We start from the raw sequence: 82,663 nt of genomic DNA, 5'->3' as shown, positions 1-82,663 counted from the left end.
GGCCTCACAGTTATAACGATTACCGGTCGCCGGTCGTCAGGGAAAGACTGGCGGCGTGAACCTTAAATGGTGTCCAAGAATACTTGACCAGTTCAGGCTCGCTCCCACATAGGTCGGCGGTGGCTTTAGTATTCTGCGGCTGAACACAAACCCTGTGGGAGCGAGCCTGCTCGCGATAGCGGAGTGTCAGTCACATGATTAATGGCCGATATGCCGCCATCGCGAGCAAGCCCGCTCCCACAGGGCTTCTCGGCGATTGTTACAGCGCGATCGGCTTACGCCCGGCAAACGAATGCGCCAGCGTGCCGCCGTCCACCAACTCCAGCTCGCCACCCAACGGCACGCCGTGGGCGATGCGGGAGGCCACCAGGCCTTTGTTGTTCAGCAACTGGGCGATGTAGTGGGCGGTGGCTTCGCCCTCTACCGTCGGGTTGGTGGCGAGGATGACTTCGGTGAACGTCCCCGCCTCTTCGATCCGCGCCATCAGCTCGGGAATGCCGATGGCCTCCGGCCCCAGGCCGTCGAGGGGCGAGAGATGTCCCTTGAGCACGAAATACCGCCCACGGAAACCGGTCTGTTCCACCGCATACACGTCCATCGGCCCTTCCACGACGCACAGCAGCGTGTCGTCCCGACGCGAATCGGCACATTGCGGGCACAGGTCGTCTTCGGTCAGGGTCCGGCATAAACGGCAATGCCCCACCCCTTCCATGGCCTGGCTCAGGGCCTGGGCCAGGCGCGAACCGCCGCTGCGATCACGCTCGAGCAATTGCAACGCCATGCGCTGGGCAGTTTTCTGACCCACACCCGGCAAGGTTCGCAGGGCATCGATCAGTTGGCGAATCAAAGGGCTGAAGCTCATCGAGGAAATGTCCGACATGACAACGAGACGCGGTTTATACCCGCGCCTCTGACCAGCGTCAAATACTCAATCCTGCGCCACCCGCACCACCAGCTTGCCGAAGTTGCGTCCTTCCAGCAGCCCGATAAATGCCTGCGGCGCATTCTCCAGGCCATCGACCAGGTCTTCGCGGAACTTGACCCGACCATCACGCACCCACGGCGCCATCGCGCTGATGAATTCCGGCTGACGGTCACCGTAATCGTCAAACACGATAAACCCCTGCATGCGCACCCGCTTGGTCAATAGAGTGCGCTGCAATAGCGGCAAGCGATCCGGCCCGCTCGGGGCGTGTTGATCGTTGTAGGACGCGATCAGGCCACAGAGCGGGACACGGGCCTTGGCGTTGAGCAGCGGCACCACGGCGTCGAAGACTTTGCCGCCGACATTTTCGTAATAGATGTCGATGCCTTTGTCGCACGCCCGGGCCAGCTCTTCGGCAAAGTGCTCGCTCTTGTGGTCGATGCAGGCGTCGAATCCCAACTCATCGACCACGTATTGGCATTTCTCGCGGCCGCCAGCCACCCCGACGACCCGCAGGCCCTTGATCTTCGCCACCTGGCCGACCACGGACCCCACGGCGCCCGAGGCGGCGGCCACCACCAGGGTTTCCCCGGCCTTGGGTTGGCCAATGTCCATCAGGCCCATGTAGGCGGTCATGCCCGGCATGCCCAGCACCCCCAAGGCCATCGACGGGCTGGGCAAACCGGATGGGATGGGGGTGACGTTGCGGCCATCGCTGATGCTGTGACTCTGCCAGCCTGTGATCCCGACGACCAGATCACCCTCGTGGAATTTCGGGTGCTTCGAACGCACCACGCGGCTGACAGCTCCGCCGGTCATTACTTCATCGATTTCCACCGGCGCAGCGTAGGAAGGTGCGTCGCTCATGCGTCCGCGCATGTAGGGATCCAGGGACAGGAACAATGTCTTGAGCAGGATCTGTCCGTCCGTCAGCTCAGGCAGGGTCACCTGCTCAACGCGGAAATTCTCCGCGGTGGGAGCGCCCTTGGGACGGGAAGCGAGGACGATGCGCTGGTTGGAGGTCGATGCTTGTGACATGAGGGCGTTCTCCTTGATCGTTGAATGGGGCTATAGGGAGCAGACCTTCTTGAGGGGGTAGCGTTCGATGTTTGTCCACTGAGGGAGCAGCTGTGGGAGCAAGGCTTGCCCGCGATGAAGTTAATGCGCTCGTTCAGAAATCGCGGCGCCTGTATCGCGAGCAAGCTTTGCGCCCACAGTGGGTTGTGCCACCACAGCCAAGGCGCAGAAACAAAAATGCCAGGCGCGATGCCTGGCATTGGGTGTAGCCCATCCCGACCGGGATGGCGAATCAGAATGGCAGCTTCATGCCCGGCGGCAGTTGCATGCCGGCGGTCATGCCGGACATTTTGTCCTGGCTGTTGGCTTCGATCTTGCGCACCGCGTCATTGACGGCAGCGGCGAACAGGGCTTCGAGCATTTCCTTGTCGTCTTCGCTCAGGCCTTCGACCACGCTCGGGTCGATGCTGACGCGCTTGATGTCGTGGCGACCGGTCATGACCACGGTCACCATGTCGCCGCCGGATTTGCCGGTGACTTCGGCGTTGGCCAGTTCTTCCTGCATCTTGGCCATTTTTTCCTGCATTTGCTGCGCCTGCTTCATCAGGCCGGCCATGCCACCTTTCATCATGGGAATCACCTCGAAAGTACTTGGATAAACACCGCGCCCGACCCTTTCGGCCCGGCGCCTTCAATTATGAGCCCTGGGTGACCGGGGCCTCGACAGGTTCGATAGTATCGTGACGGACCACCGCGCCGAACTGTTGCATCATCTGCTGGATGAACGGATCGCTGTGGATCGATTCCTCGGCCTCGCGCTGACGGTCGGCACGGCGCCGGGACGCGGCCTGGGCCGGGGTTTCCTGCTCAGGCTTGATCAGTTCGATGCTCAGCGTCAGGGTGCGCTGATGATACTGGTTCAGCGCATCGTTGAGGCGCCGCTGCTGGGTCGCGTTGAACAGGGCGCTATGGGCCGGATCCAGGTGCAACAGCCAGTGGTCGCCTTCCACCGCGATCAGCGTGCAGTTGGCGGCGATGCTACCGGTCATGCCGGTGATCGGCAGTTTCGGGAACAGTTCCAGCCATTGCAGGGCCAGCCCGGTGGCCGGCATCGCCGCGGGCTCCGGCTCAGGCTCAGGTGCCGGCTCGGCGGCGTGCTCGCTCGCCAGATCGTCCAGGTAGCTGTAGGCCGAATCCATGTCCGGCTCGATGTAATCCTCATCCAGCGGAGGCTCGTCGTCCAGGTCCATGCCCGGCGTGGCCACATCGACGTCGGCGGCTGTCGGCTCGGGCATCGGAGCAGCGACCCACTCGGGCGCCTCAGGTACCACGCTGTCGGGCGTCGGCAGGGGCATCGGTGGCAGCTCGGGCTGCTCGGCAACGGTTTCCAGCACAGGCTCAACGACAGGCTGCTGGACGATCTCGGGCTCGACCGGATCGTCCCAGGGCAGATCGATGATAACTTCGGCAACTGGCTCAGGCAGCGGCTCGGGCTCAGGCTCGGCGACAGGTGCCGGAGCCGGCTCCATGACGGGCGCCACCGCAGCCGGAGCGGGAGCCGCTGCCGGCGCAACAGCAGGCGCGGCAGCCACTGGCTTGGCGGAATCAGCTGTGGCCTGGCTGATCCCCACTGGCTTTAGCACCTGCCTCGGCGCGTCCGCCGTGTCGGCAGGACGGAATGCCAGCATTCGCAGCAGCACCATTTCGAAGCCACCGCGCGGATCCGGGGCCAGGGGCAGGTCGCGACGACCGATCAGGCCCATCTGGTAATAGAACTGCACGTCTTCGGCGGGCAAGGCCTGGGCCAGGGCCAGCACGCGGTCACGGTCGCCATGGCCATTGTCGACGCCGTCAGGCAAGGCCTGGGCGATGGCGACGCGGTGCAATACATTGAGGATTTCCGACAGCACGCCGTTCCAGTCCGGCCCCTGTTCGGCCAGGTGGCGCACCGCTTCGAGCAACGCCCTCGCGTCACCATCGATCAGGGCATGCAACACGTCATAGACCTGGCCATGATCGAGCGTACCGAGCATGGCCCGCACATCGGCAGCCATGACCTTGCCTTCACCGAAGGCGATGGCCTGGTCGGTCAGGCTCATGGCGTCACGCATCGAACCGTCGGCGGCGCGGCCCAACAGCCACAGCGCATCGTCTTCGAACGGCACATTCTCGACACCCAGCACGTGGCTCAGGTGCTCGACGACCCGTTCCGGCGTCATGTTCTTCAGGGAGAACTGCAGACAGCGGGACAAAATAGTTGCAGGAAGCTTCTGCGGATCGGTGGTCGCCAGGATGAACTTGACGTAAGGCGGCGGCTCTTCGAGCGTCTTTAGCAGCGCATTGAAGGAATGGCTGGAGAGCATGTGCACTTCGTCGATCAGATAGACCTTGAAGCGGCCACGGCTCGGGGCGTACTGCACATTGTCGAGCAGCTCGCGGGTGTCCTCGACCTTGGTGCGGCTGGCGGCGTCGATCTCGATCAGGTCGACGAAACGACCTTCGTCGATTTCCTGGCAGACCGAACACTCGCCGCAGGGTGTCGACGTGATACCGGTTTCACAATTCAGACACTTGGCGATGATCCGCGCGATGGTAGTCTTGCCCACGCCACGAGTCCCGGTGAACAGGTAGGCGTGGTGCAGCCGCTGGCTGTCCAAGGCGTTGATCAGAGCCTTGAGCACATGGGTCTGGCCGACCATTTCGCGGAACGAGCGCGGACGCCATTTACGTGCAAGAACCTGATAACTCATCGAAAACCATCGCAACGAAGGAACAGAAGCGGCTAATGCTAGCGGAGCAGGGGCGAAATTGCATCCGGTGCGCCGTTCTAATCTGGCTAAGCTTGATATCAGGACTCGGTTGTCGACACGTTTTATACCGTCAGGAGAGCTTATGCGCTTGGCCATGGGGGCTTTGCTGTTATTAGGGACAGAATGTTCCGCCGCCGAACTACCCTTGCGTTTTGCTGTGACCGACGGCTGGGCCATGCCCATGGTGCAGATCGAGCGGGGTCGCCCGACCCAGGGCATACTCCCCGATATCATGACCAGCCTGGCGACTCAGGTGGGCATGCCGGCCGAGTTCCACGTCCTCTCCCGGGCCCGGCTCGACGGCGCCATGCGACACGACGAAGTCGACGTGCGCTGTTATGTCAGCCCCGACTGGGTAAAGGACAAAGGGGGAGATTTCCTATGGAGTGTCCCGCTGTTTTTCCAGCGCGACCTGCTCGTCGGCAAGGCCAGTGCCCCCACGCAAGTGGCGCCGGCGACGTTGGCGCAACAGTCCATAGGCACGGTGCTCAGCTATAGCTACCCGACCTTGCAGCCGCTGTTCGACAGTGGCCAGCTACGGCGCGACGACGCACGAAGCCAGGAACAGGTGCTGGCAAAATTGCTTGCCGGTCGCTATCGCTACGGGGTGAGCAACCAATGGGCACTGGACTGGTTCAACCAACGGCACACCGCTGACCATCAATTGCATGGGGTAGCCGTGCTTCAGGAACAGCAGTTGGGCTGCTACCTGCGCAATGATCCGAAAATCCCGGTACAACGCATCCTGCGCACCTTGCAGCACATGAAAGCATCAGGGGAGATCGACGCGATCATCCAGCTCTACACCGGTCGCAACGCCGAATCCGACGCTGAAACCGGCTCTCCCTGAATGTCCGGATGCCGCCATTGCGGCGGCGGGACAAACCTCGTCACCCAGCCCGGTATCTGCTCCGGTGGCATGGGTCGGGCGATGAAGTAGCCTTGGGCGACTTCACAACCCAGGCGCAGCAGCAATTGGCCATGCTCAAGGCTGTCCAGCCCTTCGGCGACAACCTGCCGATCGAACGCCTGGGCCAGACCGATCACGGCCCTGGTCAAGGCCAGGTCATCCCGGTTCACAAGAATGTCGCGGATAAAGCTCTTGTCGATCTTGATGGTCTGGGTGCGCAAATGCTTGAGGTCATTGAGGGAGCAGTAGCCCGTCCCGAAGCCGCCCAGGGAAAACCCCACCCCCAAGGCCTGGCAAGCCTGCATGCAAGCGCTGACATGCTGGAGATTTTCCACCGCGACGGATTCGACGATTTGCAGGTCGAGCATCCGTGGCGCCACGTCCGGGTGCCGTCCCAGCATCTGCCGCAGCCGCTCGACGAAGTCCGCCCGCTGGAAATGCCGAGCCGAGATATTGATGCTGACCGGCCACCCCTGCCCCGCTTGCTGCCACAGCTGCAGCTGAGTCATGACCTGTTCCATGACCCACTCGCCGATCTCGACGATCAGGTCGGTCTCCTCCGCCAGCGGCAGGAACTCACGGGGCGGCACCAGGCCACGTTGCGGGTGCTTCCAGCGCAGCAGCGCCTCGAGCCCCACTACGGCGCCGCTGCGCATGTTGACCTTGGGTTGGAAATGCAGCCGCAGCTCATGGGCGGCCAACGCCTGCCGAACCCGCTCGACGCTCTGGTAGGTGGCCCGCACCTCCTTGTCCCGGGATACATCGAACAGATGGAAACGATTGCGACCGCTCTGCTTGGCCATGTACATCGCCTGGTCGGCATGGCGCAGCAACGTCTCGGCGTTTTCGTTGTCCCAGGGGAACAGCGTGACGCCGATACTTGCGAAAACCTTGATGCTTTTACCGCCAATGGAATAGGGCGTGGAAACAGCAACCAACACCCGGTTCAAAGCCCCATGCAACTCATCCATCCCAGGCACATGACGCAACACCAGCACGAACTCGTCTCCCGCCAGCCGCGCAACCACATCTTCGCCTCGGACGATGCTGCGCAGTCGCCTCGCAACCTCGACCAGCAGTTGATCGCCACTGGCATGGCCGTGACCGTCATTGACCGCCTTGAAGCCATCGAGGTCAAGCATGCAGACCGCCAGGGGGAAATTTTCCGACTGGGAAAACGCCAGGGCCTGATCCAGCAGGTCAGACAAATAGGTACGGTTGGGCAGCCCGGTCAGCACATCGTGCCCGACTCGCCACTGCAGGGAATGCAACTGCTGGCGCTTGTCGCTGACGTCGAAACGGATGGCCAGGTAGCGCTCGACCTGGCCCGTCGCGTCGTCTATCACCGGCACCAGGGTGGTGTCGACCCAACGCAACGTACCGTCCTTGGCGCGATTGCAGATATCGCCCTTCCAGACCTGCCCCAACGAGATGGTGTGCCACATGGCACTGAAGAACTCCCCCGGATGATGACCGGAATTGAGCAGGCGATGGTTCGCCCCCAGCAGTTCTTCGCGCCGGTAGCCAAAGAGGTTACAGAACTGGTCGTTGACGTAGGTGATACGCCCGCTCGCATCGGTCTCGGAAAACATCGCGGCGGCGTCAACGGCTCTGCGGTACTTCTTATCCATCGAAGCAGTCATCCATGAGTCAGGCTCATTTGTCGCGCGCGGTTGCACCGCCTGCGGACAGGCGAAAATCAACTAGGCTCAAACATCTCGGAAAAAGCGGGGACACGGCATCGCCGATGCCACCTGAACGTCCAGAACACCTGCCCAGTGCCACGACAATGAACGCGCGGCCTGTCTCTTTTTGCACATTCCGGCACCTGAAGCAGGTCACCAAATGCCCGTTCCAAACGCTGATTCTACGAAACACATCACATTTTGAAAAGCAAGGTGATGGATTGCGTGGTTGCCTAATGCGAAAATCTATCGTTAAGTTCTTGATTCTAAATGGGAATTGAGCGATGCAAATTTCAAGTTTGGGTGCAGCCATCAGACGCTACCGCAAAGTAGCGGGGCTGACTCAGGCTGAACTTGGCGAAAAAACCGGTTTTGACCCCAAGACCATCAGCCGTTTCGAAACCGGCACCTACATGCCCAGCATCGAAGCCCTGCTCCTGCTCGCCAATGTACTGGACGTGCAGCCGAAAGCCTTTTTCGTCGACATGAACGCTGAAGACGAACAGCGCGCCTACCTGTTCGGCGTCATACACAAGGCCACGCCGAAGGACCTGGGCAAGCTGATCGCGGCGGTTGATCTGGCGCTGTCCAAGCCTTGAGTCGGGTGTGATCGCTCCGATTACCAATGCCTGACGTACATCCTTTGCAGGAAAGGTCTGGATGGCTTTTTCAGCCATCCTTTCAGCGTCCGCTCCTTGCGCGATCCACCGCAACCAGCACCAGTGAAATCACCACGAACCCCACCAATACCAGCACCGCGTTGACCAGCACCTGTGAATAACCCAACCTGTCCACCTCGATGAACGGATAGGGATAAGTACCGATCATCTCGCCGCGTATCAGAGCGTAAATGAAATAGACCAGTGGATAGATCAACCATGTCCACACGTTGCGCCAGTGCAGGGTTCCCTTCGGTACGCAGAACCACCAATAGATCATGAACAGCACCGGCATCACGTCGTGCAGCAGTTCATCCGCTACCCACTGCCAGCCTTGAGGGTTCCAGGTCTGGCGTAGCAGCAGGTTGTACGCCAGCCCGACCAGCACGATGGCAGCCGCCACCCCCGTTTGGGTCGAGGGCCGGAGAAAGAAACGCCGCAGCGCCGAGTCGCCTGTCGTCGCCGCGCAGGTCAGCACGATCGCCACCAGAATATTGGTCAGCACCGTGAAGTACTGAAAAAGATCTCCACGCCGCCTACCAGGCTCTTCTCGGCCTGCCAGCGTGAGGTCAGGATCAGGTAAAGCTGGAGAAGCAATGCAAACCATCCCAGCGCCGCCGCGACCTTCACGGCAGTCGCCCCTCTGCTTTGCGTCAACACCGTGTCGTTGTTCATCACGTTGCCCTCCGGTCGGTTACACGAACCCTAGAAAGGCATGACAAGTAATTCTACTGTCAGAAATGACAGTGCCGATCAACGGTAATAATGCGGACAGCAGAAGGCATCGACCGAATTCGATCAGGACAAGAAAGATAAGAGGAAATCTGACAAGCCTTGCGAACGAAGGCCTGGGGCGTTATGGAGGCAACCCCACCAGCCACACCCCGGCACACAATGTTCCCGCTGTGGCTGCTTCCTTCCGGATCTGACCAGGTTCACGGGTAATCGTTGCGGGGGGACCGATGGGGTCACCATAACGACGCCCGCCTGACGGCGAGCCGCGCCATTGTACCTATCTGACTGGAAGTTACAACCGTTCGCAGCGGATTAAAAAAGCGAAGTTGTTCAAGCACTTGCTATGGGGGTGGGGATGATTTCGGCAGCGCCCCGAAGAACCCTGTGGGAGCGAGCCTGCTCGCGATAGCGGTGGGTCAGCCTGCATGAGGGCTGAATGAGCTGCCGCTATCGCGAGCAGGCTCGCTCCCACAGTGGATCGTGGTGGGCTGAGTGAGCGGCCAATCCGGGAAGCCCCATCATTACAGCAACACCTCATCCGCCCGGCCGCCCTCCTCCTGGATCACCAGGTGGATGAAATGCAGTTTGGTGATAACGGCCGCCGACACGACGAACGGATAGAAATCCGGTTGGCCCATGCTGCGGGACAGTTCGTTGAGCATGCCGGCCAGTTCGATCCAGGCGTTGACGAACGACAGGAATGCCGCCCCTCCGGTGTGCTCGGGATCGAAGAGGGTCTCGGGTGGAAACGGCTGATAGTCGAAGTCCATGTCCTGGGCGCTCATGCCGAAGCCCAGCGCGGTGTCCACGGCGTCCATCATGTGCAGGTAGTGGGCCCAGGTTTCAGCCCAATCTTCCCAAGGGTGCATGGTGGCGTAGGCACTGACGTAACGGGTTTGCCAATCCAGTGGAGCCCCTTGCTGATAGTGCCGTTCCAGCGCCTCGGAATAGCTGGCCCGCTCATCGCCGAACAACCTGCGAAATGCCTCGAGCCAGTGACTGTCGGCAATCAGTCGGTCCCAGTAGTAATGCCCCACCTCGTGGCGAAAGTGCCCGAGCAAGGTGCGATAGGGTTCGTGCATCTGCTGGCGCACGGCCTCACGGTGGGCGTCGTCGGCCTCCTTGATGTCGAGGGTGATCAAACCGCTGGCATGGCCAGTGGTCGGTAGCCTGCCGTCGGGATCGACACCGATGAAGTCGAAAGCCAGGCCCGTGGTGTCGTCGACGCTTTTCGGGACGACCGGCAGGCCGAGGGTGATCAGTTGCGCCACCAGCCTGCGCTTGGCGGTCTCGACCTTGCGCCAGCGTTCAGGGTTCTGCGGGATCGACAGGTCAGGGATGGTGCGGTTCAGACGGCAGGCGACGCACAAGGTGTCGGGACCGCCAGCCGGCAGCAACCAATTGCACGCCGCCGCTGTGTCGAGGTTGGCGCAGCGACGGAACAGACCGGCTTGCGGGTCGGCGTCCAGGGTCCAGGTGTCGGGCAGATCACCGGGTTGCAGGGACGAGAGGCGACTCTGCTCGGGCTGGTAGCCCAACACCGCCAGGCAGGCCAGGCACTGGCTGTTGCGAAAGAACAGTGACTGGCCGCAGCGACACGGCCAGACCTTGCTGTTGCGCGAACGGTCGCCCAGGAACGGCGCGGCGATGCGTGAGCTCAGTTGTTCAAAGAAGCGGTACATGGCGATCTCTCCCTGGAGCCTGCAAGACTAGATCGTCTTCTGACAGAGACGTTCAACGTTCAGCCCGACTTCCCTGTGGCGAGGGGATTTATCCCCTCGCCACAGGGACCGCGCCCGACTTTAAGTAGGGCTAGACCGTGATGCCATGCTTGCCGAGAAACGCCACGAACGCCTCTTCGTCCAGCACTTTGAGCCCCAGCTCATTGGCCTTGGTCAGCTTCGAGCCCGCGCCAGGGCCGGCCACGACGCAATGGGTTTTCGCTGACACGGAACCGGCGACCTTGGCCCCCAGGCTCTCCAGCTTGTCCTTGGCGACGTCGCGGCTCATCAGTTCCAGCGAACCGGTGAGCACCCAGGTATGACCCGCCTCGGGCAAGCCTTCGACGACTTTCTTCTCGCTCTGCCAGTGCATGCCGAAGTCCCGCAACTGCTGTTCCGCGGCCTCGGCCTGCTGGCGATTTTCGGTGTTGGCGAAGAATTCCCGCACGGCGTTGGCCTGCTTTTCCGGCAGGGCCTGGCGCATGTCCAGCCAATCCGCGTTCATCACTGCCTCAAGGGAGCCGAACCTGTCCGCCAGTTTCTGCGCACCACCCGGTCCGACCGAAGGGATGTGCAGCTTGTCGAGAAAACCGCCCAAGGTGGTGCTGGCGGAAAACTCAGCGCCCAGCTCCCCTTGGTCCTGGATATCGAGACCATGGCGCAGCAGGTCCGTGATCACTTGGCGGTTGTGCGGGTCCTCGAAGAAGCTGTGGATCTCATGCGCCACTTCCAGGCCCACGTCCGGCAGATAGGTGAGCACCTGGGGCAACGCCGCCTGCACGCGCTCCAGCGAGCCGAGGGAGCGCGCCAGGACCTTGGCGGTTTCCTCGCCGACATCAGGGATGCCGAGGGCGTAAATGAAGCGCGCCAGGCTGGGCTTCTTGCTGTCGACGATGGCCGCCAGCAACTTGCGGCTCGACAGTTCGGCGAAGCCTTCCAGGTCGACCACTTGTTCGAAGGTCAGGGCATACAGATCGGCAGGCGAACCCACCAGGCCCTCGTCCACCAATTGCTCGATGCTCTTTTCTCCGAGCCCTTCGATGTCCATGGCCCGGCGCGAGACGAAGTGAATGATCGCCTGCTTGAGCTGCGCCCCGCAGGCCAGGCGCCCGACGCAGCGATACACCGCGCCCTCGCTGACGGTTTCACGCCCCTTGCTGCGCTTGATCAGTTGCGTGCGCTCCACGTGGGAGCCACACACCGGGCACTGTTGGGGCACTTCCACGGGGCGGGCATTTTCCGGGCGGCGCTCGGTGACGACTTGCACCACCTGCGGAATCACGTCCCCGGCGCGACGGATGATCACTGTGTCGCCGATCATCAACCCCAGGCGCGCCACTTCGTCCATGTTGTGCAACGTGGCATTGGCCACGGTCACGCCGGCCACCTTGACCGGCTTGAGCCGCGCAACAGGCGTCACCGCCCCGGTACGGCCGACCTGGAACTCGACGTCAAGCAGCTCGGTGAGCTCCTCGCTGGCCGGGAATTTATGAGCGATGGCCCAGCGCGGCTCGCGAGCGCGGAAGCCGAGTTCACGCTGGGAAGCAATGCTGTTGACCTTGAACACGACGCCGTCGATTTCATAGGGCAACGCGTTGCGTCGTTCGCCGATGTCCCGGTAATAATCCAGGCATTCGTCAATGCCATGGGCCAGTTTCAGTTCGCGGCTGATGGGCATGCCCCAGGCCTTGAGCTGCTTGAGATTGCCAATGTGGGTATCGGCAATGTCCGCCGTCACCTGGCCAATGCCATAGCAGCAGAACTCCAGCGGGCGGTTGGCGGTGATTTTGGAGTCGAGCTGTCGCAGGCTCCCGGCCGCCGCGTTGCGCGGGTTGGCGAAGGTCTTGCCGCCGGCCTCCAACTGCGTGGCGTTGAGACGTTCGAAACCGGCCTTGGACATGTACACCTCGCCGCGCACTTCCAGCACGGCTGGCCAGCCGCTGCCCTGCAGCTTGAGGGGAATGTTGCGCACGGTACGCACGTTGACACTGATGTCTTCGCCGGTCGTGCCGTCGCCACGGGTAGCACCGCGGACCAACAAACCGTCCTGGTACAACAGGCTGACCGCCAGGCCATCGAGTTTCGGCTCGCAGCTGTATTCCACCGCCGCGCCGCCGCCCAGCAGGTCGCCCACCGGCAGATCGAGGCCCTCGGTCACCCGACGGTCGAACTCACGCATGGTGGTTTCGTCGAAAGCGTTGCCCAGGCTGAGCATCGGAATCTCGTGACGGACCTGGCTGAACGCCGAAAGCGCCACGCTACCGACCCGCTGGGTCGGAGAATCACTGGTCACCAACTCCGGGTGCTGCTCTTCCAGGGCCTTGAGCTCGTGGAACAGGCGGTCGTACTCGGCGTCCGGGATGGTGGGCTCATCGAGGACGTGATAGCGGTAGTTGTGCTGATCCAGTTCGCTGCGCAGCTCTAGGATACGGGTTTCGACGGCATTCATGGGTGTTCTCTCATAAAGCAAAAGAGCAGCCGAGGCTGCTCATTTCAATCAGTCAAGCACGCTAGGCAAAGAGCCTGTGGCGAGGGGATTTATCCCCTCGCCACAAAGCGCCTCGCCAGCCGGCAGCCTCAGCGCTTCTGGGTCAATGCCCGGCGTTCGAATTCAACGATGCGCTGGCGGTAGTGCTCGATGGTCTGTGCGGTCAGTACGCTGCGCTGGTCATCCTTCAATTCGCCATTGAGTTCCTGGGACAACTTGCGAGCCGCCGCCACCATCACGTCAAAGGCCTGCTTGGGATGACGCGGGCCCGGCAGGCCAAGGAAGAAACTCACCGCCGGCGTGCTGAAATGATCGATGTCATCCAGGTCGAACACCCCTGGCTTGACGGCGTTGGCCATGGAGAACAGCACTTCACCGTTGCCGGCCATGCTCTCGTGGCGATGGAAAATATCCATCTCGCCGAAACGCAGGCCGCTTTCCAGGATGTTCTGCAGCAACGCAGGGCCCTTGAAGCCAGCCGGATCGCGGCAGATCACGCTGATCACCAGGACTTCTTCAGCCTGGGCCTGTTCCTTGTCGCTGCTCGACACCTTGCTCTCGTCCGGGAAATCGTCGCGGCTGCTGAAGCTCGGGCCGCCATCCAGGTCCAGGTTGAGGTTCAGGTCACCCTGGGACGGTTCGCTGTTGCGTTTGCCACGCTTGGAACCCGACTCACGGGGTTCGCGCACCGGCGCGCTCACCGACGGCAGGTCATGCTCGTCCAGCTGCGGCTCCTTGTGGGTGTCCAGCACCCGGGGCGGGCCCAGCAGCTCGGTATTGTCATCGTCGTCCGGCAGGTTCGACAGGCTGCGATCAAGGCGGAACTTGAGTTTCCCCTTGCCGCCGCGCATGCGGCGCCAGCCATCGAAAAGAATACCGGCAATGACAATGATGCCGATGACGATCAGCCACTCGCGCAGACCGATTTCCATGTAATCCCGTGCCTCTATAAAAATGCTGAAAAATAAGGGGCTTAGCTATTTGCAAACCGCTTTAAAACGTGGCGCCAACTCTATGTTCTGAATGGCGTTTTGCCCACGCACACGAAAAATTGACATTAAACTAGCATGACCCACAGCTTGAAGCTACATAACAGCAACTACAAGCTACAGCTGAAGCTGCATCGCTTGCAGCTTGCCACTTGAAGCTCGCCGCTCGCCGCTCGCCGCTAGGCGTCTACCATCGCCATGGCCTCCTCGACATCCACCGCAACCAGTCGCGAACAGCCTGGCTCGTGCATTGTCACGCCCATCAACTGATCGGCCATTTCCATGGCAATTTTGTTGTGGGTGATGTAGATGAACTGCACCGTTTCGGACATTTCCTTTACCAGGCGCGCGTAGCGGCCCACGTTCGCGTCGTCCAAGGGCGCATCGACTTCGTCGAGCATGCAGAACGGCGCCGGATTCAACTTGAAGATGGCAAATACCAGGGCCAACGCGGTCAGCGCTTTTTCACCACCAGAGAGCAAATGAATGGTGCTGTTCTTCTTTCCGGGAGGACGCGCCATGATCGTCACCCCAGTATCGAGTAGATCTTCGCCCGTCAGTTCCAAGTAAGCGCTGCCGCCACCGAAAACTTTTGGGAAAAGCGCCTGCAAACCGCCATTGATCTGATCAAAGGTATCCTTGAAGCGGTTGCGGGTTTCCTTGTCGATCTTGCGAATGACGTTTTCCAGGGTTTCCAGCGCTTCCACCAGGTCAGCGTCCTGGGCGTCCAGGTAACGCTTGCGCTCGGACTGCTGCTCGTATTCGTCGATGGCCGCCAGGTTGATCGCACCCAGGCGCTGGATCCGCGCAGCAATGCGCTCCAGCTCTTCCTCGGCGTCTTTCTCATTGGCCCCGGCCACCAGGGTGGCGAGCACCCCGTTGAGGTCGTAGCCATCCTCCAGCAGCTGGTCCTGCAAGGCCTTACGGCGCACAGTCAGGGCCTGCCATTCCAGGCGTTGCTGTTCCATCTGGCCGCGAATCAGTTGGGATTGCTGCTCGGCCTGGCTACGGCGCTTCTCGGCATCGCGCAGCTCGCGGTCGGCGTCTTCCAGGGCGATCTGCGCCGTCTTGAGTTCTTCGTCGACACTCATCCGCTTGTCGAGCAGTTCCTCAAGCTTGAGACGCAGCTCTTCCAGCGGCGCCTCGCCCTCCTCCAGGTTCAGGCTCAACTGTTCGCGTTTTTCGGTCAGGCGTTCGGACTGCATTTCCAGACGCTCGAGGGCCTGGCGGGTAGAGTCGTACTGTGCCTTGAGCGAGCCCAGGCGCACCGCCAACTGATGGGCATGGTCCTTGTGCTGACGCGCTTCCTGGCGCACCCGGTCGAGGCGTTCGCGCAGGCTGTCGCGCTGGGCCAGTAACAGCTCACGCTGCTCGGTGTCCAGGGCCATGGCATCAAGGGCTTCCTGCAGTTGCAGGCGCGCCTCGCCGATCTGTTCGTGCTCCAGCGCCCGTTGCTCGCCCAGTTCGGCGATCTCTTCTTCCAATCGGGTGCGACGCAAGGCCAACTGTTCGGCCTTGGCCTTGCCGGCCGAGAGCTGTGCCTTGAGCTCGCCCTGCTGGCGTGCTTCGTCCTGCAGCAGCCGGCGCAGGTGTTCGCGGCCGTTTTCCTGTTGACGCTGCTGCGCCCGCAGAGTCTGCAATTCGGTTTCCAGGGCCTCGACGCTGGCTTCGCGTTCGTCGCGCTCGGCGCCCAGACGCTGGATCTCCTGGCCCCGGGCGAGCATGCCACTCTCGGCCTCGCTGGCCCGGCGCACCCGCAGAAAATGCCGGCCGACCCAATAGCCATCGCGGCTGATCAGACTCTCGCCCGCCGCCAGTTGCCCGCGCAGCGCCAGGGCCTGTTCGAGGTTTTCCACCGGCCTGACCTGCCCGAGCCAGGGCGACAGATCGACCTTGGCCTCGACTTTGTCCAGCAGGCTGCCCGGTATCCGCACGCCGTCACCGGCCGGGCTGAGCAGGCGCAGGTCGCCCTGGGTGAACCCTGAGAGGTCGAAGCCGGCGAAATCATCCACCAGCACCGCTTGCAGATCGGCACCCAGCACGGTTTCCACCGCCAGCTCCCAACCGGCGTCGACCTTCAGGCCTTCGGCCAACCGCGGGCGCTCGGCCAGATGCTGGTCGCGCAGCCATTCGGCGGTGCCGGTGCCCGGATCCAGCGCGGCTTGCTGTAAGGCTTCCAGCGAGGCCAGACGCCCGTTGAGCCGTTGCAACTCGCCCTGGGCCTGCTGCTGATTCTGAAGGGCCAGTTGCAAGGCCTGGCGCAGTTGTTCGAGGCGCTCGACCTGAGCGTCTTCGCTGGCCTGCAAGTCCTCGAGCGTGGCTTCGCTGGCGGCCAACTGCTCGCTCAGATCGAGGATCGCCGCGTCTTCCGGGTCCGCCGCGAGCAACGCACGCTCTTCGGCCAGGCGACGCTGGCGCTCGGCCAGGCGCTCCATGCTGGTTTCCAACTGCTGGATGCGCGACTGCTGGACCTCGGCCTGACGCCGTGGTTCGGCGGAAGTGAGGTTGAAGCGGTCCCACTGCTCCTGCCAGCCGTGCATGGTCAGTTCAGCCTCTTCCAGCGCTGCAGCGGCTTCTTCGGCGGCGGCGCTGGTGATCTCCTGCTCCGGCGTGAGCCGGTCCAGCTCTTCGCCCAGGGTCAGCAGCAAGGTACGGTCGTGCCCCAGGTGAGACTCGGTTTCCAGGCGCGCGCGCTCGGCTTCCTTCAAGTCATCCTGTAACTGGCGCAGCCGTTGCTGGCCGTGCTGGATGCTCTGCTCGACCCTGGCGATGTCGCCACCGACCGAATAGAAGCGCCCTTGCACCAGATTGAAGCGTTCGGACAGCTCGTGGTGGCCATCCCGCAGGCGCTCGATAGCGGCATCGGCATTGCGCTGTTCGGCCACCAGGGCTTCGAAGCTGACTTCCTGGTTGCCGATGACCGCCTCGCGCTGGCCGACCTGCTCGTTCAACGCCTGCCAGCGCAAGGCCGAGAGCTGGGCTTTGAGCTGGCGTTCCTCGCCCTTGTATTCCTGGTATTTGCGCGCGGCCTCGGACTGGCGGTGCAGGCGTTCGAGCTGACGGTCGAGCTCTTCGCGCAGGTCGGTCAGGCGCGCCAGGTTCTCGTGGGTGCGACGGATGCGGTTCTCTGTCTCGCGCCGGCGCTCCTTGTACTTGGAGATACCGGCGGCCTCTTCGATGAAGTTGCGCAGGTCTTCGGGCTTGGCCTCGATCAGCTTGGAGATCATGCCCTGTTCGATAATCGAATAGCTGCGCGGCCCCAGGCCGGTGCCGAGGAAGATGTCGGTGATGTCGCGACGTCGGCATTTGGCACCGTTGAGGAAGTAACTGTTCTGGCTGTCGCGGGTCACTTTGCGGCGGATGGAGATTTCCGCGTAGGCCGCGTATTCGCCGATCAGGGTGCCGTCTGAGTTATCGAATACCAACTCGATGCTCGCCTGGCTGACCGGCTTGCGGCTGGTGGAGCCGTTGAAGATGACGTCGGTCATCGATTCGCCGCGCAGGTTCTTGGCCGAACTCTCGCCCATCACCCAACGCACGGCGTCGATGATGTTGGACTTGCCGCAGCCGTTGGGCCCGACCACCGCCGCCATGTTACTGGGGAAGTTCACCGTGGTCGGGTCGACGAAGGACTTGAACCCCGCCAGCTTGATGCACTTGAGGCGCACGTTCAGGCCTTCGTCAGGGCGGCAACCACCAGATCGCAACTGCGCTGGCAGTAGGCCGTCAGCACAATGCGGATCTGCGGCAGGTCACGAGCCAGCACCGCGACAAGCAGGCGCTGGAACAGGTCGAGGAACTCGCTCATCTCGGCCTTGCGCTGTTCCAGGGCGAGGAAATAGGCACGGCTCATGGCCGGCTGCAAGTTCTCGACGGTTTCCTGCAAGTACGGGTTGTTGGCGAATGGGTAGGCCGCACGCATCACACTGAAGCTTTCGTCGACGAACATGCGGATGTCCTGGCGCGCGAAGGCCTCCTTGAGGCGCTGCTGGATCTGCAGAAACGGCGCCATGTCGGCCGAATCCCGCCAGCCATGGGCCACGGCGTTGCCCAGCAGGATGTACAGCTCGCTCATCAGCGTACAGAGGCTGCGCACGTTATGTTCGGTGAGCTCGGTGACGTGGGCGCCACGGCGCGGCAGGATCGCGATCAGATGACGTCGCTCCAGGATCAGCAAGGCCTCGCGGACCGAGCCGCGGCTGACATTGAGCGCCAGCGTGACCTTCTGCTCCTGGATACGCTCTCCCGGCTTCATTTCGCCCCGAATGATGCGTTCGGCGAGATGATGGGCGATTTGCTCGGCGAGGCTGTCCGGGGCCTTGAACGTCATGGTTGTCCTTCAAACTCTTCGATCTGCACAAGCGGCGCAGTGTAGCGCACTCGATACGTCATGGCGCAGGGCCTGCACCCGGTTTTTGGCACGATTCAAGCAAAATTTTCACTGGCAGGGACTTGTGGGAGCGGGCTTGCTCGCGAAGAGGCCGGACCGTTCGCACGAAATTCTCCGACAGGAACGCCGCCTTCGCGGGCAAGCCCGCTCCCACAGGGGATTTGCGCTTAACTGAAGGATATAGAACATCGCCAGCGGGCCAATATCCAAACCTGTTGTTAATCGACAAAACGAATTTCCTGACCCTTAAGTCAGAAAAACGTTGACCGAAAAGTCAGACCTGCTAAATTCGGCCTACGTCGATACAACAATAATGAATCTGCGAGGCCTTCCGTGATCCAGTTTTTACTCAACCAGGAACTCCGTAACGAGCACACCCTGGACCCGAACCTGACCGTGCTCAACTACCTGCGCGAGCATGTTGGTAAATCCGGCACAAAAGAGGGTTGTGCCAGCGGCGACTGCGGTGCCTGCACCGTGGTGGTGGGCGAATTGGACACGGACGAAAGCGGCCGCTCGCGCATTCGCTATCGCAGCCTCAACGCGTGCCTGACCTTCGTCTCGTCCCTGCACGGCAAGCAACTGATCAGCGTCGAAGACCTCAAGCACCAGGGTCAATTGCACAGCGTCCAGCAGGCGATGGTCGACTGCCACGGTTCGCAATGCGGCTTCTGCACACCAGGTTTCGTCATGTCGCTGTTCGCCCTGCAGAAAAACAGCGAGCAACCCGACGCCCACAAAGCCCACGAAGCCCTGGCCGGCAACCTGTGTCGTTGCACCGGTTATCGGCCGATCCTGGCCGCCGCCGAGCAGGCCTGCTGCGGCAAGCAACCGGACCAGTTCGATGCCCGCGAGGCCGAGACCATAGCCCGCCTCAAAGCCATCGTCCCCAAGGAAACCGGCGAGCTCAATTGCGGCGACAAACGCTGCCTGGTGCCGCTGACCGTGGCCGACCTGGCCGATCTCTACGACGCTTACCCCCAGGCGCGCCTGCTGGCCGGCGGCACTGATCTGGCCCTGGAAGTCACCCAGTTCCATCGCACCCTGCCAGTGATGATCTATGTGGGTAACGTCGCCGAGCTCAAACGCATCGAGCGTTTCGACGACCGTCTGGAAATCGGTGCTGCCACCACGCTGTCCGATTGCTACGAGGCCCTGAAAGCCGAGTACCCGGACTTCGGTGAACTGCTGCAGCGCTTTGCCTCGCTGCAGATCCGCAATCAGGGCACCCTGGGCGGCAACATCGGCAACGCCTCGCCCATCGGTGACTCGCCGCCCCTACTGATCGCCCTCGGCGCGCAAATCGTGCTGTGCAAGGGTCAGGTCCGTCGCACCCTGGCGCTGGAGGATTACTTCATCGAATACCGGGTCACCGCCCGTCGGGAAAGCGAATTCATCGAAAAGATCATCGTGCCCCGGGCCAGCGCCGAACAGGCGTTCCGTGCCTACAAGGTGTCCAAGCGCCTGGACGATGACATCTCCGCAGTGTGCGCGGCGTTCAATCTGCGCATCGATGACGGCGTGGTCCGCGATGCCCGCGTGGCCTTCGGCGGCATGGCCGCCATCCCCAAGCGTGCCAAGCATTGTGAAGCCGCGCTGATCGGCGCGCCGTGGAACGACAGCACCCTGGAGCGCGCCTGCGCCGCCCTGGCCGAAGACTTCACGCCTTTGTCGGACTTTCGCGCCAGCAAGGAATACCGCCTGCTCGGCGCCCGCAACCTGCTGCGCAAATACTTCATCGAACTGCAAACGCCGCACATCGAGACTCGGGTGACCGCTTATGTCTAACCATCACGCCGTAGAAAAGACCCAAGCCGAGCTGGCCGAGCTGTTCGCCCGGGACCTGACCACCGGCGTCGGTCGCAGCGTCAAGCACGACAGCGCCGCCAAGCATGTGACCGGTGAAGCGCAGTACATCGATGACCGCCTCGAATTCCCTAACCAGCTACACGTTTACGCACGGCTGTCGGACCGCGCCCACGCCCGGATCCTGCGCATCGATACCACGCCGTGCTACGCCTTCGAAGGCGTGCGCATCGCCATCACCCACGCCGACATTCCCGGTCTCAAGGACATCGGTCCGTTGCTGCCCGGTGACCCGCTGCTGGCGATTGATGACGTGCAATTCGTCGGCCAACCGGTGCTGGCCGTTGCCGCAAGGGACCTGGAAACCGCACGCCAGGCGGCGATGGCCGCGATCATCGAGTATGAAGACCTGGAGCCGGTGCTGGACGTGGTCGAAGCCCTGCGCAAGCGGCATTTCGTGCTCGACAGCCACACCCACCAACGGGGTGATTCCGCCACCGCACTGGCGAGTGCCGAACATCGCATCCAAGGCTCGCTGCACATCGGCGGCCAGGAACACTTCTACCTGGAAACCCAGATTTCCTCGGTGATGCCCACCGAAGACGGCGGCATGCTCGTTTACTGCTCCACCCAGAACCCCACCGAAGTGCAGAAACTGGTGGCTGAAGTGCTGGGCGTGTCGATGAACAAAGTGGTGGTGGACATGCGCCGCATGGGTGGCGGCTTCGGTGGCAAGGAAACCCAGGCCGCCAGCCCGGCCTGCCTGTGCGCGGTGATCGCGCACCTCACCGGCCAGCCGACCAAGATGCGCCTGCCGCGGGTCGAAGACATGCTGATGACCGGCAAGCGCCACCCCTTCTACATCGAATATGACGTGGGCTTCGACAGCCGCGGACGCCTGCACGGCATCGCCCTGGAACTGGCCGGCAACTGCGGCTGCTCGCCGGACCTGTCGGCGTCGATTGTCGACCGGGCGATGTTCCATGCCGACAACGCCTACTACTTGGGCGACGCCACCATCAACGGCCACCGCTGCAAGACCAACACCGCCTCGAACACTGCCTACCGTGGTTTCGGCGGCCCCCAAGGCATGGTCGCCATCGAAGAGGTGATGGATGCCATCGCCCGGCACTTGGGTCTGGATCCGCTGGCGGTGCGCAAGGCCAACTACTACGGCAAGACCGAACGCAACGTCACCCACTACTATCAGACCGTCGAGCACAACATGCTCGAGGAAATGACCGCCGAGCTGGAAGAAAGCAGCCAGTATGCCGAGCGGCGCGAAGCGATCCGTCGCTACAACGCAGGCAGCCCGATCCTGAAAAAGGGCCTGGCGCTGACGCCGGTCAAGTTCGGCATCTCGTTCACCGCCAGTTTCCTCAACCAGGCGGGTGCCTTGATCCACGTCTACACCGACGGCAGCATCCACCTGAACCATGGTGGCACCGAAATGGGCCAGGGCCTCAACACCAAGGTCGCGCAGGTGGTAGCCGAGGTGTTCCAGGTGGAAATGGACCGGGTGCAGATCACCGCGACCAACACCGACAAAGTGCCGAACACCTCCCCCACCGCAGCCTCCAGCGGAGCCGACCTGAACGGCAAGGCCGCGCAGAATGCCGCCGAAACCATCAAGCGGCGCCTGGTGGAATTCGCCGCGCGCCAGTACAAGGTCAGTGAAGAAGACGTCGAATTCCACAACGGCCATGTGCGGGTCCGCGATCACATCCTGACCTTCGAGGCACTGGTGCAACAGGCGTATTTCGCTCAGGTCTCGCTGTCGAGCACCGGGTTCTACAAGACCCCGAAAATCTACTACGACCGCAGCCAGGCCCGTGGCCGGCCGTTCTACTACTACGCCTACGGCGCGGCGTGTGCCGAGGTGATCGTCGACACCCTCACCGGCGAATACAAGATGCTGCGCACCGACATCCTCCACGACGTCGGCGCCTCGCTGAACCCGGCCATCGACACTGGCCAGGTCGAAGGCGGCTTCATCCAGGGCATGGGCTGGCTGACCATGGAAGAGCTGGTGTGGAATGACAAGGGCAAGCTGATGACCAACGGCCCGGCCAGCTACAAGATCCCGGCCGTGGCGGACATGCCGCTGGATCTGCGGGTCCGGCTGGTGGAGAACCGCAAAAACCCCGAAGACACGGTGTTCCACTCCAAGGCCGTGGGCGAGCCGCCGTTCATGCTCGGCATCGCCGCGTGGTGTGCGATCAAGGATGCCGTGGCGAGCCTTGGAGACTACAGGCACCAACCGAAAATCGATGCGCCGGCGACGCCGGAGCGGGTTCTGTGGGGCTGTGAGCAGATGCGTGGGTTGAAGACCATGCAGACGGTCGAGCCTGAGACTGAAGTGGCTTCGCTTTAAGACCGTCGCGCCTTCAATCGCGAGCAGGCTCGCTCCCACAGGGAATTGTGAACATCGGCCCAATGTGGGAGCGAGCCTGCTCGCGATGAGGCCCGAACAGACAACAAAGAATGTTGAAAAGCGGACGCGAAGCGTCCAGAGATGCATTCCCACGCAGAGCGTGGGAACGATCAGTCGAGGTGAACATGTACAACTGGATCAGCGCCCTCGCCGACCTGCAAACCCGCGGCGAACCCTGCGTGCTGGTGACGATCATCGAAGAACTCGGCTCGACCCCGCGCAACGCCGGCTCGAAGATGGTCATCAGCGCCAGCCAGACATTCGACACCATCGGGGGCGGGCACTTGGAATACAAGGCCATGGAAATCGCCCGGAACATGCTCGCCAGCGGCCAGCAGAATACCCATCTGGAGCGCTTCAGCCTCGGCGCCAGCCTGGGCCAGTGCTGCGGCGGCGTGACCGTGCTGCTGTTCGAACCCATGGGCCAGGTCCAGGCGCAGATCGCCGTGTTCGGCGCCGGTCATGTCGGCCGGGCACTGGTGCCGCTCCTGGCGAGCCTGCCTTGCCGGGTGCGCTGGATCGACTCGCGGGAAGCCGAGTTTCCCGAACAACTGCCCCCCGGCGTAGAGAGAATCGTCAGCGAAGACCCACTGGATGAAGTCGATGACCTGCCCGCCGGCAGCTATTGCATCGTTATGACCCACAACCATCAGCTCGACCTGGAGCTGAGCGCGGCGATCCTCAAGCGCAACGACTTCGCTTACTTCGGCCTGATCGGTTCGAAGACCAAGCGGGTCAAGTTCGAACACCGCCTGCGCGATCGCGGCTTCGACAGCGGCACCTTGCAACGCATGCGTTGCCCGATGGGCATTGGCGAAGTCAAAGGCAAGTTGCCCGTGGAAATCGCCATCTCCATCGCTGGCGAAATCATCGCCACCTATAACGCGGATTTCGGCCAGCACACCGCTCGCGCCGAACCTATCGCCAAGCTGCTGCCGGTTTCGCGCCGCAGCCAAGCCAACTCCTGAGATTGCCCATGCCCATGACACGCAAAGCCTACCGCGCCGCCCTGCTCCACAGCCTCGCCGACCCGGCCGAGGTCGGCCTCGAAGCCTCTTATGAATATTTCGAGGATGGCCTGCTGGTGGTGGAAAACGGTCAGATCAGCGCCCTCGGCCACGCCCATGACCTGCTGCCGAGCCTGGCGGCGGACATCGAAATCGCCCATTACCCGGACGCACTGATCACCCCCGGGTTCATCGACACCCATATCCACCTGCCGCAGACCGGCATGGTCGGCGCCTATGGCGAACAACTGCTGGACTGGCTCAATACCTACACCTTCCCCTGCGAACGCCAGTTCGCCGACCCGGCCCACGCCGAAGCCGTGGCCGATATTTTCATCGAGGAACTGCTGCGCAACGGCACCACCACGGCCCTGGTGTTCGGCAGCGTGCACCCGGAATCGGTGAATGCCTTTTTTGAAGCAGCCGAGAAGCTCGACCTGCGGATGATCGCCGGTAAAGTGATGATGGATCGCAACGCCCCGGACTACCTGACCGACACCGCCGAATCCAGCTACACCGAGAGCAAGGCGCTGATCGAGCGCTGGCACGGCAAGGGCCGCCTGCACTACGCCGTGACCCCGCGCTTCGCCCCGACCAGCACGCCGGAGCAGTTGGCGTTGGCCGCTCAGTTGCTGGAGGAATACCCGGACCTGTACATGCAGACCCACATCAGTGAAAACCTGCAGGAAGTGCAATGGGTCAAGGCGCTGTTTCCCGAGCGCAAGGGCTATCTGGACGTCTACGATCACTACAAGTTGCTCGGCGAGCGTTCAGTGTTCGCCCACGGTGTGCATCTGTGCGACGACGAATGCGCACGCCTGGCCGAAACCGGTTCGGCCATCGCGTTCTGTCCGACCTCGAACCTGTTCCTGGGCAGTGGCCTGTTCAACCTGCCGATGGCCGAAAAGCACAAGGTCAACGTGGGGCTAGGCACCGACGTCGGCGGGGGCACCAGCTTTTCGCTGCTGCAGACCCTGAACGAAGCCTACAAGGTGATGCAGTTGCAGGGCGCACGGCTGAGCCCGTTCAAATCGCTGTACCTGGCGACCCTCGGCGGCGCCCGGGCCTTGCGCCTGGAAGATCGAATCGGCACCTTGCAACCAGGCACCGATGCGGATTTCCTGGTGCTGGACTACAACGCTACGCCGCTGCTGAGCTATCGCCTCAAGCAGGCCAGGGACATTGCCGAGAGACTGTTCGTGTTGATGACGCTGGGGGATGACCGGACGGTGGCGCAGACCTATGCGGCTGGCAGGTTGGTGCATCAGCGGTAGGTTATCTATCGCCTGTCAGGCCGCTTTCGCGAGCAAGCCCGCTCCCACATTTGTTCAGCGTATGACTTAACAACGCGGTCGAATGTGGGAGCGGGCTTGCTCGCGAAGGGCACGACTCGGGTACCACTGATTCAATCAAAGCTTGGCCGTCGACCGCCCAGGCTTCTTGCTCTGCAGCAGATGCGAAAACACCGCATGCAAATCATCCGACGCGCCCTCTTCGTCGAGGTTGAGCTTGCTGTCGATGTGATCCATGTGATGCATCATCAAGTCCACTGCCAGCGTGGCATCCCGGGCTTCGATGGCATCGATCAACTGGGTGTGTTCGTCGTAGGAGCAGTGGGACCGGTTGCCGCTTTCGTACTGGGCGATGATCAGTGAAGTCTGGGACACCAGGCTGCGCTGGAAGCTGATCAGCGGGGCATTCCTGGCCGCCTCGGCCAGTTTGAGATGGAACTCACCCGACAGGCGGATGCCGGCGCCACGATCGCCACGGGAAAAACTGTCGCGTTCGTCGCTGACCATCTGGCGCAATTCGGCAAGCTGCTCGGCGGTAGCGTGCTGCACCGCCAGTTCGGTGATCGCCCGCTCCACCAGACGCCGGGCCATGAACACCTGGCGAGCCTCTTCGACACTCGGGCTGGCAACGACCGCGCCGCGATTAGGCCGCAACAACACCACCCCCTCATGGGCCAGACGCGACAACGCCCGGCGGATGATCGTGCGGCTGACCCCGAAAATCTCCCCCAGCGCCTCTTCGCTCAACTTTGTACCGGGCGCCAGTCGCTGTTCGAGGATGGCCTCGAAGATATGTGCATAGACGATATCGTCCTGGGTTCCGCTGCGGCCGGCTTTACCTGCTCGCGGTTGTTTCTTGAGGGGCTGCAACTGTTCGTTCATGGGCACTCGGGTCGGGAGAACTGCGGCGAATTGACCGTGACTGTAATACGGCACAGCGGATCGCTGGCAAGTATCGTGTAAAAAACACGGCGATTGTACACAACCTCTGATGGCAACACGACTGTACGGCTGTTTGCGGGCTTGGCTGTATTGCAATTGCTCACTGGGTTGAGTTTAGGCTTAAACCCTCAATCTGTGACACCTATGGCCTTGTTCCCACAGGTACATAATCTATCCAAGGATCCCCACTCACCATGACCGAAGTCACGACCGCGCCACTTCGCCCATTGGCCGATACCTCGCCCTCGGCCATCGTCGCCGGATTCATCGCCATGATGACCGGTTACACCAGTTCCCTGGTGTTGATGTTCCAGGCCGGCCAGGCGGCGGGGCTCACCAGCGGGCAGATTTCATCGTGGATCTGGGCGATCTCCATTGGCATGGCAGTGTGCTCCATCGGCCTGTCGTTGCGCTATCGCACGCCGGTCACCATCGCCTGGTCGACACCCGGCGCGGCACTGCTGATCACCAGCCTGGGCGGCGTGAGCTATGGCGAGGCCATTGGCGCCTACATCACCTGCGCGGCGCTGGTGACGATCTGCGGCCTGACCGGCAGCTTCGAGCGCTTGGTCAAGCGCATTCCGGCGTCGCTGGCGGCAGCGTTGCTGGCGGGCATCCTGTTCAAGATCGGCAGTGAGATTTTCGTCGCTGCCCAGCATCGTACCGGCCTGGTGCTGGGGATGTTCTTCACTTACCTGATCGTCAAGCGCCTGTCGCCTCGCTACGCGGTGCTGGCGGCGCTGCTGATCGGCACCGCGCTGTCAGGCCTGATGGGGTTGTTGGACTTCAGCGGCTTTGCCCTTGAAGTCGCCACACCGGTCTGGACCACGCCACACTTTTCCCTGGCCGCCACCATCAGCATCGGCATTCCGCTGTTCGTGGTGGCAATGACCTCGCAGAACATGCCGGGCATCGCCGTGCTCCGGGCCGACGGCTACCACGTACCGGCCTCGCCACTGATCACCTGCACCGGCATCGCCTCGCTGCTGCTGGCGCCGTTCGGCTCCCACGGTATCAACCTGGCGGCCATCAGCGCCGCCATCTGCACCGGCCCCCATGCTCACGAAGATCGCAACAAACGCTACACGGCAGCGGTCTGGTGCGGGATCTTCTACGGAATTGCCGGGGTATTCGGCGCCACTCTTGCGGCGTTGTTCGCGGCGCTGCCCAAGGAGCTGGTGTTGTCCATCGCGGCACTGGCGCTGTTCGGGTCGATCATCAACGGCTTGAGCATCGCCATGAGCGAAACCAGGGAACGGGAAGCGGCGCTGATCACCTTCATGGTCACGGCGTCGGGGCTGACGCTGTTTTCTGTCGGCTCGGCGTTCTGGGGGATTGTGGCGGGGGTGCTGACTTTGCTGATTCTGAATTGGCGCAGCGCCTGACAGTCTCTTAAAAGATTCGCGAGCAAGCCCGCTCCCACAGGGTTCGCAGGGACCCTGTGGGAGCGCGAAAGAGGCCGAGAGAGCAACCAACCTCAAAAGCCAGGCACAAAAAAACCGGCGCCCAATCGGGCTGCCGGTTCAGGACATCACGCCTTGGCGTTGATCGGCATGTCCGGGTGCCACACGTCGATCAGCGGGCTGACCGTCATGTTGGTCAGTTCGCTGCGGCCCTTGAGCCAGGCTTCAACGGCAGCACGTTGTTCTTCGGAAACCGAGCCACGCTTCTGCAGGCAAACCAGACCGTAGTCGTCGCCGCCGACGTAGCCCAGGCCATTGGCTTCCATGGCTTCTTTCAGGAAAGCGTCGAGGAAAGCGTCAATCGCCTCATCGTCCAGATCTTCTTTGAGATCCAGGTTCAGTTCGAAACCCAGCTCTTGAAACTCATCCACACACAGTTTTTTGCGCAGACGCCGGGAACGGTTAGTCGCCATTGGAACAATCCTCATCAGTAATAACGGCCGGCACTTTACCAGTTTGGTGCGACGATTGCCCGGTTGATCGGGTGTATCGGCCTACCGTCGGTAAAAAATTGCCTCATGAATGGGCTCAGGCACGGCCCATCCGGTGCGCCTTGGGGCATAATGCCGACACTTTCCTGACCGTTGAGGACGTTCATTTTTCATGTCCTCGTTTTTTCCCCTCGCCCGTAGGGTTTTATTACACATGATCAAATCTTTGCGTCCACTGCTCCTGGCCAGCCTTCTTCTTCCCCTGGCCCTCCCCGTTTCCACCAGCGCCGCTACGATTAACACCGCCCTGTCGCCCAATGTGCAGAAGGCCCTCAGGACCAGCAAGCTGCAAGACGACGCGCTGTCCCTGGTGATGGTGCCACTCAATGGCCCCGGCACCCCGACCCTCTACAACGCCGACGTCTCGGTCAACCCGGCCTCCACCATGAAACTGGTGACCACCTACGCCGCCCTGGAAATGCTTGGCCCCAATCACCAGTGGAAGACCGAGTTCTACACCGACGGCACCCTCAGCGGCGGGATCCTCAACGGCAATTTGTACCTCAAGGGTGGCGGCGACCCCAAACTGAACATGGAAAAGCTCTGGCTGCTGATGCGCGACTTGCGCGCCAACGGCGTACAACAGGTCACCGGTGACCTGGTGCTCGACCGCGGCTTCTTCATCCAGCCGCAACTGCCCGAGTTCAACGACGACGGCAACGATGAAAACAAGCCTTTCCTGGTCAAGCCCGACTCCCTGCTGGTCAACCTCAAGGCGCTGCGCTTCGTTGCCCGCAATGATGGCGGCCGGGTGTTGGTGTCGGTGGAGCCGCCGATTGCCAGCATCCACATCGATAACCAGGTCAAGGCGGTCAATTCCAAGCAATGCACCGGCGGCGTACGCTACAACCCGGTACCCCAGCCGGACGGCAGCGTGGCCGTGACGGTCGGCGGGCAGTTGGGCGATGGCTGCAGCTCCCAGACCTACCTGTCACTGCTGGACCACGCCACCTACACCGCTGGCGCGGTGCGGGCGATCTGGAAAGAACTGGGCGGCAGCATCCAGGGCAAGGACCGTCTGGCCGCCACCCCGAGCAACGCCAAGGTGCTGGCCCGGGCATTCTCGCCGGACCTGGCGGAGATCATCCGCGACATCAACAAGTACAGTAACAACACCATGGCTCAGCAGTTGTTCCTGAGCCTCGGTGCACAGTTCCGCAACGAAGCCGACGGTGACGACGCCAAGGCCGCGCAAAGGGTCGTGCGCCAATGGCTGGCCAAGAAAGGCATCACCGCACCGCACCTGGTGATGGAAAACGGCTCCGGCCTGTCCCGCGCCGAACGGGTCAGCGCCCGGGAAATGGCGGCGATGCTGCAAGCCGCCTGGCGCAGCCCCTATGCGGCCGAGTACATCAGTTCGATGCCGATTGTCGGCACCGACGGCACCATGCGCAAACGCCTCAAGACCACGGCCATGGCCGGCGAAGCCCACATCAAGACCGGCACCCTGAACACCGTGCGTGCCATCGCCGGGTTCAGCCGCGACGTCAACGGCAATACCTGGGCCGTGGTAGCGATCCTCAACGATCCGAAGCCATGGGGTGCTTCGTCGGTGCTGGACCAGGTGCTGCTGGACCTGTACCGCCAGCCGAAACTGCCGCAGACGGCTTCGGTGCTCTGATCCAGAACAAAAACTGATGTGGGGAGCGGGCTTGCTTGCGAAGGCGGTGTGACATTCAACACTTCCATTGCCTGATATGGCCCTTTCGCGAGCAAGCCCGCTCCCACATCAGGAGACATGTGGCGAGCGCAAACCTGCGAACTACCCCACCTGCATCTCGACCCGATCCCGTCCGGCCTGCTTCGCCGCGTACACCCCCGAGTCGGCCCGTAACAGCAGGGCATCCGCGCCTTCCCCGGCGCGCCAGCTGGCGATGCCGAAGCTGGCGGTGACCACGCCCACATCCTCGATCTCCGCCCCGCGCAGCCCCTCCCACAGCCCAATGGCCAAGGCATAGGCGCTTTCACCATCGGTGTCGGGACACAACACCACGAATTCTTCCCCACCCAGCCGACAGAAGACATCGGTACGCCGCAGACGCTGGGAAACGCGCAGGCAAACCGCCTGCAACACCCGGTCCCCCACGGCGTGGCCGTGCTGATCATTGATGCGCTTGAAGTGATCGATGTCGAGCATGATGACCGAAAGCTCCCCAGAACCGCGTTCGACCCGGGTCATTTCCGAGTTCAGGCGCTCCTGGAAATATCGCCGGTTGCGAATCCCGGTCAAGGCATCGGTCACGGACAATGCGCGCAACTCTTCTTCCACCCGCTTGAGATCGGAAATATCGGAGATATAGCCATGCCACAACACGCCACCGCCCGGCAGTTGCTCGGGTGTGGCCTCGCCACGCACCCAGCGCAGGCCACGCTGTGGCAGTTGCACCCGATATTCTTCGCGCCATGGGCTCAGGGTGTCGGCCGAGGCACGGATCGACGCTCGGACCCGCGCGTTGTCCAGTGAATGGATGCGGGAGAAAACAGCTTCGGCGTTCTGGACCAGCACGCTGGGCTCCAGCTCATAGATGTCACGAATGCCATCGCTGGCATAGATCACGCTGAAACGACCGTTGAAATCCATTTTGAACTGGTAGATGCCGCCAGGTACATGGGCACTGAGTTTCTTCAGCAGCAAGTCCCGGGCCGCCAGGGCCTCATGGACGCGCTTGCGTTCGGTGATGTCGATGCAAATCGCCAGGTGCCCGACCCAGAGCCCCTGGTCGTCGAGCACGGGCGTGGCCAGCATGTTCACGGTCAAGTGGCTGCCGTCACGCCGTACCAGGGTCCACTCCCGGGCCTGCTGGCCGCCCGCCTCGCCACCTTCGAGCAGCATCGCGTGACAGGTAGGAATCGGCTTGCCGAATCGGGCGCCAAGCTCTGCGGCCCGGGCCTGGAGCTCCCGCGGCACATGGAGGCTTTCGAGGGTCATGCTCTGCAGGACTTCGCAGCTTTGGTAGCCCAGCATCTGTTCGGCGCCGGCATTGAACGTGGTGATGACCCCACGCAGATCCGTGGCGATGATCGCGACCTGGGTCGCGGCATCCAGCACGCCGCGCAACTGGCTGTGGGTACCCCGCAGTTCCTGTTCCCGAGCGCGCAGTTCCTGGGTACGCTGCTCCACCAGAGTCAGGGCCCGTTGGCGCTGGCTGACCAGGACGTAGAGCAAGGCACTGAGCAGAAAACTGAGCAAACCGCCCAATACCACCAGACCCGACATCGCGGAGTGGTTGGTCGACAGGAACGTGCGACTGGGTCGTAGCTCTACCCGGTAATCATGCTCCGCCAGACGCAGCACACGGGTCGCTGCCAGATCACTGTCCCCGGGGAGCCCGGGGGACTCGAACAGCACCTCCTCCTGATCGGCATCGGACAGGTCCAGAACGCGCATCGAAAGGTTGTCATGGCTGGCCGACGGCAAGCCATCACCCACCAGTTGGCGCATGCTGATGGCCGCTACCACATAACCGAAAGGCTCCGTAGAGGGCCCCCGGGTGACCGGTGCCACCAGCAACACGCCACGGATAAAGGCAGGACCGACATCCACCAGATCCAATGGCTGCGATACCGCCAGGCTATTCTGGCGACGAGCACGCTCGAGCGCGGCGCGACGCAATGGATGGGAAAGCAGGTCGAAACCCAGCGTTGTCTCTTGGCAAGCCTGGCACTGCATATAGAGGATCGGCGCGTACTCGTCCCGTTCCGCAGCCTGCCGCAAACCGCCTGAATCGTCCGCTTCCCGGATGATGAAGGAGTTGACTCGCTTATTCCGTTCCCGTTGTTCGAATGCCTGCCGCTCGTCGCGAAGCACTCGTGGCGCCCAGGCAAAGGCCTGGGTACGCCGCAACAACGGTTCGGCGTAGCCATGGAATTCCTTTTCGGAAACCTCCACCGAGTTGGCAAAGAAACGCCGCAGGCTGTCGAGGCGCTGCTCCTGCTCCTGAAATCTTTCCTCGATACGGCTGAAGCGCTCTTCGGCTTGCAGTTCGAAGCGCTGGCGAAGTTGCTGGTTGAACAGGCTCATCATCGCCCAACTCAGCAAACCGGTCAGGAATATCCCGGCCAGCAACACCAGCGAAGCCACCAGCCAGGCCGATACATCTTCGCTGATAAAGCCCAGGATCCTGGGGCGCACCGGATGCAATGCCATAGACACAACTCGAAAAAGGGGCAGGCGTCGGTACAGCCCTGGCCACAGCCTCAGTTATAGCTATTAGCCATCACTTTGACCAGTCCTAAAATCGGCTGGAAGCCTTGATCTACAAGGCTCCGTGGATCCAATCGAGGATTTTCAACGAGCCATGATTTTCCAGGCACGGTGAATCTTGTTGTTGCGGACAAAGTCCGGATCGATGGTAGCGGCGGTGATTTCCTCCACCGCATAACGCTCGCCGAGATTGTCCTCGAGCTGGAACTTGCGGAAATTGTTGGAGAAATACAACACGCCACCCGGCGCCAGGCGAGCCATGGCCAGGTCCAGCAACTGGACGTGATCGCGCTGCACATCGAATACGCCTTCCATGCGCTTGGAGTTGGAGAAGGTCGGCGGGTCGATGAAAATCAGGTCATATTCGTCACGGCTGGCTTCAAGCCAGGCCATCACATCGCCCTGCTCCAGGCGGTTTTTGTCGGAAAAACCATTGAGCGACAGGTTGCGTCGCGCCCAGTCCAGGTAGGTTTTCGACAGATCGACGCTGGTGGTGCTGCGGGCTCCGCCCTTGGCGGCATGGACGCTGGCGGTCGCGGTGTAGCAGAACAGGTTGAGGAAGCGCTTGCCAGCCGCCTCCTTCTGGATCCGCAGGCGCATCGGCCGGTGATCGAGGAACAGCCCGGTATCCAGGTAGTCGGTCAGGTTGACCAGCAGCTTCACGCCACCTTCGTTGACCTCGGTGAACTTGCCCTGGGCGCTCTGGCGCTCGTATTGCCTGGTGCCGCTCTGGCGCTCGCGACGTTTGATCACGACGTGGCTCTTGTCGACATTCAGCGCCTGGGGAATGGCCGCCAGGGCATCGAACAACCGGGCCGAAGCCTTTTCCGGGTCAATGGATTTCGGCGCGGCATATTCCTGCACGTGCACCCAGTCGTGATAGAGGTCGATCGCCATGGAGTATTCCGGCATATCGGCGTCGTAGACCCGATAGCAGTCCACGCCTTCGCGCTTGACCCATTTGCCCAGTTGCTTGAGATTCTTTTGCAGGCGATTGGCGAACATCTGCCCGCCTTCGCTCAAGCGCGCCTGCTCGACCACAGGCGCGGGGGCCGGTGTCGGTTTGATCGGGTTGCCATTCTTGTTGTACTGGCGCTCTTGCGGTACCTCAGGCGCCTGTCCCTGCTCTTCCTGGTCAAGGCGGGCTTGCTCACGCTCGGCCTGACGCTGTTCCGGTGTGCGACGCTCGCCGGTGACGAACTGGTCCGGCAGTACCTTGATCAGCAGCAACTTGCACGGCAAGGCGCCGTTCCAGAAAGAATACTGCTTGTGGCTGCGGATACCCATGCGCTTGCCCAGGTCCGGAGCGCCGGTGAATACCGCAGCCTCCCAGTTCAGGCACGCCTGGCGCAGGCGCTCACCGAGGTTCTGGTAGAGGTAAAGCAGGCTGGCCTCATCGCCCAGACGCTCGCCGTACGGTGGGTTGCAGATCACCAGGCCTTTCTGGTTCTGGTCCGGACGCGGCTCGAACGTGGCGACCTCACCTTGATAGATCTTGATCCACTCGCTCAGGCCGGCACGCTCGACGTTGTTGCGACCTGGCTGGATCAGCCGTGGGTCGGCTTCATAACCGCGAATCCACAGGGGTGGCTTGGCCAGCCCGGCGGCGGCGCGGGCGGTGGCTTCTTCGTGGAGTTTCTTCCACAGCGCCGGCACGTGGCCCAGCCATGCGGTGAAACCCCATTGCTGGCGACGCAGGTTCGGCGCCATATCGGTGGCAATCATGCCCGCTTCCACCAGGAAGGTGCCGACGCCGCACATCGGGTCGGCCAGGGCGCCGCCTTCGGCGGCAATGCGCGGCCAGCCGGCACGGATCAGGACAGCGGCGGCGAGGTTTTCCTTCAGTGGCGCGGCACCTTGCTGCAGGCGATAACCACGCTGGTGCAGGCTGTGACCGGACAGGTCCAGGGAGAGGATCGCTTCGCCGCGGTCCAGGCGCAGGTGGATACGCAGGTCCGGGTTGAGCTTGTCGATGGTGGGTCGCTCGCCAGAGGGAGTGCGCAGCTTGTCGACGATGGCGTCCTTGACCTTCAAGGCGCCGAAGTGAGTGTTGTCGATGCCGGAGCCGTGGCCGCTGAACTCGACCGCCAGGGTGCCATCGGCCAGCATGTGATCCTGCCAATCGACGTCCAGCACGCCGTGGTACAGGTCCTCGGCGTTTTTCATGGGAAAACGCTTGAGCACCAGCAACACGCGATTGGCCAGGCGTGACCACAGGCACAGGCGATAGGCCGTTTCCATGTCGGCCACGCCGCGAACGGCCGAGGTGTGTTCGCGCGCCTCTTCAAGGCCAAGCCCGATGGCTTCCTCGAGTAGCAGGCCTTCGAGGCCCTTGGGGCAGGTGAGGAAGAGTTCGAAACGATCGGACATGGGGAGTTCCAGAGCCTTTGGCTAGTGGACCGGGGCAACGCATTGCCGGGTCAGGTTCAATCAGGTGCTTTTCTAAAAGAGCACCCGGTGGCACGAAAGTGTGCCGTGCCACCCTCGCCGCTCAGGTTAAAAGAGCTTAGATGCGAGGGCAGATAAAAAATTCGGTGTAACAAACTGATGAAAAGTCACCCCTTTCGTCGAATAGTACCCGAGTGCAACAGGGGGACATTCTCATCCGGGAAAAGGCAGCGCCTTTCAACGCAGGGCCGATCATACAGGGGTCTTGCTGAAAAGCGGACGCTGAACACACTGTTACTTATCGCCCTAACCTCTTTAATGTTACGTGCTTATGACAAAACGATCATTCCATCCATGTGACGCTTTGGTTAGAACTCAACACAGGTTGACGCCACAACGGCGCCAACACCTTGGCTCGTCACGCCGGCAACGAGCCACCAACGGCAGAATGATTCTGCCCCGGCCTCAACAGAGGCCGACGCGAAGTAACAGTCAACAAGTGAGGGCAATACCCTATGAGAAGACTTAAGCGTGATCCGTTGGAAAGAGCATTTTTACGCGGTTACCAATATGGTGTTGGTGGTAAATCCCGTGAGCTTTGCCCCTTTACTCTACCGTCGGTACGTCAAGCCTGGATCAATGGCTGGCGAGAAGGACGCGGCGACAACTGGGACGGTATGACCGGCACTGCGGGTATCCACAGACTCAACGAACTTCACGCCGTCGGCTGACACAGGGCTCAATACTCAGGAACTCGACAATTTCGTTCCACACATAACGATTTAACCACGCGCGTCCCATCCGGACGGCGGGCTACGGCCCAGGGGCTCCTTTGAGGAGCCCTTTTTAATGGGCGGGTTATGTATCGGTGTGTGTGACCTGCTCAGAATTCAAGTTGCGAACACTCTTGTGGCGAGGGGATTTATCCCCTCGCCACAGAGAAACATCTGCCAGCCGCGAAATCAGCCCAACGCCGCAATCGCATCCACCGACTCACGAATCAACGCCGGCCCCTTGTAGATGAAGCCCGAATAAATCTGCACCAGGCTTGCCCCTGCGGTGATCTTCTCGGCGGCATGCCGTCCTTCGGTGACCCCACCCGCAGCGATGATCGGCAAGCGTCCCGCCAGCTCCCCAGCCAGCACCTTCACCGTGTGGGTGCTCTTGTCACGTACCGGCGCGCCGGACAATCCTCCCGCTTCGTCACCGTGCTCCAGCCCTTCGACGCCTTCGCGGCCCAGCGTGGTGTTGGTGGCGATTACCGCATCCATACCTGTCTCGACCAGGGCCTGGGCCACTTGGGCGGTTTCTTCGTCGGTCATGTCCGGCGCGATCTTGATCGCCAACGGCACATGCCGGCCATGGGTCACCGCCAGCTCGGCACGGCGCCTGGCCAGGTCGGCCAGTAGTTGCTTGAGGGAGTCACCGAACTGCAGGCTGCGCAGCCCCGGAGTGTTCGGGGAGCTGACGTTGACGGTGACATAGCTGGCATGGGCGTAGACCTTGTCCAGGCATATCAGGTAATCGTCGACGGCACGGTCCACCGGCGTGTCGAAGTTCTTGCCGATATTGATGCCCAGCACGCCTTCGTATTTGGCGGCAGCCACGCGGGCCAGCAGGTTGTCCACTCCCAGGTTGTTGAAGCCCATACGGTTGATGATCGCCTCGGCTTGCGGCAGGCGAAACAGCCGTGGCTTGGGGTTGCCCGGCTGTGGCCGTGGCGTGACGGTGCCGATTTCCACGAAGCCGAACCCCAATTGCGCGAAGCCGTCGATGGCCGCGCCGTTCTTGTCCAGGCCCGCCGCCAACCCGACCGGGTTGGGGAATTGCAGGCCCATCACATTCACTGGCAACGATGCCGGCGCCTTGCACAACAGACCATTGAGGCCCAAACGTCCGCCCGCGCCGATCAGGTCCAGGGACAGATCGTGGGAGGTTTCCGGGGAGAGTTTGAACAGCAGTTCACGGGCCAGGGTGTACATGGGCGGCTTTGACTCGGGCGACGAAATGAGGCGGCGATTATAGCCGCGCAACGGCGGTTCAAGCGAGGCGCCTGCACAAAACAGCGCCGATGGCATATGCCTTGCACCCCTTTGGTCATCGACGCTCATGCCAACGATGGAATGAGTGCCACACTGTTTGAAGGACAACGGCGTCGTCATCCGGCCTTGCTCTGGCATTCGTCCGGGTACGGCGCTTTTTTATGTGGAAGGTGATGCCCCGATGAATGAAATTCCAGCCCACCCCCTGGCTTGGGTCAATGGCAGCGACGCCCCGGAAAAGAGCGCGATCGACCTGGGTTTCATGGCCTTGAGTGATTGCGCCCCGATCGTGGTGGCAGCCACCCAGGGCTTCGCCCAACCCTACGGCCTGACCTTGAACCTCAAGCGCCAGACCTCCTGGGCCAACCTGCGGGACAAGCTGGTCAGCGGTGAAATCGATGCAGCCCATAGCCTGTACGGCCTGATCTACGCCGTGCACCTGGGCATCGGCGGTGTCGCGCCGACCGACATGGCGGTGCTGATGGGGCTGAACCAGAACGGCCAGAGCATCAATCTCTCCCACGGTTTGCAGGCAATGGGCGTGACCAGTCCTGAGGCACTGGAGCGCCATGTGCACCAAACTCGCTCGAAACTGACTTTTGCCCAGACATTCCCTACCGGCACCCACGCGATGTGGCTTTATTACTGGCTCGCCGCACAAGGCATCCACCCCTTGTCGGATGTCGACAGCGTGGTGGTACCGCCACCGCAGATGATTGCGCACTTGCAGGCCGGGCGTATCGACGGGCTATGTGTCGGCGAACCCTGGTGCGCCAGCGCGGTGAAACAGAACCTCGGCTTCACCCTGGCGACGACCCAGACCATCTGGCCCGATCACCCGGAAAAAGTCCTGGGCTGTACCCGCGCGTTCGTCGAGCAGTACCCCAATACGGCGCGAGCGTTGGTGATGGCGATCCTCGAGGCCAGCCGTTTCATCGAACAGAGCACCGAGAACCGTCGCAGCACCGCACAACTGCTGAGCGCCCCCGAATATCTCGACGCGCCGCTGGACTGCATCGAACCCCGCCTGCTGGGTACCTATGCCGATGGCCTGGGCAACAGCTGGCAGGATCCCCACGCCATGCGCTTCCATGGCAACGGCGAGGTGAACGTGCCCTACCTGTCCGACGGCATGTGGTTCATGACCCAATTCCGGCGCTGGGGCCTGTTGCGAGAAGACCCGGACTACCTGACCGTGGCGCAGGAGGTCCAGCAACTCGAGCTGTATCGCCAGGCGTGCGCGGCGCTGGGCATCTCAACCACCTTCCAGGCCATGCGCAGCAGCCAGTTGATCGACGGCACCCTGTGGGACGGCTCGGATCCGGCCGGGTATGCCCGCAGTTTCAAACTGCACGCCTTGAGCGATGCGGCTCCCCTTCTCGCCAGCCGCTGACAGGAGCCCGACCATGCTGCGTATCCTGCTGATCAACGACACCGCGAAAAAAGTCGGCCGCCTCAAGGCCGCCCTGGTGGAAGCCGGGTTCGACGTCATTGACGAGTCCGGCCTGACCATCGACCTGCCGGAACGCGTCGAAACAGTGCGTCCGGACGTGATCCTGATCGATACCGAGTCACCCGGACGGGACGTCATGGAACAAGTGGTGCTGGTCAGTCGCGACCAGCCACGACCGATCGTCATGTTCACCGACGAGCACGACCCGGATGTGATGCGCCAGGCGATCAAGTCAGGGGTGAGTGCCTATATCGTCGAAGGCATCCATGCCGCGCGCCTGCAACCGATCCTGGACGTGGCCATGGCCCGCTTTGAAAGCGACCAGGCCCTGCGCGCGCAGCTCCTGGCCCGAGACCAGCAACTGGCCGAACGCAAGCGCATCGAACTGGCCAAGGGCATGCTGATGAAGATGAAGGATTGCAACGAAGAGCAGGCCTACACTCTGATGCGCCGCCAGGCCATGAGCCGCCAGCAGAAGCTGATCCAGGTGGCGGAGCAGATCATTGCGATGAATGAGTTGCTGGGCTGACGCCCTCGCGGCACCTGGCCCGGCGTCATCGCGAGCAGGCTCGCTCCCACAGGTTCTGTAGCCACTGAAGCTCCATTGTGGGAGCGGGCTTGCTCGCGAAAGCGATTCACCGTCCAACATTAATGTCGACTGAGCCACCGTCTTCGCGAGCAAGCCCGCTCCCACAGGTTGCATGCCCCCCCTGAAAATCCAATGTGGGAGCGATTGCTCGCGATAGCCCTTACGCCAATCCCTCCTGTTGGCACAGATCTCGCTTAAGCAACCCCACAGGTAACCAACGGCGGTTGCCCCACCTACGACAAAGACGTCGCACACCCTGCTCGCCCACTGGCGATTCGGGTTGCGGCGTTTTTTTGCTTTGGCCCCACCGTCCGGGGTCGGTGGGGTCGCCGTCGCGGCGCACCACTTCGAAGCACTGACTTTTTTCGAGACTTTCACAGCTGAGGTGCGCGATGAATTCAAGCTTCTGGAAATCCGGCCACACCCCGACCCTGTTCGCGGCCTTTCTCTACTTCGATCTGAGCTTCATGGTCTGGTACCTGCTCGGTCCACTGGCGGTGCAGATCTCCGCCGATTTGCACCTGAGCACTCAACAACGCGGCCTGATGGTGGCAACGCCGATCCTGGCCGGCGCCGTGCTGCGCCTGTTCATGGGCCTGCTGGCCGACCGGATTTCGCCAAAGACCGCCGGCATGGTCGGCCAGGTGATCGTGATCGGCGCGCTGTTCTGCGCCTGGAAGCTGGGGATCCACAGCTACGAACAGGCACTGCTGTTGGGCCTGTTCCTGGGCATGGCCGGTGCGTCGTTTGCCGTCGCCCTGCCATTGGCGTCCCAGTGGTATCCGCCGCAACATCAGGGCAAAGCCATGGGCATTGCCGGTGCCGGTAACTCGGGCACCGTATTCGCCGCGATCATCGCGCCAGTGATGGCCGCCGCCTTCGGCTGGGGCAACGTGTTCGGTTTCGCGCTGATCCCGCTGGTCCTGACCCTGGTCATCTTCACCTGGCTGGCCAAAAACGCTCCCGAGCGGCCGAAAGCCAAATCCATGGCCGATTACCTCAAGGCCCTGGGTGACCGTGACAGCTGGTGGTTCATGTTCTTCTACAGCGTAACCTTCGGCGGCTTCATCGGCCTGGCCAGCGCCCTGCCCGGCTACTTCAACGACCAGTACAGCCTGAGTCCCGTGACCGCCGGCTACTACACCGCGGCCTGCGTCTTCGGCGGCAGCCTGATGCGGCCGTTGGGCGGCGCCCTGGCGGATCGTTTCGGCGGCATCCGCACCTTGCTGGGCATGTACACCGTGGCGGCCATCTGCATCGCGGCGGTGGGCTTCAACCTGCCCAACTCCTACGCGGCACTGGCACTGTTCGTCTGCACCATGCTCGGTCTCGGCGCGGGTAACGGCGCCGTGTTCCAACTGGTGCCACAACGTTTCCGCCGCGAAATCGGCGTGATGACCGGGTTGATCGGCATGGCCGGCGGCATCGGTGGCTTCGCCCTCGCGGCGGGCATGGGCGCGATCAAGCAAAGCACCGGCAGCTACCAATTGGCGCTGTGGTTGTTCGCCAGCTTGGGCGTGCTGGCCTGGTTCGGCCTGCACGGCGTCAAGCGTCGCTGGAGAACCACCTGGGGCTCGGCAGCCGTCACTGCGGCTCGGGTATAAACAGCAGCCATGAGTCTGCAACTGAGTTTCGCCGAAGCCACGGCCATCGGCCCGCGGGAGGAAAACCAGGACGCCCTGCGCCTGGTTACCCCGGCTCCGGCCCTGGCCGCCAGCAAAGGCTACCTGTTCGCCATTGCCGACGGCGTAAGCCAATGCGCCGACGGCGGGCTGGCCGCCCGTTCGACCTTGCAGGCCCTGGCCCTGGACTATTACTCCACGCCGCAAACCTGGGGCGTGGCCCAGGCGCTGGACCGGCTGTTGCTGGCACAGAATCGCTGGTTGCAGGCCAACGGTGGCGGGCAGCCGCTACTCACCACCGTCAGTGCCCTGGTGCTGCGTGGCCGGCGCTTCACCCTCGCCCACGTCGGCGATTGCCGGGTCTACCGCTGGCATGCCGATCATCTGCAACGGGTCAGCGAGGATCACGTCTGGGAGCAGCAAGGCATGCAACATGTGCTCAAGCGCGCCCTGGGGCTGGATCAACATCTGGTCCTGGACTTCCTCGACGGCGAACTGCGCACAGAAGAAACCTTCGTGCTGCTCAGCGACGGCGTCTGGGCGGTCCTGGGGGACACGGCCATTGCCGGCATCCTTCGGGACCAGCCGGACCTGAACCTCGCCGCCCAGACACTGATCAACGCCGCGCACCTGGCCGGTAGCCAGGACAACGCCAGCGCCTTGCTGGTACGGGTCGATGCGCTGGGCGAAGCGAGCATCGGCGATGCGCTGATCCAGCTGCAGCAATGGCCGCTGCCCCCAGCCCTGAAACCGGGCCAGGCGTTCGAGGGCTGGCAGGTCGAAGGGCTGCTCGGCCAGAGCCAGCAATCGCTGCTCTACCGGGTATACGACGTCCAGGGCCAGCCATGGCTGCTGAAAACCCTGCCGGTGCAGCTACGGGACGACAGCCGCGCCGGGCAGGCACTGCTGTCGGAAGAATGGTTTCTCAAGCGGGTCGCCGGCAGGCAGTTTCCGGAAGTCCACGGCGTTCCCCAGCGCCAGCACCTGTATTACGTGATGCGCGAATATCCGGGCATGACCCTGGCCGAGCTGTTCCACCAGTCCGGCGCCTTGCCCTTGGCGCAATGGCTGGACCTGGCGCAACGGCTGGTGCGGGCGGTGGGGTTGCTGCATCGACGGCAGATCTACCACCGCGACATCAAGCCGGAAAACCTGCACCTGGGGGACGATGGCGAACTGCGGTTATTGGATTTCGGGCTGGCGTACTGCCCCGGCTTGTCCGAAGACCAGGCCAACGTGTTGCCGGGCACACCCAGCTATATCGCACCGGAAGCCTTCGGCGGTGTCGCACCGACGGCGCAACAGGACCTGTATGCCGTCGGGGTGACCCTGTATTTCCTGCTGACAGGGCATTATCCCTACGGCGAAGTCGAGGCCTTCCAGCGACCGCGCTTTGGCGTGCCAGTCAGCGCCAGCCGCTATCGGCCGGACCTGCCCGAATGGCTCGGCCAAAGCCTGGAGCGCGCCGTTGCAGCGGATCCGCACGAGCGCTTTGAAACCGCCGAGGAATGGTTGCTGTTGCTGGAACAGGGCGAGCGCCGCAGCTTGAGCATCAGGCCCCGGCCATTGTTGGAGCGCGAACCGTTGAAGGTCTGGCGGACCTTGGCGTTGGTGTCGTTGGTGGTGAATATCGTGCTGCTGTTTCTGGTGTTCCACAGCTGAGATCCGGTTGCGCCCATCGCGAGCAGGCTCGCTCCCACAAGGGTCTGCTGTGTACACCTACCTTGTGCGCGCCTTCGATCCATTGTGGGAGCGAGCCTGCTCGCGATGGCGGCCTCTCGGCCAACTCCCCTCTCTCGCCCCACGCGCCATTACCGTGCAACACGCTTTGATTCAGTGCAATAACTCCCCCTCCAGCGCGCGCAGCCGCCGTCACACCCAATAAAACCGTGCCACGAAGCCACTTGGCACAACCACTGCATAACCTCTCTCACCATACATAAAGCAACGCCTCCAACGATGAAGGCGGTGCTTCCCGAGAGAACGGGACCAGGACAAAGGCGTCCTCGCTAGCACACTAGCGGGACGCCTTTTTTTGTTTTCGAAAAATTGCCGAGCCAGTCCGATCACCGTGATGAAACGTGACGAAACCGGGCCTGGGCTTGCGGAGAACCCTGATGAAAAAACTCAAACTGGTGATGATCGGCAATGGCATGGCCGGGGTTCGAACCCTCGAGGAGTTGCTCAAGCTGAGCAATGAGCTGTACGACATCACGGTGTTCGGCGCCGAGCCCCACACCAACTACAACCGCATCCTGCTTTCCCCCGTGCTCGCTGGCGAGCAGACCTTCGAAGACATCGTTCTCAACGATCTGAGCTGGTACCAGGACAACCACATCAACCTGCTGCTTAACCGCAAGGTCGTGGAGATCGACCGGATCAAGCGTCGGGTCATCGCCGAAGACGGCACCGAGGCCGAGTACGATCGCCTGCTGATCGCCACCGGTTCCACGCCATTCATCCTGCCGATTCCCGGCCACACGCTCGACGGCGTCATCGGCTATCGCGACATCGCCGACACCCAGGCGATGATCGAAACCGCCAGGACCCACAAGCACGCCGTGGTGATCGGCGGCGGCCTGCTGGGCCTGGAAGCCGCCAATGGTTTGAAGCTGCGGGGCATGGACGTGACCGTGGTGCACCTCGGTGAATGGTTGTTGGAACGGCAGTTGGACAAGACCAGCGGCCAATTACTGCAAACCGCCCTGGAAGACCGTGGCCTGAAATTTCGCCTCAACGAGCAGACCCAGGCCCTCCACGACGCCGGCAATGGCCGGGTCGGTTCGGTGCAGTTCAAGAACGGCGACGTCATTCCCGCTGATCTGGTGGTGATGGCTGCCGGCATCCGCCCCAACGTCGAACTCGCGGAAAAAGCCGGCATCCCATGCAGCCGCGGGATCCTGGTCAACGACACCATGCAGACCTATGACCCGCGCATCTACGCCATCGGCGAGTGCGCCAACCACCGCGGCACCGCCTACGGCTTGGTGGCCCCGCTGTTCGAACAGGCCAAGGTCTGCGCCAATCACCTCGCACAACTGGGTTTTGCCACCTATAAAGGCTCGGTGACCTCGACCAAGCTCAAGGTGACCGGCATCGACCTGTTCTCCGCCGGCGACTTCATGGGCGGCGAAGGCACCGAGACCATCACCCTCTCCGACCCCATCGGCGGCGTCTACAAGAAACTGGTGATCAAGGATGACGTGCTGGTCGGCGCCTGCCTGTACGGCGATACAGCAGATGGCGGCTGGTACTTCCGCCAGATCCGTGAGAACGCCGCCATCGGCGAAATCCGCGATCACCTGATGTTCGGTGAAAATGCCTTGGGCGACGTCGGCCATCAGGGCCAGGACAAAGCCATGAACATGGCCGATTCCGCTGAAGTCTGCGGTTGCAACGGCGTGTGCAAGGGCACCATCGTCAAGGCGATTCAGGAGCACGGCCTGTTCAGCGTCGATGACGTGAAAAAACACACCAAGGCCGCCAGCTCCTGTGGTTCCTGCGCCGGTCTGGTCGAACAGATCCTCATCAACACCGTCGGCGGCGCGGCCGACGTCAAGCCGAAAAGCGAAAAAGCCATCTGCGGCTGCAGCGACCTCAACCACGGCCAAATCCGTCAGGCGATCCGCGACGAGCACCTGCTGACCATCGCCGGCACCATGAACTACCTGAACTGGCGCACCCCGAACGGCTGCGCCACCTGCCGCCCGGCACTGAACTACTACCTGATTTCCACCTGGCCTGGCGAAGCCCACGACGATCCGCAATCCCGGCTGATCAACGAACGTGCCCACGCCAACATCCAGAAGGATGGCACCTACTCGGTCGTCCCGCGGATGTGGGGCGGCGTGACCACGCCGTCGGAGCTGCGGCGCATTGCCGACGTGGCTGACAAATACAGTGTGCCGATGGTCAAGGTCACCGGCGGGCAGCGCATCGACTTGCTGGGCATCAAGAAGCAGGATCTGCCCGGCGTCTGGGCAGACCTCGATATGCCGTCCGGCCATGCCTATGGCAAATCCATCCGCACCGTGAAAACCTGCGTGGGCAGCGAGTTCTGTCGCTTTGGTACGCAGAACTCCACGCAACTGGGCATCGAACTGGAACACGACCTGTTCAACATGTGGTCGCCGCACAAGGTGAAGCTGGCCGTCTCCGGCTGCCCTCGCAACTGCTCGGAAGCCGGCATCAAGGACGTGGGCATTATCGGTGTCGATTCCGGCTGGGAGATGTACATCGGCGGCAATGGCGGAATCAAGACCGAGGTCGCCGAGTTCTTCGTCAAGCTCAAGACCGCCGAGCAAGTGCGCGAATACAACGGTGCCTTCCTGCAGCTATACCGCGAAGAAGCCTTCTACCTCGAGCGCACCGTGCATTACATGCAGCGGGTCGGCATGGAGCACATCAAGAAAGCCGTGCTCGAAGACCCGGCGCGGCGCAAGGCCCTTCACGAGCGCCTGAAGTTTTCCCTGTCGCTGGAACAGGACCCGTGGAAACAACGCCTGGAACAGCCTCAGTTGAAGAAAGAGTTCGAGGTCATCCCCGTGAAAAACCTGGAGGTGCCGGCATGAACTGGCTGGATATCTGCGCACTGGAAGACATCAATGCCCTGGGCTCGCGCATCATCAACGGCCCGAAGGGCGATATCGCGATTTTTCGTACCAGCGACGATGAAGTGTTCGCACTCGATGACCGCTGCCCGCACAAGGGTGGTCCGTTATCCCAGGGCTTGATCTACGGCAAGCGCGTGGCCTGCCCGCTGCACAATTGGCAGATCGACCTGGAAACCGGCCAGGCCCAGGCGCCGGATGTGGGTTGTGCCCATCAGCATTCGGCACGGGTCGAGAACGGCCGGGTGCTGTTGGCGCTAAGGGACGCAAGCTGATGAACCGCCAGACCACTGCCTCGACCTGCTGTTACTGCGGGGTCGGTTGCGGCGTGCTGATCGAACATGACGACGAGCGCATCCTCGGCGTCAGTGGCGATCCCACCCATCCGGCCAATTTCGGCAAACTGTGCAGCAAGGGCTCGACCCTGCACCTGACCGGCGACCTCGCAGCTCGGGCCCTGTACCCCGAGCTGCGCCTGGGCAAAGGCCTGGCCCGCGCCCGCACCGACTGGGACAGCGCCCTGGAACACGCCGCCAGCGTATTCGCCGAAACCATCGCCGAACACGGTCCCGACAGCGTGGCGTTCTACATCTCCGGCCAGTTGCTGACCGAGGACTACTACGCCTTCAACAAACTCGCCCGGGCATTGGTGGGCACCAACAACATCGACAGCAATTCCCGGCTGTGCATGTCCTCCGCCGTGGTGGGTTACAAGCGCAGCCTCGGCGCCGACGCCCCGCCCTGCAGCTATGAAGACCTGGAATTGAGCGACTGTGTGATGATCGTCGGCAGTAACATGGCCTACGCCCATCCCATCCTCTTTCGCCGCCTCGAAGAGGCCAAATCCCGCCGGCCGCAGATGAAAATCATCGTCATCGACCCGCGGCGCACCGACACCTGCGACTTGGCGGACCTGCACCTGGCGATCCTTCCGGGCACCGATGTCGCCTTGTTCCATGGGATTTTGCACCTGCTGCTGTGGGAAGACTGGGTCGACCGCGACTTCATCAAGGCCCACACCGAAGGCCTGGCGGACCTGAAGAACCTGGTGCGCGATTACACCCCAGCGATGGTCGCCCAGCTGTGCGGCATCAGCGTCGAGCAACTGAACGAGTGCGCCGAATGGGTCGGCACCTCGCCAAGCTTTCTGTCGTTGTGGTGCATGGGCCTGAACCAGTCCACCGCCGGCAGCGCCAAGAACAGTGCCTTGATCAACCTGCACCTGGCCACCGGACAGATCGGTCGCCCGGGTGCCGGGCCCTTCTCGCTGACTGGCCAGCCCAACGCCATGGGCGGGCGGGAAACCGGCAGTCTGTCGAACCTGCTGCCAGGCCACCGCGAAGCCGCCAACCCGGAGCATCGCGCCGAAGTCGCCGAATACTGGGGCGTCGAGCAACTGCCCGCCAGTCCCGGCTTGAGCGCCATCGAGTTGTTCGAGCAGGTGCGCAACGGCAAGATCAAGGCCTTGTGGATCGCCTGCACCAACCCGGCTCAATCGATGCCGGACCAGACAGCGGTCCGGGCGGCCCTGCAGGCCTGCCCATTCGTGGTGCTGCAAGAGGCCTTCCGCACCACCGAGACCGCCGGGTTTGCCGACCTGCTGTTGCCAGCGGCCAGTTGGGGCGAAAAGGAAGGTTCGGTGACCAACTCCGAACGACGCATTTCCCACGTCCGCCGAGCCATCGGCGCACCGGGCGAAGCACGACCAGACTGGGCCATTACGGTGGATTTCGCACAACGTCTGGAGAAACGTCTGCGGCCGGGCCAGCCCAGCCTGTTCGCCTTCGACACACCTGCGCAGTTGTTCGACGAATACAAGCAATTGACCCGCGGACAGGATCTCGACCTGTCCGGCATCAGCCATGAACTGATCGATCAGCTTGGCCCCCAGCAATGGCCATTCCCGGACGGCGCCACGGTCGGAACGGCCCGCCTGTACGTCGATGGGATTTTCCCCACCGACAACGGCCGTGCGCGGTTCGTCGCCGAACCGTATCGCGCCGCCAGGGAACTGCGTGACGCCCGTTACCCGTTGACCCTCAACACCGGCCGCCTGCGGGATCAGTGGCACGGCATGAGCCGTACCGGCACCGCCGCGCGGTTGTTCGGGCACGTGAACGAAGCCGTACTCAGCCTGCACCCCGACGAGCTGCAGCGCCAGCGCCTGCAAGCGGGCGACCTGGTCAGCCTCAAGAGCCGTCGCGGCAGCGTGATCGTGGCTGTGGACAGCGACGACAGCGTGCGCCCCGGCCAGGCGTTCCTGCCCATGCACTGGGGTGATCGATTCCTCAAAGGCGGCGTGAATACTCTGACTCAACCGGCTTTCGACCCACTGTCGAAACAACCGGAACTCAAGCACAGCGGCGTGCGCCTGGAGCCGGTAAACCTGCCTTGGCAGCTTTTCGCCTTGATCGAAGGCGATGTTCAACAGCATCTTGAGACCTTGCGTCCGCTGTGCGAGGCGTTTGCCTATGTCAGCCTGAGCCTGACTGGCCGTGAACGTCCCGCGCTGCTGATTCGCGCCGCCAGCACCGAAGCGCCTGACCCCGCACTGCTACAAGCGATCGACGAACAACTGGAACTGATCGACGGGCCGGTGTTGGCCTACGACGATCCCCGTCGCGCCATCGGTAAACGGGTGCGGATCGAAAACGGCCGTATCACCGCCATCCGTCTGGCCGGCGAAACCCTCGCCCGCCATTGGTTGCAGAACCTGTGGCAGGAGGGTCGTGCCGACGAGCAACTGCGCCGTTGGTTGTTGGCGCCGTTAAGTGCGCCACCGGGCAACGCTGGCGCAACGGCAGGCGGCAGCAAGACCTTGTGCAACTGCCTGAACGTCAGCCAGCGTGCGATCTGCGCCGGCATTGAACGAGGGCTGGATCTGCAAGGGCTGAAACAGGAACTGGGCTGTGGTACGCAATGCGGCTCCTGCGTCCCGGAAATCAAGCGCCTGCTGGTTGCCACTGCGCAACCGATGGCCGCTCTCTCGTGAGGAAAACACTATGAACGCAAAAGTCTGGCTGGTGGGTGCGGGTCCTGGCGACCCCGAATTGCTGACCCTCAAGGCCGTGCGCGCCCTGCGCGAAGCCGACGTGGTGTTGATCGACGATCTGGTCAACGAGGCGGTGCTGGAACATTGTTGCGGTGCGCGCATCATCGCGGTAGGCAAGCGCGGCGGCTGCCGCTCCACGCCACAAGCCTTCATCCATCGGCTGATGCTGCGCTATGCGCGCCAAGGCAGATGCGTGGTCCGCCTCAAGGGCGGCGACCCGTGCATCTTTGGCCGAGGCGGCGAAGAGGCGCAATGGCTGCGCGAGCATGGCATCGAAGTGGAGCTGGTCAATGGCATCACGGCCGGGCTGGCGGGAGCGACCCAGTGCAATATTCCCTTGACCTTGCGCGGCATTGCCCGGGGCGTAACGCTGGTCACTGCCCACACCCAGGACGGCAGCAGCCTGAACTGGCAAGCCCTGGCGCAAAGCGGGACGACCCTGGTGGTGTATATGGGGGTGGCGAAACTGAGCGAGATCCGCGAGCAACTGCTGGCCGGTGGCCTGGCAGCGGATACCCCCGTAGCCATGATCGAGAATGCCTCCCTGCCTCATCAACGAGACTGCCGTAGCGATCTGGCTTCGATGGAGGCCGACGCAGGTGCGTTTCAACTCAAGAGCCCGGCGATCCTGGTTATCGGTGCAGTGGCAAGCGCCACCGAACTGGCGCAACCTGCCTGGCTTCAAGCCATTGCCCTATAACCCTTTCCCCACAGGCATTTTTCTTTTTCATAAATCGCAGACAAAGAAAAGCCCGGCATAAGCCGGGCTTTTCCCAAACTATGGGCTAATTACTTGCTCTTAGCTTCAGTTTGCGCTTCTACGCGACGGTTGATAGCACGACCGGCTTCAGTGGCGTTGTCGGCAACTGGGCGGGTTTCGCCGTAGCCAACAGACTGAATGCGGGACGCTTCAACACCGTACTGGTTGGTCAGAACCTGCTTAACGGCGTTTGCACGACGCTCGGACAGTTTCTGGTTGTAAGCGTCAGGACCGACGGAGTCAGTGTGACCTTCAACAGTGGTGGTGGTTTCTGGGTACTGCTTCATGAAGTCAGCCAGGTTCTTGATGTCGCCGTAGCTGTTTGGCTTGACGACCGACTTGTCGAAGTCGAATTTCACGTCCAGCTCAACACGTACGGTTTCAGCAGCAGCCGGGCAGCCATCAGCGTCAACGGTTACGTTGGCTGGGGTGTCAGGGCACTTGTCGACGTTGTCGCAGACGCCGTCGTTGTCGCTGTCGGAGCAGACTTCAGCCGGAGCTGGAACTGGAGCAGCAGCAGGCTTGGAGCCGCCACCGAAGTTCACACCGATACCGACGCTTGGAGCCCACTCGGTGTCGCCCTGGTCGATGTTGTACTGAGCTTCAACGCCAGCACGAGCGTAGAAGTTCTCGGTGAAGTACAGCTTGGCGCCGCCGCCAACGTTGGCGAAGGTCGAACGGTTACGACCGCTGGAGCCGTTCTGACCGATGCTCTGGTCGGAGAAACCGGCCGAGACGTACGGACGCAGCATGTCACCTGGGTTGTTGAAGTGGTACAGAGCGTCCAGCGCAGTGTTGGCGCCCTTGATGTTACGACCGTCGTCGGAACGAACGTTGTGCACTTCGTCGTAGCCCAGACGCAGTTCAACGTCGTCGGTCAGGAAGTAACCAACCGAACCGCCGAACAGGTTGCCGTTGTTCTTGAAGTTACGAGCGCTGTCGAATTGCTCTTTCTTGGCGAAGCCTTCGATTTCAACTGCGCCTTGGCCTTGTGCCAGCGCGCCGAACGAAGTAGCGGCAATAAGAGAACCAATGGCAAAGCCCAAGGTGTTTTTCAGTTTCATCCGTTAAATCCCCATCTGGTGATTGTGAAGCAGTCCCGCAAACCGGGGGACAACTCGGCGGCAAGTCTATCAGAACTTGCCTACACGTAAGAGATATTTGCGCCGAAGTTAAGTTTCGGCAGTACCTGCAAATTTCTCACGCAGCTTATCGAGAGCGCGCTTGTAACGCATTTTTGTCGCGCTCAAACCCATGTGCATTATGTCTGCGATCTCTTGGAATTCCAGTTCTGCGACAAATCGTAGCACCAGAATTTCACGGTCGATCGGGTTCACATAAACCAGCCAGCGATCGAGTCCACCCTTTTCCTCGGGCTTGGGCGCCTTTTCTTCGGACGCTTCCTCGAGAGGGTCAAGGCTCAAAGCGTCCATCAAGCGACGCTTTCGCCGTTCCTTGCGATACTGTGTGATGCATTCGTTGTACGTGATGCTATATAGCCATGTCTTGAACTTCGATTTCCCCTCGAAGTTCTTCAGGCCATACAGCACCTTCAACATCACCTCCTGACAGACATCGTCAGCGTCGCGATCGTTCCCCAGATAACGTGCACAGACGTTAAATAATGTACGTTGGTAACGGCGCATCAACTCTTCGTAAGCACGTGTTACGTGGAACAGCTCCGTATGCGCGCGCGCGACCAACTCCTCATCAGAGAGATCACGGGGGTCATAGCGCGTGGACAGCGATTGGGGTTTGTTCAAAACAAGTCGGGCCGACGGTCTAGGTCAATGTGCGCCACAGCCTGCGCTGGCAGGCATTTTGCGGCGGCATACATTAGCAGAGTTTGCCGGGTTAGCGGCTACTCACATGCTGCTCCAGCAGGATCCGATTGGAGAGCGACACCAATTCGCCCTCCTCGGTCAGCAATGTGGTCTTCACCGTGCCGATCTCCTCGATCTGGCCTTCGACCTCGCCAACCCGCACTTGTTGCCCGACTTCATACAGCTCACGCACATAGATTCCCGCGAGAATCTGGCCGGCGATTTCCCGGCTTCCCAACCCCATTGCCAGCGCGATCGCCAGACCAACGGTAATCAATACGATCACGATCACATGGTTGAGCAGGTCCGTCTTGACCTCCAACTGGCTGATCGCGACAGAAATACTGATGATGATCACCAGACCCTGGGCGATTCGCCCCAGGCCCGAGGCGTAATCCAGCCCTACACCTTCGGCTGCGCCGCGCACCAGCCCATTGGCCAGCTGGGCCAGCAGCACACCGACCAACAACACCAGAGCCGCCCCGAACACCTTGGGCAGGTACAACGCAAGCATGTCGAGGGTGGCCGAAACCCGCTGAAGCCCCAGGGATTCAGCCGCAGAGACGAGAAAGATAAGCAGCACGAACCAGTAGACAATCTTGCCCACCAGGGTCGAGATCGGTACCTGGATGCCGCCTCGGGACAGCAGCTTGGTCAGGCCCGTGCCGCCCATCAGGCGATCCAGCCCCAGTTTGGCGAGCAGCTTGGACAGCAGCGTGTCCAGCAACTTGGCCACGACGAACCCCAACAGCACCACCACCAGGGCACCGAACAGGTTCGGGATGAAGTTGGCCACCTTGGTCCACAACGCAGTCATGGCCGCGACGAGGCTCTGGGTCCAGAGATTCAATTCCATATTCAATCAGCCTTATCAGCGGTGCGGGTAACAGGTTTACGACGGGAAACCGGCGAGACATGGGCCGACCCGTTGTTCAAGGCGATCATCAGCGCGGGCAGCCAACGGCCCAGCAGGCTGAACAGATCGCCCGCGCCGACCTGTCGGTTGGCGGTTTTCAGCACACGCCCCAGGCAGGCATCGTCGTCCCGGCTGGAGGGCGAGGCCTTGAGCATGTCGCGCAAAGACTGTTCAAACGGATCGTGCATACGCACCTCTCGTAATGTCTGTGAAAGACGCGATCAAATTTCGTCGGGTCACATGAAACCTGTTATACCCAGCGCAGACGGCGGAACAACCACCACTGCCCCAGCGCCACGCAGACCATCAGCAGACAGGCGACCAGGAAGCCATAAGGGCTTTGTGAGAGCGGAATACCACCGACATTGATGCCCAGCAGGCCCGTGAGAAAACTCATCGGCAGGAAGATCCCGGTGATGATGCCGAAACGGTACATCGTCCGGTTCATGCGCACGGAAAGGCGCCGGTCTTCAGCTTCCAGCACAAGCCCCACGCGCTCCCGGGTCAATTCCAGTTCTTCGAGATAGCGGGTCAGGCTGTTGTTCAATTCATTCCAGTAATCGCCATCGTCCTCGACGAACCAAGGCAGTTTGATGCGCGACATCTGGCCGAAAATGTCCCGCTGCGGCGCCAGGAACCGCTTCAGTCCGGCAGCCCGGCGACGAATGTGCAAAATGGCATCGTGCTCGGGCGTATACCGTTCGTCGGCGTCGAGCATTTCTTCTTCGCCATCGACGATTTCCGAGAGCTGGGAAACCAGGTCCTGGACCTTGTTGGTCAGGTACTGCGCCATATAAAGGATGAGTTCGGAGGCGGTTTTCGGTCCCTTGCCTTCGGCCAAGTGCGCCAATAGCTCATCGGTGGCACGCAGAGGACGAAGACGCAGGGAGATCACGCGCTGGGCGGAGGCGAAAATCCGCACCGAGACCATGTCTTCCGGCTCCGCGCCCGGATTGAGGTTGATGCCCCTGAGGAATAGCAGCAGCTCGGCTTCCGGCAACGGCAACAGACGTGGCCGGGTGTTTTCCTCAAGCAGCAGATCGCAGTTGAACTCGCTCAGCCCACTGGATTTGCGCAACCAGGTATGGGTCTGCGGATGGCTGCGATCCCAATGCAGCCACAGGCTTTCGTGGGCCTGCAACTGCAGATCGTCGAGCTCGGTCCGGGCAATCGAACGCGCGCCGCCCTTACCGTCCAGCACCAGGGCATGCACCAGCCCCCACTGCGCGTTTTCTTCCTCGAACATCCTCATCCCTTACGACTTTGACGCTTCATTCAGGCATTTTCAGCGGGCTTGGCGAGACGATCACACCGTTATTGTCCGCATAGACATATTCGCCCGGACGAAACGTCACGCCGGCAAAGGTCACGGCCACATTAAGATCACCGATACCGCGCTTGTCGGTTTTCATGGGATGGCTGGCGAGGGCCTGGACGCCGAGGTCGGTCTGGGCGATGACATCCACGTCGCGGATGCAGCCGTAGATCACCAGCCCTTCCCAGCCATTTTTCGCAGCTTTCTCGGCCAGCATGTCCCCTAGCAACGCCCGCCGCAGGGAGCCTCCACCGTCGACAACCAATACCTTGCCGTTGCCCTTGAGTTCGACCTGCTCCTTGACCCTGGAGTTGTCCTCGAAGCACTTGATGGTCACGATTTCACCGCCAAACGAATCGCGGCCGCCGAAATTGCTGAACATCGGTTCCAACACCTGTACCAGGTCCGGGTAGGCATCGCACAGGTCGGGCGTGAGGTAATGGTTCATCGAACTACTCCTGAAAGGCTGGAACGTCAGACTGGATGAGTAACTGTTTGTGACCGGAACCGTTTAACGCGTCATATCTTAGCCGCAAGCCGACCAGAGCGAAATGCCCTTGTCAGAGCCTTTGCCTCAGACTGCCTCGGCCAGACTGGGCAGCTCTGCTTGCAATAACGCAACCTGATCGTCCAGCCAACGCGCGACCAGCGGCCAGACTTCGGCCTGCGCAGCTTTGCTGACCAGCATCTCGACATGACCGAAATCGTCCTTGAAACCCTGTTCCCGACCCAGGCACACGAACTGCTTGTGCTCGGAGCCAATCTGCTCGAACAGCTTGCGGCAAGCCCAGGTCGGGTCCTGGTGATCGCCGGCGGCGCTCACGGCCAGCACCGGCACCTGCACCTCGGCCAGCCCCGCCCACCAGTCCTTTTCGGCATCGCCGAAACGTCCGAACAAGCCGTACCAACGCATGCTTTCCAGGGCCAGGCCGATGGGCTCGTCCTCGGGGCCGCGCTTGAGCCTCGAACCGGACAATTGAGCAAAGCGCTTGAGGATGAAGCGGCTGCTCCACTCCACCGGCGGAATCTTCAGCGGCCAGTAGGTACGGCTGACCTGGGTGCCGAAGAACGCCGCCGACGCCACGGCCGGCTCGCCCAGGTAGTGGCCGCCCAAGGCTGCCGCCAGGGTGATGCCCCCCAGGGAATGGCCGATCCAGTGCGGCACCTGCCCGCTCTGTTCGCGCACAAAGGCGCCGATGGCCGGCAAGTCGTAGCGGGCGTAGTCGGCCACCCGATTGTTGCGATAGTCCTGGTTGCGCTGGGACAGCCCATGCCCGCGCATCTCGGGAATCCATACATCGAATCCCAACCGCGTCAGGTACGCCCCCAGGCCCAGCCCCTTGGGCGAGTACCAGAAGCGCCGGTTGGAGAAGCTGCCGTGCAACAGGATCACCGGGACGCCGCGGACCTGGCCGGCGTCGGCCATGCCCAGGCGGGTGACAGCCAGTTCGACACTAGGGTCCGGGCTGTTGCCGGGTTTCAGCCGGTAGACGTCTTCGCTCAGATCGCCACGCCGCTCGGCACTGATCAGGGCGACAGGAAACAGGTTGCTGCTGCTTTGCATAATACTCTTGCACAAAAAAGGGCGGCTTCCGTCAGGAGCCCGCCCTGTTTCAATCAAAAGGGACCTCTCAGCCAGTCAAGCCGCAGAACATGTGGGAGCGGGCTTGCTCGCGAAAGCGGTGTACCAGACAACATCAATGCTGACTGTTCCATCGCCTTCGCGAGCAAGCCCGCTCCCACAGGGTCCCTTCACTCAATCAGACCGCGCCTTGGCCCTCAGCCAGGAAGAACCAGGTTTCCAGCACCGAGTCCGGGTTCAGCGACACGCTTTCGATGCCCTGCTCCATCAGCCACTTGGCCAGGTCCGGGTGGTCCGAAGGGCCCTGGCCGCAGATGCCGATGTACTTGCCAGCCTTGTTGCAAGCAGCAATGGCGTTGGCCAGCAGCTTCTTGACCGCCGGGTTCCGCTCGTCGAACAGGTGCGCAATGATTCCGGAATCGCGGTCCAGACCTAGGGTCAACTGGGTCAGGTCGTTGGAGCCGATGGAGAAACCGTCGAAGAACTCGAGGAACTCTTCCGCCAGGATCGCGTTGGATGGCAGTTCGCACATCATGATCACGCGCAAGCCGTTCTCGCCACGGGCCAGACCGTTTTCCGCCAGCAGGTCGACCACCTGGCTCGCTTCGCCCAGGGTGCGCACGAACGGCACCATGATCTCGACGTTGGTCAGGCCCATGTCGTTGCGTACGCGCTTGAGGGCGCGGCATTCGAGCTCGAAGCAGTCACGGAACGTTTCGCTGATGTAGCGCGAAGCGCCGCGGAAACCCAGCATCGGGTTTTCTTCTTCCGGCTCGTAGAGTTTGCCGCCGATCAGGTTGGCGTATTCGTTGGACTTGAAGTCCGACAGGCGCACGATGACCTTTTTCGGATAGAACGCCGCGGCCAGGGTGCTGATACCTTCCACCAGTTTCTCGACATAGAAGCCGACCGGGTCGTCGTAGCCGGCAATGCGCTTGTCGACGCTGTCCTTGATCTCTGGCGGCAAGCCGCTGTAGTTCAGCAAAGCCTTGGGGTGCACGCCGATCATGCGGTTGATGATGAACTCCAGGCGGGCCAGGCCCACGCCGGCGTTCGGCAACTGCGCGAAATCGAAGGCACGGTCCGGGTTGCCGACGTTCATCATGATCTTGAACGGCAGCTCCGGCATGGCGTCCACGGAGTTCTTCTTGATGTCGAAGCCCAGCTCACCTTCGAAGATGTAGCCGGTATCGCCCTCGGCGCAGGAAACGGTTACGCCCTGGCCGTCCTTGAGCAGCTCGGTGGCGTTGCCGCAACCCACCACCGCCGGAATACCCAGTTCACGGGCGATGATCGCCGCGTGGCAGGTACGGCCGCCACGGTTGGTGACGATGGCGCTGGCGCGCTTCATCACCGGCTCCCAATCCGGGTCGGTCATGTCGGAAACCAGTACGTCACCGGCCTGGACCTTGTCCATCTCCGAGACGTCCTTGATGATCCGCACCTTGCCGGCGCCGATGCGCTGACCGATGGCACGACCTTCCACCAGCACGGTGCCGGTTTCCTTGAGCAGGTAGCGCTCCATGACGTTGGCCTGGGTGCGGCTCTTCACGGTTTCCGGGCGGGCCTGCACGATGTACAGCTTGCCGTCGTCACCGTCCTTGGCCCATTCGATGTCCATCGGGCACTTGTAGTGTTGCTCGATGATCATGGCTTGCTTGGCCAGCTCGCTGACTTCGGCGTCGGTCAGGCAGAAACGGGCGCGCTCGGCCTTGTCCACATCGACGGTTTTCACCGAACGACCGGCCTTGGCTTCGTCGCCGTAGATCATCTTGATGGCCTTGCTGCCCAGGTTACGGCGCAGGATGGCAGGGCGACCGGCTTGCAAGGTGCCTTTATGGACGTAGAACTCATCCGGGTTCACCGCGCCCTGGACGACGGTTTCACCCAGGCCGTAGGCACCGGTGATGAACACCACGTCACGGAAGCCCGACTCGGTGTCGAGGGTGAACATCACGCCGGCGGTGCCGGTTTCGGAACGGACCATGCGCTGCACGCCTGCGGACAGGGCGACCAGCTTGTGGTCGAAGCCCTGGTGCACGCGGTAGGAAATGGCACGGTCATTGAAAAGGGAGGCGAAGACTTCCTTGGCGGCGCGGATGACGTTTTCCACGCCACGGATGTTCAGGAAGGTTTCCTGCTGGCCGGCGAAGGAGGCATCCGGCAAGTCTTCGGCGGTGGCCGAGGAACGCACGGCGACAGCAATGTCGGGGTTGCCTTCGGACAGCTTGGCGAAAGCGCTGCGGATTTCGCTGTTCAGTTGCTCCGGGAATTCGGCTTCCATGATCCATTGGCGGATCTGGGCACCGGTCTTGGCCAGGGCATTGACGTCATCGACGTCCAGGGCATCGAGCGCATCGTGGATCTGTTTGTTCAGGCCGCTCAGTTCCAGGAAATCACGATAAGCCTGAGCTGTCGTGGCAAAGCCACCCGGCACCGATACGCCGGCACCGGCGAGGTTACTGATCATCTCGCCCAGGGATGCGTTCTTGCCCCCCACATGCTCCACATCATGGACGCCGAGCTTATCGAGGGAAACTACGTACTCTACCAAGGTGATCTCTCCACTGACTGTGTTGGAAAAGCTCAAGGCACCGGCAACTCCTGGGGAGCGTTGGCCGGCGATATGGCCTGGACCTGGAAAATAAGTGAGAATGCTGGCCATTGGCGGCCGGCAAATCGCGCCTATCATATCCAAGAAACGCTATTAGCTTAAGGCCCAAGGTGCAAATGAAACGATCTGCTTTCTTTATCTCCGATGGTACCGGCATCACCGCCGAAACCCTGGGCCAAAGCCTGCTGGCGCAGTTCGAAAACATTACCTTCACCAAGCTGACACGTCCGTACATCGACAGCGTCGACAAGGCGCGGGCGATGGTACAGCAAATCAATAAAGCCGCCGAAACCGACGGTTTTCGCCCGATCATCTTCGATACCATCGTCAATCAGGACATCCGTGAGATTCTCGCAACGTCCAATGGTTTCATGATCGACATTTTTTCTACCTTCCTGGCGCCCCTGGAGCAGGAACTGAGCGAGCATTCGTCCTACTCGGTCGGCAAATCCCACTCCATCGGCCACAACTCCAATTACATGGAGCGGATCGAGGCGGTCAATTTCGCGCTGGACAACGATGACGGCGCCCGCACGCATTATTACGACAAGGCCGACCTGATCCTAGTGGGGGTGTCGCGTTGTGGTAAGACACCGACGTGTCTGTACATGGCGATGCAGTTCGGCATCCGTGCGGCCAACTATCCGCTGACAGAAGAAGACATGGAGCGCCTGCAACTGCCCAGCGCCCTGCGCGCCCACCAGCACAAGCTGTTCGGCCTGACCATTGACCCGGATCGCCTTACCGCGATCCGCAACGAGCGCAAGCCCAACAGCCGCTACTCAAGCTATGCCCAGTGTGAGTTCGAAGTGCGCGAGGTGGAAAACCTGTTCCGGCGGGAGAATATCCCCCACATCAACTCCACGCATTTTTCCGTGGAGGAGATTTCGGCGAAGATTCTGGTAGAGAAGGGCGTGGAGCGACGGTTCAAGTAGCCGCGGACACTTCACCTGTGGGGGCGGGCTTGCTCGCGAAAGCGGTGCACCAGACAACATCAATACTGACTGTGCCACCGCCTTCGCGAGCAAGCCCGCTCCCACAAGGGTTTTGTGGGTTTTTTGAATCAATCGCCCAGCGACTTGTGCATCGCAATGGCCGCAATACCGCCGATGGCACAGGCCTTGGCGCTTTGCTCAAACCCCAGGCGGCGATAGAACCCATGACTGGTACCCGTGCTGTTCAGGCGTACCTGGGCGAGCCCGCGGCCATGCAACCACGCCTCGATGTCCTGCACCAGCGCCCGCCCGGCCCCGCGCCGAAACCACTCCGGCTGCACATAGCAGAATGCGATCCGACCACTGACCGAAGCCATCGCAACGCCCACCGGCCGCCCATGCAGACGCGCCAGGGTCAGGCGCAACCGCGGGTCGAGCAACCAGAGACGGATACGCGCGGTGGCATTGGTACGGATCCAGGCGGCTACGACGCGCGGGTCGTTACGGTGCTCTGCGGCACAACCGACCCGGATGGAGCGCTCGGCGATCCGGCTGATGATGCCGGCATCGTCGGGCGCGGCCGTGCTGATTTCGATGAAGGTGTCCATTGTCGCTGTTTTCCTCAGTCCTTGAGTCGAGCTGAAAAAACATAGACCCGGATAAGCCGGGTGCGCCAATGGGAATGATTGCAGGAAGCTTCGAGCAGTCAGCTAGAGTGGTGGTTCAGAAATACCACACTAGCGAACCTGCGCCTGTACCGGCATCGTCAATTCCACCCGCAGCCCGTCCGGACGGCTGTCGAAATGCAGACTGCAACCGCATCGCTGGACAATGGCCTGGACGATCGCCAACCCCAGGCCGCAGCCGGTGCTCTGACCGTTGCGCCAGAAGCGCTGGGTCAGGTGCTGGATATCGTCGGCGGCAATGCCGGGGCCATGGTCGCGAACCTGGAAACGCACCCGCTGGCCAATCATCTCCAGGCTCAGTTCCACCACGGTATTCTCCGGAGTATGACGCAGCGCGTTATCCAGAAGGTTGCGCAACGCAGCAATGGAAAGCACCGCCGGCATCTGCACCGGCGCATCGCAAACCCCAGGAGAGACCTGCAGCCTGATTCGCCCGGGCTCGCCACTGGACGCATCCTGGATCGCCAGCCGTGCGACCTGCTCGGCATTGCACTGCACCCCATCGTCAAAAGACAGGCTACCCTCCACCCGGGCCAGCAGTAGCAACTGCTCGAGGGTGCGATGCAGCCGGTCGGCGCCCTCCTCGGCCCGAGCCAGGGACTGGTCGCGCGCGACGCCCTCGGTCATGCGCGCCACTTGCAGATGAGTCTTGATGGCCGTCAAGGGGCTGCGCAGTTCATGGGCCGCATCGCCGGTCAGCCTGCGCTCGCGCTCGATGGTCTTGCCGATACGCTGGAACAGCTGATTCTGGGTTTCCAGCAAAGGGCGCAGCTCACTGGGCAACGGATGGATCTGCAAGGGCTCCAGGGAGTCGGCATTGCGCCGCATCAGCGCATCGCGCATGCGATTGAGCGGCGCCAGGCCCTGGCCGATACCCAGCCACAGCAGGCACAGGCAGCCGAGCAACGCTACCCCCACCGGCACCGAGGCCGCCAGCAGAATCGACATATTGAGCGCTTCCCGCTCGATCTGGCGGTCGGCGGTGGTAATGCGCACATCGCCACGGGCCAGGGTGAAGCTACGCCAGGGCGCGCCGTCGATCATCTGATCGTGAAAACCCATCTTCTCGGCTTCCAGGACCTGTTCCGGGGTGCCGTGGCTACGGGCGAGGATTTCGCCCCGCAAGGAACTGACCTGGCAGGCCATGCCACCGGGAATGCTCAACTGCTCGGCGCTGAAATGCGTGCCCTCGCCCTTGCTGGGCAGCGCCGGCAACTGCTCCAGCAGGCCGGCGACCATCCGCGCCGACGCCACCAGGCGCTGGTCGAGGGAAAACATCATCTGGTTGCGCAGATCGCTGAGCATCCATGCCGCCGCCAGGGCCCAGATCAGGGTGAACGCCGCGCCAAGGGTCAGGCTCAGGCGCAATCGCAGGCTCATCACTTGGAAGGTTCTCCGCCATCGGCCGGCCCCAGGCGATAACCCAGCCCGCGCACCGTCTCGACAATCCCGTTGCCGAGCTTGCGCCGCAGGTGATGGATATGAACGTTCAGGGCGTTGCTTTCCAGTTCGTCATTGAAACCGTACACGCTGTCCTTGAGCTGCTCGGTGGACAGCACCCGGCCACGGCTGTGCAACAGTGCCTGCAACAGTGATTGCTCGCGCCGCGATAAATCCACTGGCTGGCCATCCAGGAGGGTTTCACGGCTGCTGGGGTCGTAAGTCAAGCGACCGTGCTCGATCAGATTGACGCTTCGACCGGCCACGCGTCGCAGCAGGGTGTGCAGGCGCGCCGCCAGTTCGCGCAGGTCGAAGGGCTTGAGCAGATAGTCATCGGCACCCGCTTGCAGACCGTCGACCCGATCGGTCACAGAATCCCGCGCGGTGAGGATCAGCACCGGAATCTCCAGCCCTTGCTGGCGCAATTGCTTGAGCAGTTTAAGGCCGTCCTCATCGGGCAACCCCAGGTCCAGCACCATGACATCGAACTCGGCCACGCCGATCATCGCACGCGCCGCCGAGGCCGACCCCACATGCTCGACAGTCAGGCCCTGGGCCGTAAGACCCGCGACGATCCCGCTGGCGATCAGTTCATCGTCTTCGCACACCAGTACGCGCATGGTAAGCCTCGTGGAAAAAGGTACATTAGGCCGCCGGCCGATTAAGCCGACATTATGCGACGAGTGCGGCAAACATGGGCGATCATTGCGCCATCGGCCCTCGCCGTTTAATCGACGGTTAATCGCCGGCCGCCATCGTGCTTTCCACTTGCTCCGTTCTAAGGCTTTATCCATGCGTCGATTGTTTTTGCTGTGGCTGCTGCTGATTTCGAGCCTGGCCCAGGCCGCCAATCCCTTCGAAACCAAACCCGATTTCCTGCCGGTGGAAAAGGCCTTCGTGTTTACTTCGGAACGCCTCGACTCCGGTGAGACCCAGCTCTTCTGGCAGATTGCCGATGGGTACTACCTGTATCAGCAGCGACTCAGATTCGACGGCCTGGCCGACGCGCAGAAACCGAAGCTCCCGGCGGGAGAAGCCCACAGCGATGAGTTTTTCGGCGACCAACAAGTCTATCGCCAGGCACTGGAGCTGAAGATTCCGGCAGGCGCCACCGGCAAGATCAAAGTGGGTTTCCAGGGCTGTGCCGATGCTGGGCTGTGCTATCCACCCCAGACCCAGGTGGTCGACCTGGGCGGCAGTAGCGCTGCGACGGCCAAGGGCGAAGCGCCGGACCAGGCCCTGGCCAGCGGTCTGCAGCGACGGGCCTTGGGTTGGAGCCTGCTGGTATTCTTCAGCCTGGGACTGTTGCTGGCGTTTACGCCGTGTTCCCTGCCGATGCTGCCGATCCTCGCCGGCCTGGTGGTGGGCAGCGGTGCCGGGCCTCGGCGCGGTCTGGCTTTGGCGGGCAGCTATGTGATCAGCATGGCCCTGGTGTACGCCGCCATGGGTGTGCTTGCCGCGTTGTTGGGCGCCAACCTCCAGGCCTTGCTGCAACAGCCGTGGTTACTCGGTACCTTCGCCGCGGTGTTCGTGGTGTTGGCGCTGCCCATGTTCGGTTTCTTCGAACTGCAACTGCCGGCCGCCTTGCGCGACCGCCTGGAGAATGCCGGGCGTCAGCGCCGCGGCGGCAGCCTGGTGGGCGCCGGGATTCTCGGCGCATTGTCCGGCCTGCTGGTAGGCCCATGCATGACCGCTCCGCTGGCCGGCGCGCTACTGTACATCGCCCAGAGTGGTAACGCGCTGCACGGTGGCCTGATCCTGTTTGCCATGGGCGTCGGCATCGGCTTGCCGCTATTGCTGCTGGTGACCGTGGGCAACCGTTTCCTGCCCAAGCCCGGCGCCTGGATGGATTTGGTCAAGGGCGTGTTCGGCTTCCTGTTCCTGGGTACCGCGCTGCTGATGATCCGTCCGGTCATCGACGGCTCGCTGTGGATCGGACTGTGGGGCGTGCTGTTGTTGATCGCCGCCTACAGCGCCTGGCGCCAGACCGAAGGGTTCGGCCGCATGGCCTATGCCTGCGGCAGCGCGTCATTACTGTTTGGCCTATGGGGCAGCGCGCTGCTGGTGGGTGCTGCCGGTGGTAGCGATGATTTCTTCCAACCCCTGAAGGTCTACACCGGCACCCAGAGCGGCGCGACCGTCAGCGCCCACGACGCCTTCGTCACGATCCGCGAGCCTGCTGCTCTGCAACGGGAGCTGGACGCGGCCAAATCCCAGGGCCAGTGGGTGCTCGTGGATTATTACGCCGACTGGTGCGTCTCCTGCAAAATCATGGAGAAACAGGTGTTCGGCCGCGCCGAAGTGCTGAACGCCTTGAAGGACGTCCGCCTGCTGCGCCTCGACGTGACCGCTGACAATGCCGCCAGCCGCGAACTGCTGAACCGTTACCAGGTACCCGGGCCGCCGAGCCTGCTGTGGATCGGCGCCGACGGTGAAGAGCGCCGCAGCCGGCGCATCACCGGGGAGGTCGATGCCAAGGGCTTCCTGGAGCGCTGGAACAGTACCCGGGAAGCAAACTGATGCTGACATTCACCCTCGGTACCTTTGCTATCGCCCTTAACCACCTGCTGCTGATCAGTGCCCTGGCGCTGGCGACCTTCGTAGGCTGGCGGGTAGCCAAGCGCGGTGGCGAGAACCCCGAGTCGGTGCTGTTCGTACTCTTTCTGGTGGGACTCCTGGCCGCACGGATCAGCTTTGTCATCGCCTATTGGAGCCATTACCAGGACGACCCGTGGCAGATCGTCGACTTGCGCGACGGCGGCTTCCTGGCCTGGCCTGGCATCGTGGCGCTGGTCATCGGGACCTTGCTGTGGGCTCGACGTCGACCGGCCCTGCGCCGGCCACTGGGGTTCGGCGTCGGCAGCGGCCTGCTGTTCTGGCTGATCGCGACGATGGCGCTGACGATTTATGAACAGGGCACCCGGTTGCCGGACATCGACCTGCGCGACGCCAGCGGACAGACCGTGAAACTCACCGATTACCAGGGCGGCCCCCTGGTGATCAATCTCTGGGCCACCTGGTGCCCGCCCTGCCGGCGTGAAATGCCGGTACTGGAAGAAGCCCAGCAGCAGCGTCCGGATCTGACGTTCCTGTTCGTCAACCAGGCCGAAAGCATGCAGAGCGTCAGCACTTACCTCGCCACCCAGGGCCTTAGCCTGGACAATGTCTTGTTCGACGGCAGTGGTCGCCTTGGCCAGGCCGTAGGCTCCATGGCGCTGCCGACGACGCTGTTCTACAGCGCCGACGGCCGCCTGCTGGGCAGTCACCTGGGGGAACTGTCGGAAGCAAGCCTGGCCCGCGCCCTGGAAAATTTCGAAACGCCGGGTTCAACCACGGCGCCCCACCCCGTCACAAGGAAACCGCCATGCCCCGCCTCCGCCACATGCTGACGCTGGCCGTCGCCACGGCGCTGTTGCAAGCGCCGCTGCTACAGGCCGAAGAACTGCCGGCAGCCATCAAGAAAATCGAAGCCAAGGGCGCGAAGATCGTCGGTACTTTCGAGGCACCGGACGGGCTACGCGGTTACGCGGCGCAATACCAGAACCGCGGCATGGCGCTGTACCTGACCCCGGACGGCCAGCACGTCCTGCTCGGCAACCTGTACGACGCCGACGGCAAGGACTTGAGCGCCGAGCCGCTGCAGAAACTGGTCTACGCACCGATGGCGAAGGAAATATGGGCAAAAATGGAGGCGAGCAACTGGATCGCCGACGGCAGCAAGGATGCACCGCGTACCGTGTACCTGTTCAGCGACCCCAATTGCCCCTACTGCAACATGTTCTGGGAACAGGCGCGGCCATGGGTCAAGGCCGGCAAGGTGCAGTTGCGCCACATCATGGTGGGCATCATCCGCGAAGACAGCCCCGGGAAATCCGCCGCGTTGCTGGCGGCCAAGGACCCGCAAAAAGCCCTGGAGGACCATGAAAAATCCGGCAAGGGCAGCACGCTCAAGCCCCTCAAGGACATACCGCCCGCCATCCAGGCCAAGCTCGATGCCAACCAGCAGTTGATGGACGAACTGGAGCTGTCCGCCACCCCGGCGATTTTCTACCTGGATGACAAAGGCGAGCTGCAACAGCAACAAGGCGCCCCTTCGCCGGACAAACTGGTGAAGATCCTCGGGCCGAAATAACCGCTCCCTGGATATCGTTGTGGGAGCGGGCTCGCTCGCGAAAGCAATGGATCAGTCGACAAGGATGTTGACTGTACCGCCGTCTTCGCGAGCAAGCCCGCTCCCGCAATGGCCCGGTGTTGACAGGTCAATGCAGGAGCGGGCCTGCTCGCGATTGCAGTGGGTCAGCTACGCAAGAACTCAAGCAATGCTTCGGTAACGAACCCAGGATTCTCCAGGTTGGAAATGTGCCCTGCCTCCGGGATCAGCATATGGGGACAACCGATCAACCTGGCCATCTCCAGAGACTCGGAAGGTGGTCGTGGCTTGTCCTGGTCACCGCACATCACCCAGGTGCTGCCAGCATCCAGCTCACCCAGGCGCGGCAGGATATCGTCGCGGCCGAAAATGATTCGCCCCAACGGCACGATGCTGTCACGCAGGCGATCAGCCGGCAGCGCGGCCAGTGTTGCGCGGAACTGCCGGTACAGCGGCGATTGCGGATCGATGCCTGGCCGGAAGAAGATCGGCACGACAATGTCCAGCAACGGCTCGGGAATGCTGCCGCCGGCTTCGATCTTGTCGAACAGCGAGAAATAATACAGGCGCGTCGGCTCTGGCTCGACGCCCACATAGGTGTCCATCAACACCAGCGCCTGGAGCCGTTTCGGGGCCATCAACGCCAGCCGTGTCCCCCACATCCCGCCTACCGAAAGCCCCACCAGACTGAAGCGATCGATGTCCAGGTGATCCATCAACCCCAGGACCTGGCGGGCCAGGTCGTCCAGAGAGGACATGCCCTCGGGCAAACGCCCGGATTGACCGTGGCCCCACAGGTCCGGGGCAATCACCCGGTAATGGCGTGACAATGCCTCGATCTGCGGCGCCCACATGCCGTGGTCCCACAAATAGCTGCTGCCCAGCACCACCACCGGGCCATGGCCCTGGTCCAGGTAATGAAGCGGTTGTCCGTCAAGGGTTGCAAAGGGCATCGATGACCTCCTTGTTTGCGTATGAAAAAACCCGGCCAGACTGACGTGCCCTATGGCAAGCCGTCAATCGCCGGGGCCATCCATGTGGGACAGGTACCTGTCAGGTCTGACAGTAGACCGAGCCGCTTGCCGGCGATAGCGTGAGATTTCACAACAGTCGGTGGAGTAACAGCCATGACCCAAGTCGAGCTTGAAGCTTTCGCTCAAGAACAGATTGACCTCCTGAAGCCGAAAGCCATCAACACAGACCGGGCATCCGGGCAAAGGGCCAAAGCAAAACTGCTCTTTTTTGAAGCGCTGCTGGCCGCGTGCAGTCACACGCAGACCCAGGAACAGTTCGGCTTGATGGATGCGGTCAATGACACTTTCCAGAAAATCGGCGCGTTTGGACCCGGTGAAGTCTTCTTCAACCAGCCTGAAAAATGCTGCTCGGCTTATCGCTCCGATTCGCCGGCCTGATGGGCTGTGCGGGAAGTGGACAAGGAAACCCTGGGCCTGCGGTCAATGAGCGTGCGGCGGCACCAGTTCAATCTGGTAAGGTTTGAAAATCGCCAGCAGTTGGCCGTTATCCCGTAGTTTCTGCAGCAATTGTCCAAACGTTTCACTGGTAATCGGCGCCTGCGGCCGGATCAGGGCATAGTGGTGGTAAACCTGGTCGATACGTTCGGACACCAGCAGCTGCGGCCCTACCTCAGGGTTGCGCAGTATGTAGTCGTTCAGGTATGAACGGGTCACCAGGGCGATGTCCGCCCGCCCGCGCAAGACCATCAGCAGATTACTGTCGTGGGAGTACGTCAGCGTAGCGTTGTACTGGCCCATCAGGAACTTGGGGTCGGCGTTGAACTCGGCAAAGGCATAGTGATAGCCGCTGAACAACGCCAGGCGCTTTCCCCTGAGGTCGCTGAAGTAACTCTGCTGGCGATCCGGCTGACGTTGGGTAACGAAAACTTCCGCATCTTCCAACCCCATGTCCACTGCGGTATGAGGCACATCTTTCCAGCCCCAGTCGGGGTTCTCGAAGATCGCCATATCGACCCGGCCTTGCTTGAAATCGTTGAAACGGCGTGGAATAGATGTCGGTACCAGCTCGAATTGATAGTCGGTCTGGGAGTGATTCAGGGCTTCGACCAACTGCGGCAACAGGCCGGTGTCGGCGCCGTTTTCAGGGCGCACGGTATAGGGAGGAAAATGCGCGGCCCCGATCCTGACCAGTTGCGCCGCCGAGGCTGGCACCACCAGGAAAACAGCCAGTGCAGCCAGCAAAGCACGCGGGATCATCCCCTTCGGCGAAAACGTCAAGGCACCACTCCCCAAAAGTCAATCCATATATTCAAGCTAGGCGGTTTCAGCCACTTAGCCAGCTCCGCGGCCACTTAACGGGCCGCTTCACTATTGTTTTTCTTCAAGCACCAGTATCAACGCTTGCTCGGCCAGTTGATCGAGGCTCAGGCAGCCTTCGGCGCGAAACCAGGTGGTGGTCCAGGACAACGCGCCCGTGAGAAAACGCCGGGTAATGAACACGTCCCCGCGAATATACCCGGCATCCTTGGCCTGACCCAATACCTCGAGCCACAAGTCTTCATAAATATCCCGCAAGGCCAGCACCTGCCGTTGCCCGTCCAGGGATAGCGAGCGCCACTCATAGACCAATACCGCCATCGCCTCGCCGGTGCCGCCCATGATCGACTGCAACTCGCAGCGGATCAGCGCGAGTACTCGCTCACGCACGCCGCGCGCCTCGGCCAGTGCCGCACGCATCAAGGCGGTGTTGTAGCGGATGGTTTCTTCCATCACTGCCCGCAGGATCTCGTCCTTGCTTTTGAAGTGGTGGAAAATACTGCCGGATTGAATGCCCACGGCGCTCGCCAGGTCGCGCACCGTAGTGCGTTCGAAGCCCTTGTTGCGAAACAGGTGGGCGGCGGTCTGGAGCAGTTTGCCGCGAGCACTGTCCGGGTCGGTCAATTGTCCTAGGCCAACCAGTTCATGCATCACCGCCAGGGCTTTTCGCTCGTCCACCCATTCTCTCCTGCAGTCGTCATTGGCGCCGGCAATTTAAGCTGGGCGGACCAGCCAGGCAAGCGCTCGGACAGAAGTTGAGTGCACGAATCAACCGTACAGGACACTAGTGTCCTGTATCACAAATACTGTTCTTTTTTGCGAAACAGGACACTAGGCGAATGTAGCGCATTTGACTACGCTCAAAACCATCTGCACGCCAATACCGGGAACCTCGTGATGCCTCAATGGCTGGTGATTGATCTGGAGGCCACCACCGATGAAGGTGGCTGGCCGGTAGCCGAAATGGAAATTATCGAGATTGGCGCCACGCTGGTGAACCGTGACGGGCGTGAGCTGGATCACTTCCAGCGTTTCGTGCGGCCCCTGCGACGACCGCTGCTCACGCCCTTCTGCCGCGAGCTGACGCACATTACCCAAGCCAATATCGACAGCGCAGCGACCATCTCCGAGGTCTGGCCAGCGTTCGAACGCTGGCTGGCGCCCTACCACGCGAACCTGGGAGGATGGGTCAGTTGGGGCGACTATGACCGCAAGCAGTTGCTCCAGGAATGGCATCAACATCAGTTAGACAGTGTTCTCGCCCGCGTGCCCCACATGAACCTCAAGCAACGCTTCGCCAAGACCCGTCGACTCGAACGGCCGCTGGGGCTTAACGGGGCGTTGCAACTGGCCGGCCTGCAATTTTCCGGTCAACAGCACCGCGCCCTGGAAGATGCGCGCAACACGGCAAGGTTATTGCCCCTGGTGCTGGCGGATTGAACTGCCCCCGCGCAGATGACGAGTGTTGAAGCCTTGTGCATACTGGCCGGCCTTTTTCAGCCCTTTTTTCGAGGAATCGCCCATGTTCAAAGTCAACGAGTACTTCGACGGCACCGTCAAGTCGATCGCTTTCGGTACGGCCGAAGGCCCTGCGACCATCGGCGTCATGGCTCCGGGTGAATACGAATTCGGCACGGCCCAGCGGGAAATCATGCACGTCGTATCCGGTGCCCTGACCGTGAAACTGCCCGGCAGCACCGAATGGGAAACCTTCGCGGCTGGCAGCCGCTTCAATGTACCTGCCGACAGCAAGTTCCAACTCAAGGTCGCGGTCGACACGGCCTACCTGTGTGAATACCGCAGCTGAGTCGCGAACAGCTGTGGCGAGGGGATTCATCTCTTCGCCACAGGCGCCGCGCAAGCTTTATTCGAGCACTTCAACCGGCATGCCGACTTCAAGCCGGCCATTACTGTCATTGACCAGATTCTGACCGAACATCGGGCCATCCGGTGTCGAACGATACTGCTGCAAGGTGGCGAAAGGCTCACGGCCCGGATCGCGTTCGCCGGTCTGTGGGTCTACCGTGGTCATGATGCAACGCGAGCAGGGTTTGACTATCCGCAATTCCACATCGCCGATGCGGATTCGCTTCCACCCATCCTCGGCAAACGCCTGGCTGCCTTCGATCACCAGGTTGGGTCGAAAACGCAACATCTCCAGCGGGCGACCGACCCGATTCGACAGATCCTGCAGCGAGGCCTGGCCGATCAGCAACAACGGGAATCCGTCAGCGAAGGCAACCTTGTCGTCATCCTTGCCATAACCAGCCGCCGTGGTGCGTGCCAACTCTACCGGCACATGCACCAGGCGGGTGGCGTTGCCGATGAATTCGCTGACCCAGGCCGCCGCCTCGTCACCGGCATCCGGAACACGCAGGGTATCGCGCCAAATGATCACCCCGCGGCGCTGTTCTTCCCGGGCCGATGGTAGCGGCACATCAATGCTGTCGTAGCCCGGCGCACTGAGGGTCAAGCCACCCGTTTCGTTCCACAATGCCGAGAGCTGGCTCATCTTCGCCACGGCCCGTTGAGTCAGGAATCGCCCGGTGCCCTCATCCACCAGCATCCAGCGCCGGTCACCGTCCAGGCCGAGCTTGTCCAGGCCAGTCCCTTGCAGAGACTGGCCCTTGCCGGATTTCAACGGATAACGATACAGCGCGCTCAGACGCAACATGGCCAGCTCCCGGTGCTGAAAAAACGCCACCATATACGAGCCGGCCATCGAAGCAAACCATGATCAGCTTCAGTCGAGCATCAGTCGCTGGCGCACCACATCGACCAGTTTGTCCGGCTGGAATTTGGAGAGGAAGTTGTCGCAGCCGACCTTCTTGACCATCGAGTCGTTGAAGCTGCCGGACAACGAGGTGTGCAGTACCACGTAGAGCCCACGCAACCGTGGGTCGTTGCGGATTTCAGTCGTGAGGCGGTAGCCGTCCATTTCCGGCATTTCCGCGTCAGTGAAGACCATCAACAATTTGTCGGTCATCACCTCGCCGCTATCGGCCCAGGCCTTGAGCATGTTCAGGGCCTTCAAGCCGTCGCCGGCAACGTGCATCTTTATGCCCAACTGCCCGAGGGTGTCGCGCAGTTGCGAGAGCGCGACTTTGGAGTCGTCCACCAACAGCACTTCGCGCCCACGGGCACGTTCCAGTACCGGGTCCTCGAGCTTGTCCCGGGAAACCTTGGCGTTGTAGGGCACGATTTCAGCCAGGACTTTTTCCACGTCGATGATTTCCACCAACTGATCGTCCACCTTGCTGATGGCGGTCAGGTAGTGCTCACGGCCGGCGCTGCCCGGTGGGGGCATGATCGCTTCCCAGTTCATGTTGACGATGCGGTCCACGCCTCCCACCAGGAACGCCTGAACCGAACGATTGTATTCGGTCACAATAATGGTGCTGTTGGCCCCCGGCACCAATGGACGCATGCCGATAGCCTGGGACAGGTCGATCACCGGCAACGTCTGGCCCCGCAGGTTGACCACGCCACAGACAAATGGATGGCGCTGCGGCATCAGGGTCAACTTGGGCAGTTGCAACACTTCCTGGACCTTAAACACGTTAATGGCGAACAATTGCCGGCCCGCCAGGCGAAACATGAGAATTTCCAGGCGATTCTCACCCACCAGCTGGGTTCGTTGATCTACTGTGTCGAGAATGCTGGCCATCGATGACTCCTGGGGATTATTCGGATGAATCCAATAGAACAGCTATCGGCCGCCCAACGCGGATCTTGACCCTGACCTGAAATAGCTGCGTAGAGGATTGATATCACCTTAACATCATGTTTTACTGCCCTCACCTTCTCATCCCGCTTTATTCACCCGCTGCGCGACTTCGTTTTGCGTAAAAGGTTCCCCTGCCTAAGGGATTCCCCTAGGCACAATCAGGTCTAACCTGATATTCCCGATATCCAATAGCCATTAATGTGACGCCATTCTCATTGCTGAACGGAGTCAGGCCTTTGTGCGCGACCGCAGGACCCCAGCCAAGGGTGCAACGACGCAAGTCCGCTCGTTGCCGACCGGTCCCGTCGCTCGCCACAAGCGGTTTCCTTTCGCCTGACATGATGTTGTGGAGATAAGCATGCCGAACGATCGTAAGAACTGGATCCAGCGCTTTCCAGAATTCCTGACCGAGGCCGAGACCCTTTTGGCCAAGTCGGAGGAATGCCTGAGCCACCTGCAATTGATCAGTAACGACAAGGATGCGATCGATTGCATGCTCAGCTCCCTGCTGAAATTGGCAAACAAGGCAAACGCCTTGGCACTGGAAGCCGTTTCGGAGTTTTCGCTGCATATCCATGGCTTGCTCAGCCACGCGCAAAACCACATGGAATTGCATGATCAGGCCCTGGAGGCGTTGAAGGACTGCTTCACGCTGATGGCATGGCAACTTGAACTCGTCGACCCCACTACCGGCCAGCTCAGCCTGGACAACAGCGAACAGGCCTCGTTGATCGAAGCCTTTGCGCTCCAGGTGGGCCAGAGCCCCTGCGAGGTATTGCCTGCGGCACGTCCCCTGAGCCTGCTTTCCTATTCCCAGAAACAAGCGTGATACCAATGATGCCGGCGCAGCTCGACGCGTCTGCTCCACGGCGCTTTCACACCGCCATGCCGAGCGCGACCAACCATGGATGAAGTGGTACTATGTCTCGCGTCGGGCGCTTCGAAACAGCAGCAGGAAATGCCATCAATCTGAAGCCAGCCTCGACCTGAACCATTTACCGACCCGGGCCGTCCCCTGTGCTGACCGGCTCGCCCGCAGCGAACATTCAGTGGCTCCATCCGTCATGCACGCCAGCCTCAATTCATTCATCACCTGGCCACCCTCCCAAGAAAACGCCCGCCGGTTCACACTATTTCTGTGCGTCTGCTCGACCCTTGGCTGCCTGCTGATCTATCTGTTTGCCCAGACATTGCCATTGGCCTTGCTGGTGTTGGATATCGCGGCCCTGGTCTGTGTCTTGATCCAGTACCAGTCGTCGCGAAAATCCATCAAGCTGCAACCTCAGGAGTTGGCCGAGCGGCTGCTCGAAGTCCAGGAAAACGAACGCCATCGGCTCAGTCGCGAATTGCATGACGACATCGGCCAGCTACTGACGGCAGCGAAACTGCAGAGCGAATGGCTCAAGCGCCGGCTGCCGGACGAATTGCAAGCGCAGTGCTCGATCCTCTGCGAAACCCTGGATGAGACCCTCGACAAAGTCCGCGACGTATCGGCCATTCTCAACCCCCGGCAGTTGACCAGCCTCGGACTTGAAGCCAGCCTGCGCGCGCACTTGCTCAAGACATTGGCCAACACCCCGGTTAAATGGAGCCTCGACTGCCAGCAGCGCATGACGGGTATCCCGGAGGAAATGACGGTCGCCGCCTTTCGAATCACCCAGGAAGCGGTCACCAACGTCCTGCGCCATGCTCAAGCGCACAATCTGCTGGTGCGCCTGCAACGCCTGCCCGAAGGCCTGTTGCTGCTGATCCACGATGACGGTCATGGGTTCGTCCCGGCGCCCCATCCCGCTCGCGAAGGTCAACGCGGCATGGCCGGCATGTCAGAGCGAGTCGAGCAGTTGGGCGGCACATTGAAAGTCATCAGTGAAGCTGGCAAGGGCACGCATATCGAAGCCCGTTTCCCCTGGGCTCCTCGCGCCCTGGCACGGGCCAACAAGAATAAGGTTCTCCATTGACTTGTAATTTGCTCCTGGTAGATGACCACTCACTGATCCGCGCCGGCGTGCGCGCACTGATAACGGATCTGCCCGGCTATGCCGTCATCGGTGAAGCCAGTGACGGTGCACAACTGCGGGCCTTGGTCGAACGACTGGACCCCGATATCGTGTTGCTGGACATCACCATGAAGAACACCAGCGGCCTGGACGCCCTGCGCGAACTCAAGCAGGTACGGCCACGCAGCAAGGTACTGATCCTGTCGATGCACACCGACCCGGCGCTGATCATGCAGGCGCTTGAGTCCGGTGCCCATGGGTATCTGCTCAAGGACACGACGGCCACCGAGCTGGAGCACGCCCTGAACGCACTACGTAACGATGAACACTACCTGAGCCCAGCCATCGCTCATACAGTGATCAACCAGGCCTTGACCCGCACCCAGCAGAAACATCAACCCTCCCCTGTCCAGACCCACAATCTGACGGCACGCCAGCTGGAAATACTGCGACTGATCGTGCGGGGCAAATCCACTCGCGAAATTGCCAATGGCCTGAGCCTGAGCATCAAGACCGTAGAAACCCACCGGGCCCAGATCATGAAGCGCCTGCAGATCCATGACGTGGCCGGGCTGGTACTTTTCGCCGTGCGCGAGCAAATCATCAGCCTGGACGATTGAGCGCCGGAGAGGCAACCAGCAAGGGCGAATCAGGTGGCAGGTGTACTCGCAGCGCTTTCGGACGCACCGTGAACCGCAGGCTGTCGACCTGCAAGGGCTCGCCATCCAGATTGATATCCAGACCCTGGGCCACCTTGATCTCCACCCATGGCAAGCGTGCACGCACGAACATGTTGTCGATACCCAGGCCACCGGCCAGCAAGTCTTTCAGCGTGCCGACCACTTCCTGGGGCGCCGGCAGGATACTGATGTCCAGCAATCCGTCATCGACCAATGCCTGCGGACACAACTCATGGCCTCCTCCGGCCTGCCGACCATTACCGATGCCCAACGCCAGCAGATCGCCCTGCCAGCTGAATCCCGGCCCCTGCAATTCACCATAGGCCGCGCTCAATTCACTGAAGCGCGTGAGTCCGGTAAACAGGTAAGCAGCGCCTCCCAACACCTTTTTAAGGTCTTCGGAAGTATTCGCCGTCACCTGGCTGCCGAAACCGCCCGTGGCCATGTTGAGGAAAATCCGTCCACCGACCTCCCCCAGATCGATGGGTTGCGGTTCAAGGTCCAGCAGATCCAGGGCTCGATCCGGTTCCAGCGGGACCCCGACCGCCCTGGCAAAATCATTGGCAGTCCCCAGGGGCAGCAGCACCAGGCTGGCATCGCTGGCGCTGAGGGCCATCGCTTCGGCGATATCTCGCAAGGTTCCGTCACCGCCGCCGGCGATCAGCCGCGTATAACCGGCCTCCAGCGCCTCTTCGACGCACCGCCGGGCATCGCCCGCCTCCCAGGTCACCCGTACCGCCAGGTCCCAGCCCTGCTTGCGCCTGAGCATCACAGCGGCGCGAACCTCTTCGTTGAGCGCTTGCTTGCCATGCAAAATCAATAGCGCCTTGCCCTTGCTCATCCCTTATCTCCGTCATTGGAAGGTTCCAGGAATGGGACCGCGCATTCGGCTGAAAAAGCCCTCGCCGCGTCAATTTTAATTGAGAAAGCCCCCCGGATGGATGGCCAGTCGGCCCACTGGAACGATGCCTCTGCACTCAAAGAGTTTTCTTACAAGACTTGGCGAATCAGCTCAATTGACCCTCCAACCGTATTGAGACACCTTGGCATTCTGTTGTGCTGGACCGATAAAAACACTCATTACACAAGGATGTGCTAACCCATGGATGGATACGTCACGGCCCGCAAGGGACGGATCAGTGGTTCGAACAGTTGTGGCCAAAGGGATGAAGCGTCCCATGCATAGCCATGAATACAAACTGTCGCCTCGTCAATTCGCACCTATCGGGGGCGAGCGGACCGATGCTCAGAACGAATGCAAAAGTTGCAGTAATCCCGTTGGAGGAATTGATTTGGAACCGCGCGTCGTTGAACTGGAAACCCACCTTAAATACATCCGTCGAGACATGGATGAAATCCGTACCGATGTGAAGGTGATCCGTCACAGACTGGCCTATTCGGCCGGTGCAGCGGCGGTGATCGTCGGCCTCCTGGGCTGGGTCGCGAACAGCCGCTTCGATCAACTGGTGATGCTGCTGTCGCGATAAAAGCGATGGAGGCAACCATCGATTTGAACAGGGAGTACACCGCCTGCAGAGGTGGTGTTCCGCCTCACAAATACCGTTTGTCTCTGATGACGTCGGTTACCACGAAAGCTGTCGTCAAAAAAAGGTATTTGCGAGACAGGCCACTAGTCCAGGAGCTCGCTCAAGGGGATGAAACTCACTTCGTCGCCCTCGACCAACGTCTGCCCCTCGAGCACTTCGACCAGACCTTCAGCCCAGGCCGCACTGCGCAGCACCCCAGAGCTCTGATTCCGGTAGATAATTGCCCGGCCGCTGTCCATGCGGCCTCGCAGATATTCTCGCCGACTGCCGGCTTTGGCCCAGACGAACCCAGCCGGCACCTTGAACCTGAGCGGCGCCACAGACTGAACGCCTTGGCGCCGCAGCAGGTAAGGCCTGGCCAGCAACGCAAACGTCACCAGTGTCGAGGCGGGGTTTCCAGGTAAGCCTATGACCGGCACGCCGCGCAAGTGCCCAACCGTTAGCGGCTTCCCGGGTTTGATGGCGAGCTTCCAGAGTGTCAGCTCACCTTCCTCGCGCAGCACGACGCCCAGGAAATCAGCCTCCCCGACCGATACACCACCAGTGGACAGGATCAGATCAACATCCGACAGCTGGCCCAAGCGGGTCCGGGTGGTGGGCAAGTCGTCCGGCAGGATACCTGCGTCGACCACTTCACAGCCCAGGCGCTGCAACCAGCCACAGAGCAGTACCCGGTTGCTGTTATAGATCTGGCCAGGGCCCAGTGGCTGGCCGGGCTCGACCAGTTCATCACCGGTGGACAGGACCGCAACCCGGACCTTGCGTATCACGTCCAGGGATGCACAACCCAGGGAAGCGGCCAGGCCCAGCTCGATCGGTCCCAAGCGAGTACCGGCAGCCAGCACCTGTTCGCCAGCAGTGGTTTCCTGCCCTTGAGGACGGATGTTCTGTCCACTGGCCAAGGGCTCGGTAAACCGTACTCGCTGGTCGCTTTCAACCAGGACGTTTTCCTGCATTTCCACGCAGTCGGCTCCAGCGGGAACAGGTGCCCCGGTAAAGATCCGCGCGCAGGTCCCAGCGGCCAGCGGTTGCGGAGCTTGCCCGGCGAAAATCCGCTGGCTGACCACCATCGGTTCACCTTTCCAGTCAGCCCGCCACAGCGCATAACCGTCCATGGCGCTGTTGGGCCACGGCGGCAGATCCAGGGTCGACACCAGATCCTGCGCCAACACCCGCCCTTGCGCCTCGGCCAGCGGCAGCCGCTCACGCTGGGTCACCGGTGTGGTCGCCGCCATTGCCAGCAGGCGCTCCAATGCAACCTCGACAGCCATCAAGGCGCCGGTCTTGCCAGGTTTACCCACGGGATTCACAAGGAGCCGCCTGTTTCAGATGGGCCACGAAGTTACACGGGCGATGCCGCGCATCCAGCTGTTCCGCGAGAATCCCGTCCCAGCCGGTGCGCACGGCGTTGGTAGATCCCGGCAAACAGCACACCAGCGTGCCGTTGGCCAGCCCCGCCAGCGCTCGGGACTGAACGGTGGAGGTACCGATGTCGGCCACGGAAATCTGCCGGAACAACTCACCAAAACCGTCGACCTGCTTATCCAGCAGGCACGCGACCGCTTCTGGCGTGCTGTCACGGCCGGTAAAGCCGGTGCCACCGGTGATCAGTACCACCTGGACCACCTCATCGGCAATCCAGGTCGCCACCTGGGCCCGAATCTTGTACAGATCATCTTTGAGCAGCACCCGCGCCGCCAGGTTATGCCCGGCCGCGCCGAGTCGATCGACGAAGACCTGCCCGGACGTATCGGTTTCCAGGGTACGGGTATCACTGACTGTCAGCACCGCGATATTGAGCGGCACGAAAGGTACATCAGCCTTGGCTTTCATAGGCTCGTCCAGTTGTAGGGAGAACAGCCCGGTGTTATATCACAGCGCTTGATTTTTTCGCCTGTGCGGAGACACACCCATGACCTCGAACACTGCGCTACCACCTTGCTCCATCCTGCTGCTGGCCGGTGGCCGCGGACAACGCATGGGTGGGCAGGACAAGGGTCTGGTGGAATGGCAGGGCGAACCGTTGATCGCCCACCTTCATCGCAAGACCCGCGCATTGAGCGATGACCTGATCATCTCCTGCAACCGCAACCCTGACCGCTATGCGCTGTATGCCGATCGTTTGGTGCATGACGATGAAGGTGATTACCCCGGCCCCCTGGCAGGTATCCGGGCCGGCCTCAAGGCCGCAAGGCACCCGTATTTGCTGGTGCTGCCGTGCGATGTACCGCAGATCGATTCCAATCTTCTCGACAGCATGCGCGCAATGGCCAGCCAGCATCCCCATGTGCCGCTGATGGTACGCCACGGCGAACATTGGGAACCGCTGTTGTGCGTCATCCCACTGGCCCTGACAGCGGCGTTCGATAAGGCCTGGAGCGAAGGCGAACGCAGCCCCGGCCGCATCATGCGCACGCTGCACGCCGTTGCGCTGCAATGCCCGGCCGACGATCCCCGGCTGGCGAACCTGAATACACCGGAACTGCTGACGCGACATAAAGGCACTAGTGGCCTGTGTGGCTAATTCGTTTACTCGAATTAACCGTACAGGCCCCTAGCCAGGAACTTGCGTGCAATGTATACGTCTGAAGGTCAGTAACCTGAAGAATTCATTTCGGAGAAACACCATGACACAACGGACCCTCGCCACTTTCATGCTCGCACTGGGCCTCGCCACTCTTGCCGGGTGCGCATCGCCTACAGTGATTACCTTGAATGACGGTCGCGAAATCCAGGCCGTCGACACCCCCCAGTATGATGAAGACACCGGCTTCTACGAGTTCGAACAACTGGACGGCAAGCATACCCGCGTGAACAAGGATCAGGTTCGCACCGTTAAAGATCTGTAAGCTCTGACGTCGCAACCCGATATAAAAAAGCCCGCAATGCAACAACATTGCGGGCTTTTTGATGCCTGCTCGAAAGCCGTAGCTACCACTGGAGCGCAATACCACTTTCGAATACGCGCTCCTCGCCCGTGACCGGATCGCTGAAACGTAGTCCCTGGGCCAGCAGTTTAAGAGGGTTGGCGTAATCATCCTCCACATCCCTGAGCACGTCAGGGTAGAACGGGTCGTTGCAGATGGCCGCCCCCAGGGCATTCATATGGACCCGCAACTGATGCTTCTTCCCGGTCACCGGAGACAGGCCATAGCGCCATAACTCGCCGTTCTTTTCCAGCACCTCGATGGCCGTTTCGGTATTCGGTTCGCCCGGTCCTTCTTGCATCCGGAAAAACGGTTCGCCATCGATCATCCGGCTTCTATGCACCCGTGGAAAGGTCAGCTGGGGCAACGCACGGGCAATGGCCTGGTAGCGTTTCTCGATCTTTCGCGTCGGGAACAATGACTGGTAAGCCGATCGGCTGTGGGGATTGGCCGAAAACAGCACCAGCCCGGCCGTATGCCGGTCGATCCGGTGCAAGGGCACCAGGTGAGGATTGTCCAACCGCCGGATCAAGCGTCGCAGCAAGGTTTGCTCGACATATTCCCCCGCCGGGGTGACCGGCAGGAAATGCGGTTTGTCCGCCACCACCAGATGCTCGTCCGCGTACAGGATCGACTCCACGACCGGAATCGGCTTCTCGTCGGGCACTTCGCGAAAGTAATGAATGCGCAGGCCTTCACGGTAGGGCAAATCGACAGGGATCGCCTTGCCCTCTGCGTTCAGCACCCTCCCCCGGGCAATCCGGTCCAGCCACTGTTCGCGACTGATGGCGCTGAAATGCTCGCACAGGCATTCCAGCACGGTCTGCCAGGAACCGGGGGGCAGGTACAAAGTGCTGGCCTGATGGTGTGCAGCAGAAAACGATGAACCGGACATCGAACACTCTTGAACATTTTGCGGGGGAACATTATCCGACAGTCGCACAGGCCAGCCCAGCAATGATTACCTCACGCCGGAAGCGAGGCGGGACTGGCTGCGGCCTCGGTGAACTCCTTCAACCAGCGCAACACTTCTACCGCCTCCCAGCGACCCGGGTCGTACAACGCATACAACAGGCCCTGGTAACCCACCACATCCAGTTGCTTGTGATAGCCGGCACGCTGGAACAGCGCTTCGATCTCAGCGAAACAGGTGTTGAAATGCAGTTTGTTGAAGGGTGTCTTGCCTTCGGTCACCAGTCCGTCCAGGCGCAGCTCCATGACGGCCTCGCGAACAACGTCCACGGACATTCTGTTCACGCTGTTCTTCAATTGTTCGACATTGACCAAGGGGTGCACTCCAGATAGCTGTATGGGCATACAGTAACCGAAGAACAGCATTTTCGCCAATGGCGACGTAAGGACACGATGGACGGAACGGTGTCAGCTGAGAAAGGCGGCAATCCGATCGGAATCATTGAACGGCCAATCAAGTTCTTCACCGGTGTCGACCCTGCGCAGCACCGGGATACGCAGCCCATAGGTTTCGAACAACTTCTCGTTCTCTGCGATATCCACCAGTTCCACCAGCAAGCCGTGTTCGACGAAAGGCATCAGTACGTCTTCGGCGACTTCGCAAAGATGACAACCGAGGGTACCGAACAGTTGGCATTCAGGAGGCATGGCAGGTAGACCCACAAAAGATAGACGGTCATTCTAGGCGCGCCCTCGAAAACCGTCGAGCCGGGCGTCCCGCGTCTGCAAAATGCTGATGCAAATCACTGAACACAAATGCCTTTTCGACAACCCTGATCAGCTTTCCCCTTCTACGCTGTGTACCAGACCTTGAAACGGAGTGTCCCTTGTTTGCCAACCTGCTGATCATTCTCGCCTCGTCATTGGTGGTCATCGCACTGTTCCGACGACTGCGCCTGCCGCCGGTGCTGGGCTACCTGTGCGTCGGGTTGGCCATAGGCCCCACCGCCCTGGATTGGGTGAATGACAGCGATGAATTACCGGACCTGGCCGAGCTCGGTGTGGTGTTCCTGTTGTTTTCGTTGGGGCTGGAATTCTCCCTGTCCAGGATGCTCGAGCTGCGCCGTGTGGTGTTCGGCCTCGGCAGCCTCCAGGTGCTGTGTTCGGGAGCGCTTCTGGGTGTGTTGCTGACGCTCTGCGGCGCGCCGGTATTGGCCGCGTTGCTGCTCGGCGCCGGGCTGGCGTTGTCGTCGACGGCCATCGTCAGCAAGGAGTTGACCAGCCTTGGGGAAATCTTCAGCAGCCATGGCCAGAACGCCATCGGCGTGCTGCTGTTCCAGGATGTTGTCGCGGTGCTGTTGCTGACCCTGGTGCCGGTGTTCGCTGGCAGCAGTTCACAGGCGTGGTATTGGGCCTTGCCCCTGACGTTGGGCAAGACCCTGGTCCTGTTCGGCGGCTTGCTGCTGGCCAGCCGCCTGCTGCTGCCACGCCTGTTCCATGAAGTCGCCGCGTCCCGCTCCGCTGAGCTGTTCGTGCTGCTGGCCTTGGTGATTGTGTTGCTGACGGCATGGCTGACCCACCTGCTTGGTCTCTCGCCGGCCCTGGGGGCCTTTCTGGCGGGCATGCTGCTGGGGGAAAGTCATTACCGGCACCAGATCGAAGCCGATATCCGTCCGTTCCGCGACATTCTGCTGGGGTTGTTCTTCGTCAGCATCGGCATGCTGATCGATCTGCGGCTGTTCGTCGATGACGGCTTGTTGATACTTGGGCTGACCCTGGGATTGATGCTCATCAAGGGCAGCGTGGTTGTCGTCCTGGTGAAATGGCGCGGCAGCGACGTTGAGACCGCCTGGCGCAGCGGCCTGGCCCTGGCCCAGGGCGGCGAGTTCTGTTTCGCCCTGATGGCGCTGATGCAACAGAACCGCCTCATGCCCGCCGACATCGGTGGCCTGCTGCTGGCAGCGACGTTCTGTTCGATGCTGCTCACACCACTCTTGCTACGAGCCGCGCCGAACATCGCCGCCCGCCTGCACCGCAAGCCCAACGAAGAGGCGCAACTGGACCAGATCAACGCGCTGAACGCAGGCCTCTCGGATCACGTCGTCATTTGTGGGTACGGACGCGTCGGCCAGTCCATCGGACGATTTCTGCGCCGGGAAGGCCAGGCTTTCGTTGCCCTGGATGATGACCCGGTCATCATCCAGGAAGCCACCGTCGGGGAAAGCAGCGTGCATTACGGAGATTCGAGACGAGGAGACCTGCTGGCTGCCGTGGGGCTGAGCCGCGCCCGATTGCTGGTGATCGCGGTCGACAAGACGGACATCGCCCTGACCGTGCTCAGGGCAGCCCGGCGGGTCAACCCGCAGGTACCGATCCTGGTACGCACTCGCGACGACAGCCAACTGGCCGAATTGCAGGCCGCCGGGGCCGACGAAGTGGTCCCGGAATTGCTGGAGTCGAGCCTGATGCTGGCCTCCCACGCCCTGATCATGCTTGGGCTGCCGGAACAGCGGGTCCGACAGCATGTGGATCAGGTCCGTCACGATCGCTACCGACTGCTGCACGGTTTTTATCCCGGCAATCAGGACAAGGAAACATGACGACTCAGTCCTGGCTGACCGCACCGATCTTGTGAATCGACAAGTCAGCGCCGTAATACTCTTGCTCCTGGGTCAGGCGCAGCCCAAGCAGCGCCTTGATCACGCCGTAGACCGCGAACCCGCCGGCCAGTGCGATAACGACGCCCAGTGCAGTACCGAGCAGTTGGCTGACCAGGCTGACGCCACCCAGACCACCCAGGAAGTCCTGGCCAAAAATGCCACAGGCAATGCCACCCCAGACGCCGCACAACCCATGCAAAGGCCAGACACCGAGTACATCGTCGATCTTCCACTTGCCCTGGGCCGCGGTGAAGCACCAGACAAACAAGGCGCCCGCAATGGCCCCGGTCGCCAGCGCGCCTACCGGATGCATCAGATCGGAACCGGCACAGACCGCCACCAGCCCGGCCAGCGGACCGTTGTGCAGGAAGCCGGGGTCGTTGCGCCCAACGATCAATGCCGCCACGGTACCACCGACCATGGCCATCAACGAATTGACCGCCACCAATCCGCTCACCCCTGGCAGGGTCTGGGCGCTCATCACGTTGAAACCGAACCAGCCGACAATCAGGATCCACGAACCCAAGGCCAGGAATGGAATGCTCGACGGCGCGAACGCCACCAGGCGCCCCTCCCGGTAACGGCCGTTACGAGGACCGAGCAGCAGCACCGCCGCCAGCGCCAGCCAGCCGCCCATGGCATGCACCACCACGGAACCGGCAAAGTCATGGAAACCGGCACCGAAGCGGCCCTGCAACCAGGCTTGCAGGCCGAAATTGCCATTCCAGACCACACCTTCGAAGAAGGGATACACGAAGGCCACGATCAACACCGTGGCGCACAGCTGCGGTGCGAAGCGGGCACGTTCGGCGATACCGCCGGAGATGATTGCCGGAATGGCGGCGGCAAATGTCAGCAGGAAAAAGAACTTCACCAGGCTGTAGCCGTGATCGGTGCTCAACACGGCGGCCGGTTGCAGGAACGTCACGCCGTAGGAAATCCAGTAGCCTATGAAGAAATAGGCCAGGGTCGAGACGGCAAAATCGCTGAGGATTTTCGACAGTGCGTTGACCTGGTTTTTCAGCCGGACGGTTCCAACTTCCAGGAACGCAAAGCCGGCATGCATGGCCAGGACCATGACCGCACCTAGCAGGATGAACAGGGTGTTGGAGCTGTGGACCAGACTGTCCACGGCGCTTTGCATATTTTCCATGGTGTTGGCAGACCTGAAAAAAATTGAAAGAAGCACCAAAGCGGTTCGCTCGACTTGTCAGCGCACCAAGTTGAAACCGCTCGCCTGCCAGTCAGAGGCTGACGAACCGCTTTGGTGCGTTGAAAAATGGCGAGGCGATGTTCCGTTGCGAGGTGCTTCGCGGGTTTTGATTATTTGGGTTAAGGTTTTACGGGCTGCGCCCAGCTTCAGCGCAGCGGCGCGGGCAACGCACCAGTACATGGCAGAACCTTGGGCCAAAACCGAGCAAAAGTTGTACCAGGCACTTTCACTGAACCTTCCGACAAGGCTCATACTCGAACGCTTCAGACGTCATTTACGGAGATTCACCCATGGCCAGACCCCAGGCAAAGACTGCTCAAGAAATCCTGATGGAAGACTTTCAGACGCTGGTCAGCGACACCGAACGGCTGCTGGACCATACCGCGACGCTGGCGGGCGACCAGGCCGATGAGCTGCGCAGCCAGATCCACGAAACGCTGCTGCGCGCCCGCGACACCCTCAAACTGACCGAAGACTCCATGCGTGAACGTGGCCAGGCTGCGGTCATCGCCACCGAGCAATACGTACAAGCCAATCCCTGGCAGTCCGTTGGCATCGCTGCTGGCGTGGGCTTTCTGATCGGCCTGCTGGCGACACGGCGCTGATATGGATATCAACGACTCCGGCGCGTCCGAATCGGGCACAACTTCTTCAGCCCGCCGCCTGGGCGCGGCGTTTCTCGGGCTGTTGCACAGCCACGTCGAACTGTTCGGCATGGAACTGCAGGAGCAGAAAGCCCGGACTGTCAGCCTGCTGCTGTTCGC

71 protein-coding genes, 1 other RNA gene and 1 pseudogene (1 of these 73 running past the window's edge) are annotated in these 82,663 nt (G+C 61.5%); 33 read left to right on the top strand and 40 right to left on the bottom strand.

What is annotated here, in order from left to right:
- Positions 1-259: 259 nt before the first annotated feature.
- The 4 genes from recR to dnaX form a co-directional block, all read right to left on the bottom strand.
- Positions 260-862 carry a recombination mediator RecR gene (recR, locus tag FBX99_RS14375; protein WP_144924237.1) on the bottom strand — a complete coding sequence of 201 codons (603 nt, stop codon included), beginning with the start codon at positions 860-862 and terminating at the stop codon, positions 260-262.
- Between the two features lie 66 nt (positions 863-928).
- Positions 929-1,963, bottom strand: coding sequence for an NADP-dependent oxidoreductase (locus FBX99_RS14370; protein WP_144924240.1), 1,035 nt, complete (start codon positions 1,961-1,963; stop codon positions 929-931).
- A 271-nt stretch (positions 1,964-2,234) separates the two neighbouring features.
- Positions 2,235-2,573, bottom strand: a complete 339-nt coding sequence (locus FBX99_RS14360; RefSeq protein WP_003183512.1) for a YbaB/EbfC family nucleoid-associated protein — start codon at positions 2,571-2,573, stop codon at positions 2,235-2,237.
- A 64-nt stretch (positions 2,574-2,637) separates the two neighbouring features.
- Positions 2,638-4,692, bottom strand: a complete 2,055-nt coding sequence (dnaX, locus tag FBX99_RS14355; protein ID WP_144924246.1) for a DNA polymerase III subunit gamma/tau — start codon at positions 4,690-4,692, stop codon at positions 2,638-2,640.
- A 142-nt stretch (positions 4,693-4,834) separates the two neighbouring features.
- Between dnaX and FBX99_RS14350 the strand changes: the two genes are divergently transcribed.
- Positions 4,835-5,602, top strand: a complete 768-nt coding sequence (locus FBX99_RS14350) for an ABC transporter substrate-binding protein (RefSeq protein ID WP_144924249.1) — start codon at positions 4,835-4,837, stop codon at positions 5,600-5,602.
- Here the strand turns inward: FBX99_RS14350 and FBX99_RS14345 are convergent.
- Entirely contained in the window at positions 5,554-7,293 is a 1,740-nt protein-coding gene (locus tag FBX99_RS14345; RefSeq protein WP_145131848.1) for a bifunctional diguanylate cyclase/phosphodiesterase, read from the bottom strand. The two genes, FBX99_RS14350 and FBX99_RS14345, sit on opposite strands and share 49 nt — an antisense overlap.
- Before the next feature lie 338 nt (positions 7,294-7,631).
- Here FBX99_RS14345 and FBX99_RS14340 point away from each other — a divergent pair, with 338 nt between their 5' ends.
- Entirely contained in the window at positions 7,632-7,946 is a 315-nt protein-coding gene (locus FBX99_RS14340) for a helix-turn-helix domain-containing protein (protein ID WP_144924255.1), read from the top strand.
- A gap of 82 nt (positions 7,947-8,028) precedes the next feature.
- On the opposite strand, the pseudogene FBX99_RS14335 reads toward FBX99_RS14340, so the two are convergent.
- From FBX99_RS14335 to FBX99_RS14305, 7 genes and pseudogenes are all read right to left on the bottom strand, one after another.
- Positions 8,029-8,681, bottom strand: a pseudogene (locus FBX99_RS14335) (Pr6Pr family membrane protein).
- 193 nt (positions 8,682-8,874) lie between these two features.
- Positions 8,875-8,971: signal recognition particle sRNA small type (gene ffs, locus FBX99_RS14330), an RNA gene on the bottom strand.
- A 291-nt stretch (positions 8,972-9,262) separates the two neighbouring features.
- Entirely contained in the window at positions 9,263-10,423 is a 1,161-nt protein-coding gene (locus FBX99_RS14325; protein WP_145131846.1) for a putative zinc-binding metallopeptidase, read from the bottom strand.
- Positions 10,424-10,553: 130 nt separating this feature from the next.
- Complete coding sequence (ligA, locus tag FBX99_RS14320; protein WP_145131844.1) at positions 10,554-12,911, bottom strand: NAD-dependent DNA ligase LigA; 2,358 nt, start codon at positions 12,909-12,911, stop codon at positions 10,554-10,556.
- A gap of 128 nt (positions 12,912-13,039) precedes the next feature.
- The gene (zipA, locus tag FBX99_RS14315; protein WP_144924269.1) at positions 13,040-13,882 is read right to left on the bottom strand and encodes a cell division protein ZipA; all 843 of its coding nucleotides are present in this window, start codon (positions 13,880-13,882) and stop codon (positions 13,040-13,042) included.
- A gap of 236 nt (positions 13,883-14,118) precedes the next feature.
- Positions 14,119-17,607 (bottom strand): chromosome segregation protein SMC, encoded by a 3,489-nt coding sequence (gene smc / locus FBX99_RS14310; RefSeq protein ID WP_145131842.1) that lies wholly within the window; start codon positions 17,605-17,607, stop codon positions 14,119-14,121.
- A 2-nt stretch (positions 17,608-17,609) separates the two neighbouring features.
- Entirely contained in the window at positions 17,610-18,269 is a 660-nt protein-coding gene (locus FBX99_RS14305) for a GntR family transcriptional regulator (RefSeq protein WP_047701474.1), read from the bottom strand.
- Between the two features lie 393 nt (positions 18,270-18,662).
- On the opposite strand from FBX99_RS14305, the gene xdhA reads away from it, so the two are divergent.
- The 4 genes from xdhA (at position 18,663) to guaD (ending at position 24,850) form a co-directional block, all read left to right on the top strand.
- Positions 18,663-20,117: a xanthine dehydrogenase small subunit gene (gene xdhA / locus FBX99_RS14300; protein WP_145131840.1), complete on the top strand. Its 1,455-nt coding sequence runs from the start codon at positions 18,663-18,665 to the stop codon at positions 20,115-20,117.
- Complete coding sequence (xdhB, locus tag FBX99_RS14295; RefSeq protein WP_144924279.1) at positions 20,110-22,509, top strand: xanthine dehydrogenase molybdopterin binding subunit; 2,400 nt, start codon at positions 20,110-20,112, stop codon at positions 22,507-22,509. Before xdhA ends, xdhB begins: the two co-directional genes overlap by 8 nt.
- 185 nt (positions 22,510-22,694) lie before the next feature.
- On the top strand, positions 22,695-23,537 hold the full coding sequence (gene xdhC / locus FBX99_RS14290) for a xanthine dehydrogenase accessory protein XdhC (protein WP_144924282.1): 843 nt from the start codon (positions 22,695-22,697) through the stop codon (positions 23,535-23,537).
- Between the two features lie 14 nt (positions 23,538-23,551).
- Positions 23,552-24,850: a guanine deaminase gene (gene guaD, locus FBX99_RS14285; RefSeq protein WP_178111935.1), complete on the top strand. Its 1,299-nt coding sequence runs from the start codon at positions 23,552-23,554 to the stop codon at positions 24,848-24,850.
- A gap of 135 nt (positions 24,851-24,985) precedes the next feature.
- Here the strand turns inward: guaD and FBX99_RS14280 are convergent, their stop codons facing one another.
- On the bottom strand, positions 24,986-25,750 hold the full coding sequence (locus FBX99_RS14280) for a GntR family transcriptional regulator (protein ID WP_024776765.1): 765 nt from the start codon (positions 25,748-25,750) through the stop codon (positions 24,986-24,988).
- A gap of 254 nt (positions 25,751-26,004) precedes the next feature.
- On the opposite strand from FBX99_RS14280, the gene FBX99_RS14275 reads away from it, so the two are divergent.
- On the top strand, positions 26,005-27,195 hold the full coding sequence (locus FBX99_RS14275) for a benzoate/H(+) symporter BenE family transporter (RefSeq protein ID WP_144924288.1): 1,191 nt from the start codon (positions 26,005-26,007) through the stop codon (positions 27,193-27,195).
- 146 nt (positions 27,196-27,341) lie between these two features.
- Here the strand turns inward: FBX99_RS14275 and FBX99_RS14270 are convergent, their stop codons facing one another.
- A complete protein-coding gene (locus tag FBX99_RS14270) occupies positions 27,342-27,686 on the bottom strand; it encodes a YggL family protein (RefSeq protein WP_024776763.1) in 345 nt (114 codons plus the stop codon).
- Positions 27,687-27,918: 232 nt separating this feature from the next.
- Between FBX99_RS14270 and dacB the strand changes: the two genes are divergently transcribed.
- Positions 27,919-29,385 (top strand): D-alanyl-D-alanine carboxypeptidase/D-alanyl-D-alanine-endopeptidase, encoded by a 1,467-nt coding sequence (gene dacB, locus FBX99_RS14265; protein ID WP_144924291.1) that lies wholly within the window; start codon positions 27,919-27,921, stop codon positions 29,383-29,385.
- 141 nt (positions 29,386-29,526) lie between these two features.
- Here dacB and FBX99_RS14260 read toward each other — a convergent pair whose 3' ends face one another.
- The gene (locus FBX99_RS14260; protein WP_144924296.1) at positions 29,527-31,911 is read right to left on the bottom strand and encodes a GGDEF domain-containing protein; all 2,385 of its coding nucleotides are present in this window, start codon (positions 31,909-31,911) and stop codon (positions 29,527-29,529) included.
- 141 nt (positions 31,912-32,052) lie between these two features.
- Positions 32,053-34,338, bottom strand: a complete 2,286-nt coding sequence (gene rlmKL / locus FBX99_RS14255; RefSeq protein ID WP_144924299.1) for a bifunctional 23S rRNA (guanine(2069)-N(7))-methyltransferase RlmK/23S rRNA (guanine(2445)-N(2))-methyltransferase RlmL — start codon at positions 34,336-34,338, stop codon at positions 32,053-32,055.
- 533 nt (positions 34,339-34,871) lie between these two features.
- On the opposite strand from rlmKL, the gene rmf reads away from it, so the two are divergent.
- On the top strand, positions 34,872-35,087 hold the full coding sequence (gene rmf / locus FBX99_RS14250; protein ID WP_003223300.1) for a ribosome modulation factor: 216 nt from the start codon (positions 34,872-34,874) through the stop codon (positions 35,085-35,087).
- A 231-nt stretch (positions 35,088-35,318) separates the two neighbouring features.
- Here the strand turns inward: rmf and FBX99_RS14245 are convergent, their stop codons facing one another.
- On the bottom strand, positions 35,319-36,338 hold the full coding sequence (locus FBX99_RS14245) for a quinone-dependent dihydroorotate dehydrogenase (protein WP_144924302.1): 1,020 nt from the start codon (positions 36,336-36,338) through the stop codon (positions 35,319-35,321).
- Between the two features lie 241 nt (positions 36,339-36,579).
- On the opposite strand from FBX99_RS14245, the gene FBX99_RS14240 reads away from it, so the two are divergent.
- The 8 genes from FBX99_RS14240 to cobA all read left to right on the top strand — a co-directional run bounded on the left by FBX99_RS14240 (position 36,580) and on the right by cobA (position 48,424).
- Entirely contained in the window at positions 36,580-37,791 is a 1,212-nt protein-coding gene (locus FBX99_RS14240) for a CmpA/NrtA family ABC transporter substrate-binding protein (protein ID WP_144924305.1), read from the top strand.
- Between the two features lie 13 nt (positions 37,792-37,804).
- On the top strand, positions 37,805-38,380 hold the full coding sequence (locus FBX99_RS14235) for an ANTAR domain-containing response regulator (RefSeq protein ID WP_024776757.1): 576 nt from the start codon (positions 37,805-37,807) through the stop codon (positions 38,378-38,380).
- 452 nt (positions 38,381-38,832) lie between these two features.
- Complete coding sequence (locus FBX99_RS14225; protein WP_145131838.1) at positions 38,833-40,044, top strand: NarK/NasA family nitrate transporter; 1,212 nt, start codon at positions 38,833-38,835, stop codon at positions 40,042-40,044.
- A 9-nt stretch (positions 40,045-40,053) separates the two neighbouring features.
- Positions 40,054-41,724, top strand: coding sequence for a bifunctional protein-serine/threonine kinase/phosphatase (locus FBX99_RS14220; protein WP_145131836.1), 1,671 nt, complete (start codon positions 40,054-40,056; stop codon positions 41,722-41,724).
- Positions 41,725-42,179: 455 nt separating this feature from the next.
- The gene (gene nirB, locus FBX99_RS14215; RefSeq protein WP_144924314.1) at positions 42,180-44,633 is read left to right on the top strand and encodes a nitrite reductase large subunit NirB; all 2,454 of its coding nucleotides are present in this window, start codon (positions 42,180-42,182) and stop codon (positions 44,631-44,633) included.
- Entirely contained in the window at positions 44,630-44,947 is a 318-nt protein-coding gene (nirD, locus tag FBX99_RS14210) for a nitrite reductase small subunit NirD (protein ID WP_145131834.1), read from the top strand. Before nirB ends, nirD begins: the two co-directional genes overlap by 4 nt.
- Positions 44,947-47,664 (top strand): nitrate reductase, encoded by a 2,718-nt coding sequence (locus FBX99_RS14205; protein ID WP_145131832.1) that lies wholly within the window; start codon positions 44,947-44,949, stop codon positions 47,662-47,664. Before nirD ends, FBX99_RS14205 begins: the two co-directional genes overlap by 1 nt.
- A 10-nt stretch (positions 47,665-47,674) precedes the next feature.
- Positions 47,675-48,424 (top strand): uroporphyrinogen-III C-methyltransferase, encoded by a 750-nt coding sequence (gene cobA, locus FBX99_RS14200; RefSeq protein ID WP_144924320.1) that lies wholly within the window; start codon positions 47,675-47,677, stop codon positions 48,422-48,424.
- An 89-nt stretch (positions 48,425-48,513) separates the two neighbouring features.
- Here cobA and FBX99_RS14195 read toward each other — a convergent pair whose 3' ends face one another.
- From FBX99_RS14195 to ppsA, 8 genes are all read right to left on the bottom strand, one after another.
- Positions 48,514-49,548 carry an OmpA family protein gene (locus tag FBX99_RS14195; RefSeq protein ID WP_144927445.1) on the bottom strand — a complete coding sequence of 345 codons (1,035 nt, stop codon included), beginning with the start codon at positions 49,546-49,548 and terminating at the stop codon, positions 48,514-48,516.
- Between the two features lie 108 nt (positions 49,549-49,656).
- A complete protein-coding gene (gene sigX, locus FBX99_RS14190; RefSeq protein ID WP_047701492.1) occupies positions 49,657-50,247 on the bottom strand; it encodes an RNA polymerase sigma factor SigX in 591 nt (196 codons plus the stop codon).
- A gap of 91 nt (positions 50,248-50,338) precedes the next feature.
- Positions 50,339-51,163 carry a mechanosensitive ion channel domain-containing protein gene (locus tag FBX99_RS14185; protein ID WP_041021634.1) on the bottom strand — a complete coding sequence of 275 codons (825 nt, stop codon included), beginning with the start codon at positions 51,161-51,163 and terminating at the stop codon, positions 50,339-50,341.
- Between the two features lie 2 nt (positions 51,164-51,165).
- Positions 51,166-51,411, bottom strand: a complete 246-nt coding sequence (locus FBX99_RS14180) for a hypothetical protein (RefSeq protein ID WP_014337331.1) — start codon at positions 51,409-51,411, stop codon at positions 51,166-51,168.
- A gap of 62 nt (positions 51,412-51,473) precedes the next feature.
- Entirely contained in the window at positions 51,474-52,469 is a 996-nt protein-coding gene (locus FBX99_RS14175; RefSeq protein ID WP_145131830.1) for a zinc transporter ZntB, read from the bottom strand.
- Between the two features lie 25 nt (positions 52,470-52,494).
- Positions 52,495-52,986: a ribonuclease E activity regulator RraA gene (gene rraA, locus FBX99_RS14170; protein WP_145131828.1), complete on the bottom strand. Its 492-nt coding sequence runs from the start codon at positions 52,984-52,986 to the stop codon at positions 52,495-52,497.
- A 126-nt stretch (positions 52,987-53,112) separates the two neighbouring features.
- The gene (locus FBX99_RS14165) at positions 53,113-54,102 is read right to left on the bottom strand and encodes an alpha/beta fold hydrolase (protein WP_144927436.1); all 990 of its coding nucleotides are present in this window, start codon (positions 54,100-54,102) and stop codon (positions 53,113-53,115) included.
- 196 nt (positions 54,103-54,298) lie between these two features.
- Entirely contained in the window at positions 54,299-56,674 is a 2,376-nt protein-coding gene (ppsA, locus tag FBX99_RS14160) for a phosphoenolpyruvate synthase (protein ID WP_144927433.1), read from the bottom strand.
- A gap of 176 nt (positions 56,675-56,850) precedes the next feature.
- Between ppsA and FBX99_RS14150 the strand changes: the two genes are divergently transcribed.
- Complete coding sequence (locus FBX99_RS14150; RefSeq protein ID WP_042732259.1) at positions 56,851-57,669, top strand: pyruvate, water dikinase regulatory protein; 819 nt, start codon at positions 56,851-56,853, stop codon at positions 57,667-57,669.
- Between the two features lie 128 nt (positions 57,670-57,797).
- Here FBX99_RS14150 and FBX99_RS14140 read toward each other — a convergent pair whose 3' ends face one another.
- From FBX99_RS14140 to FBX99_RS14130, 3 genes are all read right to left on the bottom strand, one after another.
- Positions 57,798-58,277, bottom strand: coding sequence for a GNAT family N-acetyltransferase (locus FBX99_RS14140; protein ID WP_144927427.1), 480 nt, complete (start codon positions 58,275-58,277; stop codon positions 57,798-57,800).
- A 129-nt stretch (positions 58,278-58,406) separates the two neighbouring features.
- A complete protein-coding gene (locus tag FBX99_RS14135; RefSeq protein WP_144927424.1) occupies positions 58,407-59,738 on the bottom strand; it encodes a sensor histidine kinase in 1,332 nt (443 codons plus the stop codon).
- Positions 59,735-60,415: a response regulator gene (locus tag FBX99_RS14130; protein ID WP_047701500.1), complete on the bottom strand. Its 681-nt coding sequence runs from the start codon at positions 60,413-60,415 to the stop codon at positions 59,735-59,737. Before FBX99_RS14130 ends, FBX99_RS14135 begins: the two co-directional genes overlap by 4 nt.
- Before the next feature lie 172 nt (positions 60,416-60,587).
- Between FBX99_RS14130 and dsbD the strand changes: the two genes are divergently transcribed.
- The 3 genes from dsbD to dsbG are packed head-to-tail and all read left to right on the top strand — an operon-like array spanning position 60,588 to position 63,927.
- Positions 60,588-62,315, top strand: coding sequence for a protein-disulfide reductase DsbD (gene dsbD, locus FBX99_RS14125; protein ID WP_145131826.1), 1,728 nt, complete (start codon positions 60,588-60,590; stop codon positions 62,313-62,315).
- Positions 62,315-63,184 (top strand): TlpA disulfide reductase family protein, encoded by an 870-nt coding sequence (locus tag FBX99_RS14120; RefSeq protein ID WP_144927418.1) that lies wholly within the window; start codon positions 62,315-62,317, stop codon positions 63,182-63,184. The genes dsbD and FBX99_RS14120 overlap by 1 nt, the downstream gene beginning before the upstream one ends.
- Positions 63,160-63,927 carry a thiol:disulfide interchange protein DsbG gene (gene dsbG / locus FBX99_RS14115; RefSeq protein ID WP_144927415.1) on the top strand — a complete coding sequence of 256 codons (768 nt, stop codon included), beginning with the start codon at positions 63,160-63,162 and terminating at the stop codon, positions 63,925-63,927. The genes FBX99_RS14120 and dsbG overlap by 25 nt, the downstream gene beginning before the upstream one ends.
- A gap of 164 nt (positions 63,928-64,091) precedes the next feature.
- Here dsbG and FBX99_RS14105 read toward each other — a convergent pair whose 3' ends face one another.
- Positions 64,092-64,898 carry an alpha/beta fold hydrolase gene (locus FBX99_RS14105; RefSeq protein WP_144927409.1) on the bottom strand — a complete coding sequence of 269 codons (807 nt, stop codon included), beginning with the start codon at positions 64,896-64,898 and terminating at the stop codon, positions 64,092-64,094.
- A gap of 174 nt (positions 64,899-65,072) precedes the next feature.
- Here FBX99_RS14105 and FBX99_RS14100 point away from each other — a divergent pair, with 174 nt between their 5' ends.
- Positions 65,073-65,357, top strand: a complete 285-nt coding sequence (locus tag FBX99_RS14100; RefSeq protein WP_145131824.1) for a hypothetical protein — start codon at positions 65,073-65,075, stop codon at positions 65,355-65,357.
- A 42-nt stretch (positions 65,358-65,399) separates the two neighbouring features.
- Here FBX99_RS14100 and FBX99_RS14095 read toward each other — a convergent pair whose 3' ends face one another.
- Positions 65,400-66,176: an ABC transporter substrate-binding protein gene (locus tag FBX99_RS14095; RefSeq protein WP_145131850.1), complete on the bottom strand. Its 777-nt coding sequence runs from the start codon at positions 66,174-66,176 to the stop codon at positions 65,400-65,402.
- Positions 66,177-66,287: 111 nt separating this feature from the next.
- Complete coding sequence (locus FBX99_RS14090) at positions 66,288-66,914, bottom strand: TetR/AcrR family transcriptional regulator (RefSeq protein WP_144927403.1); 627 nt, start codon at positions 66,912-66,914, stop codon at positions 66,288-66,290.
- 219 nt (positions 66,915-67,133) lie between these two features.
- Here FBX99_RS14090 and FBX99_RS14085 point away from each other — a divergent pair, with 219 nt between their 5' ends.
- Both FBX99_RS14085 and FBX99_RS14080 read left to right on the top strand, forming a co-directional pair.
- Positions 67,134-67,676: an exonuclease domain-containing protein gene (locus FBX99_RS14085; RefSeq protein WP_144927400.1), complete on the top strand. Its 543-nt coding sequence runs from the start codon at positions 67,134-67,136 to the stop codon at positions 67,674-67,676.
- 82 nt (positions 67,677-67,758) lie between these two features.
- Positions 67,759-68,043 carry a pyrimidine/purine nucleoside phosphorylase gene (locus FBX99_RS14080; RefSeq protein ID WP_144927397.1) on the top strand — a complete coding sequence of 95 codons (285 nt, stop codon included), beginning with the start codon at positions 67,759-67,761 and terminating at the stop codon, positions 68,041-68,043.
- Positions 68,044-68,100: 57 nt separating this feature from the next.
- Here FBX99_RS14080 and FBX99_RS14075 read toward each other — a convergent pair whose 3' ends face one another.
- Together FBX99_RS14075 and FBX99_RS14070 are read right to left on the bottom strand one after the other, a co-directional pair.
- The gene (locus FBX99_RS14075) at positions 68,101-68,910 is read right to left on the bottom strand and encodes an MOSC domain-containing protein (protein WP_144927394.1); all 810 of its coding nucleotides are present in this window, start codon (positions 68,908-68,910) and stop codon (positions 68,101-68,103) included.
- Positions 68,911-68,979: 69 nt separating this feature from the next.
- A complete protein-coding gene (locus tag FBX99_RS14070) occupies positions 68,980-69,903 on the bottom strand; it encodes a chemotaxis protein CheV (protein ID WP_144927390.1) in 924 nt (307 codons plus the stop codon).
- Between the two features lie 418 nt (positions 69,904-70,321).
- On the opposite strand from FBX99_RS14070, the gene FBX99_RS14065 reads away from it, so the two are divergent.
- The 3 genes from FBX99_RS14065 to FBX99_RS14055 all read left to right on the top strand — a co-directional run bounded on the left by FBX99_RS14065 (position 70,322) and on the right by FBX99_RS14055 (position 72,580).
- Positions 70,322-70,792 (top strand): hypothetical protein, encoded by a 471-nt coding sequence (locus tag FBX99_RS14065; RefSeq protein WP_145131822.1) that lies wholly within the window; start codon positions 70,322-70,324, stop codon positions 70,790-70,792.
- Positions 70,793-71,027: 235 nt separating this feature from the next.
- Positions 71,028-71,921 (top strand): sensor histidine kinase, encoded by an 894-nt coding sequence (locus FBX99_RS14060; protein ID WP_144927466.1) that lies wholly within the window; start codon positions 71,028-71,030, stop codon positions 71,919-71,921.
- The gene (locus tag FBX99_RS14055; RefSeq protein WP_144927384.1) at positions 71,918-72,580 is read left to right on the top strand and encodes a response regulator transcription factor; all 663 of its coding nucleotides are present in this window, start codon (positions 71,918-71,920) and stop codon (positions 72,578-72,580) included. The genes FBX99_RS14060 and FBX99_RS14055 overlap by 4 nt, the downstream gene beginning before the upstream one ends.
- Here the strand turns inward: FBX99_RS14055 and yegS are convergent.
- On the bottom strand, positions 72,564-73,481 hold the full coding sequence (yegS, locus tag FBX99_RS14050) for a lipid kinase YegS (protein WP_144927381.1): 918 nt from the start codon (positions 73,479-73,481) through the stop codon (positions 72,564-72,566). The genes FBX99_RS14055 and yegS overlap by 17 nt on opposite strands.
- 337 nt (positions 73,482-73,818) lie before the next feature.
- Between yegS and FBX99_RS29175 the strand changes: the two genes are divergently transcribed.
- On the top strand, positions 73,819-74,127 hold the full coding sequence (locus FBX99_RS29175) for a hypothetical protein (RefSeq protein ID WP_256662484.1): 309 nt from the start codon (positions 73,819-73,821) through the stop codon (positions 74,125-74,127).
- A gap of 143 nt (positions 74,128-74,270) precedes the next feature.
- Here the strand turns inward: FBX99_RS29175 and glp are convergent, their stop codons facing one another.
- The gene (glp, locus tag FBX99_RS14040; protein WP_178111939.1) at positions 74,271-75,458 is read right to left on the bottom strand and encodes a gephyrin-like molybdotransferase Glp; all 1,188 of its coding nucleotides are present in this window, start codon (positions 75,456-75,458) and stop codon (positions 74,271-74,273) included.
- A gap of 22 nt (positions 75,459-75,480) precedes the next feature.
- Entirely contained in the window at positions 75,481-76,020 is a 540-nt protein-coding gene (moaB, locus tag FBX99_RS14035) for a molybdenum cofactor biosynthesis protein B (RefSeq protein ID WP_047701515.1), read from the bottom strand.
- Between the two features lie 79 nt (positions 76,021-76,099).
- On the opposite strand from moaB, the gene mobA reads away from it, so the two are divergent.
- Both mobA and FBX99_RS14025 read left to right on the top strand, forming a co-directional pair.
- Positions 76,100-76,711 (top strand): molybdenum cofactor guanylyltransferase MobA, encoded by a 612-nt coding sequence (gene mobA, locus FBX99_RS14030; RefSeq protein WP_144927373.1) that lies wholly within the window; start codon positions 76,100-76,102, stop codon positions 76,709-76,711.
- Between the two features lie 103 nt (positions 76,712-76,814).
- On the top strand, positions 76,815-77,036 hold the full coding sequence (locus tag FBX99_RS14025; RefSeq protein ID WP_024776721.1) for a YgdI/YgdR family lipoprotein: 222 nt from the start codon (positions 76,815-76,817) through the stop codon (positions 77,034-77,036).
- 82 nt (positions 77,037-77,118) lie between these two features.
- Here FBX99_RS14025 and FBX99_RS14020 read toward each other — a convergent pair whose 3' ends face one another.
- The 3 genes from FBX99_RS14020 to FBX99_RS14010 form a co-directional block, all read right to left on the bottom strand.
- Positions 77,119-78,009, bottom strand: coding sequence for a pseudouridine synthase (locus FBX99_RS14020; RefSeq protein ID WP_145131818.1), 891 nt, complete (start codon positions 78,007-78,009; stop codon positions 77,119-77,121).
- 71 nt (positions 78,010-78,080) lie between these two features.
- The gene (locus tag FBX99_RS14015) at positions 78,081-78,401 is read right to left on the bottom strand and encodes a transcriptional regulator (protein WP_144927367.1); all 321 of its coding nucleotides are present in this window, start codon (positions 78,399-78,401) and stop codon (positions 78,081-78,083) included.
- Positions 78,402-78,494: 93 nt separating this feature from the next.
- A complete protein-coding gene (locus FBX99_RS14010) occupies positions 78,495-78,734 on the bottom strand; it encodes a glutaredoxin family protein (protein WP_144927364.1) in 240 nt (79 codons plus the stop codon).
- Positions 78,735-78,913: 179 nt separating this feature from the next.
- Here FBX99_RS14010 and FBX99_RS14005 point away from each other — a divergent pair, with 179 nt between their 5' ends.
- Positions 78,914-80,626, top strand: coding sequence for a monovalent cation:proton antiporter-2 (CPA2) family protein (locus FBX99_RS14005; protein WP_144927361.1), 1,713 nt, complete (start codon positions 78,914-78,916; stop codon positions 80,624-80,626).
- Between the two features lie 4 nt (positions 80,627-80,630).
- Here the strand turns inward: FBX99_RS14005 and FBX99_RS14000 are convergent, their stop codons facing one another.
- Entirely contained in the window at positions 80,631-81,839 is a 1,209-nt protein-coding gene (locus FBX99_RS14000) for an ammonium transporter (RefSeq protein ID WP_144927357.1), read from the bottom strand.
- Positions 81,840-82,189: 350 nt separating this feature from the next.
- On the opposite strand from FBX99_RS14000, the gene FBX99_RS13995 reads away from it, so the two are divergent.
- Positions 82,190-82,504, top strand: a complete 315-nt coding sequence (locus FBX99_RS13995; RefSeq protein WP_144927354.1) for a YqjD family protein — start codon at positions 82,190-82,192, stop codon at positions 82,502-82,504.
- 1 nt (position 82,505) lies between these two features.
- On the top strand, positions 82,506-82,663 hold the start of the coding sequence (locus tag FBX99_RS13990) for a phage holin family protein (RefSeq protein ID WP_047701522.1). The gene runs 232 nt beyond the window's last position; the window shows 158 of its 390 coding nt (coding positions 1-158); it begins with the start codon at positions 82,506-82,508; the stop codon falls past the right edge of the window.

The sequence above is a fragment of the Pseudomonas sp. SJZ074 genome (assembly GCF_007828215.1).
Taxonomy (GTDB): Bacteria; Pseudomonadota; Gammaproteobacteria; order Pseudomonadales; family Pseudomonadaceae; genus Aquipseudomonas.
Note: the sequence above shows the minus strand (reverse complement) of the source record. Positions and strands in the feature narration are given on the sequence as shown.

What these genes read in the sequence shown, in the direction of transcription:
- recR (WP_144924237.1), bottom strand. Translation starts at nt 862, where the DNA reads ATGAGCTTCAGCCCTTTGATTCGCCAACTGATCGATGCCCTGCGAACC.
- FBX99_RS14370 (WP_144924240.1), bottom strand. Translation starts at nt 1,963, where the DNA reads ATGTCACAAGCATCGACCTCCAACCAGCGCATCGTCCTCGCTTCCCGT.
- FBX99_RS14360 (WP_003183512.1), bottom strand. Translation starts at nt 2,573, where the DNA reads ATGATGAAAGGTGGCATGGCCGGCCTGATGAAGCAGGCGCAGCAAATG.
- dnaX (WP_144924246.1), bottom strand. Translation starts at nt 4,692, where the DNA reads ATGAGTTATCAGGTTCTTGCACGTAAATGGCGTCCGCGCTCGTTCCGC.
- FBX99_RS14350 (WP_144924249.1), top strand. Translation starts at nt 4,835, where the DNA reads ATGCGCTTGGCCATGGGGGCTTTGCTGTTATTAGGGACAGAATGTTCC.
- FBX99_RS14345 (WP_145131848.1), bottom strand. Translation starts at nt 7,293, where the DNA reads ATGGATAAGAAGTACCGCAGAGCCGTTGACGCCGCCGCGATGTTTTCC.
- FBX99_RS14340 (WP_144924255.1), top strand. Translation starts at nt 7,632, where the DNA reads ATGCAAATTTCAAGTTTGGGTGCAGCCATCAGACGCTACCGCAAAGTA.
- FBX99_RS14325 (WP_145131846.1), bottom strand. Translation starts at nt 10,423, where the DNA reads ATGTACCGCTTCTTTGAACAACTGAGCTCACGCATCGCCGCGCCGTTC.
- ligA (WP_145131844.1), bottom strand. Translation starts at nt 12,911, where the DNA reads ATGAATGCCGTCGAAACCCGTATCCTAGAGCTGCGCAGCGAACTGGAT.
- zipA (WP_144924269.1), bottom strand. Translation starts at nt 13,882, where the DNA reads ATGGAAATCGGTCTGCGCGAGTGGCTGATCGTCATCGGCATCATTGTC.
- FBX99_RS14305 (WP_047701474.1), bottom strand. Translation starts at nt 18,269, where the DNA reads ATGACGTTCAAGGCCCCGGACAGCCTCGCCGAGCAAATCGCCCATCAT.
- xdhB (WP_144924279.1), top strand. Translation starts at nt 20,110, where the DNA reads ATGTCTAACCATCACGCCGTAGAAAAGACCCAAGCCGAGCTGGCCGAG.
- xdhC (WP_144924282.1), top strand. Translation starts at nt 22,695, where the DNA reads ATGTACAACTGGATCAGCGCCCTCGCCGACCTGCAAACCCGCGGCGAA.
- guaD (WP_178111935.1), top strand. Translation starts at nt 23,552, where the DNA reads ATGACACGCAAAGCCTACCGCGCCGCCCTGCTCCACAGCCTCGCCGAC.
- FBX99_RS14280 (WP_024776765.1), bottom strand. Translation starts at nt 25,750, where the DNA reads ATGAACGAACAGTTGCAGCCCCTCAAGAAACAACCGCGAGCAGGTAAA.
- FBX99_RS14275 (WP_144924288.1), top strand. Translation starts at nt 26,005, where the DNA reads ATGACCGAAGTCACGACCGCGCCACTTCGCCCATTGGCCGATACCTCG.
- FBX99_RS14270 (WP_024776763.1), bottom strand. Translation starts at nt 27,686, where the DNA reads ATGGCGACTAACCGTTCCCGGCGTCTGCGCAAAAAACTGTGTGTGGAT.
- dacB (WP_144924291.1), top strand. Translation starts at nt 27,919, where the DNA reads ATGATCAAATCTTTGCGTCCACTGCTCCTGGCCAGCCTTCTTCTTCCC.
- FBX99_RS14260 (WP_144924296.1), bottom strand. Translation starts at nt 31,911, where the DNA reads ATGGCATTGCATCCGGTGCGCCCCAGGATCCTGGGCTTTATCAGCGAA.
- rlmKL (WP_144924299.1), bottom strand. Translation starts at nt 34,338, where the DNA reads ATGTCCGATCGTTTCGAACTCTTCCTCACCTGCCCCAAGGGCCTCGAA.
- rmf (WP_003223300.1), top strand. Translation starts at nt 34,872, where the DNA reads ATGAGAAGACTTAAGCGTGATCCGTTGGAAAGAGCATTTTTACGCGGT.
- FBX99_RS14245 (WP_144924302.1), bottom strand. Translation starts at nt 36,338, where the DNA reads ATGTACACCCTGGCCCGTGAACTGCTGTTCAAACTCTCCCCGGAAACC.
- FBX99_RS14240 (WP_144924305.1), top strand. Translation starts at nt 36,580, where the DNA reads ATGAATGAAATTCCAGCCCACCCCCTGGCTTGGGTCAATGGCAGCGAC.
- FBX99_RS14235 (WP_024776757.1), top strand. Translation starts at nt 37,805, where the DNA reads ATGCTGCGTATCCTGCTGATCAACGACACCGCGAAAAAAGTCGGCCGC.
- FBX99_RS14225 (WP_145131838.1), top strand. Translation starts at nt 38,833, where the DNA reads ATGAATTCAAGCTTCTGGAAATCCGGCCACACCCCGACCCTGTTCGCG.
- FBX99_RS14220 (WP_145131836.1), top strand. Translation starts at nt 40,054, where the DNA reads ATGAGTCTGCAACTGAGTTTCGCCGAAGCCACGGCCATCGGCCCGCGG.
- nirB (WP_144924314.1), top strand. Translation starts at nt 42,180, where the DNA reads ATGAAAAAACTCAAACTGGTGATGATCGGCAATGGCATGGCCGGGGTT.
- nirD (WP_145131834.1), top strand. Translation starts at nt 44,630, where the DNA reads ATGAACTGGCTGGATATCTGCGCACTGGAAGACATCAATGCCCTGGGC.
- FBX99_RS14205 (WP_145131832.1), top strand. Translation starts at nt 44,947, where the DNA reads ATGAACCGCCAGACCACTGCCTCGACCTGCTGTTACTGCGGGGTCGGT.
- cobA (WP_144924320.1), top strand. Translation starts at nt 47,675, where the DNA reads ATGAACGCAAAAGTCTGGCTGGTGGGTGCGGGTCCTGGCGACCCCGAA.
- FBX99_RS14195 (WP_144927445.1), bottom strand. Translation starts at nt 49,548, where the DNA reads ATGAAACTGAAAAACACCTTGGGCTTTGCCATTGGTTCTCTTATTGCC.
- FBX99_RS14185 (WP_041021634.1), bottom strand. Translation starts at nt 51,163, where the DNA reads ATGGAATTGAATCTCTGGACCCAGAGCCTCGTCGCGGCCATGACTGCG.
- FBX99_RS14180 (WP_014337331.1), bottom strand. Translation starts at nt 51,411, where the DNA reads ATGCACGATCCGTTTGAACAGTCTTTGCGCGACATGCTCAAGGCCTCG.
- FBX99_RS14175 (WP_145131830.1), bottom strand. Translation starts at nt 52,469, where the DNA reads ATGTTCGAGGAAGAAAACGCGCAGTGGGGGCTGGTGCATGCCCTGGTG.
- rraA (WP_145131828.1), bottom strand. Translation starts at nt 52,986, where the DNA reads ATGAACCATTACCTCACGCCCGACCTGTGCGATGCCTACCCGGACCTG.
- FBX99_RS14165 (WP_144927436.1), bottom strand. Translation starts at nt 54,102, where the DNA reads ATGCAAAGCAGCAGCAACCTGTTTCCTGTCGCCCTGATCAGTGCCGAG.
- FBX99_RS14150 (WP_042732259.1), top strand. Translation starts at nt 56,851, where the DNA reads ATGAAACGATCTGCTTTCTTTATCTCCGATGGTACCGGCATCACCGCC.
- FBX99_RS14140 (WP_144927427.1), bottom strand. Translation starts at nt 58,277, where the DNA reads ATGGACACCTTCATCGAAATCAGCACGGCCGCGCCCGACGATGCCGGC.
- FBX99_RS14130 (WP_047701500.1), bottom strand. Translation starts at nt 60,415, where the DNA reads ATGCGCGTACTGGTGTGCGAAGACGATGAACTGATCGCCAGCGGGATC.
- dsbD (WP_145131826.1), top strand. Translation starts at nt 60,588, where the DNA reads ATGCGTCGATTGTTTTTGCTGTGGCTGCTGCTGATTTCGAGCCTGGCC.
- FBX99_RS14120 (WP_144927418.1), top strand. Translation starts at nt 62,315, where the DNA reads ATGCTGACATTCACCCTCGGTACCTTTGCTATCGCCCTTAACCACCTG.
- dsbG (WP_144927415.1), top strand. Translation starts at nt 63,160, where the DNA reads ATGCCCCGCCTCCGCCACATGCTGACGCTGGCCGTCGCCACGGCGCTG.
- FBX99_RS14105 (WP_144927409.1), bottom strand. Translation starts at nt 64,898, where the DNA reads ATGCCCTTTGCAACCCTTGACGGACAACCGCTTCATTACCTGGACCAG.
- FBX99_RS14100 (WP_145131824.1), top strand. Translation starts at nt 65,073, where the DNA reads ATGACCCAAGTCGAGCTTGAAGCTTTCGCTCAAGAACAGATTGACCTC.
- FBX99_RS14095 (WP_145131850.1), bottom strand. Translation starts at nt 66,176, where the DNA reads ATGATCCCGCGTGCTTTGCTGGCTGCACTGGCTGTTTTCCTGGTGGTG.
- FBX99_RS14085 (WP_144927400.1), top strand. Translation starts at nt 67,134, where the DNA reads ATGCCTCAATGGCTGGTGATTGATCTGGAGGCCACCACCGATGAAGGT.
- FBX99_RS14080 (WP_144927397.1), top strand. Translation starts at nt 67,759, where the DNA reads ATGTTCAAAGTCAACGAGTACTTCGACGGCACCGTCAAGTCGATCGCT.
- FBX99_RS14075 (WP_144927394.1), bottom strand. Translation starts at nt 68,910, where the DNA reads ATGTTGCGTCTGAGCGCGCTGTATCGTTATCCGTTGAAATCCGGCAAG.
- FBX99_RS14070 (WP_144927390.1), bottom strand. Translation starts at nt 69,903, where the DNA reads ATGGCCAGCATTCTCGACACAGTAGATCAACGAACCCAGCTGGTGGGT.
- FBX99_RS14065 (WP_145131822.1), top strand. Translation starts at nt 70,322, where the DNA reads ATGCCGAACGATCGTAAGAACTGGATCCAGCGCTTTCCAGAATTCCTG.
- FBX99_RS14060 (WP_144927466.1), top strand. Translation starts at nt 71,028, where the DNA reads ATGCACGCCAGCCTCAATTCATTCATCACCTGGCCACCCTCCCAAGAA.
- yegS (WP_144927381.1), bottom strand. Translation starts at nt 73,481, where the DNA reads ATGAGCAAGGGCAAGGCGCTATTGATTTTGCATGGCAAGCAAGCGCTC.
- FBX99_RS29175 (WP_256662484.1), top strand. Translation starts at nt 73,819, where the DNA reads ATGCATAGCCATGAATACAAACTGTCGCCTCGTCAATTCGCACCTATC.
- glp (WP_178111939.1), bottom strand. Translation starts at nt 75,458, where the DNA reads ATGGCTGTCGAGGTTGCATTGGAGCGCCTGCTGGCAATGGCGGCGACC.
- moaB (WP_047701515.1), bottom strand. Translation starts at nt 76,020, where the DNA reads ATGAAAGCCAAGGCTGATGTACCTTTCGTGCCGCTCAATATCGCGGTG.
- mobA (WP_144927373.1), top strand. Translation starts at nt 76,100, where the DNA reads ATGACCTCGAACACTGCGCTACCACCTTGCTCCATCCTGCTGCTGGCC.
- FBX99_RS14025 (WP_024776721.1), top strand. Translation starts at nt 76,815, where the DNA reads ATGACACAACGGACCCTCGCCACTTTCATGCTCGCACTGGGCCTCGCC.
- FBX99_RS14020 (WP_145131818.1), bottom strand. Translation starts at nt 78,009, where the DNA reads ATGTCCGGTTCATCGTTTTCTGCTGCACACCATCAGGCCAGCACTTTG.
- FBX99_RS14010 (WP_144927364.1), bottom strand. Translation starts at nt 78,734, where the DNA reads ATGCCTCCTGAATGCCAACTGTTCGGTACCCTCGGTTGTCATCTTTGC.
- FBX99_RS14000 (WP_144927357.1), bottom strand. Translation starts at nt 81,839, where the DNA reads ATGGAAAATATGCAAAGCGCCGTGGACAGTCTGGTCCACAGCTCCAAC.
- FBX99_RS13995 (WP_144927354.1), top strand. Translation starts at nt 82,190, where the DNA reads ATGGCCAGACCCCAGGCAAAGACTGCTCAAGAAATCCTGATGGAAGAC.